Source organism: Reyranella sp. (genome assembly GCF_965279465.1).
Taxonomy (GTDB): domain Bacteria; phylum Pseudomonadota; class Alphaproteobacteria; order Reyranellales; family Reyranellaceae; genus Reyranella.
Genome location: NZ_OZ257242.1, coordinates 4,808,972 through 4,917,561, shown reverse-complemented (window position 1 = coordinate 4,917,561; position 108,590 = coordinate 4,808,972). Strand labels below are relative to the sequence as shown.

The 108,590-nt window shown below is 65.8% G+C and carries 124 protein-coding genes, 1 tRNA gene and 1 pseudogene (2 of these 126 running past the window's edge); 59 read left to right on the top strand and 67 right to left on the bottom strand.

Annotated features, from left to right (window positions below):
- From ACQY8M_RS23915 to ACQY8M_RS23890, 6 genes are all read right to left on the bottom strand, one after another.
- On the bottom strand, window positions 1-729 hold the 5' portion of the coding sequence (locus ACQY8M_RS23915; protein WP_428660643.1) for an ABC transporter permease. 252 nt of this gene lie to the left of the window's left edge; 729 of the gene's 981 nt are visible here — the first part of the coding sequence; the start codon lies at window positions 727-729; its stop codon lies beyond the left edge, outside the window.
- Window positions 719-1,657 (bottom strand): ABC transporter ATP-binding protein, encoded by a 939-nt coding sequence (locus ACQY8M_RS23910; protein WP_428660640.1) that lies wholly within the window; start codon window positions 1,655-1,657, stop codon window positions 719-721. The genes ACQY8M_RS23915 and ACQY8M_RS23910 overlap by 11 nt, the downstream gene beginning before the upstream one ends.
- An 11-nt stretch (window positions 1,658-1,668) precedes the next feature.
- Window positions 1,669-2,844, bottom strand: coding sequence for an NEW3 domain-containing protein (locus ACQY8M_RS23905; protein ID WP_428660638.1), 1,176 nt, complete (start codon window positions 2,842-2,844; stop codon window positions 1,669-1,671).
- A gap of 88 nt (window positions 2,845-2,932) precedes the next feature.
- Window positions 2,933-3,547, bottom strand: coding sequence for a glutathione S-transferase family protein (locus tag ACQY8M_RS23900; protein ID WP_428660635.1), 615 nt, complete (start codon window positions 3,545-3,547; stop codon window positions 2,933-2,935).
- Window positions 3,548-3,563: 16 nt separating this feature from the next.
- Window positions 3,564-4,583: a zinc-binding dehydrogenase gene (locus ACQY8M_RS23895; protein WP_428660632.1), complete on the bottom strand. Its 1,020-nt coding sequence runs from the start codon at window positions 4,581-4,583 to the stop codon at window positions 3,564-3,566.
- Window positions 4,580-4,993: a uracil-DNA glycosylase family protein gene (locus tag ACQY8M_RS23890; protein ID WP_428660629.1), complete on the bottom strand. Its 414-nt coding sequence runs from the start codon at window positions 4,991-4,993 to the stop codon at window positions 4,580-4,582. The genes ACQY8M_RS23895 and ACQY8M_RS23890 overlap by 4 nt, the downstream gene beginning before the upstream one ends.
- A 38-nt stretch (window positions 4,994-5,031) precedes the next feature.
- Here ACQY8M_RS23890 and ACQY8M_RS23885 point away from each other — a divergent pair, with 38 nt between their 5' ends.
- Window positions 5,032-5,562 carry a hypothetical protein gene (locus ACQY8M_RS23885; RefSeq protein ID WP_428660627.1) on the top strand — a complete coding sequence of 177 codons (531 nt, stop codon included), beginning with the start codon at window positions 5,032-5,034 and terminating at the stop codon, window positions 5,560-5,562.
- 45 nt (window positions 5,563-5,607) lie between these two features.
- Here the strand turns inward: ACQY8M_RS23885 and ACQY8M_RS23880 are convergent, their stop codons facing one another.
- The gene (locus tag ACQY8M_RS23880) at window positions 5,608-6,492 is read right to left on the bottom strand and encodes an alpha/beta fold hydrolase (protein ID WP_428660625.1); all 885 of its coding nucleotides are present in this window, start codon (window positions 6,490-6,492) and stop codon (window positions 5,608-5,610) included.
- Between the two features lie 42 nt (window positions 6,493-6,534).
- Between ACQY8M_RS23880 and ACQY8M_RS23875 the strand changes: the two genes are divergently transcribed.
- Window positions 6,535-6,945 (top strand): GFA family protein, encoded by a 411-nt coding sequence (locus ACQY8M_RS23875; RefSeq protein WP_428660623.1) that lies wholly within the window; start codon window positions 6,535-6,537, stop codon window positions 6,943-6,945.
- Between the two features lie 17 nt (window positions 6,946-6,962).
- Here the strand turns inward: ACQY8M_RS23875 and ACQY8M_RS23870 are convergent, their stop codons facing one another.
- Window positions 6,963-7,289, bottom strand: a complete 327-nt coding sequence (locus ACQY8M_RS23870) for an AMP-binding enzyme (protein ID WP_428675473.1) — start codon at window positions 7,287-7,289, stop codon at window positions 6,963-6,965.
- Between the two features lie 174 nt (window positions 7,290-7,463).
- Window positions 7,464-8,527: pseudogene (locus ACQY8M_RS23865) on the bottom strand (AMP-binding protein); the annotation flags it as partial.
- A gap of 166 nt (window positions 8,528-8,693) precedes the next feature.
- On the opposite strand from ACQY8M_RS23865, the gene ACQY8M_RS23860 reads away from it, so the two are divergent.
- From ACQY8M_RS23860 to cutA, 3 genes are all read left to right on the top strand, one after another.
- Window positions 8,694-10,028, top strand: coding sequence for a Rieske 2Fe-2S domain-containing protein (locus ACQY8M_RS23860; protein WP_428660620.1), 1,335 nt, complete (start codon window positions 8,694-8,696; stop codon window positions 10,026-10,028).
- Between the two features lie 126 nt (window positions 10,029-10,154).
- The gene (locus ACQY8M_RS23855) at window positions 10,155-11,591 is read left to right on the top strand and encodes a glutamine synthetase family protein (protein ID WP_428660618.1); all 1,437 of its coding nucleotides are present in this window, start codon (window positions 10,155-10,157) and stop codon (window positions 11,589-11,591) included.
- 10 nt (window positions 11,592-11,601) lie between these two features.
- Window positions 11,602-11,913, top strand: a complete 312-nt coding sequence (gene cutA / locus ACQY8M_RS23850) for a divalent-cation tolerance protein CutA (RefSeq protein ID WP_428660616.1) — start codon at window positions 11,602-11,604, stop codon at window positions 11,911-11,913.
- A 34-nt stretch (window positions 11,914-11,947) separates the two neighbouring features.
- On the opposite strand, the gene ACQY8M_RS23845 is transcribed toward cutA, so the two are convergent.
- Window positions 11,948-13,024 carry an NAD(P)H-dependent flavin oxidoreductase gene (locus ACQY8M_RS23845; RefSeq protein ID WP_428660613.1) on the bottom strand — a complete coding sequence of 359 codons (1,077 nt, stop codon included), beginning with the start codon at window positions 13,022-13,024 and terminating at the stop codon, window positions 11,948-11,950.
- A gap of 92 nt (window positions 13,025-13,116) precedes the next feature.
- Here ACQY8M_RS23845 and ACQY8M_RS23840 point away from each other — a divergent pair, with 92 nt between their 5' ends.
- The 3 genes from ACQY8M_RS23840 to ACQY8M_RS23830 are packed head-to-tail and all read left to right on the top strand — an operon-like array spanning window position 13,117 to window position 15,765.
- A complete protein-coding gene (locus tag ACQY8M_RS23840; RefSeq protein ID WP_428660611.1) occupies window positions 13,117-13,986 on the top strand; it encodes a LysR substrate-binding domain-containing protein in 870 nt (289 codons plus the stop codon).
- Window positions 13,986-14,348 (top strand): bleomycin resistance protein, encoded by a 363-nt coding sequence (locus ACQY8M_RS23835; RefSeq protein ID WP_428660608.1) that lies wholly within the window; start codon window positions 13,986-13,988, stop codon window positions 14,346-14,348. Before ACQY8M_RS23840 ends, ACQY8M_RS23835 begins: the two co-directional genes overlap by 1 nt.
- Before the next feature lie 10 nt (window positions 14,349-14,358).
- On the top strand, window positions 14,359-15,765 hold the full coding sequence (locus ACQY8M_RS23830; protein ID WP_428660605.1) for an amidase: 1,407 nt from the start codon (window positions 14,359-14,361) through the stop codon (window positions 15,763-15,765).
- A 16-nt stretch (window positions 15,766-15,781) separates the two neighbouring features.
- Here ACQY8M_RS23830 and ACQY8M_RS23825 read toward each other — a convergent pair whose 3' ends face one another.
- The 3 genes from ACQY8M_RS23825 to ACQY8M_RS23815 all read right to left on the bottom strand — a co-directional run bounded on the left by ACQY8M_RS23825 (window position 15,782) and on the right by ACQY8M_RS23815 (window position 18,442).
- On the bottom strand, window positions 15,782-15,961 hold the full coding sequence (locus ACQY8M_RS23825; protein ID WP_428660603.1) for a hypothetical protein: 180 nt from the start codon (window positions 15,959-15,961) through the stop codon (window positions 15,782-15,784).
- A gap of 55 nt (window positions 15,962-16,016) precedes the next feature.
- Window positions 16,017-16,478 carry a carbonic anhydrase gene (locus ACQY8M_RS23820; protein WP_428660600.1) on the bottom strand — a complete coding sequence of 154 codons (462 nt, stop codon included), beginning with the start codon at window positions 16,476-16,478 and terminating at the stop codon, window positions 16,017-16,019.
- A 227-nt stretch (window positions 16,479-16,705) separates the two neighbouring features.
- On the bottom strand, window positions 16,706-18,442 hold the full coding sequence (locus ACQY8M_RS23815; protein ID WP_428660597.1) for a hypothetical protein: 1,737 nt from the start codon (window positions 18,440-18,442) through the stop codon (window positions 16,706-16,708).
- Between the two features lie 178 nt (window positions 18,443-18,620).
- On the opposite strand from ACQY8M_RS23815, the gene ACQY8M_RS23810 reads away from it, so the two are divergent.
- From ACQY8M_RS23810 to ACQY8M_RS23785, 6 genes are read left to right on the top strand one after another with little or no spacing between them, the layout of a single operon-like run.
- A complete protein-coding gene (locus ACQY8M_RS23810) occupies window positions 18,621-19,589 on the top strand; it encodes an ABC transporter substrate-binding protein (protein ID WP_428660594.1) in 969 nt (322 codons plus the stop codon).
- 24 nt (window positions 19,590-19,613) lie between these two features.
- Window positions 19,614-20,366, top strand: coding sequence for an ABC transporter permease (locus ACQY8M_RS23805; protein ID WP_428660591.1), 753 nt, complete (start codon window positions 19,614-19,616; stop codon window positions 20,364-20,366).
- Entirely contained in the window at window positions 20,363-21,136 is a 774-nt protein-coding gene (locus ACQY8M_RS23800) for an ABC transporter ATP-binding protein (protein ID WP_428660588.1), read from the top strand. The genes ACQY8M_RS23805 and ACQY8M_RS23800 overlap by 4 nt, the downstream gene beginning before the upstream one ends.
- The gene (locus tag ACQY8M_RS23795) at window positions 21,133-21,945 is read left to right on the top strand and encodes an ABC transporter permease (RefSeq protein WP_428660585.1); all 813 of its coding nucleotides are present in this window, start codon (window positions 21,133-21,135) and stop codon (window positions 21,943-21,945) included. The genes ACQY8M_RS23800 and ACQY8M_RS23795 overlap by 4 nt, the downstream gene beginning before the upstream one ends.
- 15 nt (window positions 21,946-21,960) lie before the next feature.
- A complete protein-coding gene (locus ACQY8M_RS23790; protein ID WP_428660583.1) occupies window positions 21,961-22,992 on the top strand; it encodes a 5-methyltetrahydropteroyltriglutamate--homocysteine methyltransferase in 1,032 nt (343 codons plus the stop codon).
- A gap of 4 nt (window positions 22,993-22,996) precedes the next feature.
- Window positions 22,997-23,986, top strand: a complete 990-nt coding sequence (locus ACQY8M_RS23785) for an LLM class flavin-dependent oxidoreductase (protein WP_428660581.1) — start codon at window positions 22,997-22,999, stop codon at window positions 23,984-23,986.
- Here ACQY8M_RS23785 and ACQY8M_RS23780 read toward each other — a convergent pair.
- From ACQY8M_RS23780 to ACQY8M_RS23760, 5 genes are all read right to left on the bottom strand, one after another.
- Window positions 23,983-24,225 carry a hypothetical protein gene (locus tag ACQY8M_RS23780; protein WP_428660579.1) on the bottom strand — a complete coding sequence of 81 codons (243 nt, stop codon included), beginning with the start codon at window positions 24,223-24,225 and terminating at the stop codon, window positions 23,983-23,985. The genes ACQY8M_RS23785 and ACQY8M_RS23780 overlap by 4 nt on opposite strands.
- Complete coding sequence (locus ACQY8M_RS23775; protein WP_428660577.1) at window positions 24,222-25,940, bottom strand: N-acyl-D-amino-acid deacylase family protein; 1,719 nt, start codon at window positions 25,938-25,940, stop codon at window positions 24,222-24,224. The genes ACQY8M_RS23780 and ACQY8M_RS23775 overlap by 4 nt, the downstream gene beginning before the upstream one ends.
- A gap of 12 nt (window positions 25,941-25,952) precedes the next feature.
- Window positions 25,953-26,495 carry a DUF3859 domain-containing protein gene (locus tag ACQY8M_RS23770; RefSeq protein WP_428660574.1) on the bottom strand — a complete coding sequence of 181 codons (543 nt, stop codon included), beginning with the start codon at window positions 26,493-26,495 and terminating at the stop codon, window positions 25,953-25,955.
- A 4-nt stretch (window positions 26,496-26,499) separates the two neighbouring features.
- On the bottom strand, window positions 26,500-26,910 hold the full coding sequence (locus ACQY8M_RS23765; protein ID WP_428660572.1) for a nuclear transport factor 2 family protein: 411 nt from the start codon (window positions 26,908-26,910) through the stop codon (window positions 26,500-26,502).
- Window positions 26,911-27,026: 116 nt separating this feature from the next.
- Complete coding sequence (locus tag ACQY8M_RS23760; protein WP_428660569.1) at window positions 27,027-27,233, bottom strand: hypothetical protein; 207 nt, start codon at window positions 27,231-27,233, stop codon at window positions 27,027-27,029.
- 295 nt (window positions 27,234-27,528) lie between these two features.
- Here ACQY8M_RS23760 and ACQY8M_RS23755 point away from each other — a divergent pair, with 295 nt between their 5' ends.
- The 5 genes from ACQY8M_RS23755 to ACQY8M_RS23735 all read left to right on the top strand — a co-directional run bounded on the left by ACQY8M_RS23755 (window position 27,529) and on the right by ACQY8M_RS23735 (window position 33,246).
- Window positions 27,529-29,184, top strand: coding sequence for a GMC family oxidoreductase (locus ACQY8M_RS23755; protein ID WP_428675472.1), 1,656 nt, complete (start codon window positions 27,529-27,531; stop codon window positions 29,182-29,184).
- A 111-nt stretch (window positions 29,185-29,295) separates the two neighbouring features.
- Window positions 29,296-30,258 carry a peptidyl-alpha-hydroxyglycine alpha-amidating lyase family protein gene (locus tag ACQY8M_RS23750; RefSeq protein ID WP_428660567.1) on the top strand — a complete coding sequence of 321 codons (963 nt, stop codon included), beginning with the start codon at window positions 29,296-29,298 and terminating at the stop codon, window positions 30,256-30,258.
- A complete protein-coding gene (locus ACQY8M_RS23745) occupies window positions 30,258-31,301 on the top strand; it encodes a hypothetical protein (protein WP_428660564.1) in 1,044 nt (347 codons plus the stop codon). The genes ACQY8M_RS23750 and ACQY8M_RS23745 overlap by 1 nt, the downstream gene beginning before the upstream one ends.
- The gene (locus ACQY8M_RS23740; RefSeq protein WP_428660561.1) at window positions 31,301-32,269 is read left to right on the top strand and encodes an NAD(P)-dependent oxidoreductase; all 969 of its coding nucleotides are present in this window, start codon (window positions 31,301-31,303) and stop codon (window positions 32,267-32,269) included. The genes ACQY8M_RS23745 and ACQY8M_RS23740 overlap by 1 nt, the downstream gene beginning before the upstream one ends.
- The gene (locus ACQY8M_RS23735) at window positions 32,269-33,246 is read left to right on the top strand and encodes a Bug family tripartite tricarboxylate transporter substrate binding protein (RefSeq protein WP_428660559.1); all 978 of its coding nucleotides are present in this window, start codon (window positions 32,269-32,271) and stop codon (window positions 33,244-33,246) included. Before ACQY8M_RS23740 ends, ACQY8M_RS23735 begins: the two co-directional genes overlap by 1 nt.
- 126 nt (window positions 33,247-33,372) lie before the next feature.
- On the opposite strand, the gene ACQY8M_RS23730 is transcribed toward ACQY8M_RS23735, so the two are convergent.
- Window positions 33,373-34,641 (bottom strand): MFS transporter, encoded by a 1,269-nt coding sequence (locus ACQY8M_RS23730; protein WP_428660556.1) that lies wholly within the window; start codon window positions 34,639-34,641, stop codon window positions 33,373-33,375.
- A gap of 272 nt (window positions 34,642-34,913) precedes the next feature.
- Between ACQY8M_RS23730 and ACQY8M_RS23725 the strand changes: the two genes are divergently transcribed.
- Window positions 34,914-35,717, top strand: a complete 804-nt coding sequence (locus ACQY8M_RS23725; protein ID WP_428675470.1) for a DUF2189 domain-containing protein — start codon at window positions 34,914-34,916, stop codon at window positions 35,715-35,717.
- 72 nt (window positions 35,718-35,789) lie between these two features.
- Here ACQY8M_RS23725 and ACQY8M_RS23720 read toward each other — a convergent pair whose 3' ends face one another.
- Window positions 35,790-37,004, bottom strand: coding sequence for an MFS transporter (locus ACQY8M_RS23720; RefSeq protein WP_428660554.1), 1,215 nt, complete (start codon window positions 37,002-37,004; stop codon window positions 35,790-35,792).
- 81 nt (window positions 37,005-37,085) lie between these two features.
- Window positions 37,086-37,976, bottom strand: coding sequence for a LysR substrate-binding domain-containing protein (locus tag ACQY8M_RS23715; RefSeq protein ID WP_428660552.1), 891 nt, complete (start codon window positions 37,974-37,976; stop codon window positions 37,086-37,088).
- 109 nt (window positions 37,977-38,085) lie between these two features.
- Between ACQY8M_RS23715 and ACQY8M_RS23710 the strand changes: the two genes are divergently transcribed.
- Genes ACQY8M_RS23710 through ACQY8M_RS23695 form a run of 4 tightly spaced genes read left to right on the top strand, consistent with a single transcriptional unit; the run spans window position 38,086 to window position 42,569 of the window.
- Window positions 38,086-39,630 (top strand): carboxylesterase/lipase family protein, encoded by a 1,545-nt coding sequence (locus ACQY8M_RS23710; protein ID WP_428660550.1) that lies wholly within the window; start codon window positions 38,086-38,088, stop codon window positions 39,628-39,630.
- Window positions 39,617-40,984 (top strand): class-II fumarase/aspartase family protein, encoded by a 1,368-nt coding sequence (locus ACQY8M_RS23705; protein WP_428660547.1) that lies wholly within the window; start codon window positions 39,617-39,619, stop codon window positions 40,982-40,984. The genes ACQY8M_RS23710 and ACQY8M_RS23705 overlap by 14 nt, the downstream gene beginning before the upstream one ends.
- A complete protein-coding gene (locus ACQY8M_RS23700; protein WP_428660544.1) occupies window positions 40,981-41,172 on the top strand; it encodes a hypothetical protein in 192 nt (63 codons plus the stop codon). Before ACQY8M_RS23705 ends, ACQY8M_RS23700 begins: the two co-directional genes overlap by 4 nt.
- On the top strand, window positions 41,172-42,569 hold the full coding sequence (locus tag ACQY8M_RS23695) for an amidase (RefSeq protein ID WP_428660542.1): 1,398 nt from the start codon (window positions 41,172-41,174) through the stop codon (window positions 42,567-42,569). Before ACQY8M_RS23700 ends, ACQY8M_RS23695 begins: the two co-directional genes overlap by 1 nt.
- Window positions 42,570-42,644: 75 nt before the next feature.
- Here the strand turns inward: ACQY8M_RS23695 and ACQY8M_RS23690 are convergent, their stop codons facing one another.
- The 5 genes from ACQY8M_RS23690 to ACQY8M_RS23670 form a co-directional block, all read right to left on the bottom strand.
- The gene (locus tag ACQY8M_RS23690; RefSeq protein ID WP_428675469.1) at window positions 42,645-43,352 is read right to left on the bottom strand and encodes a DUF7168 domain-containing protein; all 708 of its coding nucleotides are present in this window, start codon (window positions 43,350-43,352) and stop codon (window positions 42,645-42,647) included.
- Window positions 43,349-44,404, bottom strand: coding sequence for an amidohydrolase family protein (locus tag ACQY8M_RS23685; protein WP_428660539.1), 1,056 nt, complete (start codon window positions 44,402-44,404; stop codon window positions 43,349-43,351). The genes ACQY8M_RS23690 and ACQY8M_RS23685 overlap by 4 nt, the downstream gene beginning before the upstream one ends.
- Window positions 44,405-44,505: 101 nt before the next feature.
- Window positions 44,506-44,823 carry a GIY-YIG nuclease family protein gene (locus ACQY8M_RS23680; RefSeq protein WP_428660537.1) on the bottom strand — a complete coding sequence of 106 codons (318 nt, stop codon included), beginning with the start codon at window positions 44,821-44,823 and terminating at the stop codon, window positions 44,506-44,508.
- A 120-nt stretch (window positions 44,824-44,943) separates the two neighbouring features.
- A complete protein-coding gene (locus tag ACQY8M_RS23675; protein WP_428660535.1) occupies window positions 44,944-45,693 on the bottom strand; it encodes an SDR family NAD(P)-dependent oxidoreductase in 750 nt (249 codons plus the stop codon).
- Window positions 45,694-45,734: 41 nt separating this feature from the next.
- Complete coding sequence (locus tag ACQY8M_RS23670) at window positions 45,735-47,075, bottom strand: LLM class flavin-dependent oxidoreductase (protein WP_428675467.1); 1,341 nt, start codon at window positions 47,073-47,075, stop codon at window positions 45,735-45,737.
- Window positions 47,076-47,106: 31 nt separating this feature from the next.
- Here ACQY8M_RS23670 and ACQY8M_RS23665 point away from each other — a divergent pair, with 31 nt between their 5' ends.
- Window positions 47,107-47,295: a hypothetical protein gene (locus tag ACQY8M_RS23665; protein ID WP_428675618.1), complete on the top strand. Its 189-nt coding sequence runs from the start codon at window positions 47,107-47,109 to the stop codon at window positions 47,293-47,295.
- 3 nt (window positions 47,296-47,298) lie between these two features.
- Here ACQY8M_RS23665 and ACQY8M_RS23660 read toward each other — a convergent pair whose 3' ends face one another.
- The 4 genes from ACQY8M_RS23660 to ACQY8M_RS23645 form a co-directional block, all read right to left on the bottom strand.
- Entirely contained in the window at window positions 47,299-48,084 is a 786-nt protein-coding gene (locus tag ACQY8M_RS23660; RefSeq protein WP_428660532.1) for a gamma-glutamyl-gamma-aminobutyrate hydrolase family protein, read from the bottom strand.
- Between the two features lie 10 nt (window positions 48,085-48,094).
- On the bottom strand, window positions 48,095-48,403 hold the full coding sequence (locus ACQY8M_RS23655) for an EthD family reductase (RefSeq protein WP_428660530.1): 309 nt from the start codon (window positions 48,401-48,403) through the stop codon (window positions 48,095-48,097).
- A 61-nt stretch (window positions 48,404-48,464) separates the two neighbouring features.
- Window positions 48,465-49,745 (bottom strand): MFS transporter, encoded by a 1,281-nt coding sequence (locus ACQY8M_RS23650; protein WP_428660528.1) that lies wholly within the window; start codon window positions 49,743-49,745, stop codon window positions 48,465-48,467.
- Window positions 49,746-49,862: 117 nt separating this feature from the next.
- On the bottom strand, window positions 49,863-51,581 hold the full coding sequence (locus tag ACQY8M_RS23645; RefSeq protein WP_428660525.1) for a dihydroxy-acid dehydratase: 1,719 nt from the start codon (window positions 51,579-51,581) through the stop codon (window positions 49,863-49,865).
- Window positions 51,582-51,678: 97 nt separating this feature from the next.
- Between ACQY8M_RS23645 and ACQY8M_RS23640 the strand changes: the two genes are divergently transcribed.
- Window positions 51,679-52,902, top strand: coding sequence for an MFS transporter (locus tag ACQY8M_RS23640; protein ID WP_428660522.1), 1,224 nt, complete (start codon window positions 51,679-51,681; stop codon window positions 52,900-52,902).
- Window positions 52,903-53,101: 199 nt separating this feature from the next.
- Window positions 53,102-54,118, top strand: a complete 1,017-nt coding sequence (locus tag ACQY8M_RS23635) for a methyltransferase (protein ID WP_428660520.1) — start codon at window positions 53,102-53,104, stop codon at window positions 54,116-54,118.
- A 50-nt stretch (window positions 54,119-54,168) separates the two neighbouring features.
- On the opposite strand, the gene ACQY8M_RS23630 is transcribed toward ACQY8M_RS23635, so the two are convergent.
- Window positions 54,169-54,531: a hypothetical protein gene (locus tag ACQY8M_RS23630; RefSeq protein WP_428660517.1), complete on the bottom strand. Its 363-nt coding sequence runs from the start codon at window positions 54,529-54,531 to the stop codon at window positions 54,169-54,171.
- A gap of 194 nt (window positions 54,532-54,725) precedes the next feature.
- Between ACQY8M_RS23630 and ACQY8M_RS23625 the strand changes: the two genes are divergently transcribed.
- On the top strand, window positions 54,726-55,730 hold the full coding sequence (locus tag ACQY8M_RS23625; protein ID WP_428660515.1) for a Bug family tripartite tricarboxylate transporter substrate binding protein: 1,005 nt from the start codon (window positions 54,726-54,728) through the stop codon (window positions 55,728-55,730).
- A gap of 36 nt (window positions 55,731-55,766) precedes the next feature.
- Here the strand turns inward: ACQY8M_RS23625 and ACQY8M_RS23620 are convergent, their stop codons facing one another.
- The 8 genes from ACQY8M_RS23620 to ACQY8M_RS23585 form a co-directional block, all read right to left on the bottom strand.
- Entirely contained in the window at window positions 55,767-56,627 is an 861-nt protein-coding gene (locus ACQY8M_RS23620) for an SDR family oxidoreductase (protein ID WP_428660512.1), read from the bottom strand.
- A gap of 13 nt (window positions 56,628-56,640) precedes the next feature.
- Window positions 56,641-57,066: a VOC family protein gene (locus tag ACQY8M_RS23615; RefSeq protein ID WP_428660509.1), complete on the bottom strand. Its 426-nt coding sequence runs from the start codon at window positions 57,064-57,066 to the stop codon at window positions 56,641-56,643.
- 427 nt (window positions 57,067-57,493) lie between these two features.
- On the bottom strand, window positions 57,494-58,282 hold the full coding sequence (locus ACQY8M_RS23610) for a hypothetical protein (RefSeq protein ID WP_428660507.1): 789 nt from the start codon (window positions 58,280-58,282) through the stop codon (window positions 57,494-57,496).
- Window positions 58,279-58,509 (bottom strand): hypothetical protein, encoded by a 231-nt coding sequence (locus ACQY8M_RS23605; RefSeq protein ID WP_428675617.1) that lies wholly within the window; start codon window positions 58,507-58,509, stop codon window positions 58,279-58,281. Before ACQY8M_RS23605 ends, ACQY8M_RS23610 begins: the two co-directional genes overlap by 4 nt.
- Complete coding sequence (locus ACQY8M_RS23600; RefSeq protein WP_428660504.1) at window positions 58,442-58,684, bottom strand: GSCFA domain-containing protein; 243 nt, start codon at window positions 58,682-58,684, stop codon at window positions 58,442-58,444. The genes ACQY8M_RS23605 and ACQY8M_RS23600 overlap by 68 nt, the downstream gene beginning before the upstream one ends.
- An 82-nt stretch (window positions 58,685-58,766) precedes the next feature.
- Window positions 58,767-59,660 (bottom strand): alpha/beta hydrolase, encoded by an 894-nt coding sequence (locus tag ACQY8M_RS23595; RefSeq protein WP_428660502.1) that lies wholly within the window; start codon window positions 59,658-59,660, stop codon window positions 58,767-58,769.
- Between the two features lie 73 nt (window positions 59,661-59,733).
- Window positions 59,734-60,213 carry a flavin reductase family protein gene (locus ACQY8M_RS23590; RefSeq protein WP_428660500.1) on the bottom strand — a complete coding sequence of 160 codons (480 nt, stop codon included), beginning with the start codon at window positions 60,211-60,213 and terminating at the stop codon, window positions 59,734-59,736.
- A gap of 71 nt (window positions 60,214-60,284) precedes the next feature.
- On the bottom strand, window positions 60,285-61,031 hold the full coding sequence (locus ACQY8M_RS23585; RefSeq protein WP_428660497.1) for a DUF1194 domain-containing protein: 747 nt from the start codon (window positions 61,029-61,031) through the stop codon (window positions 60,285-60,287).
- Window positions 61,032-61,307: 276 nt separating this feature from the next.
- Here ACQY8M_RS23585 and ACQY8M_RS23580 point away from each other — a divergent pair, with 276 nt between their 5' ends.
- The 14 genes from ACQY8M_RS23580 to ACQY8M_RS23515 all read left to right on the top strand — a co-directional run bounded on the left by ACQY8M_RS23580 (window position 61,308) and on the right by ACQY8M_RS23515 (window position 72,004).
- On the top strand, window positions 61,308-62,030 hold the full coding sequence (locus ACQY8M_RS23580) for a class I SAM-dependent methyltransferase (RefSeq protein WP_428660494.1): 723 nt from the start codon (window positions 61,308-61,310) through the stop codon (window positions 62,028-62,030).
- A 213-nt stretch (window positions 62,031-62,243) separates the two neighbouring features.
- Window positions 62,244-63,452 carry a M23 family metallopeptidase gene (locus ACQY8M_RS23575; RefSeq protein WP_428660491.1) on the top strand — a complete coding sequence of 403 codons (1,209 nt, stop codon included), beginning with the start codon at window positions 62,244-62,246 and terminating at the stop codon, window positions 63,450-63,452.
- A gap of 135 nt (window positions 63,453-63,587) precedes the next feature.
- Window positions 63,588-64,118 carry a dihydrofolate reductase family protein gene (locus tag ACQY8M_RS23570; RefSeq protein ID WP_428660488.1) on the top strand — a complete coding sequence of 177 codons (531 nt, stop codon included), beginning with the start codon at window positions 63,588-63,590 and terminating at the stop codon, window positions 64,116-64,118.
- A gap of 240 nt (window positions 64,119-64,358) precedes the next feature.
- Entirely contained in the window at window positions 64,359-65,567 is a 1,209-nt protein-coding gene (locus ACQY8M_RS23565; protein WP_428660485.1) for a tyrosine-type recombinase/integrase, read from the top strand.
- Window positions 65,568-65,677: 110 nt separating this feature from the next.
- Window positions 65,678-65,896, top strand: coding sequence for a helix-turn-helix transcriptional regulator (locus ACQY8M_RS23560; RefSeq protein ID WP_428660482.1), 219 nt, complete (start codon window positions 65,678-65,680; stop codon window positions 65,894-65,896).
- Window positions 65,896-66,120 (top strand): helix-turn-helix domain-containing protein, encoded by a 225-nt coding sequence (locus ACQY8M_RS23555; protein ID WP_428660479.1) that lies wholly within the window; start codon window positions 65,896-65,898, stop codon window positions 66,118-66,120. Before ACQY8M_RS23560 ends, ACQY8M_RS23555 begins: the two co-directional genes overlap by 1 nt.
- Window positions 66,121-66,201: 81 nt before the next feature.
- Window positions 66,202-68,733, top strand: coding sequence for an AAA family ATPase (locus ACQY8M_RS23550; protein ID WP_428660477.1), 2,532 nt, complete (start codon window positions 66,202-66,204; stop codon window positions 68,731-68,733).
- A gap of 284 nt (window positions 68,734-69,017) precedes the next feature.
- Window positions 69,018-69,476 (top strand): hypothetical protein, encoded by a 459-nt coding sequence (locus ACQY8M_RS23545; protein ID WP_428660475.1) that lies wholly within the window; start codon window positions 69,018-69,020, stop codon window positions 69,474-69,476.
- 86 nt (window positions 69,477-69,562) lie between these two features.
- A complete protein-coding gene (locus ACQY8M_RS23540) occupies window positions 69,563-70,201 on the top strand; it encodes a hypothetical protein (RefSeq protein WP_428660472.1) in 639 nt (212 codons plus the stop codon).
- A complete protein-coding gene (locus ACQY8M_RS23535; RefSeq protein WP_428660470.1) occupies window positions 70,194-70,430 on the top strand; it encodes a hypothetical protein in 237 nt (78 codons plus the stop codon). Before ACQY8M_RS23540 ends, ACQY8M_RS23535 begins: the two co-directional genes overlap by 8 nt.
- Entirely contained in the window at window positions 70,430-70,921 is a 492-nt protein-coding gene (locus ACQY8M_RS23530; protein ID WP_428660467.1) for a hypothetical protein, read from the top strand. Before ACQY8M_RS23535 ends, ACQY8M_RS23530 begins: the two co-directional genes overlap by 1 nt.
- Window positions 70,918-71,199 (top strand): hypothetical protein, encoded by a 282-nt coding sequence (locus ACQY8M_RS23525; protein WP_428660464.1) that lies wholly within the window; start codon window positions 70,918-70,920, stop codon window positions 71,197-71,199. The genes ACQY8M_RS23530 and ACQY8M_RS23525 overlap by 4 nt, the downstream gene beginning before the upstream one ends.
- The gene (locus ACQY8M_RS23520) at window positions 71,196-71,828 is read left to right on the top strand and encodes a hypothetical protein (RefSeq protein WP_428660461.1); all 633 of its coding nucleotides are present in this window, start codon (window positions 71,196-71,198) and stop codon (window positions 71,826-71,828) included. The genes ACQY8M_RS23525 and ACQY8M_RS23520 overlap by 4 nt, the downstream gene beginning before the upstream one ends.
- Window positions 71,829-71,851: 23 nt before the next feature.
- Window positions 71,852-72,004: a hypothetical protein gene (locus tag ACQY8M_RS23515; RefSeq protein WP_428660459.1), complete on the top strand. Its 153-nt coding sequence runs from the start codon at window positions 71,852-71,854 to the stop codon at window positions 72,002-72,004.
- Between the two features lie 201 nt (window positions 72,005-72,205).
- Here ACQY8M_RS23515 and ACQY8M_RS23510 read toward each other — a convergent pair whose 3' ends face one another.
- On the bottom strand, window positions 72,206-72,757 hold the full coding sequence (locus ACQY8M_RS23510; protein ID WP_428660456.1) for a hypothetical protein: 552 nt from the start codon (window positions 72,755-72,757) through the stop codon (window positions 72,206-72,208).
- 276 nt (window positions 72,758-73,033) lie between these two features.
- Complete coding sequence (locus tag ACQY8M_RS23505) at window positions 73,034-73,447, bottom strand: hypothetical protein (RefSeq protein WP_428660454.1); 414 nt, start codon at window positions 73,445-73,447, stop codon at window positions 73,034-73,036.
- Between ACQY8M_RS23505 and ACQY8M_RS23500 the strand changes: the two genes are divergently transcribed.
- From ACQY8M_RS23500 to ACQY8M_RS23490, 3 genes are all read left to right on the top strand, one after another.
- Window positions 73,447-73,650 carry a hypothetical protein gene (locus ACQY8M_RS23500; RefSeq protein WP_428660451.1) on the top strand — a complete coding sequence of 68 codons (204 nt, stop codon included), beginning with the start codon at window positions 73,447-73,449 and terminating at the stop codon, window positions 73,648-73,650. The two genes, ACQY8M_RS23505 and ACQY8M_RS23500, sit on opposite strands and share 1 nt — an antisense overlap.
- A 126-nt stretch (window positions 73,651-73,776) precedes the next feature.
- Window positions 73,777-74,526 (top strand): hypothetical protein, encoded by a 750-nt coding sequence (locus ACQY8M_RS23495; protein ID WP_428660448.1) that lies wholly within the window; start codon window positions 73,777-73,779, stop codon window positions 74,524-74,526.
- 102 nt (window positions 74,527-74,628) lie between these two features.
- Complete coding sequence (locus ACQY8M_RS23490) at window positions 74,629-74,913, top strand: hypothetical protein (protein ID WP_428660446.1); 285 nt, start codon at window positions 74,629-74,631, stop codon at window positions 74,911-74,913.
- A gap of 79 nt (window positions 74,914-74,992) precedes the next feature.
- On the opposite strand, the gene ACQY8M_RS23485 is transcribed toward ACQY8M_RS23490, so the two are convergent.
- The 3 genes from ACQY8M_RS23485 to ACQY8M_RS23475 form a co-directional block, all read right to left on the bottom strand.
- Window positions 74,993-75,280: a hypothetical protein gene (locus ACQY8M_RS23485; RefSeq protein WP_428660443.1), complete on the bottom strand. Its 288-nt coding sequence runs from the start codon at window positions 75,278-75,280 to the stop codon at window positions 74,993-74,995.
- Window positions 75,280-75,849 (bottom strand): toxin-antitoxin system HicB family antitoxin, encoded by a 570-nt coding sequence (locus tag ACQY8M_RS23480; protein WP_428660440.1) that lies wholly within the window; start codon window positions 75,847-75,849, stop codon window positions 75,280-75,282. Before ACQY8M_RS23480 ends, ACQY8M_RS23485 begins: the two co-directional genes overlap by 1 nt.
- Before the next feature lie 535 nt (window positions 75,850-76,384).
- A tRNA-Ser gene (locus ACQY8M_RS23475) sits at window positions 76,385-76,477 on the bottom strand.
- Window positions 76,478-76,638: 161 nt separating this feature from the next.
- Between ACQY8M_RS23475 and argE the strand changes: the two genes are divergently transcribed.
- A complete protein-coding gene (gene argE, locus ACQY8M_RS23470) occupies window positions 76,639-77,808 on the top strand; it encodes an acetylornithine deacetylase (protein ID WP_428660437.1) in 1,170 nt (389 codons plus the stop codon).
- Between the two features lie 100 nt (window positions 77,809-77,908).
- Here argE and ACQY8M_RS23465 read toward each other — a convergent pair whose 3' ends face one another.
- Window positions 77,909-78,427, bottom strand: coding sequence for a Dps family protein (locus ACQY8M_RS23465; protein ID WP_428660434.1), 519 nt, complete (start codon window positions 78,425-78,427; stop codon window positions 77,909-77,911).
- Window positions 78,428-78,520: 93 nt separating this feature from the next.
- Here ACQY8M_RS23465 and ACQY8M_RS23460 point away from each other — a divergent pair, with 93 nt between their 5' ends.
- Window positions 78,521-79,057 carry a chromate transporter gene (locus ACQY8M_RS23460; protein ID WP_428660431.1) on the top strand — a complete coding sequence of 179 codons (537 nt, stop codon included), beginning with the start codon at window positions 78,521-78,523 and terminating at the stop codon, window positions 79,055-79,057.
- Window positions 79,054-79,590 (top strand): chromate transporter, encoded by a 537-nt coding sequence (locus ACQY8M_RS23455; RefSeq protein ID WP_428660428.1) that lies wholly within the window; start codon window positions 79,054-79,056, stop codon window positions 79,588-79,590. Before ACQY8M_RS23460 ends, ACQY8M_RS23455 begins: the two co-directional genes overlap by 4 nt.
- On the opposite strand, the gene ACQY8M_RS23450 is transcribed toward ACQY8M_RS23455, so the two are convergent.
- The 4 genes from ACQY8M_RS23450 to ACQY8M_RS23435 form a co-directional block, all read right to left on the bottom strand.
- Window positions 79,591-80,004, bottom strand: a complete 414-nt coding sequence (locus ACQY8M_RS23450) for a DUF3574 domain-containing protein (RefSeq protein ID WP_428660425.1) — start codon at window positions 80,002-80,004, stop codon at window positions 79,591-79,593.
- Window positions 80,005-80,007: 3 nt separating this feature from the next.
- Window positions 80,008-80,583 (bottom strand): glutathione S-transferase family protein, encoded by a 576-nt coding sequence (locus ACQY8M_RS23445; RefSeq protein ID WP_428675465.1) that lies wholly within the window; start codon window positions 80,581-80,583, stop codon window positions 80,008-80,010.
- Between the two features lie 79 nt (window positions 80,584-80,662).
- The gene (locus ACQY8M_RS23440; protein WP_428660422.1) at window positions 80,663-81,316 is read right to left on the bottom strand and encodes a DUF2076 domain-containing protein; all 654 of its coding nucleotides are present in this window, start codon (window positions 81,314-81,316) and stop codon (window positions 80,663-80,665) included.
- 118 nt (window positions 81,317-81,434) lie between these two features.
- Entirely contained in the window at window positions 81,435-81,953 is a 519-nt protein-coding gene (locus ACQY8M_RS23435) for a DUF1579 domain-containing protein (RefSeq protein ID WP_428660420.1), read from the bottom strand.
- 142 nt (window positions 81,954-82,095) lie between these two features.
- Here ACQY8M_RS23435 and ACQY8M_RS23430 point away from each other — a divergent pair, with 142 nt between their 5' ends.
- The 3 genes from ACQY8M_RS23430 to ACQY8M_RS23420 all read left to right on the top strand — a co-directional run bounded on the left by ACQY8M_RS23430 (window position 82,096) and on the right by ACQY8M_RS23420 (window position 83,803).
- Complete coding sequence (locus tag ACQY8M_RS23430; RefSeq protein ID WP_428660417.1) at window positions 82,096-83,058, top strand: helix-turn-helix transcriptional regulator; 963 nt, start codon at window positions 82,096-82,098, stop codon at window positions 83,056-83,058.
- A 92-nt stretch (window positions 83,059-83,150) separates the two neighbouring features.
- A complete protein-coding gene (locus ACQY8M_RS23425; RefSeq protein ID WP_428660414.1) occupies window positions 83,151-83,477 on the top strand; it encodes a DUF3325 domain-containing protein in 327 nt (108 codons plus the stop codon).
- A gap of 17 nt (window positions 83,478-83,494) precedes the next feature.
- Window positions 83,495-83,803 (top strand): hypothetical protein, encoded by a 309-nt coding sequence (locus ACQY8M_RS23420; RefSeq protein WP_428660411.1) that lies wholly within the window; start codon window positions 83,495-83,497, stop codon window positions 83,801-83,803.
- Window positions 83,804-83,807: 4 nt separating this feature from the next.
- Here ACQY8M_RS23420 and ACQY8M_RS23415 read toward each other — a convergent pair whose 3' ends face one another.
- Window positions 83,808-84,524: a glutathione S-transferase N-terminal domain-containing protein gene (locus tag ACQY8M_RS23415; RefSeq protein ID WP_428660408.1), complete on the bottom strand. Its 717-nt coding sequence runs from the start codon at window positions 84,522-84,524 to the stop codon at window positions 83,808-83,810.
- 162 nt (window positions 84,525-84,686) lie between these two features.
- Here ACQY8M_RS23415 and ACQY8M_RS23410 point away from each other — a divergent pair, with 162 nt between their 5' ends.
- Both ACQY8M_RS23410 and ACQY8M_RS23405 read left to right on the top strand, forming a co-directional pair.
- Window positions 84,687-85,085, top strand: coding sequence for a DoxX family protein (locus ACQY8M_RS23410; RefSeq protein ID WP_428660405.1), 399 nt, complete (start codon window positions 84,687-84,689; stop codon window positions 85,083-85,085).
- Between the two features lie 48 nt (window positions 85,086-85,133).
- Entirely contained in the window at window positions 85,134-85,652 is a 519-nt protein-coding gene (locus tag ACQY8M_RS23405) for a DUF1993 domain-containing protein (protein ID WP_428660402.1), read from the top strand.
- Window positions 85,653-85,747: 95 nt separating this feature from the next.
- Here ACQY8M_RS23405 and ACQY8M_RS23400 read toward each other — a convergent pair whose 3' ends face one another.
- Window positions 85,748-86,215, bottom strand: coding sequence for a PH domain-containing protein (locus ACQY8M_RS23400; RefSeq protein WP_428660399.1), 468 nt, complete (start codon window positions 86,213-86,215; stop codon window positions 85,748-85,750).
- Between the two features lie 91 nt (window positions 86,216-86,306).
- On the opposite strand from ACQY8M_RS23400, the gene ACQY8M_RS23395 reads away from it, so the two are divergent.
- The 4 genes from ACQY8M_RS23395 to ACQY8M_RS23380 are packed head-to-tail and all read left to right on the top strand — an operon-like array spanning window position 86,307 to window position 89,717.
- A complete protein-coding gene (locus tag ACQY8M_RS23395) occupies window positions 86,307-87,296 on the top strand; it encodes an LLM class flavin-dependent oxidoreductase (protein ID WP_428660397.1) in 990 nt (329 codons plus the stop codon).
- Complete coding sequence (locus ACQY8M_RS23390) at window positions 87,293-88,111, top strand: polysaccharide deacetylase family protein (protein ID WP_428660394.1); 819 nt, start codon at window positions 87,293-87,295, stop codon at window positions 88,109-88,111. The genes ACQY8M_RS23395 and ACQY8M_RS23390 overlap by 4 nt, the downstream gene beginning before the upstream one ends.
- Before the next feature lie 36 nt (window positions 88,112-88,147).
- On the top strand, window positions 88,148-89,404 hold the full coding sequence (locus tag ACQY8M_RS23385; RefSeq protein WP_428660392.1) for an amino acid ABC transporter substrate-binding protein: 1,257 nt from the start codon (window positions 88,148-88,150) through the stop codon (window positions 89,402-89,404).
- Between the two features lie 28 nt (window positions 89,405-89,432).
- Complete coding sequence (locus tag ACQY8M_RS23380; RefSeq protein ID WP_428660389.1) at window positions 89,433-89,717, top strand: hypothetical protein; 285 nt, start codon at window positions 89,433-89,435, stop codon at window positions 89,715-89,717.
- Window positions 89,718-89,800: 83 nt separating this feature from the next.
- Here ACQY8M_RS23380 and ACQY8M_RS23375 read toward each other — a convergent pair whose 3' ends face one another.
- The 9 genes from ACQY8M_RS23375 to ACQY8M_RS23335 form a co-directional block, all read right to left on the bottom strand.
- Window positions 89,801-90,532, bottom strand: coding sequence for an ABC transporter ATP-binding protein (locus ACQY8M_RS23375; RefSeq protein ID WP_428660387.1), 732 nt, complete (start codon window positions 90,530-90,532; stop codon window positions 89,801-89,803).
- Window positions 90,522-91,256, bottom strand: coding sequence for an ABC transporter ATP-binding protein (locus ACQY8M_RS23370; protein WP_428660384.1), 735 nt, complete (start codon window positions 91,254-91,256; stop codon window positions 90,522-90,524). The genes ACQY8M_RS23375 and ACQY8M_RS23370 overlap by 11 nt, the downstream gene beginning before the upstream one ends.
- Complete coding sequence (locus ACQY8M_RS23365) at window positions 91,253-92,239, bottom strand: branched-chain amino acid ABC transporter permease (protein ID WP_428660381.1); 987 nt, start codon at window positions 92,237-92,239, stop codon at window positions 91,253-91,255. Before ACQY8M_RS23365 ends, ACQY8M_RS23370 begins: the two co-directional genes overlap by 4 nt.
- Window positions 92,220-93,095: a branched-chain amino acid ABC transporter permease gene (locus ACQY8M_RS23360; RefSeq protein WP_428660379.1), complete on the bottom strand. Its 876-nt coding sequence runs from the start codon at window positions 93,093-93,095 to the stop codon at window positions 92,220-92,222. The genes ACQY8M_RS23365 and ACQY8M_RS23360 overlap by 20 nt, the downstream gene beginning before the upstream one ends.
- A gap of 87 nt (window positions 93,096-93,182) precedes the next feature.
- Window positions 93,183-95,546, bottom strand: coding sequence for an endopeptidase La (lon, locus tag ACQY8M_RS23355; protein ID WP_428660377.1), 2,364 nt, complete (start codon window positions 95,544-95,546; stop codon window positions 93,183-93,185).
- On the bottom strand, window positions 95,543-95,971 hold the full coding sequence (locus ACQY8M_RS23350; RefSeq protein WP_428660375.1) for an Hsp20/alpha crystallin family protein: 429 nt from the start codon (window positions 95,969-95,971) through the stop codon (window positions 95,543-95,545). The genes lon and ACQY8M_RS23350 overlap by 4 nt, the downstream gene beginning before the upstream one ends.
- A gap of 48 nt (window positions 95,972-96,019) precedes the next feature.
- Entirely contained in the window at window positions 96,020-97,306 is a 1,287-nt protein-coding gene (locus ACQY8M_RS23345) for a serine hydrolase domain-containing protein (protein WP_428660372.1), read from the bottom strand.
- A 44-nt stretch (window positions 97,307-97,350) separates the two neighbouring features.
- Window positions 97,351-98,100, bottom strand: coding sequence for a precorrin-6A synthase (deacetylating) (gene cobF, locus ACQY8M_RS23340; RefSeq protein ID WP_428660369.1), 750 nt, complete (start codon window positions 98,098-98,100; stop codon window positions 97,351-97,353).
- Between the two features lie 65 nt (window positions 98,101-98,165).
- A complete protein-coding gene (locus ACQY8M_RS23335; RefSeq protein ID WP_428660366.1) occupies window positions 98,166-99,245 on the bottom strand; it encodes a cyclase family protein in 1,080 nt (359 codons plus the stop codon).
- 112 nt (window positions 99,246-99,357) lie between these two features.
- Here ACQY8M_RS23335 and ACQY8M_RS23330 point away from each other — a divergent pair, with 112 nt between their 5' ends.
- Window positions 99,358-100,386: a CobW family GTP-binding protein gene (locus tag ACQY8M_RS23330; RefSeq protein ID WP_428660363.1), complete on the top strand. Its 1,029-nt coding sequence runs from the start codon at window positions 99,358-99,360 to the stop codon at window positions 100,384-100,386.
- Window positions 100,387-100,794: 408 nt separating this feature from the next.
- On the top strand, window positions 100,795-101,592 hold the full coding sequence (locus ACQY8M_RS23325) for a hypothetical protein (RefSeq protein ID WP_428660361.1): 798 nt from the start codon (window positions 100,795-100,797) through the stop codon (window positions 101,590-101,592).
- A gap of 23 nt (window positions 101,593-101,615) precedes the next feature.
- Here the strand turns inward: ACQY8M_RS23325 and ACQY8M_RS23320 are convergent, their stop codons facing one another.
- The 7 genes from ACQY8M_RS23320 to ACQY8M_RS23290 form a co-directional block, all read right to left on the bottom strand.
- Window positions 101,616-102,704 carry a serine hydrolase domain-containing protein gene (locus tag ACQY8M_RS23320; RefSeq protein ID WP_428660359.1) on the bottom strand — a complete coding sequence of 363 codons (1,089 nt, stop codon included), beginning with the start codon at window positions 102,702-102,704 and terminating at the stop codon, window positions 101,616-101,618.
- On the bottom strand, window positions 102,701-103,441 hold the full coding sequence (locus ACQY8M_RS23315) for a glycerophosphodiester phosphodiesterase (RefSeq protein WP_428660356.1): 741 nt from the start codon (window positions 103,439-103,441) through the stop codon (window positions 102,701-102,703). Before ACQY8M_RS23315 ends, ACQY8M_RS23320 begins: the two co-directional genes overlap by 4 nt.
- Before the next feature lie 8 nt (window positions 103,442-103,449).
- On the bottom strand, window positions 103,450-104,250 hold the full coding sequence (locus ACQY8M_RS23310) for an ABC transporter permease (RefSeq protein ID WP_428675463.1): 801 nt from the start codon (window positions 104,248-104,250) through the stop codon (window positions 103,450-103,452).
- Window positions 104,251-104,317: 67 nt separating this feature from the next.
- Window positions 104,318-105,250 (bottom strand): ABC transporter permease, encoded by a 933-nt coding sequence (locus ACQY8M_RS23305; protein ID WP_428660354.1) that lies wholly within the window; start codon window positions 105,248-105,250, stop codon window positions 104,318-104,320.
- Window positions 105,250-106,239 carry an ABC transporter ATP-binding protein gene (locus tag ACQY8M_RS23300; protein ID WP_428660351.1) on the bottom strand — a complete coding sequence of 330 codons (990 nt, stop codon included), beginning with the start codon at window positions 106,237-106,239 and terminating at the stop codon, window positions 105,250-105,252. The genes ACQY8M_RS23305 and ACQY8M_RS23300 overlap by 1 nt, the downstream gene beginning before the upstream one ends.
- Window positions 106,236-107,204 carry an ABC transporter ATP-binding protein gene (locus ACQY8M_RS23295; RefSeq protein WP_428660348.1) on the bottom strand — a complete coding sequence of 323 codons (969 nt, stop codon included), beginning with the start codon at window positions 107,202-107,204 and terminating at the stop codon, window positions 106,236-106,238. Before ACQY8M_RS23295 ends, ACQY8M_RS23300 begins: the two co-directional genes overlap by 4 nt.
- Before the next feature lie 2 nt (window positions 107,205-107,206).
- On the bottom strand, window positions 107,207-108,590 hold the 3' portion of the coding sequence (locus ACQY8M_RS23290) for an ABC transporter substrate-binding protein (RefSeq protein ID WP_428660345.1). 266 nt of this gene lie beyond the right edge of the window; the window shows 1,384 of its 1,650 coding nt (coding positions 267-1,650); its start codon lies off the right edge, out of view; it ends in the stop codon at window positions 107,207-107,209.

The window sequence follows — 108,590 nt, the reverse complement described above, 5'->3', positions numbered from 1 at the left end:
CGCCGAGGAGAACTGCTCCAGGGTCAGCACCTCGTCGACGGTCCGGAACTGCGCCGGCGTGAATCCCGTCGTGATCGCCGAGGCGATCATCGGCCAGAGGATGAAGAAAAACAGCCAAAGCCCCAGCGCACAGAGTGCAGAGGTTGCGGTCGAGCGGAAGATCACCGAGAACAGCATGGCAACCGCGAGCCAGACGCCGCCATAGGCGATCGCCACCAGCAGGAAGGCGACACCGCGTGCCACCTCCGGGCCGCTCGGCGGCAGGCCGAGCAGCAGCATGCCGGCACCGAACACGATCAGAAACAGCGCCATCAGCGCGACGGCCAGGGTCGCCAGCCCGCCGAGGAACTTCCCGAGCAGCAGAGCATCGCGATAGAGCGGCTGCGACAGCACGCGGCTCAACGTGCGGCGGTTGAATTCGCTGTTCACCGAATCGAAGCCCAGGCCGATCGCCATCAGCGGGATCATGAAGTTCAGCGCCACCACGAAGGAGAGCGGCATGCGCTCCGGTTCGACGGTGAAGATGCGCAGGAACAGGAACTGGTCCGATGCGGTGACGGTGCGGAGCTCCTGCAGGGTGAACCCGACCGGCAGCGCGCCGAAGACGATCACGAACAGCGTCAGCACCATCATGCGGGTGCTGCTGAGATGATCCGACAATTCCTTGAGGAACACCGGACCCAGGCCGGTGAAAGGCGAGCCCTCACGCGGGCCCTGATTACGCGGCATGGCGGGCCTCCTCGAAATAGCGTGTGTAGACCTCCTCGAGGCTTGGCTGCAGCTCGGCGAGCCGGGTCAGCGAGCCACCCGCCGCGATGATCCGTTGGGCGGCCGTCGCGCGGATTTCGCGGTCGGCCACGACCCTCCAGGCACCCACGCCTTCGGGGACGACCTGCTGCACGCCCTCGACCCCGCGAAGCGCGGCCGGGACGTCGATGCCGCTCGCCTCGACCAGGATCGGATGACCCGCCCCCAGCACCTGGTTGGCGAGCTCGACGACCGTGCCCATCAGGGCGATCTTGCCGTGGTTGAACAGCGCGACTCTGTCGCAAACGCTCTGCACCCGGTCGAGCAGATGCGAGGAGATCAGCACCGCGACGCCGGCCTTCTTGAGGCCGCGAATCATCTCCAGCAGCTCGAAGGTGGCGTGCGGGTCGAGGCCGGAGGTCGGCTCGTCGAGGATGGCCACCTCGGCGCGCTTCATGACGATCTCGGCGATGCCCAGCCGCTGGCGCATGCCGCGCGAGAAGGTCGCGACCCGCTTGTCGACGACATCGGCAAGCTTCACCGCCTCCATCGCCTCCATGATGCGGGCGTTGGTCTCACGCCGCGGGATGGCGAGCAGGCGCGCCGTATAGAGAAGGTTCTCGCGCGCCGTCAGGTGATCGTAGAAGCCGACCGCGTCGGGCAGGTAGCCGACGCGGCGCTTGACCTCGAGCGGCTGGCGCACCGGGTCGAAGCCGAGCACGTTGACCGAGCCGCCGCTCGTCTCGGTGAGCCCGAGCATCATCAGGATGGTCGTCGTCTTGCCCGCGCCGTTGGGCCCAAGCAGGCCGAAGATCTCGCCGCGCCGGACGCTGAGGTCGATGGCGTCCACTGCGCGGGTGGCGCCATAGAGCTTCAGCAGGCCGCGGGCTTCAATGACATTCTCGCTCATCGCCGCAGGCTTTACCGGCGGCCGAAGCGGGCAACCGCGCCCAGCAGCACCAGCAGCGCCACCGCGATGATGCCGATCCCGACGATGCCCCATAGCGTCGAGGTCGTGACGGTGATGCGGAAGTCGGCGTTCGACGATTCGCCTTTCGCGTTGGCCCGGAACGAGGCCACGTAGTCGCCGGCGATCGTCTTGTCGGACGGCGTGACGGAGACCTGCACCTCCTTCTTCTCGTTCGGCGCGACGCTCGGGATGGTCTTGGGATTGAACTCGACCTTCCAGTTGGTCGGCACGGAGCCTGACAGCTCGACCTCCTCGAGCGGCGCGGTGCCGTCGTTGCTGACTACCAACGTATATTCGGCGGTTTTGCCGACCTGCGCCTCGCCGCTCAGCCGGCCGTCCTTGGCAGTGAGCGCCAGGCGGCCCTGGCCGCTGATCTGCAGGGTGACGCGCTGATCGGCGGTGGCGCCTTCGGCGGCGACCTTGACCAGCACCGGGTAGTTGCCGGCCTTGACATCGCGCGGCGGCGTCACCTTGACCTTGATGTCCTTGGACTGGCCGGCCTCGATCGGGATCGAGCTGATCTCGTTGGTGCCGTAGCCCTCGGTGAAGCTGGTCTGGAAATTGGCCGGCGCCTGGGCCGACATCGCCACCGTCAGGTCCTTGCCCGAGTCGTTGCTGACCGAAAGCGTGTACTCGTAGGCCGACTTCGGGGTTCCCATCAGCGAGGGCAACTTGGTCTTGATGGTGAGCTTGGCCGGCGTCTCGCTGGCAATGGTCAGGGTAAGCGGCAGGTCGATCGACTGCGCTCCGCCTTTGGCGTGCACGATGATGGTCTGTGATCCCGGCTTGGCGTCCTTGGGCACGTCGACCCGAAGCTGCAGGCTGGTGCTCTCGTTGATGGCTGGCATCGCCGCGGCGACCGGCTGGCCGCCGCCCAGAATGTCGGCTTTCCAGCCCGCCGGCACGCCGTCGACGGACAACACCAGTGTTTCGGGCGCGAGCCCCGCGTTCTGCAGCTTGAATCGGATATTCGCGACTTCACCCGGCCGCACGGTCTGCGACGGATAGTCGGTGAGCAGCCACAGACCTTTCACGGCGGATGCCGCCGGTGGGTCGGCGGCGAGGACTTGCACCGTGCCAAGCATGGGCGTGGCGACCAAAGCAAGCAAAGCGATCACACGGCGCATTTTCGATCCCTGCGTCTTATTGAGAACATCCCCGTTTTCACGGGCGCGAAAATACGGCCGTGAAAGCGACGAAAAAAAGGCAGGAAGCCTAGGCGGCGGCGCTTGGTCGCGCCTTCATACGTTCGAACCAGGCGGTGAGGTTTTTGTTCGCCGGATCGAGCGGCTGCTTCACGTCCTTCATGAAGTCGAGAAACGGGAACAGCATGAGGTCGGCCATGCTGAGCTTGCTGCCGGCGATGAACGGCTTGTCGCCGAGCAGGCCATCGAGCCAGGCGAGGCGCTCGCGAGCAGTGGCTTTCAGCCCGTCGGCCGCCTCCGGTATGCAGCGGACGCGATTCTGGAAGAGCTTAAGCCCTTCGGAAGAGCGGAAGCCGTTCAGCGCGGGCTCGACGATGTTGAGGTCTATGCGCCGCGTCCACATGCGGGTGGCGGCACGCTCGGCCGGCGTGTTGCCGATCAGGGACGGCGTGTCCTTCTTGATCTCGTCGAGGTACTCGCAGATTGCCGTGATCTCGGCGATGACCGTCCCGTCGTCGAGTTCCAGCGCCGGCATCTGCCCCGCCGCGTTCACCTTGATGTACGGTTCCTTCCGGTTCTCGCCGGCTAGCAGATCAACCTCGACCTTGGGAATCTCGATCCCCTTCTCCGCCATGAACATGCGGACCATGCGTGGGTTCGGACCGATCGAATTGTAGAACTTCATTGTTATCCTCCCTGCTTCAGCGCCATGGTTCTACCAGAATTTTCGTATGCCGCTCGGGATTTCCCAGCTCCGCGAAGGCAGTTTTCACCCCGTCCAGGCCGACCTTGGCCGTGATCATCGACGGCGCATCGACCTGGCCCTCGGCCAGCAGCTTGAGCGAGCGGGCGAACTCCTCGGGCGTGTAGCCCAGCACGAACTGCAGGTTGAGCTCCTTCACGATGCCGAACATCGGCTCGATCGTGTCGAGCTCCATGCAAACGCCGACCACGATGATCTTCGCGTCGCGCGGCGCCTTCTCCATCGTCTGCTGGATCAGGCCCGGAACGCCGACGCATTCGAACAGGGCGGCCCGCTTGCCGGGGGCAAGCCTGGCGTAAGGATCTTCCGCAGCCGGATCGACCACCACATCCGCACCCATCTTGACGGCGAGCTCACGCCGCTTGGGCGAGAAGTCTGCCGCGACGATCGGCCGGATGTTCTTCAGTCGCAGTGCGGCGATCACCGCAAGACCGACCGGCCCGCAGCCCACGACCAGGGGCGCCTCGTCGCCGGTCAGCATTCCCTTCTCGACGGCGTGCACGCCGACAGCCAGCGGTTCGGTCAGCGCCGCGTGCTCGGTCGCCAGGCCATTCGGCACCTCCAGCATCAGCGGCGCCGCCAGCAGCATCTGCTCGGCATAGCCGCCGACATATGAGTTGGAATAGCCCATGCCCTTCGGCCCATCGGCTGTCAGCATCACCGGCATGGCACATACCCGCGTTCCGGCCTTCAACTTCTTTTCCGTCTTCGGCCCGTAGTCGATCAGCTCGCAGCAGAACTCGTGGCCCATCACCACGTCGCGATCGAGATCCATCGGGATGCGGCCGGGGATGCGCCGGCTGACCTCGACCATCCGGTGCGAATGCTTGGCCGCGTGCAGGTCGGAGCCGCAGATGCCGCACGCCAGCACCTTGACCAGCGCTTGCCCCGCCGTCGGCACCGGCTCGGGTAGCGTGTCGACGACGATGTCGCCGCCCCTGAAGATGGCTGCCTTCATGTCCTGTTTCCTCCCAACGCCTTTCGAACCGCTGCCCGCAACGCCGGCACGACGTCACTCTCGAACCACGGATTACGCTTCATCCAGATTGCACCGCGCCACGACGGATGCGGCAATGGAAAAAAGCCGGGACCCTGGGCGCGGAAGTCTCGCACGGCGTCGGTCAGGTTCTTCGTTTTCAGATGGTGCGCCTGCGCATAGCTGCCGACCAACAGGGTCAGCCGGCAGTCGTGCAGCGTCGCCAGCACACGATCGTGCCACAGCGGCCCGCATTCCGGACGCGGCGGCAGGTCGCCGCTTTTCCCCTTGCCCGGATAACAGAAGCCTGCACGCGTGATCCGGGCGCCTGGCGCTCCCGGCCTATCCGGCAATTTGACTTGAATCATGGACTTGCCCGGCGCGCTGGCCAAGGGTGCCCGTTTTGCCCGTTGAGCCAACGAGGACGAGGATGGCCGACCGTCATGTGATCGATGTCCGAGTGTCCGACGTCCGGCAACTCTTCAACTCGCTCGATCCGTCACCGTTCCACGAGAAGGACCTCGATCGCGATGCCGAGGAGTACATCGTCTCCTGGGCCGACGAGGTCCCGCCCAAGGCCGAGCTGGAGCTAGTCGTGCATTTGCCGTCCGAACAGATCGAGAGGGCCGAAATGAGCGACCTGCCCCGCGCTGTGTTCAACTATTTCTCCTATCGCGCAAATGCGAGCCGGCGCCGTATCCGCTCCCAATTGCGCGAAGGACGCTGGGCTCTGGTGATCGGCGTGACCTTCCTGTTCGCTTGTATGCTGCTGCGCCAGCTCGCCGCTGCGATAGACCAAGCCGCCCTTCGGCTTATCCTTCAGGAAGGCCTCGTGATCCTGGGCTGGGTTGCGATGTGGCGACCGCTGCAGATCTTCCTCTACGACTGGTGGCCCGTGCGCCACCATGCGCGACTTTACCAGCGTCTCGCAAGGATGCCGGTCAGAATCGTGGCGTCCTAACCCAATGCGCGAGGCGCCGGCCGTACGGTCGTTGCCTTCGCGTTCCTAGGCAATGAAACTCCGTACCGTGTCGACGAAGGCGTCGAGCCGGTCGTGATGCACCCAGTGGCCGGCGCGGTCGAACTCGACGACCCTGGCCGTCTTGAACCGCTCGAGGCGCCCGTCCTTCTCCGGATTGGAGGCCCAGCTTTCCTTGCCGTAGACGAGCAGTGTCGGGCAGGTGATCTGCGTCCAAAGCGTCTCGATCTCGGCATAGCTCATGTCGTACGGCGGATTCACGCGCACGTAGTTGTCGAACTTCCAGCTGTAGGTGCCGTCTTCGTTCTGGTTGACGCCCTGTTCGGTGAGATGGCGGGCCTGCTCGGCGCTGAGGTGCTTGTTCTCCTCCTGCATGCGCGCGAAGGCGTCCTCGATGGTCGGGTAGCGACGCGGCAGGCGGCCCGAGAGCTTGCGCTGCTCGTCGATCCAGGCGGTCATGCGGTCGGTCATCGGCTTGTTGCCCCGTTCGGCGATCATCTTGGGCGACGGTCCGAGTCCCTCGATCGCCACCAGCCGGCGCACCTTGTCGGGGTGGATACCAGTGTAGCGCAGGCAGATGTTGCCGCCGAGCGAATGGGCCACGATGGTGACCGGCGCGAGGTTCTGCTGATGGACGAGCTGGGCCAGGTCGTAGATGTAGGCCGACATCGAGTAATTGCCGTCGGGCGACCACTGGCTGTCGCCGTGCCCGCGCAGGTCCGGGCAGATGATGTGCCAGTCGCGGCGCAGCGCTTGCGCAACCCAGTCCCAGTTGCGGCAATGGTCGCGCCCGCCGTGGACCAGCAGGAGCGGCGGTGCGGTCGGGTTGCCCCAATCGACATAGTGCATGCGCAAACGCTGGGAGATGAAGTGCCGGGACGTGGGGCCCGGCATGCTGTCGAGTGTACTCATGGCGCCAGTGTATAGACTGCCGTCCATGACAGGAGAAACCCCGTGAGCAACCGCACCCTTGCCGGAAAGTGCTACTGCGGTGCCGTCCAGTACGAAGTCGTCGACGCCTTCCTTTATGCCATGAACTGCCATTGCTCGAATTGCCGCCGCACCACCGGCTCGGCCTTCAAGCCGGTCGCCGGGATCGAACGAGAGAAGCTGGCGGTCACGCAAGGCGTTGACGGCCTCCTAATCTACGGCGGCGACAAGGCGCACGACGCTCACTGCGGCAAGTGCGGTTCCCTGCTCTATTCCATGGTCCGCGACGGCGCCTATGTCCATGTCACGATGGGCACCCTGGTCGACGCCCCGACGATTCGCCCCTCGCACCACATCTTCGTCGGTTCCAAGGCGCCGTGGTTCACCATCACCGACGATCTGCCGCAGTACGAGGGACACGTGACCCGCTCGTAGCCGGCGCGACTGCAGCCCTAGTTGACCGCGCGTTCCTTTCCAACCCAGTAAGGATCGCGAAGATTGCGTTTCAGGATCTTGCCGGCACCCGACTTCGGGAGTGGCTCGCTGCGGATCGCCACCGATCGGGGAACTTTATAGCCGCCGATATGCTTCCTGCAGACGGCCACGATCTCGTCCGCTTCGACAGAGGTCCCCGCTTTGATGACCACCTCGGCGTGAACCCGCTCGCCGAAGTCCTTGTCGGGAATGCCGAAGACGGCAACTTCGAGGACGGCCGGATGCTGGAAGACGGCATTCTCGACCTCGGTCGTGTAGATGTTCTCCCCGCCCGAAATGATCATGTCCTTGGCGCGGTCGACGACGAAGAGGTAGCCGTCCTCGTCCGCCCAGGCCACGTCGCCGCTCTTGTACCAGCCGTCCCCGATCAGCGCGGCGGCCGTCTCCTCGGGGCGCTTCCAGTAGCCCATCATGATGTTAGGCCCGCGAACATGCACCTCGCCGACCTCGCGGGGCCTGCAGACCGCGCCGTCTGGACGGCGCACCTCGACCTCGACTCCGACGACCGGTTGGCCGCAACTGGCAAGGCGGCTCCTGGCCGGTTCGATCCCGCGGGCGCCGTCGCGATTGTCGGTGCGCTGCGTGGATGTCACCAGGGGTGCCGCCTCCGTCATTCCATAAAGCTGGACGAAGTCGCACGGCAGCATGCTGCAGGCCCGCAGCAGCAGCTCTACCGGCATCGGTGACGCGCCGTACATCAGCAGACGCCAGGCCGAGAGGTCGCGGCCGGGTGTGGCCGGGTGATTGAGCAGCATGTTGATCATCGTCGGCACGATCAGCGCCACGGTGACGCGCTCGGCTTCGACGATCTTGCCGAACAACTCGGGCTCGTAGCCGCGAATGCAGACATGGGCGCCCCCCATGAACGTCATCGCGAACGTCGTCGCCGCGTCGGCCGCGTGGAACATCGGGGCGGCGTGGATGAACCGATCGGTTGGCAGCAGCGGATTGGCGATGAGCATGTGCTTGGCGTTGGCGAGCAGGTTGCCATGGCTCTGCATCACACCCTTGGGCAGGCCCGTCGTCCCTCCCGTGTAAGAGATCGCAGCCAGGGTGTCGGGCGTGATTCCGCGAAGCTCGGCGTGATCTGCCTCGAGAGGCTCCGCCGCGCACAGATCGTCCCAGGCCGTCCATCCGTCCGGCGTCGGCTCCGTCCCCGCGTAGACCAGGTACTCGACCGAAGGACACAGCGGCTTCAACTGGCGAGCCACCTCCAGGTAGGCGCCGTCCGCGACCAGGGCACGTGCCCCACAGTCGTTGATGATGAAGGCCAGTTCGGGGACCGCGAGCCTGTAGTTGAGATCGTTGAGCACCAATCCCGCTGCGGGAATGCCACCCAACATTCGAGGTGACGGAAGGTGTTCTGCCCGATCGAGGCGATTACATCGCCTGTGCGCAGGCCGAGGTTGCGCAGACCTCCCGTAAGGCCCCGCACCCTTCGGCTCCATTGCGCGTAGGTGAGGCGCGTATCGCCATCGACAATCGCCTCACTGTTCGGACGCAACGCCACGGCACGGGTCATTGGCCATGACAATATTCCCTGGTTCGCCATTGTCTCACGATCACCGATGTAAGCACCAACGAGCCCTACTCTAAGGTGCGGCGTTCAGCCGGGGCAACAAGGCTGGGAATGAGCGATTGGCGTGTTTGCCCTTCCGCATCACGGCTGTTTGGGTCAGTCTTTTCCCATGATGTCTCCCGAGCAGAACGAGCTGATCACCAGGATCGGACCGGGCACCAAGTGCGGTGCCCTGATGCGGCATTACTGGCATCCGGTGGCGCTGACCGAAGAACTGCCCGACGAGCGGCCGGCCAAGGCGGTGCGCGTGCTGGGCCAGGATTTCGTGCTGTTCCGCGACGAGCGCGGCCGGCACGGGCTGCTCGACCGCGACTGCCCCCATCGCGGCGCCGACCTCGCCTACGGCCGCCTCGAGCAGGGCGGCCTGCGCTGCCTGTTCCACGGCTGGCTGTTCGACGTCGACGGCAAGTGCCTCGAGACGCCGGCCGAGCCCGAGGGCTCGGTGCTCTGCCAGAGGGTGCGCCAGCGTTCCTATCCCGTCGTGGTCAAGAACGGCATCGTCTTCGCTTACCTCGGCGAGGGCGAGGCGCCGGCCTTCCCGGAGTTCGACTGCTTCCTCGCGCCGGGCACACACGCCTTCGCCTTCAAGGGGCTGATCGACTGCAACTGGCTGCAGGCGCTCGAGGTCGGCATCGATCCGGCGCACGCCTCCTACCTGCACCGCTTCTACGAGGACGAGGACCCGTCGGGCGACGCCTACGGCAAGCAGTTCCGCGCCGCCTCCTCCGATTCCACCATCCCGATGACGCGCATGATGCGCGAGTTCACGCGGCCGACGATCGACGTCGAGGGCACCGACTATGGCCTGCGCCTGTTCACCCTGCGCCGGATCAGCGAGAAGCATACGCATGTGCGCGTGACCAACCTCGTCTTCCCTTATGCCTTCGTGATCCCGATGAGCACGGAGATGACGATCACCCAGTGGCACGTGCCGATCGACGACACCTCCTGCTACTGGTACGCGATCTTCACCTCGTTCGGTAAGCCGGTCGATCATGCGCAGATGCGCGAGCAGCGGCTGCAGCTCTACGAGCTGCCCGACTACCGGCCGCGCATCGGCCGCCAGAACAACTACGGCTACGACGTCGCCGAGCAGAAGACGCAGACCTATACCGGCATGGGCTTCGACATCAACGTCCACGACCAGTGGGCGATCGAGGGCCAGGGCCGCATCCAGGACCGTACCCGCGAGCATCTCGGCTACAGCGACAAGGCGATCGTCGCCTATCGCCGGCTGCTGCTGTCGTCGATCGGCCAGGTCGCCAACGGCGGCAAGCCGCCGATGTGGCTCGACGCCGAGCGTGCCACGAAGGTGCGCGGCCCGGTGACCGTCGACGGCATGGGCCCGACCGTCGGCTGGGAAGACTACTGGAAGGACTTCGACGCCCGCCGCCGGCGCGACTCGAGCTGGGCGGCTGAGACGCCCTCGCCGATGGTCGCCTGAATGTCGCTGCAGCCAATTCTCCTCATTGTCTTCTGGACCGCGAGCGTCTCGCTCGCTCATGCGCATGAGCGAGCGAGACGCTCGCGGTCCGGAAGAACGTGAGCGACCGTTTCTCTCTCGCCTGACATGCATCTCGCCGAAAAAGCCGGCCTGTGGAATGACGACCGCAAGACGGCGGCGCGTGAAGTCGAGCGCCGCATCCTGGCGGGCGAGCTCACCGTGGTGCGCCTCTCCTTCGCCGACCAGCACGGCATCCTGCGCGGCAAGACCCTGACCGCCGGCGAGATCGGCGCGGCGATGACCGGCGGCGTCGGCTTCACCACCACGATGCTGCTCAAGGACACCGCACATCGGACCGTGTTCCCGGTCTGGGGCGCGGGCGGCGCGTTCGGGTCCAGCGAATGGGAGGGCGCAGCGGACGTGATGATGCTGCCCGATCCGTCGACGTTCCGCGTGCTGCCGTGGGCGCCACATACCGGCTGGATGCTGTGCGACATCGTCTTCGCCGACGGCCGGCCGATGCCGCTCAGCACGCGTCACATCTATCGCCAGGCACTCTCGGCGCTCGACGACGCGGGCTACCAGTTCTTCGCCGGCCTCGAGGTCGAGTTCCATCTCTTCAAGCTGGAGAGGACGAACCTCGCTCTCGGCGATTCGGGCCAACCCGGCCAACCCGGCGCACCACCCGAGGTCTCGCTGCTCAACCAGGGCTACCAGTACCTGACCGAGTCGCGCTACGACGAGATGGACCCGATCCTCGAGATCCTGCGCACCAACATCATGGGCCTCGAATTGCCGCTGCGCTCGCTCGAGGTCGAGTTCGGGCCGAGCCAGGTCGAGTTCACTTTCCGCGCCGGCACCGGGCTGGACCCGGCCGACGCGATGGTGCTGTTCCGAAGCGCCGCCAAGCAGGTGGCACAGCGCAACGGCTATCACCTCACCTTCATGTGCCGACCGAAGCTGGCCAACGTCATGTCGAGCGGCTGGCACCTGCATCAGTCGCTCAAGGACAGGTCGGGGGCCAACGCCTTCACCGATCCCAAGGAACCGCTGTCGCCGGTCGGCCGGCAGTGGATGGCCGGCCTGCTCGACCATGCCCGCGCCGCAGCGGCTTTCTCGACGCCCACTCTCAACGGCTACAAGCGCTACCGCCCCTTCTCGCTCGCACCCGACAGGGCGATCTGGGGCCGCGACAATCGCGGCGTGATGGTGCGCGTGCTGGGCGCACCGGGAGACCCCACGAGCCACCTGGAGAACCGCGTAGGCGAGCCGGCCGCCAATCCGTACCTCTACATGGCGAGCCAGGTCGTAAGCGGTCTCAACGGCATCAAGCGGCAGGCCGATCCCGGCCCGTCGGCCGACGCGCCCTACGAGACAAAGGCGACGCCGCTGCCTCGGTCGCTCGAAGAGGCGCTGTCGGCCTTGCGCGAAGACAAGGTCTTTCGCACGGGCTTCGGCGATTTCTTCGTCGACTATTACTTGAAGCTCAAGCAGGCCGAGATCGACCGCTTCAACGCCGAAGTGAGCGACTGGGAGCAACGCGAGTATTTCTCGACATTCTGACGGGTACCGCATGACCGCCATCGCTGTCGTCACGACCGTGGGAGACAAGAAGGAAGCCCGCCGCATGGCGCATGCGCTGGTCGAGGCCGGGCTCGCGGCGTGCGCCCAGGTCGAGAAGATCGACAGCGTCTACGCCTGGAAGGGCGCCATCGAGCACGGCAAGGAATACCGCGTGCTCTTCAAGACCACCGAGGCGCGCTATGAGGCCGTCGAAAGCGCAATCCGGGACATGCACTCCTACGAGCTGCCGGCGATCTACGCCGTTGCCGTCGAACGCATCTTTGCGCCCTACGCGGCGTGGATCGAAAGCGGCGCCTCATAGGAGCGCGCCACCGGACTGGCGCGCTCCTATGAAGTCAACCCAACCGCTTCGTCACCTCTTCCGTCTCCTCGACCAGCTTCGCGACCAGCGCCGCCGTCGGCATCTCGCGGGCGAAGGTCGGCGCCTGACCGCTCCACAGCGGCGTGAAGTCGGGCGAACCTTTCGCCTCGGCGGCCGTGCGCATTGGTTGGCTCGCGCCGGCGGCGAGCGGGAATTGCGGCGCATGGGCACTCATCGGCCCGACTTCGCGAATGTAGCGATTGACGATGCCGCGCGCCGGCCGCCCGGTGAAGATGTTGGTCAGGGTCGTGCTGTTGTCATTGGCCTGCTTCAGGGCCGCGCGATGCATCGGTGAGGTCCTGGCTTCTGGCGTGAGCATGAAAGCGGTGCCGATCTGCACGCCGGCCGCCCCCAGCGCCAGCGCCGCCACGATGCCGCGTCCATCGCCGATGCCGCCGGCCGCGATGACCGGCACCTTCACCGCATCGACCACCTGCGGCACCAGCGCCATCGTGCCGGCCTGGCGCGAAATGTCGTCGTTCAGGAACATGCCGCGATGGCCGCCGGCCTCGTTGCCCTGGGCGATGACGACGTCGCAGCCATGTCCCTCCAGCCAGCGCGCCTCCTCCGCGGAGGTCGCCGAGCTCATGACCAGCAGGCCGGCATCCTTCACCCGCTTGACCAGCGCCGCGTCGGGCATGCCGAAATGGAAACTCACGACCTTGGGCTCGAACTCGAGAACGACATCGCACATCGCCGTCGTAAAGGGCGCGCGGGTCGGCGCGTTCTTCCCGGCGTCGGGCGCCAGACCGAGCTCGGCATAGTAGCTCTCCAGCCGCTTGCGCCAGCCCGCTTCGCGCGCCGCACTCGGCTGAGGATCGGGGTGGACGAAGAAGTTGACGTTGATCGGGCGACCGGTCCCCTGCTTCACGACCTGCAGTTCGCCACGCAGGGTCTCCGGCGTCAGCATGGCGGCCGGAAGGGACCCCATGCCGCCGGCCTCCGACGCCGCGATCGCCATTTGCGGCGAGACCACGCCGGCCATCGGCGCCTGGAAGATGGGATGCTCGATACCCAACAGATCGAGCAGACGGCGGTCGCGCCACTTCATGGAACTCTCCTTCGTTGGTCACCAACATAGGATGCCGACGTCATCGCAAATAGCGATTTATAGTGATGATCGGCATCTGATAAATAGATGCGATGGACACCAAGGATCTCGCGACCTTTGCCGCCGTCGCCCGGCTCGGCGGCATGGGTCGCGCCGCCCTCGCGCTCAACACCGTCCAGTCGAACGTCACGCAGCGCGTGCGCCGGCTCGAGGACTCGCTCGGCGTGGCGCTGTTCGAGCGCAGCCGCTCGGGCGCTCGCCTGACCGCCGCGGGAGAGCGGTTGATGCCCTATGCCGTGCGGGTCGACGCGCTGCTCGAGGAAGCCGGCCGCGCGGCCCGGGACGACGGCACGCCGCGCGGCGCACTCACGGTCGGGGCTCTGGAGACTACGGCCGCATTGCGCCTGTCACCACTGCTCGCCTCCTATGCCAAGGCCCATCCGCAGGTCGATCTCGTGCTGCGCACCGGCACGACGGCGGAAATGGTCGAGCGCGTTCTGGCACGCGAGCTCGAAGGCGCGTTCGTCTGCGGTCCCGTCCTCCATCCGGAGCTTGCCGCGTCCGGCATCTTCCAGGAAGAACTTGCGCTGCTGAGTGCGCCATCGAACCGGACGCTTGGCGACGTGCTCGGCCAGCCCGGCCTGCGGCTGGTCATCCTGCGGGCGGGCTGCTCCTACCGCCAGCGGCTGGAGGAGATCCTGGCGCGGCGCGGCATCGTCGGCCTGCGTCGGCTGGAGTTCGGTACGCTGGAAGCGATTCTTGGCGCCGTCGCCGCCGGCCTCGGCGTCACCCTGATGCCGCGCGCGCTGGTCGGACCGGCCTGGCGCGGCGGACGCATCGCCGTCCATGGGCTGCGACCGGCGGAGGCGCGAGTGCAGACCGTCTTCGTGCGCCGCCACGACATGCCATGCTCGAGCGCCCTCGCCGCCTTCCAGAAGCATGTCGTCGAAAGGAAAGCGTGATGATGCATGCCAGCACGACCGTCTTCACGGTCCGGGACATCAAGGCGAGCCTGGCCTACTACCGTGACCAACTCGGCTTCGACATTGCCTTCGAATATGGCAATCCAACCTTCTATGCCGGTGTCTGCAGCGGCAACGTCACGCTCCACCTGATCTCCGCGAGCCGGACGCCGCGCGAGCCCGGGCATGGTGCCGTCGCGATCGACGTCGACGACGTCGATGCGCTGCATGCCGACCTGGTGCAGCGCGGCGCCAAGGTGCTCAAGGCACCTGCCAACTACGACTACGGCCTGCGCGATTTCGATGTGGCCGATCTCGACGGCAACATGCTCTTCTTCGGGACGGAAATCTCGAAGAACTGAGGACAGTGACATGGAACTCTGGCAGTACGACGCGACCGACCTGGCGCGACTCATCCGCACCGGCCGGGCCTCGGCGACGGAGGCCGTCGACTCCGTCTTCAGCCGCCTGCACAAGGTCAATCCGGCGATCAATGCCGTGGTACGCATCATGGAACCCGAAGCGCGCGCCGCTGCCGAGACGGCGGACGCCGCCCGCGCGCGCGGCCATGCCCTGCCGCCACTGCACGGCGTGCCGGTCACCATCAAGATCAATGTCGACATGGCCGGATCACCGACCGACAACGGCGTCATCCCGCTCAAGGACTTCGTCGCCAAGGAAGACAGCCCGGTCGTGGCCAACCTGAAGCACGCCGGCGCGATCATCATCGGCCGCACCAACGCGCCGGCCTTCTCGATGCGCATCTTCAGCGACAACGCCTTGCACGGGCGCACGCTGAACCCGCTCGATCCCACGGTGACGCCGGGCGGCTCGAGCGGCGGCGCGGGCGCCGCAACGGCCACAGGCATCGGCTGCATCGCGCACGGCAACGACATCGGCGGCTCCGTCCGCATCCCCGCCTATTGCAACGGCGTGGTCGGCCTGCGCACCGGCTTCGCGCGCATCCCTTCGTACAACGCGACGGCGGCCAACGCCGGCCGGCCGATCGGTGCCGTGCTGATGGCCGTGCAGGGGCCGCACACCCGCACCGTGCGCGATGCGCGGCTCGCGCTGGAAGTGATGGCGCGCGGCGACCGGCGCGACTGGCGCTGGAACGACGTGCCGATGCGCGGCGCGCCGCCGGCCCGGCCGATCAAGGTCGCGCTGGTGCCGGAATTCCCCGGCTGCAAGACGCATCCGGCGCAGGCCGCCGCGGTACGCCAGGCCGGCAAGCACCTGCAGGCGGCGGGTTATGTCGTCGAGGAAATCCTGCCGCCCGACCTCGAACGCGGCATCGAGCTGTGGCATGCGATCATCGCCACCGAGTCGCATGCCGGCCTGTGGCCCAACATGCAGAAGATGGGCGATCCCGATGGCATCGCTGCGATGCGCGCCTGGCTCGACGTCTTCAAGCCGGTCGATCTTGCGACCTACATGGGCGCACTGACCGAGCGCGAAGGCATGCTGTTCCGTTGGATGACATTCCTGCAGCAATGGCCGCTGGTGATCCTGCCGACCCTGGCCGACCTGCCGCCAAAGCAGGTCAGCGACACGACGGTCGAGGGCCAGACCGCGATCTTCGATTCGATGCGCCCGGCCCTGATCGCACCGCTGCTCGGCCTGCCCGGCCTCGCAGTGCCGGTCGGCCGCAGCGGCAAGCTGCGCACCGGCGTGCAGGTCATGGCAATGCGCAATCGCGAAGACCTCTGTCTCGATGCCGGCGAGGTCATCGAGGCCGCAGAAGGCGTCGTCGTGCCGGTCGACCCGGCGACGGCCTGATATTGCAGAGCCGAATCTAGCCGTGCGCCGGAAGCTCGATTCCGGCGCCGCACAGCTTTATCTCCAGCACCGAAATCCCGGCCGCCATGTTGCCGGCACTATATTGCTCGATTGCGACGTTGCCGTCCCGGCTGCCGGTGTTGGAGGCATGCCCCCCGGTCTTGATCACGTAGCGCTGAAACTTCTGGATCAGCACGCCGTACGCGCTGCTTCGCGGCAACCGAAGCGATCGATCGGCAGCGCGCAAGGCGTCAGGTTACCGGTTCCACCGCACCGTCAAGACCCATGATTCCGAGCTCGACGACGAGCTGGGGCTGGCGCTTCATGACCTCGGCGCGATACTGGCGCAGCGCCATTACGTTCATTTCGGTCTCGTAGGCCTTGTCGGTCTTGATGCGGTCGCCGTAGGCAACCGCCGCCGCGCCGCAATCGCGATGGGTGATACCGATCGTCCGCTTCACCTCATGCAGCTGCACGGAGATCGCGAGGTTTTCCCAATAGGTATCGTGCCACTTGGCAAAAGCGGGAGCCACGACGCCGATCGGACCTCCTGCGATGTTGAACTGGCTGTAGAGGTTCTGCCAGCCACGAGAGGCCATATACTTCCAGGTGTCCGTCGTGAACCTGGGATCAATGCATTTCAACAGCATCGCCTCGTAGCCCTTGTCGACAGCCAACGCCGGCAGGCTGGCGGCAGACGCGGCGACAGCCACGCCAAGTCCGAAAAGGCCGCGGCGCGAAAGATTTGCAATGCATGCGCAGCCGGAGCGATGAAAATGTCGAGCCATATTCCCCCTCGGTGTCGGCGCATCGTTGCTCTGGACTGTAGCCGACCGTTTTCAATCATATCCGACGCCTGCCGCAAAGCCAGCGCGATTGAACAGATACTGCGGTCAGCGCCGGCTTCGGGCGCAAGACGGAGTCACCGGTCGACGCGTCTCTATTGGGGGCCGATCACGGCTCGGAAGATGCAGTTGTCGACGCCCGGTCCCGACACTGCGGCCTTCGAGGACCATTGCCATAGCGGCGTCCAATAGGCATCGGACAATACCCGCGCCGCCCCGGCATCGTCGACGATGTAGCCGAACTCCTGCAGGTTCACCGGATACATGTTGTCGGAGCCGATGTAGAAGGCCCGCCGGTCGATCATCCAGAGCTTGGCGTGGGTGGCGAACGGGATGCCGCCGGGCCAGCTCGCATCGGGGCCGAAGCGATACGGCGCGAGATGCACATGGTCGCAAAGCATGGTGTTCACCGGGTCGGGCCCACGCCGGACCTCGTAGCGTGACAGCGGATCGCGTGCCTCGAATCGGCGCTGCACCTCCTGGCGTAGGTGGCGCGCCACCGTCATCATCGAGACATCGTTCGAATAGGTGCTTCCGCTCTTTCCCTTGGCGCCGAGGTTGGACAGTACGATGTAGATGTCGCCCCGTCCCTGTCGCAGGAAATCGACCAGCCGGTCGATGGTGCTGTCGGGAAACAGCGTGGCGGCCCGTCCCAGCCCGAAGCCGAGATCCTGCTGGACGATTCGAATTTCGTGCCGGGCTGCGCCCAGCATGAGGTCGCGTGCGAGCTCGGTCTGATTGGCGAAGGCTTTCGTGATGCCGGCACCCATCCGCCCGACGGCGAGGATCGGCAGGCCGCCCTTGCCCGATCCGGCCGGCAGCGCTGCGGGCGCGGGACAGCCGCCGGTCGAGCTTGCGAGCGCGATCGAGGCCTTCCTCTCGAGATTGGCGCAGACATAGTCCCACAGCCGATCGGTAAAGCGCGCCGCGCTCGCCGCCGCCGGACCCCGCACCCGCATCGACAGGTCGCTCACCGGCTCGTCGATCAGGTAGTCCTGCGACCACAGGTTGTGGCCGCCGACCAGCGCGTCGATCCCGTCCACCGTGACGATCTTCGCGTGGTTCCAGGAGTAGCTGTCGCAATCTTCGAACGCCACGCAGGACCGATAGGCCGCGACGGCGACAGTCACCCGGCCCAGGTCGAGCCCGTCGGTCAGCGCCTTGTAGAAGGCCGGGACGTCGACATTGTCAGGTGGATACTGACCGACGATCAGGCGCACGGTCAGCGGCCGGCCGCGTTGCGCAAGCTCGGCGAGCGCATCGCGCAGGGCATCGAGGAAGCGCGTGTCGGGCGCCGGTTGCAGCAAGGCGATATCGACGCGAAGCCGCGCCGACGCGACGAGATCGTGCACCTGCGCCACCAGGGCGTCGGAATGGCCGAGACACACCTTGCGTCCCGACCAGATCGCGGCGCAGGTCCCGCCGCCGCAATCCGCGTCGATCGTGCAAGCCGGGAGCGGCTTGTCGAGGGGATAGAAACGCAGGTCGCCCGACCTGCGGCCCCATTGTTTCGGGCTCTGCACGATCCAGTCCGGCCGCAGCGCGTTGCCGTCGGTCAGGTCGTAGGTGATGCCCGCGAAAGCACCGTCCGGATCGCTCCTGGCCAGCGCATCGCGCAGCTGCTGCAGCAACGGCTCGGCCGAGGCGATGTCCGGCACCTTGATGCCCCGATCGCGGATCACCGTCGGGACAGCCGTTTCGTCCGACAGCGCGCCGGCGTAGGGACCGGCGAGATGGCGCGAAACCGCACTGTTCGGCAGGTTTCCACCGCAGGAGCACAGCGCCAAGAAGAGGATGGTGAGCACAGCCTTGGCGGCATGACCGACGGACATGAGCAGCGATCCTACCCTCGTACGATGAAACGCCACGAGGAACGCGCGTGAGGGCTCCGGGTTTCAACACGATCGAGCGAGGCGTGCGCGGCGCGCCGTATTCCGCAGGATCGACAGGAAGGCTGGCATCAAGATGCAGTAGGGCTGTATGGTTACGCCGATACCCGGAAGGAACAAAATGATGAAACTATCCCGCCGCGCCGCCCTGGCGGCCGTGGCTGTGACTGGCTTGCCGCGAATCGCCGTCGCACAGGCCAAGCAGAAGGTCCGCATCGGCGTGCCGACCAAGACTTATTGGCCGACCATCATCTGCGAAACGGCGCTGCGCCAGAAGCTGTTCGACAAGGAAGGGCTGGACTGCGAGCTGACGATCTATCGTGGCGGCTCCGAGGGCTTCGAGGCGATGGCGGCGGGTGCGGCCGACCTCGTCGTGCACGCGTCGTCGGCCGTCGCCGCCGGCCTCAAGAAGGGCGTGAACGCGCGCGTCGTCGCCAACGGCGCCAACGGCTATTACGGCTGGTACCTCGTGGTGAAGACCGATTCCAAGATCACCAAGGTCGAGGAGCTCGCCGGAAAGAAGGTCGGCATCACCTCGGCCGGCTCGGGCACCGACACGCTGGCGCTGTGGAGCGCGACGGACCGCAAGATCAACTTCACCCGCGTGCCGCTGGGCGGCGGCGGGCTGGTGCCCAACCTGCTGTCGGGCAACATCGATGCGACGGTCCTCTATTCGCCGCTGACCTACAAGGTGATGCAGGCTAAGGAGGCGCGTTCGCTCACCGACTACGGCGCCGAGGTGCCGGCGCATTCGACGGGCGGCTGGATCGCGTCCGACAAGACAATCAAGGACAAGCCCCAGATGGTGCAGAAGGCGCTGAACGCCATCTATGGCGGATTGGCCTTCCTGCGTGACGACAAGAATCGCGACGCGTCCGTGAAGCTGATCGCGGAGATCGACGAGATCCCCGAGCCCATCGCTGCGGCCGAACTCGACGGCAACCTGAAGAAGCTCTCGCCCGACGGCCTGTTCAACAGGGACGGCATGGTGCGGGCGCTCGAGATGGCCAAGCTGATCGGCATGAACGACCTCGCACCCGTCGATCAAATCTACATCGAGACCTTCAAGCCCGTGCCGACCAAGGCGTGATCCCCCTCCAGGCATGACGTCCAAGTGACACAGACACAAATCATCGCGGCGCGGCTGGCACTGCTGGCCGCGATTCTCGCCGCCTGGGCGCTGCTGCCGAAGTACGGCCTCCTCGACGCGCGCCTACTGCCGGCGCTGGGCGACGTGCTCGAGATGCTGGTCAAGCAGCTCGGCCGCAGCCAGGTGCAGGAGGCGATCGGCGTCACGGCGCTGGAGGTGATCGTGGCCTTCGTCATCGCGGTGCCGCTCGGTGCCGCGATCGGTGTGGCCGTGGCCGAACTCGAGTACTTCGGCCAGATCTTCAAGCCGATGCTGTTCTACGTGTTCAGCGTGCCGAAGTCGGTCTTCCTGCCGCTGTTCATCCTGGTCTTCGGGATCGGCTTTTCCCAGAAGGTCGCGTACGCCGCCTTCTCCACCCTCTTCATCGTCATCATGAGCGCAACCGCCGCCGTCGAATCGGTCAAGGCGGACCATGTGCTGGTCGCCCGCTCCTGCGGCGCGACGCGGGCACAGATCCTGTGGCGCATCTACGTGCCCAGCATGATGCCGGTGCTGCTCGAGACCCTGCGCATCTCGATGATCTTCAATTTCACCGGCGTGATGATTGCCGAGATGTATGCCTCGCGCACCGGCATCGGACACCTGATCTCGAACTGGGGGGAGAACTTCCAGATGCCGGAGCTTTTCTCCGGCGTGATCATGATGGCGGTCGTCGCGATCTGCTTCAACGAAGCCGTCCGCCTTCTCGAAGTCCGCGTTTCCCGGTGGCGTACATGACTGCAATCCAGGTCGACCGTCTCAGCCACGTCTATTCGGGTGCCGAGGGCGGCGTGCCGGCGCTCGAGGACATCTCGATGACCGTCGAGGCCGGCAAGTTCACCGTCATCGTCGGCCCATCGGGCTGCGGCAAGACCTCCCTGCTGATGATGCTGGCAGGGCTGCGCCATCAGAGCACCGGCACGATCCTGTGCGACGGCCGGCCGATCACCGACCCCGATCCCTCGCGGGTCGGGGTGGTGTTCCAGGAGGCGAGCCTGTTCCCCTGGCTGAGCGCGCTCGACAATACCGAGTTCCCGCTGGCCCTGCGCGGCGACCCGCGCGCCGAGCGGCGCCGGCGCGCCGAGGAGATGCTGAACCTGGTCGGGCTGAAGGGCTTCGGCGCGCGCTTCCCGCACGAGCTGTCGGGCGGCATGAAGCAGCGCGTCTCGATCGCCCGCGGCCTGGTGCAGGATCCGCCGGTGCTGCTGATGGACGAGCCGTTCGCCGCGCTCGACGAGCAGACCCGCATGACCATGGGCCACGAGTTGCTGCGCATCTGGTCGAGCACACGCAAGACGGTGGTGTTCATCACCCACAGCCTGACCGAGGCGGTGTATCTCGCCGACGAGGTGCTGGTCATGTCAGCGCGTCCCGGACGCATCGTCGACCGCATCGCCATCGACCTGCCGCGACCGCGCACGTACGAGATGATGGCCACCGATACCTTCGGCAAGCTGCGCGAGCGCATCTGGCAGCAGATCCGCAAGCCGGACGGAGCGTTATCATGAAGCGTCCCTCGCCCTCCTCTGTCCGCTGGATGCTGTTCGCCGCCCTGCTCGTGCTGTGGGAAGTGCTGCCGCAGACCGGCATGGTGCCCGAGCTGTTCCTGCCGTCGATGTCGAAGACCCTGACGGTGCTGTGGATCGACCGCGCCGAATACGGGGAGAACCTGCTGGTAACGCTGGCCGAGGTCGGCGTCGCCATGCTGATTGCCTGCGGCGCCGGCATCCTGGTCGGCGCGGTGGTTGGCGGCGTCACGGTGCTGCGCAACCTGATGCTGCCGGTGTTCTCGAGCCTGTATGCCGTGCCGATCGTGATTCTCTATCCGATCTTCACTGCCTGGTTCGGCATCGGATCCGAATCGAAGATCGCCTTCGCCGGCATCTACGGCTTCTTCCCGGTGATGCTCTCGACCGCCGCCGGCATCCGCACCATCGATCCGCAATACCTCCTCGCCGCGCGCAGCATGGGCGCGACCCTGCCGCAGCAGGTCATGCGCGTGATCATCCCGGCCTCGATCCCCACCGTGCTCGCCGGCCTGCGGCTCGGCGGGGCGCTCACCATCATCGGCGTCGTCGTCTCGGAGATGCTGACCGCCTCGGCGGGCATCGGCTACCTGGTCACGCGCTACCGCACCATCCTCGACAGCGCCCATGTCTTCGCGGGCATCCTCATGATCCTGCTGCTGTCGATCCTGTTCGATCTCCTGGCCCGCGCCGTCGAACGGCGCACGCTGGTCTGGCAGACTGCCGGCCGCCGCGCCGCCCCCCGGGCCGCCACCCCTTCAACTGCCATGCCGGCGCCTGCGCCGGTCTGACCGAGGAGCGTACTGATGACCGAGACCCTGTTGCAGACCACCGTCGTCGGGTCCTACCCGCAGCCCGATTGGCTGGTCGACCGAGCACTTCTCATGAAAGGCGTGCCACGCACGCGGCTGCACGAGCTGTGGCGCGTACAGGAGCCTTACCTGCAGCAGGGGCAGGACGACGCCACGCTGCTCGCCATCCGCGACATGGAGCGGGCCGGAATCGACATCATTACCGACGGCGAGATGCGGCGCGAGAGCTACTCGAACCACTTCGCGACCGCGCTCGACGGCGTCGACAACGAGAGCCCGGCCGAGATCGTCAACAACCGCGGCCAGAAGACCGTCGTGCCGCGCGTCGTCGGCAAGATCCGCCGCACCCGCCCGGTCGAGGTGCGCGACATGCAGTTCCTGCGCGCCAACACCGGCAAGGCCGCCAAGATCACCTTGCCCGGTCCCTTCACCATGGGGCAGCAGGTGCATGACGAGTTCTACAAGGATGCCGAGGCGATGTGCATGGACTACGCCGCCGCGGTGAACGAAGAGGCGCACGAGCTGGTCAAGGCCGGCGCCGACGTGATCCAGCTCGACGAGCCGTGGTTGCGCAACAATCCCGACGAGGCCCAGCGTTATGCGGTCAAGGTCATCAATCGGGCGCTGCAGGGCATCCCCGTGCCGACGGTCGTGCATCTCTGCTTCGGCTATGCGGCCGTGGTCACCGGGCTGAAGCCCACCGGCTATTCCTTCCTGCCGCAGCTCTCCGACACCATTGCCCAGCAGATCTCGATCGAATCCGCGCAGCCGAAAATCGATCTCGGCGTGCTGAAGGATCTTGCACCAAAGAAGATAATGCTGGGCGTGATCGACCTCAGCGACCCCGAGGCCGAGACTCCGCAAAAGGTCGCCGAGCGCATCCGCGCCGGTCTGAAGTACCTCTCGCCGGACAAGCTCCTTCCCGCACCCGACTGCGGCATGAAATACCTCCCCCGAGCCACGGCCTTCGGCAAGCTCAAGGCGCTCGCCGACGGCGCCGCCATCGTGCGCGGCGAGCTCGCCTAGGTTCATGCGCTTCGGATTGTTCGGCGGTGCCACGGCACCGCGGCTGCCCGATGTGGCGGCGAGCGCGAAAGGCTTCTTCGATTTCATCGAGACGAACGTCGAAGCCGAGACACTTGGCTACCACTCGACGTTCGTGACAGAGCATCACTTCACGAACTTCGGCCAGCTCTCGGCGCCTCTCACGCTGCTCACCTATCTCGCTGCCCGCACCACGCGCCTGCGCCTCGGCACAGCGATTCTGGTACTGCCCTGGCATAATCCGGTGTTGCTCGCCGAGCAGGTCGCGACCCTCGATCTCCTCTCGCACGGCCGGCTCGATCTGGGCGTCGGCAAGGGCTACCGGCACAACGAGTTCGCGGGGTTTGCCATGCCGCCCGACGAGGCCGAGCCGCGCTTCGAGGAAGTACTCGACGTGCTGATACGCGCGCTTGCGTCGGATGCACCCTTCTCCCACCGTGGCCGCTTCTTCTGCCTCGACGACGTGGTGGTCGAACCGCCGCCGCACCAGCGGCCGCATCCGCCGGTGTGGCTGGCGGCCAGCAGCGACGGCTCGATCGCCGCGTGTGCGCGGCGCGGCTTCAATCTCCTGCTCGACCAGTTTGCGTCTCCTCGGCAGATCGGGGAGCGTATCGCGCTCTACCGGCGCGAGCTCGAGGCGGCCGGGCACGTGTTCGAGCCGATGCGCGTGGCCGTCGCCCGCAACGTCTTCGTCACCCAGGACGCGGGCGAGAAAGAAGAAGCGCTCAAACGGCAGGCCGCGATCAACGGCAAGTTGCTGTCGTTGTCGCGCGGCTCAGAAAGCCGGCCGGGCTCCCATATCCTCGGCTACGCCGACACCGACGCCCAAGCGGTGATCGGCACCGCCGAGGAAGTCATCGACCGGTTCGCCGCCCTCGAGGCAGCAGGTGTCGCCTACGTGCTGCTCTCAGGTCAGGGCTCGCGCGCCAACCTGCGGCGCTTTGCCGACAAGGTCATGCCGAAGTTGGCGACCTAACGAGCGATCGTCGTGCCGGCCCGGTCGGACGTGACCGTGACGGGCACTCCGTTACGAGTGGCTTGCCCGACCCACTTGCCATCGGGGCCAGGACGCAGGTTGCGGATTTCCTTGTAGCCTTGCGACTGCAGGCGGGAGGTCACGCCCGCCGCGCCGGCATTGCTCGCCTGGTTGCGGGTCTGCGCACCCGCCCCCACGGAGGCAAGAACCAGCGTCGATACGAGCAGCCAGCGCCTCATGAGGCGAGCTTGCCCTTCAACACCGTGCCGGCCCTGGCGCCGGTGGCTTCACCGTTCTCGAAGGCGACGGCGCCGTTGACCATGGTGGCCTTGATCCCCTCCGCCTTCTGCACCAAGCGGCGTGCGCCGCCCGGCAGATCCGTCTCGACCGTGGGCAGCAGCGGTCGGATGCGGTCTTCCTCGAACAGCAGGATGTCGGCCTGATAGCCTTCGGCGAGCAGGCCGCGTCCCTTCATCTCCCAGGCCGCAGCGTTGTCGTGCGTCAGCTTCTTGATCGCCTGCTCCAGGGTGAAGGCGCGGCGCTTGCGTACCCAGTAGCTCAGGAAATGCGTCTGCAGCGATGAGCCCATCTCCTGGCAGACATGCGCGCCCGAATCCGAGAAGGTGGCGAGCGTGCGCTGGTGGCGCAGGATTCCGAGAACGTCCTCGGGCGATTCGTTGACCAGCGGCTGCACATAGACCTGGTTGTCGTCGGCTAGCGACAGGTCGATCATCACTTCGACCGGGTGCTGCCCTCGGCTTCGCGCGAGCTGCTCGACCGTCGGATCATCCCAATCGACTCCCTTCATGGCGAACAGGTTGGCGTAGTCCGGCTTGCGCGGATCGGTGGTCGCCGCGCCGCCGCCCTGGAAGGTCTTGTCGCGCGGCTTCATCGCCGCCTCTGCCGCGACCAGAGCGCGACGCACCTCGGGATCGCGCAGGCGTCTCTTCTGCTCGTCCATCGGCAGCGCGCGGATCGGCTGCCAGGCCGGAAGCACGTCGAAGGGCAGGTAGGACTTGAGCGAGAAGATCGCGTTGATCGAGCGCGTCGTGCCCTGGCCGAACATGCGGCCGCCGGCGGCGACCGTGTCGTCGATATACTTCGTCTGGTAATGCCACGGCGTCGGGTCCTCGCCCTGCCGCGTGGCGAGGACGCCGAACATGATCGGCCGCCTGTGCGTCAGCGCCGACTGCCGCAGCTGCTCCAGGAAGGCGCGATGCCTGGCGCCGCTGGCAATGTCGGGACCGACCTGGAAGATGCCGGCATCGAGCTCGGCCATCGCCGCCAGGATGCGGTCGATCTCCTCCCATTCGGCAATGCGGCTCGCGACCGGCGTGTCGTCCGGCGTCACATGGGTCGAGGCGCGCGAGCTCGAGAAGCCGAGCGCACCGGCCTTCAGCGCCTCCTGCACGGCCGACGCCATGCGCGCCATCTCATCTTCGGTCGCTTTCTCCGACAGCGCGCGCCGGCCCATGACGTACATGCGCAGCGTCGAATGGCCGATATACATGCCGTAGTTGATCGCCTTGGGCAGGCGCTCGACGGTCGCGAGATATTCGGGGAAGGTCTCCCAGGTCCAATCGATGCCGGCGGCCATGGCTTCGGTCGAGATGTCCTCGACCGCCGACAGGCAGCGCGCGAACCACTCGCGGTCCTCCGGCTTGCACGGCGCCAGCGCAAAGCCGCAGTTGCTCATTACGACCGACGTGACGCCGTGCCAGCACGAGCAGCTGCCGAGTGGATCCCATGCGACCTGCGCATCCATGTGCGTGTGGCCGTCGATGAAACCCGGCGAGACGACCAGCCCGTCGGCATCGAGCGCGCGCACCGCCGGCGTGGTGATCTTGCCGATTTCGACGATGCGTCCGTCCCTGATGCCGATGTCGCCGCTGAAGCGCGCCTTTCCCGAGCCATCGACGATGCTGCCGCCGCGAATGACCGTGTCCAATGCCATGGCATCCTCCCGTTAGAGGCTTGAGACCTTGAAGCAACTCGATGGACCAGCCGACACCGGCGGTTCGCCGCTATCGACCACGGTGAAGCTCTTCTCCGCAAGCGTGCGGCCGCCCTGCCGGACCGCGAGGATCCACGTCCCGGGCACGAACTCCCAAGCTTGGTCGAAGCTGTAGCCTGTGTAAGACACGGCGCCGATCGACAACGTCGTGCCGCGCTCATGCTCCGTCAATGGCCCGACCTTGGGGTTCGGTTGAACCGCCGCCGGGAAGCGGACAGCCAGGGTCAGTTGGACCGTATCGCCGGGCACCGGCCCGACGACGCGATAGCGGAAACCGAAATGGAGTCTCTCATTCATCGGCACGGTGGTGGTCGTCGCGATGTGGCAAAGGTTCTCGATCACGTTCGAGATGATGCCATTCGAATCGCGCAACTGGCCGGTGACGTCCGCCGTGTACAGCCCGTACTCGATGATCTCGACGCCACTCACCTCGCCGGCGGTTGCGGGCGCGCCAAGGCCGAGCACGGCTGTCAGGGCGAGCGCGGCGGCGCGCATCGGCTCAGATCCGGTCTTTTTGCTCGACCATCTTCCAGTAGGTGTCCTTCGCGCAGATCTTGCCGCCGCGGAAGGTGTAGATGTCGCAGCCCTGATAGTTCAGGTCCTCGCCGTCGGCGCCCTTGCCCTTCACTGTCCATACTGAAATCGCGCGATTGCCCGCGTAGATGTACTCCTTGTGATCCCAGCGCATGTCGGGGATCACCTTGAAGCGCGCCGCCAGCGTCTGGCGGATCGCCTCCTTTCCTGCCAGCGTGCGCCCGACCGGCTCGGGTCCGCGCGCCAGCCAGAAGGTCGCGTCGTCGGTGAAGAACGACACGATGCGGTCGACATCGCGGCTGTTGAAGGCCGCGGAGATCGCCTTCATGAGCTCGGGTGTCGCAATGTCGCTGGGACTGGTCGAAGCGTCCGGCATGGCCTGTTCCTCCTCTGGCTTTTGCGGACGATTGCAGGCTTGACGGAAGCCGGCAACGGAAAAGCCCACCCTGGCAGGGACGGTGCGGGCTCTCCGAGAGACGACTGTTTCGGGGCTTACTGCTCGGCCACCCGCCCCGCGCGATCGACGGTCACCTCGACCGTCTTGCTGTCGCGCTTGGCGGTCCCGCGCCATAGCCCATCGGCACCCTTCGCGAGGCCGTGCACGTCCTGGTAGCCGTCCATCTCGATCCGCTTCTGTGCCGTGGCAGCCGCCCCGGAAGTGTCGGCGCCACCACCGACGGACCCGCTTCCGCCGTTCATTTTGTTCATCCGAGTATCGGCCTTCGCGTTGTCAGGAACTGGACTCTGTGTGGTCTGAGCGCTCGTGGGCCCGGCGGCGGCAACGAAGGCCAAGACCAGCAATGTGCGTTTCATGGGGTGCCTTCATGCGTGATTGGGGTTCCAATCAAAACGCGCGTCGCGGAACAGACGTTCCGTTTGCCGATTCTTGCTTTGCCCGCATTTCGCCATAGGCGTAGCGTGGCGCCATAAGACAGGGGAAACGCACGTGGCGTACGACTACATCATCGTAGGCGGTGGCTCGGCCGGATCGGTCATGGCCAACCGGCTCTCGGCAAAGAGTGCCAACAAAGTGCTTGTCTGCGAAGCCGGCCAGGACACGCCACCCGGCGCGGAGCCGCCGGAGATCCGCGATTCCTATTCGGGAACCGCCTATTTCGACCCGCGCTTCCACTGGACCGAGCTCAAGGTCCATACCCAGGTCGTCAGCCACAACAATCCGCACGAGAATCGCCCGCCGCTGCGCAAGTACGAGCAGGCCCGCGTGCTGGGCGGCGGGTCGTCTATCAACGGCCAAATGGCGAACCGCGGGGCGCCGACCGATTACGCCGAATGGGCGAACCGCGGCGCCGAGGGCTGGGAATGGGACAAGGTCCTGCCCTATTTCAAGAAGGTCGAGCGCGACCTCGACTTCAGCAACGAATGGCACGGCAAGGACGGCCGCATCCCCGTGCGGCGCATCCCGGTCGAGCACTGGACGAAACACGCCACCGCCGTCGGGGAGGCCTGCAAGCTCGCCGGCATGAAGTTCCTGCCCGACCAGAACGGCGAGTTCGTCGACGGCTACTTTCCGGTTACGCACTCCAACGCTTCCGAGCAGCGCGTTTCCGCCGCTATGGGCTATCTCGACACCGAGACGCGCAAGCGGCCGAACCTCACCATCTCGACCAACACGCAGGTGAAGTCGCTGCTGTTCGAGGGCACGCAGTGCGTGGGCGTCAAGGCGATGATCGACGGCAAGGAAGTCGAGTTCCGCGGCCGCGAGGTGATCCTGTCATCGGGCGCGATCCATTCTCCGGCGCACCTGCTGCGCGCCGGTATCGGACCCGTCGGCCATCTCAGGGACATGGGCATTCCTGTGGTGTCGGCGCTCGAGGGCGTCGGGCAGCGGCTGATGGATCATCCGTCTATCTCACTGTCCTCGTTCGTTCGCCGCGGCGCGCGCATGAACGAGCACACGCGACGGCACATCCAGATCGGCATCCGCTATTCGTCGAACCTGCCGGGCATTCCCAAGGGAGACATGTTCGTTGCGGTAGCCACCAAATCCGCCTGGCACGCCGTGGGCGAGCAGATCGCCTCGCTGCTGACCTTCATCAATCGCACCTACTCGGAGACCGGACAGGTCAAGCTCGCCACGACCGATTGGCGCAACGAGCCGATCGTCGAGTTCAACCTCCTCTCCGACAAGCGCGACCTCGACCGGCTGATGACCGGCTTCCGCAAGATGGCTGCGCTGCAGATGAGCCCGCCCCTCAAGGCGGTAACGGACAACCCCTTTCCCGCCTCCTATTCCGACCGGGTGCGCGAGATCGGCGTGGTCAACGCCAAGAACAAGTTCCTGACCGCAGTCGTCGCCAAGTTGCTCGACGGGCCGGCGGCGCTGCGCCGCTACATGATCGAGAACTTCGTGATCGAGGGCTTCACCTTCGACCAGGTAATGACCGACGACGAGGCACTCGAGGCTTTCGTCAAGAAAGCGGCGATCGGTGTGTGGCATGCCTCCTGTACCTGCCGCATGGGCCGCGCCGACGATCCGATGTCGGTCGTCGACACCCAGGGCCGGGTCAAGGGCGTGCAGGGCCTGCGCGTCGTCGACGCCTCGATCTTCCCGATCGTGCCTTGCGCCAACACCAACTTCCCGACCCTGATGACGGCGGAGAAGATTTCCGATGCGATCGTGTCAGCCTGAGCTATCTCGTCGTCCTGAGCGCAGCGAAGGACCTGGCAGAACGACCACCGAGTCTCGTGCCGGCGTGAGGTCCTTCGCTGCGCTCAGGACGACAGAGGGGAGAATCATTTCATGTCGGTGATCCTGGGAAGCGGCGAGCATCGCTATCGCGTGGTCGAGAACTGGGCCAAGCTGCCCGACGGCTGGGAGTTCCGCGACGTCGCGGCCGTGGCCGTCGACAGCAAGGATCGCGTCTATGTCTTCAATCGCGGCCAGCATCCGATGATGGTGTTCGACCGCGACGGCACCTTCCTGCGCTCGTGGGGCGAAGGCCTGTTCAGCCGCGCGCATGGCATTCACATCGACAGCGACGACACGCTCTACTGCACCGACGACGGCGACCATACGGTCCGCAAGATCTCCACGGAAGGCAAGGTGCTGCTGACAATCGGCGTGCCCAACCAGCCCGCCCCGTTCCTGAGCGGCAAGCCGTTCAATCGCTGCACCCACACCGCCCTCTCGCCGAAGGGCGAGATCTACGTGTCGGACGGCTACGGCAATTCCTGTGTCCATAAGTACTCGCCCGACGGTAAGCACCTGATGTGCTGGGGTACGACCGGCACCGATCCCGGCGAGTTCAACATCGTGCACAACATCGTCTCGGACGCCGACGGCTGGGTCTATGTCGCCGACCGCGAGAACCATCGCGTGCAGGTGTTCGACGGCAACGGCAAGTACGAGGCGCAGTGGAACAACATGCACCGGCCTTGCGCGCTCTATTGCTGCGGTGGCGCCAATCCGCAGTTCATCATCGGCGAGCTGGGACCGGGCATGCCGGTGAACACCAAGCACACCAACATCGGTCCGCGCCTCTCCATCGTCGACAAGACCGGCAAGACCATCGCGCGGCTGGGCGGGCAGGACGGACCAGGCGAGGAGCCGGGCAAGTTCCTCTCGCCGCACGGCCTCGCCGTCGATTCCAGGGGCAGCATCTATGTCGGCGAGGTGAGCTACACGAATTGGCCGAGCACGCATCCCGGCGTGCCGGTGCCGAAATATCTCCGCTCCCTGCAGAAGCTGGAGAAGGTCGCCTGATGCAGCCTGGCGAGCGCCTTCACCTGATCGGCAGCATCCCGCTCACCACCAGCGAGGAGGTTTTCCGGACGCTCGCGCGGGAACTGGGCCCGCATCTCAGCCGCATGCCGGACGGCGAGACCGGCGAGCGGTCGCGCTGGGTTTACTTCCAGGGAGTGATGCTGCGCGCCCATCCCGACATGGAGATCGATCCGACCGTGCCGCCCTACTCGTTCGTACAATGGGACGGCAAGGTGGTGCGCGAGATCCAGCAGGTCCGCTTCAAGCCCGGCGTCGATCCTGGCACGGTGTTGTTCGAGACGGGCTATGATAGGGCGGCGGCTGCCTCCTACGAAGTCTTCAAGCGCCTGCGCGACTCCGGCACGATCACCCGCGGCACGCGCTTCCAGGTTTCGCTGCCGACTCCGCACTCGAGCGGCTATCTTTATGTCAGCGGACCGGCGCGACAGACCTATTTCGACGTCTACGAGCGGTCATTGACGGCGGCGCTCGCCAACATCGTGACGTCGATCCCGGCGCAGGACCTCGCGATCCAGTGGGACGTCTGCCAGGAAGTGCTGGCCTTTGAGGGTTACTTCAAGGACCGGCCGGCCGACTACAAGAAGCAGACCTTCGAGATGCTGGGCCGGCTCGGCGATTCGGTGCCGGCCGGCGTCGAGCTCGGCTATCACCTCTGCTACGGCTCGCCGGCCGACGAGCATCTGGTGCAGCCGAAGGACGCCGCCATCCTGGTCGAGATGCTGGACGGGATCGCGAGCGCCACGAAGCGGCGCATCGACTTCTTCCATATCCCGGTGCCCCGGGAGCGCACTGACGAGGCCTTCTACGCGCCACTGAAAGGCTGGAAACGGCCAGCGAGCACCAAACTCTATCTCGGCCTGCTCCATCACGCCGACGAGACGGGCGACAAGGCGAGGATCGCCGTCGCGAAGAAGTTCATTGACGATTTCGGGCTATCGGCCGAATGCGGCTGGGGCCGAACCGAGCCGGGACGGTTGCCCGGTCTGCTGACAGGTCATCGTGTTGCTGCGGAGGCATTCTAATGGTTGAGCGCGTACTCGTGGTCGGACCCAAGGACACCATTTCCATGGTCGACGACCTCGCACCGAAGGGTTTCGAGATCGTGAAGGCCCTGCACAACTCGCCTGAGCAGAAGGCCGCCCTGCCCGGCGCCGACTACTTCGTGGGCTTCGTGCAGCAATATGTGAACCCGCAACTCTTCAAGGACGCGCCCAAGCTGAAGCTGATCCAGCTGCTCAGCGCCGGCTACGACCGCGCCGACATCCCCGCCGCGATCAAGGCCAAGGTGCCGATGTGCAACAACGGCGGCGCCAACTCGGTCGCCGTCTCCGAGCACGCCCTGCTTCTGATGCTGTCGGTGTCGCGCCGGCTGATCACACAGCACACCAACGTGGTTGCCGGCCGCTGGCACGGCAATTCGCCGCCGACCGTCCACGAGGTGCGCAACAAGGTGCTGGGCATCATCGGGCTTGGCACGATCGGCAAGAAGGTCGCCCGCCTCGCGCAGGCCTTCGGCATGATCGTGCACTACTACGACATCGCGCGGCTGAAGGAGGAGCAGGAGGATGCGCTCGGCGTGCGATTCCGGCTGCTGCCCGAGATCATCAAGCACGCCGACATCATCTCGCTGCACGTGCCGCTGAACGACTCGACCCGCAACATGCTCGATGCGCCGGAGCTCGCGGCGATGAAGCCGTCGGCGATCATCGTGAACACCTCGCGCGGCCCGGTGATCAACGAAAAGGCGCTGACCGCGGCGCTGTCGGCCAACAAGCTGTTCGGTGCGGGCCTCGACGTGTTCGACGAGGAGCCGACGCCGCCGGACAATCCCCTGCTCAAGCTCGACAACGTGATCCTGACCGCCCATCTCGCCGGGCCGACCTGGGAGAGCAACATCACGCGCCTGCGCAATGGCTTCGACAACGTGCAGCGCGTCGCACGCGGCGAAGCCCCGCTGTGGGTCGTCGAAGAGATGGCAGGCAAGTACTGATGCCCGTCCGTCGCCGGAGCGTGATCGGGGCGACGCTCGCCGCCCCGATGCTGGCCCGCCATGGCTGGGCGCAATCGAACGACTGGCCGAAGGGCCCGGTACGCTGGGTAGTGGCGTTCGCCGCCGGCGGCGCGGCCGATACCGTTGCCCGCAACATCGGCGTGCGCGTCGCCGAGATCATCGGTCAGCAGGTCACGATCGACAACCGCACTGGCGGCAACGCGGTGGTGGCGCAGACCGCGGTGCTGCAGGCGCCGAAGGACGGCCAGACCTTCCTGGTCGACGCGGCCAACCAGCTGACCAACGAGTTCCTGATCAAGGATATCCCGTTCAGCTACGAGAAGACATGGCTGCCAGTCAGCCAGCTGTCGATCTTCCCGCAGGTCGTTGCCGTGAAGGAGGAGTTTCCGGCCAAAACCATCCAGGAGTACATCGCCGCGGCCAAGGCGAGGCCCGACACGATCAGCTACGGCACACCGCCGGCGGCCGGGATGGGCCATATGGCGGGCGAGGAGCTGCAGAAGCGCGCCGGCATCAAGCTGATCCACACACCCTATCGCGGCGGCGCAGATGCCGCGCGCGACATCGGCGCCGGCGCGATCGATTCGGTGATCATCACCACCTCCTCGATCCGCCCCCCGCTCGCCAACAAGAAGGCGCGCGTGCTGGCCGTCACCAGCGCCCGGCGTGCCGTCATCTTCCCCGACGTCCCAACCCTGGCTGAAAGCGGCTTTCCGGGCTTCGACCTCAGCGACTGGAACGGCCTGTTCGCCGCCGAGGGCACACCGCCGGCGATCATCCAGCGCATGCAGCAGGCCGTCGCCGAGGCCTGCAAGGACGCCAAGGTGCAGGAGCGGCTCGCCCCGTCGGGCGCCGAGCTGGTCGCCAGCTCACCGGCCGAGTTCGGCGCCTGGCTGAAGACCCAGCGCACTCTGCTCGGGCAGCTGATCAAGGATGCCAACATCAAGCTGGGATAGCCGCCAAATTCGTCATCACGAGCGGAGCGAAGCGTAGTCGAGGGACCTCTTCATGTGGCCGCAGCCCATGAGTAGGTCCCTCCACTCCGCTTCGCTCCGGTCGGGATGACGGAAGAATTCGAAGCTCTAAGCCGACACCGCATCGCCTTCCAGCGGCTGACCGCTGCGCTCGCGGAAGCCAAGTGCGGCGAGGAACGAAATCACTGCCGCCACCATGATCATGTATGCCGGGCTGAGGTCGTCGCCGGTCCGACTCACCAGCCACGTCGCCGCCAGGGGGCTCAAGCCGCCGACCACGCCCAGCGTCACGTTGTAGCCGAGCGCGACGGCGGTGCAGCGGATCGCCGCCGGGACCTCCTCGACCATCAAGGTGGGCTGGGTGCCGAGGAACATGCCGACCGACAGCACGAAGCCGAGCTGGCCGAGCTGCACGAGGAGCCTCTGGTCCTGATGCATCAGCCAGAAAAGCGGCACGGCGGACACGAACGCGAGCACCGTGGCCGCCAGCAGGATCGGCTTGCGGCCGAGGCGGTCCGACAGGGCGCCCATCGCGACTACACAGGGCAGCAGCACGACCATGCTGGTCGAGTTGATCGCCAACGCGTGGGCCGGTGCGATGCCGTCGGCGAGCTGCAGCCAGCTCACGATGTAGACGAACAGCAGATAGAAGCCGACTGCATTGAACATCGACAGGCCGGCCAGCCGAACGAGCAATCTGCCATGATGCTGGACCGTCTCGCGCAGCGGCGAGCGACCTTCACCGTCGCTACCTGGAGCCTCGGCGAGGTGACGCCGCAGGAAGAAGCCGGCGAGGCCGACCAGCAGCCCGAGCACGAAGGGGATCCTCCAGCCCCAGGACGACATCGTATCGGCCGGCAGCACGGCGGTGAGCAACGCACCCGTCGCCGAGCCGAGCAGGATGCCGCCGACCGCGCCGCAGCAGCCCATCGCGCCGATCAGACCGCGCCGGCTGGGCGGCGCATGCTCGACCATGAAGATGATGGAGGTGGTGTATTCGCCGCCGACCGACAGTCCCTGGACCATGCGCAGGATCGTGAGCGCGATCGGCGCCGGCATCCCCAGCACCTGGTAACCCGGCAGCACGCCGACCAGGAACGTCGGGATCGCCATGGCCGCGACGGAGAAAGTGAGCGCGACGCGGCGGCCGTACTTGTCGCCGATATGGCCGACCAACGCGCCGCCGATCGGCCGCATCAGGAAGCCGACCGCGAAGATGCCGAAGGCCGCCAGGACCTGGGCGACCGGATCTTCCTTGGGGAAGAAGGCCTGGCCGATCGCGGTGGCGAAATACCCGTAAACCGCGAAATCGTACCATTCGAGGACGTTACCTATGGCACCGGCAGCGACAACCCTGGGCGAATTGCCAACAGCCATTCTCTCTTCCCCCCCCCGATAACCCAACGCAGGCTAACATTCCGATAGTGTGCGCGCGCGAACCTTGTTTCTGAGGGACTTCCGACTCCTCCCGTCGTAGACTGCACAAAGTGGTGGTTCGCGGCTCTTCGTGACTTGCGACCGGGACTGAACGTCAAGCCACGCGGCCCGCGGCCCCTTCAAGACCGAAGGAGACACCCATGGCCATGCAGCAACACATTCGCAACCCCATCGAATGGGGATGGGACTCGCTGAAGCAGACGGGACGAGCCATGGGCTCGGCCGGCAACACCATGGAAGGCGCATGGGAAGGCCGCGACCGGGCCGTGCCCGCGGTGCGGCACATCACCGCCGCCGACCTGCGCGACGTGCTGCGCCGAGGCTTCGCGGATTTCGGCGCCTATCGAACAGATGTGATCTTCCTCTGCCTGCTCTATCCGATCGTCGGTCTCATGCTGTCGCGCCTGATCTGGGGTTACGGCATGGTGCCATTGCTCTTCCCGCTCGCCTCGGGATTCGCGCTGATCGCACCATTCTTCGCGGTCGGCCTCTACGAGATGAGCCGCCGGCGCGAACTCGGCATCAACACCGGCTGGGCCGATGCGTTCGGCGTTGCGACCTCGCCTGCGCTGGGCGCCATCATGGCGCTCGGGCTCGTGCTGCTGGCGCTGTTCGTGCTGTGGCTCGGCACCGCGCACATCATATGGCTGCTCACGCTCGGACCCGAGCCGCCGGTCTCGCTGCAGACCTTCATGAACGACGTGCTGACCACGAGTGCCGGCCGAACGATGGCGATTGTCGGCATCGCGGTCGGATTCCTCTTCGCGCTCGCGGTGCTGGTGCTGAGCGTCGTCTCCTTCCCGCTCCTGCTCGACCGCGATGTCGGCGTCGGCACGGCGATCGGCACATCGATAGAGGTGGTGCGCAAGAACCCCGGACCGATGGCGCTGTGGGGCCTGATCATCGCCGGCAGTCTCATGCTCGGCGCGATCCCTCTGCTGCTCGGCCTGGCTATCGTGTTCCCCGTCCTCGGCCACGCGACATGGCACCTCTATCGCAAGGTCCTGCCGCGCTAGCCGCAGATCGGCGGGCGCCATGGGGCGCGCTCGCGCTTATCCGCGTCTTCGCTCAGCCGAACTGCGAGAGCGTCACGACGACGCACTTGCTGGGTCCGGAACCGGATTGGATGCAGGCGCGTCCTTGATCGGCAGGTTCACCGCAGCCGCGAATAGCCCGGCGACGGCCGTCAGGCCCCATACCAGCGAATACGAGCCGGTCAGGTCGAAGGCAACGCCGCCCGACCATGCGCCCAGGAACGAGCCGACCTGGTGGCTGAAGAAGCAGATGCCGAACAGCGTGCCGAGATGGCGCGTGCCGAACACCTTGGCGATCCATCCGCTGGTCAGCGGCACGGTGCCCAGCCAGGTCAGCCCCATGATTGCGGCGAAGCCGAGAACCAGTGCGCCGCTCTTGGGAAGTGCCACGAAGGCGCCGATGGTGACCGCGCGGACGAGATAGAGCCAAGCCAGCACATACTGCTGGCGGAACCGGCCCCCCAGCCAACCGCACGCCCAGGTTCCGGCCATGTTGAACAGGCCGATGAGGGCGAGCGCCGTGGCTCCCAGCCCGGCTGGCATCTGGCAGAGCAGCAGGTATCCCGGCAGGTAGGTCGCGATGAAGGCGAGCTGGAAACCGCACGTGAAGAATCCGACGGTCAGCAGCCGATAGCCGGGATGATGGATCGCCAGCGCCAGCATCTCCGACAGCGGGGGCGCCCGCAGCTCCACGACGGGGGCCGCGTCGGCGTCGTACCGGTCGAGAAAGAAGCCCAAGGGCGCCACGGCGACGATCACCAGCGCCAACGCGACAAGCGAAGTCGAAAGCCCCGATGCCTCGGTGATCGCCTGCGCCAGCGGCACCAGGACGACCTGGCCGAGCGAGCCGCCGGCGCTCGCCAGACCCATGGCCATGCTGCGCTTCTCCGCCGCCGCAGCGCGGCCGACCGCGGTCAGGACCACGCCGAACGTCGTGCAGCTGATGCCGATCCCGACCAGAAGGCCGAAGCCGATCACCAGCAACACGCCGGACGGCGCCACGGCCGCTAGCGCCAACCCCGCTGCAAAGGCCAACGAGCCCGCGACGACGACAGGCATCGCACCGTACCGGTCCGCGGCAGCGCCGGCGAAGGGCTGCGCAAAGCCCCATACCAGATTGTGCAGAGCCATCGCGAAGGCGATCGCCGTGACCGGAATGCCGCGATCGGACGCGAACGGATCGATGAACAGGCCGAACGTCTGCCGGGTCCCCATCGAGGCGCTGATGAGCAAAGCGGCCGCCACGATCACGAGCGTCGATCTCTTCATCCTGCTGCCCTCCGGCCGCCAAGGTGGCAACCGGCAGCAGTCGCTACAAAGGAGAAGGCTTCGCCGGGAGATGAAGGATATTCACCCGGCTCGAGTCTCCTCGATCAGCCAGCGCTTGAAGCCGCGAAGATCCGGCCGGCGGTCCGACGCGTCGGAGCTTACCAGCCAGTAGGCTGTCTCGGCCGCGATCGACTCCGCGCCAACCTCGACGAGGGTGCCGGCGGCAAGTTCGCGGTCGACGAAAGGCTTGCGTCCCAGCGCGACGCCGAAGCCCGCGACGGCGGCATCGAAGGCGAGTTCCACCGTGTCGAATCGCAGGCCGCCTCTCACGTCGATGTCACCGATGCCTCGTGCATCGAGCCACGCCTGCCAGTCCTCGCTCGCCGCGATTACATGGATCAGCACCGCGCGACGGAGATCGACCCCGCCCGTCCCGTCGAGCAGGGTGGCGCGACAGGCCGGGCTGCAGACCGGTACGAGCTGCTGCCCCAGCAGGCGTGTCCAGCCCTGCCCGCCCTGCGGTGCGCGGCTCATGCGGATGGCGAAGTCGAAGCCGTCGACGGGAAAGCCCACCTGCCGCCGCGAGGTGTCGACGGTCACGCTGGTCTTCGGCCAGCGCTGCCTGAATCCCTGCAATCGCGGCAACAGCCAGCGTGACGCGAAGATCGGCGCGCAGCTCACGGCGATTGCGCGATCGGTCCGTCGGCCGGGCAGCTGCTGGGTGCCAATCGCGATCAGCGACAGCGCCTCGCTGACATAGGTCAGATAGTCCGCCCCTGCCGGCGTCAGCGACAGGCCGCGCGCCTCGCGCACGAACAGTGCCGTGCCGAGCGCCCGCTCCAGAGCGAGGATGCCGTGACTGACCGCGCTCGGCGTCACGTTCAGCTCGGCCGCGGCCCGCTTGAAGCTCAGGTGCCGCCCTGCCGCCTCGAAGAAGCGCAAGGCCGGCAGGGGCGGAAGACGAAGCGACATCGCCGGACAATACCAGATTCATAGCCGGGACCGCGCAGTGCAATCGGACGGCGTTGACGCTGGCCGGCCGCACGAGCACGCTCCCCCGCCAACAAAGGGGAGAAACGTGATGCCCGGTGATGTCGATGTACGCGTCGAGATGCCTGTCGTGGAGACGGCGTCGGGGCGAGTAGCCGGTTACACGGCGGGCGGCGTCCACGTCTTCAAGGGCATTCCCTACGGCGCCTCAACAGCTGGCGCCAACCGTTTCTTGCCGCCGCGCAAGCCCGAGCCGTGGACGGGCGTGCGCGAGGCGACCGCTTACGCCGGCCGCTCGCCGCAGGCGCCCGCCGCGGCGCAACGGCCGGAACTGGCGACGGTCTGGGGTCCGGTCGACACTTTGCCGGTCGGCGAGGACTGCCTGACGCTGCATGTCTGGACGCCCGGCCTCGACAACGGCAAGCGCCCGGTCCTGGTCTGGCTGCATGGCGGCGCGTTCTCCTACGGCTCGGCCAACTCGCCGCGCTACGACAGCGTCAAGCTCGCCCGACGCAACGACGTCGTCGTCGTCGCGGTCAATCACCGGCTCAACATCTTCGGCCATCTCGACCTGTCGGCGCACGGCGAGCGCTTCGCCCGGTCGGGCAATGCCGGCGTGCTCGACCTCGTCGCCGCACTCGAATGGGTGCGCGAGCATGCCGCCCGCTTCGGCGGCGACCCCGGCAATGTCACGATCTTCGGCCAGTCGGGCGGCGGCGGAAAGGTCTGCGCCCTCCTCACCATGCCCGGCGCCAAGGGCCTGTTCCACAAGGCCATCGTGCAGAGCGGCGCCAGCGTGCGTTTCGCCGAGCGCGAGCGCACCGCGCAGCTCGCCGATGCCGTCCTGAAGCATCTCGACGTCGGCGCCGACCAGCTCGCCGGCTTGCCGCTCGCACGGCTGCAGGAAGCCGTCGTGCCTGCGCAAGCAGCCCTGCCACGCCCAAGCCTTCCCCTGCTCGACCGCTACAACTTCGGGCCGGTGATCGACGGCAGTGTGTTGCCGGCCCATCCGTTCGATCCTGCAGCGCCCGCAGTGTCCGACGACATCCCGATCCTGGTCGGCGGCACCAAGGACGAGTCGGCGATCTTCCTCGCGCCGGATGATGCCGTGTGGAATCGCACGCTGAGCGAGGACGAGTTCGGCAAGCGAATCGCGGCCGTCGCCGGCGATGCAGCACTCGAGCTGGCTGCCTACTACAGGCGCCGCGACCCGTCGGCGAGACCGGCCGACCAGTTGATCACCGCTCTCACCATGTCGAACTTCAGCGTGCGCTCGAATATGCTCGCCGAGCGCAAGGCCGCGCGCGGCAAAGCGCCAGTCTGGGTCTACGACTTCGCCTGGGAGTCGCCGGCCTTCGGCGGCCGCCTGAAATCCTGCCACTCCGTCGAGGTGCCGTTCGTGTTCGATACGCTGGACGTGATCGGCGAGCGGCACCACAAGCCCGGCGCGCAGGCGCTGGCCGACCGCGTCTCGCAGACCTGGGTCGCGTTCGCCCGCACCGGCAAGGCCGACTGGCCGGCCTACAGGGCCGACAAGCGCTCGGTGATGGTCTTCGACGACGCCTGCAGGGTTTTCGACGATCCCGACGGCGAGGTCCGTCCCCTCTGGAGCAAGGTCGCCAATGAGCGCCGCTAGCGACACGCTGCCGACCGCGACGCGCGTCGCCGATCCCGGCATCCGCGCGCTCTACCGCATCGAGAACCGCTGGCAGGCCTGGCTCGACGTCGAGGCCGCCCTCGCCCACGCCCAGGCCGAGCTCGGCATCATTCCGGCCGAGGCCGCCGCGGCGATCGCGCCCAAGGCGCAGCTCGCGCTGATGGATCGCGCGCGGATCGACGAAGGCTTTGCCCGCACCGGCCACACGCTCGTGCCGCTGGTCTGGGAACTGGGCCGCATCGTCGGCGAGCCGCACGGCGGGTGGGTCCACTGGGGCGCCACGACGCAGAACATCACGCAAACCGGCGATCTGCTGGTGCTGCGCCAGGCGCACGCCATCTTTTTCCGCCAGATCGGCGAGGTGCTGGCCGCGATGGCCGACCTCGCCGAGCGCACCGCCGACATGCCGATGGCCGGCCGCACCCACGGCCAGCACGCCGTGCCGGCAACCTTCGGCTACAAGGTCGCGGTCTGGATCGACGAGCTGCTGCGCCATCTCGAACGTTTGCGCCAGATGGCGCCGCGATTGTTCGTCGCCATGCTCGGCGGCGGCGCCGGCACCTTCGCCTCGCTCGGCAAGCAGGGCCCGCCGGTGCAGCAAGGCATCGGCCGCATCCTGGGCTTCGGCTCGATGACCGTGCCGTCGCGCGCTCTGGGGGATCATCTCGCCGAGAATATCTGCGTGCTGGGCCTGCTCGCCGCGACCTGCGGCAAGATCGGGCGCGAGGTCTACACGCTGATGAAGACCGAGTTCGGTGAGGTCGAGGAGCCGGTGCCGCCCGGCACCGTGGGCAGCTCGACCATGCCGCAGAAGCGCAATCCCAAGCTCTGCCAGGACATCATCGCGGCGGCGGCCGAAATCCGCAGCCTGGTGCCGCTGGCGCTCGAGGCGATGACCACCGAGCACGAGGCCGACCGTACCACGAGCCTGATGATGGACAGCGCCGAGGCGCGCGCCTGCATCGCCACCGGCGACATGCTGAGCCGGCTGGCCGAGATCATGCGCGACCTGCGGGTCGATCCCAAGCGGATGCGCGCCAACCTCGACCTCGGCGGCGGACTGATCATGGCCGAAGCCGTGATGCTCGATCTCGGCACCGCGATCGGCCGCCAGCACGCGCACGACGTCGTCTATGACGCGGCGCAAGCGGCGTTCGTCGAGGGCAAGCCGTTCTCCGAGCTGCTGGCCGCCGACACGCGCCTCACCGCGCACATGGATCCCAAGGCGATCGGCAAGCTGCTCGATCCGACCGCCTATACCGGCCTGTGCGCCGACATGGCGCGCGACGGCGCCGTTCGCGCCCGGGCAGCCTCACAGGAGTTGTTGGCATGAGTACACCATCGATCGACGAAGCCGGGCTAAAGGCCCTGCTAGCCCGCGCCGGGCTGCCCCATTCGCCCGAGCAGGTGAAGGAGATCCTGCCCGGCGCGGAGATCATCCAGCGCCTGATCGCGCGGGTGAACGCGCCGCTGCCGCGCGAGTCCGAACCCGCACTGACGTTCGACGTGGAGCAGAAGTGATGTCGGCGATTCTCACCATCGCCGAAGCAGGCAAGCAGATCGCTGCCAAGAAGCTCTCGCCCGTGGAGCTCACCAAGACGCATCTCGCTCGCATCAAGAAGCTCGATCCGCAGCTCAACGCGTTTCTCCTGGTAACGGAAGAGCGCGCGCTGGCCGATGCGAAGGCGGCGGAGGGCCGGCAGATGTCGGGCACGCTGCGCGGGCCCCTCGACGGCATCCCGATCGCGCACAAGGACATCTACAACACCGCCGGCATCCGCACGACGGCGCATTCGAAGCTGCTCGAGGACAACGTGCCGACGCGCGATGCCCACACGGTCAAGAAATGGGCCGATGCGGGCACGGTCATGCTGGGCAAGCTCGCGACGCACGAATTCGCCTTCGGCGGCCCCTCCTTCGACCTGCCCTGGCCGCCGGCACGCAATCCGTGGAACCGCGACCACTTCACCGCCGGCTCCTCGTCCGGCACGGGCGCGGCCGTCGCCGCCGGCCTGATCCTGGGCGGCACAGGCTCGGATACCGGCGGCTCGATCCGCGGGCCAGCCGCTTTGTGCGGCATCGCGGGCATCAAGCCGACCTACGGCCTGTCGAGCCGGTCCGGCATCCTGCCGCTCGCCTTCAGCCTCGACCATGCCGGGCCGATGGCCTGGACCGCCGAGGACTGTGCGCTGCTGCTACAGGGCATGGCCGGCCACGATCCGGAGGACCCGGCGAGCGTGGATCGTCCTGTCGCCAATTTCACCGCCGAGATCGGCAAGGGCGTGAAGGGCCTGCGCATCGGCGTGGTCCGGCACTTCTTCGAGACCGACCATCGTGCCTCGGACGCGACACGGGCCGGCATCGACTCCGCGATGGACTTCTTCCGCAAGGAAGGCGCCGAGGTCCGCGACATCACCCTGTCTCCGGCCATCGAATACCATGCCGTCGGCTACCTGCTGATGGTCAACGAGGCCTTCACCCTGCATGCCCCATGGATGCGCGAGCGCTTCCACGACTACGGCGAGCTGTTCCGCGATCGCGTGGCCCTGGCCGCTCTGTTCAGCGGCGCCGACATCGTGCAGGCGACGCGCCGCCGGCGGCTGCTGTGCCGGGAGATGGCCGCGGCCATGGAGGATCTCGACATCATCGTCAGCGCCTCCCAGCCCGGCGAAGCGCCGCGCATCGACGATGCCGCAAAGGCCAAGTGGACGAACATGGAGAAGCCATCCTTCACCATGCCGTGCAACGTCACCGGCTTTCCCGCAATCAGCCTCTGCACCGGCTTCGGCCAGGGCGGCCTGCCGGTGTCGATGCAGCTCGCCGGCAAGCCGTTCACCGAGCCGACCCTGTTCCGCGCCGCGCACGCCTACGAGACGGCTACGCCGTGGCGAAAAAAGCGGCCGGCGATGGCCATCTGACTCATGCTCTTCCGGACCGCGAGCCTCTGGCTCGCTCAGACGCCTGAGCGAGCCAGAGGCTCGCGGTCCCGAAGACTATGACCTGCGGATCGCGGGATTGATCGGCAGCGAGGCACCGGCCGCCTCGCCGGCGTCGTAGGCGTCGGGGGATACCATGCGCATGGGGCGCTCCACCGAGTGGAGCTTCAAGTCGAGCTTGTCGAACTCGGTTTCGATGACAGCGGTCTTGAGCACGACGAGGCCGCGCCCCGTGCTGTTCTTCGCCTGATCGCGCTCCGCCTTCATCGCCATCAGCTTGTCGGCGATCGAGGCGACCATGCCGAGCGCGAAGGACGCGTTCGCCATGTGCCGCTCCTGGTGGCGGAACTGCCGATACTCCGAGGAGGTCTTGTATCGGCCGAGTTCCGTGCGGACCGCCGCATCGACCAGCTCGGTCAGGTAGTGCGCGACCTCGACATCGGCCCGCAGGCCGAAGAAGACGTAGCGCACCTCCTTCGCCGCGTCCTTCTCGCGCCAGACGCGGCAATCGCAGAACTCGGCGACCGCCCCGATGCATTCGTCGAGCGGGATACGCTTCCTGCTGCGAGTCTCGTAGGCGCGCCGCTCGCACGGCGCCTCGCGGATCTCGACGTCGGTCAGCGACAGGTCGTAGCGATCAAGCAACTCCGCGACCTTGGCGGCGGCGGCCAGCGCCTCGCCTTCGGTGCAGCCGTTGGCGATGGTCTTGGCGCGCAGCCCCTGGATACGCGTCCGGAGCTTGTCGAGGGCTGCGAGATCGCTCAGGGCTCGATGCCCATCAGTCTCTGCGCCGTGCCGCCCAGGATGGCGATGCGGTCCTCGTCGCTGAGGCCCGGCGTCGACATCACGAGATCGACCTCGGTGCTGGTCCACGGGAACGGGTAGTCGGTGCCGATCATGATCTGGCCGACGCCGGACTCGGCGATCAGGTGGCGCAGCGCCTCCGGCGTGAACACGATCGTGTCGAAGAACAGCTGGCCGTCCTTGAGATAGGCCGTCGGCGGTTTCTTGGGCAGCGGCCCGACCCGATTGGGGAAGGTCTTGATGACCGCATCGGAGCGGTTGGCATAGGAGCCGAAATAGCCGCCGCCGTGGGCAGCGCAGATCTTGAGGCCGGGGAAACGGTCGAGCGTGCCCTCGAAGATCAGATGCGACAGCGCGATCGTCGTCTCGAGCGGATTGCCGATCGTGTTGCTCAGCAGGCCGCTGCCGTTCAGGCGACCGCTCGGCTCCAGCTCGCGCGTGCCGGTCGGATGCAGGAAGACCAGAAGGCCATGCTCCTCGCACTTGGCCCAGAACGGATTGAACTTCGGATCGGCCAGCTCGAGGCCGGCGACGCTGCCGCCCACGCTGACGCCGCGGAAGCCGAGCTTCTTCACCGCGTGCTCGACCTGCTCCGCTGCCAGCTCCGGATGCTGCAGCGCCGCCGTGGCAAAAGCGACGAAGCGGTCGGGCTGCGCGGCGCAGAACTCGACCAGCGCCTCGTTCTGAAGGCGGATCAGCTCGGCGCTCTCGTCCTTCCCGGCGCGATACCAGTACGGATTGATGCTGAGGCATTCGACGTCGATGCCCTGCGCATCCATCGCCGCAACGCGTGTGCTGGTGTCCTCCATCAGCAGGCCCGGCGCCTCGAGCGGATGGTTGATCACCGCCATCGCCTTCGGCACGCAGCAATGGGCATGGATGTCGACGGTCTTGACCCGCTTGCCCGCGACCACGACCTCTCGCCGCCGCGGATGAGTGTGATCGTGCCCGTGCCCGGCGGCAGCGGCCGTGACGGCGCAATGGGTGAAAGTCAGGCCGGATTGATTGCTCATGGAGTTACTCCTCGTATCGAAGAAGATACCCTAGATCCCTCGCTGCGCTCGGGATGACACCGATGGGTATTAGTGACGCAATGCATGCAATAGCACTCGTGTCATCCCGAGCGCAGCGAGGGATCTAGAGTGACGGGGATTTCGAGCAGATCAGCCCAAGCCGGATTCGTCGCTTCTACCAGTGCGTCCTTCTTCGAGCGGCGCCAGCCTTTGATCTCCTTCTCGCGGGCGATGGCGTCCTCGATATAACGGTACTCTTCGGCATGGATGAGCGTGTGGACACGGTAGCGCTGCGTAAACGCACTTCCCTCGCCGCTGCGATGCTCCGCCACGCGATTCTCGAGGCTATTGGTGACGCCGACATACACGACCTTCGGGTTCACGCCAGTCAGGACATAGACGTAGTATGCCCGATCCAATCGCCGCTCCTAGATCCCTCGCTGCGCTCGGGATAACACCCGGTACCGCGTATGCATGCAAGATCATCGGTATCATCCCGAGCGCAGCGAAGGATCTAGGGCGACAGGGATGACAAAGGATCAATGGAACGTGCGGCCGGAATCGATGACGATCGTCTGGCCGGTCATGGTGTTGGTCCGGCACATGGTGACGACCTGGTCGGCGCAGTCGTCCTTGTCCGCGGCAACCCCCAGTAGCGAGGCCTTCTTGTTGATCTCGACCGCCTCCGGTCGAAGATTTGCCGTTGCGCGCGTTCCTTCGAGCAGGCCGGGCGCTACGCAATTCACCAGCACCTCCGGCGCCAAGGCGACGGCCATGCACTTGGTGAGATGGATCAGCCCCGCCTTGGACACGGCATAGGCGATCGACGAGCCGGTCGGCCCCAGCCCCGCAACGGACGAAATATTCACGATCCGGCCGCTGCCCTGCCGCTTCATCACCGGCCCTACCGCCTTGGTCGTCAGCATCGGCCCGGTGAGATTGATGTCGATGATCTTGGTCCATTCCTCGTAGGTCAGCCCGTCGAGGTCCTTGAACGGGATGGATTTGTTGTAGGCCGCATCGTTGATCAGGATGTCGAGCCGGCCGAAGCGCTTGACCACGTCGTCGACCATCGCCTGCACCTGATCGCGCTGCGTGACGTTGCAGGCGAACGACGCCCCGCCGACCTGATGCTTCTCGAGATCGCGCACCACGCCGTCCGCCTGGTCCTTGCTCTGGGCATAGACGACCGCAATGTGACAGCCCTGTGCCGCGAGCGCGTGACAGATGCGCTGGCCCAATCCGCCGTTTCCGCCGGTGACGACGGCGACCTTGCCCTTCAGTTCCATTGTTTCCCCCGAGATCGATGCCAGCCGGCATCGTGCCACGTTCAGCCAGCGCCGTGAAATGCACTCTCCGGCCGTGCAAGGCCGTAATGCTCGCGCAACGTCTCGCCTTCATAGGCCGTGCGGAACAGGCCGCGGCGTTGCAGCAGGGGAATCACCTCGGCGACGAAGGTGTCGAGCATCGCCGGCAGCACCGGCGGCATGACGTTGAAGCCGTCCGCCGCACCTTCCTCGAACCAGCCCTGCATCAGGTCGGCGATCTGCTCCGGCGTGCCTGCCGCCGTGTAGTGACCGCGTGCGCCGGCGAGGCTTGCCAGCAACTGGCGCAAGGTCGGCTTCTCGCGCCGGACGAGGCCCACGATCACCTCCGTTCGGCTGCGCGCCGCCTCGACCGTGCCGGGATCGGGGAAATCCCCGACCGATAGAGGCTTGTCGAGCGGCAGGTGCGAGAAGTCATGGCCGCCAAACCGGCTCGACAGGCGGCGGCGCCCGACCTCTGGATCGGTGAGATCGTTCAGTTCGCGTACCTGGCGCTGTGCCTCGGCCTCGGTCGAGGCGATCAGCGGGCTGAGGCCGGGCAGGATCTGCGCCTGGTCGACCGGCCGCCCCTCGGCCTTCACCAGCGCCTTGAGGTCGGTATAGAACGCCTGCGCCGTCGCCTTCTCCATCTGCGCGGTAAACACCGCCTCGGCATGGCGCGCGGCGAAGCGGCGACCGGTGTCGGAGGACCCGGCCTGCACGAACACCGGCCGCCCCTGCGGGCTGCGCGGCATGTTGAGCGGCCCGGCGACCTTGTAGAACGCGCCCGCATGATCGATCGGGCGGATGCGATCGGCCCTGGCATAGTGCCCGCCGTCGCGATCATCGATCACCGCATCGTCGGCCCAGCTGTCCCACAGGGCCTTCACGACCTGCATGAACTCCTCGCCGCGGGCGTAGCGGTCGGCGTGACTCACCTGTCCCTCGCCGCCAAAGTTGCGTGCCGCGGTCGCGAGCCAAGAGGTGACGATGTTCCAGCCGACGCGGCCGCCGCTGATATGGTCGAGCGAGGCGTACTGGCGCGCAAGGTTGAACGGCTCGGTGTAGGTGGTCGATGCGGTGGCGATCAGGCCGATCCGGCTGGTCGCCCGCGCCAAGGCCGCCAGCACCGTGATCGGCTCCAGCCAGGTGCGGCCGGCGCGGCCCACGTCGGCGTCGAGCGCGAGCTGGTCGGCGAGGAAGATCGAATCGAACAGGCCCGCTTCCGCGCGCTGCGCCATGTCCTCGTAGAAGCGGATATCGGTCAACGCCAGTGGAGAGGCATCCGGGTGCCGCCAGGACGCCTCGTGGTGTCCGCGACTCTGGATGAACAGGTTGAGGTGCATTTGCCGCTTCATGGGGCCAATATCGCGAAAATGATCCCCGGAGGAAACCGCCGTGCCGGCCCGTCGAACCGTGTTGCGAACCACGCTCGGCATCCCTGCCGCGGCCCTTGCCGGCACCGGCCACGCCTGGGCGGACGAGGCGCCCTTCGCGACCAACCGCAAGGTCGTGGTAAATCCCAACGGCGAGGCGCGATCGCCTAAGCCCATCAGTTTCTCCCTGGCGACGCCCGAGAGGAAATGAATGTCAGCCTGGGTCGCGGCCTACGGCGTGGCGGTGTTCGCGCAGGGCGGCGCCGAAGGCCTTGAACAGCGCCTGATTGATGGGGTTGGTCTGCGGGTCGTACTCGGCGTGCCACTGGACACCCAGGGCGAAGGCCGGCGCGTCGGCGATGCTGATTGCCTCGATCGTACCGTCCTCGGCGATGCCTTCGAGCACCACGCGCTTGCCGGGATTCAGGATACCCTGTCCGTGCAGCGAGTTGACACGGATCGATTCGCAGCCGAGCAGCTTTGCGAAAGCGCCGTCCGCCAGCAGCCGCACCTCGTGCCGGTCGGCGAACACGACTTCCGGATCGGGATGGACCTCGCCGTTCTCGAGCCGCGGCATGCGGTGGTTCATGCGACCGGGCAGCTCGCGGATCTCGGGATGGAGCGAGCCGCCGAACGCGACGTTCATCTCCTGCAATCCGCGGCAGATGCCGAACAGCGGCACACCGCGTTCGACGCAGGCCTCGATCAGCGATAGCGCCATCGCGTCGCGGTCCTGGTCGTAAGGCTCGTGTGCCGCGCAGGGTTCGACCCCGAAATAGGTCGGATGGACATTGGCGCGGCCACCGGTCAGCAGGATGCCGTCGACCGCTCCCAGCAACGCATCGATGTCGGTGATGTCCGGAATCCCGGCGAACATCAACGGCAACGCCTCCGCCACCTCGGCCACGGCGCGCATGTTGCGCTGGCCGACGACCTGCACGTTGTGCCGGTCGTTGACCACATGGGCGTTTCCGATCACGCCTACTACCGGTTTCGTCATACTGGCTGCTCTACACCTCGCGCGTATCGAATATCACCGTCTGCACACCGGCCTGCGCGAAGTTGGCAACATCGGCAACCGTGGCCTGGCCTTCCTTAGAAGCAAAAGCCGCACCGATTGCCGCCATCGATTCGAATGTGAGGGTCGCAATCAGGTGATAGGGCGATGGCCCCTGCGGCGTGACGACCGGTCCGGCGTTGACCTCGTAGGAGCGAAGGCCCGGGATCGTCTTGGCCAACGGGACGTGCTTCTTGAAGTAATAGGCGTCGAAAGCCGCCGCATCGGCCGGCTTGTTGTACATGACCATCACTTTCGCCATTGCAGTCCTCCCCTGGGCTCGGAGCATGATTCCACGTTGCCTGCCATCGCTCAACGAAGCATCAGCCCAGGCGCGTCCCCTCCGCCGCCCGGGCGCGCACCTCGTCGCTCGGCCGGACGTCCGCCACGCGGCTGTAGATCGCCACCGCCACCAGAAGTACGGCGCACATGAAGCCGAACAGGCTGCGATAGGCCAGCTCCGACCGGGCGCCATCGGCCATCGGCTCGAAGGCGCCCAGGATGACGCCCGACAGGGTCTGCATGCAGGCCACCCCCAGCATCACGCAGGTGTTCATGGTCGCGATTCCCCGCCCGATCAGCCGGTCGGGAAAAGTGCCGCGGCCGTGCGTCATGATCATGGTGCTGGAGGCGCTCAGGAAGCCGATGCCGATGATCGCGGCGATCGCCAGCCAGGCTGGCGCCTCGCTCACCAGCGCCAAGATTCCCAGGATGAGCGCGATGGTCGTCGTGCCGAAGATGGCGATCCACTTGCGGGTGTCGAGCAGCCGGTCGAGGGGGCCGAAGGTCAGCATGCCGACCTGGTAGGCGATCACTGCCGTGAGCAGCACGTTGCCCGATTCGATACGGGTGAGGCCGTGGACCTCGCGCAGGAACGGCCCGCCCCACAGGCCCTGGATCGTGAAGGTGCAGGCGTAGTTGCAGAAATTGAGGACCAGGATGAAAGGCAGGCTGGGATTGCGCAGCACCTCCATCAGGCCACGCAGCATCTCGCCGGGCGTTTCGGCCTTGCGCGCCAGAAAGGGATGGCCGGGTGGCGCGTCGCGCACCACCAGCCAGACCGTGATCACCGCGAGCGCGGTGAAGCCGACCATCAGGCCGAACACGCCGCGCCAGCCGATCTGCTCGGTGCCCCAGGCCAGCGGCGTCGTCGCCGCCAGGTTGCCGAGCAACCCGATCGACAGGACCATCGCCGCCATGGTCGAGAACCGGTCGGGCGGGAACCAGCGTGAGATTACAACCATGCTGCCGATCAGCATGACGCCGAACCCTGCCCCCATCAGCGTCCGGCCGCCGAGCAGCACCAGCCAGCTGGGCGCGAGGGTGAAGACCGTTGCCCCCACGACGGCCACAAGCAGCATGCCGCAGATCGTGCGGCGCGGGCCGAAGCGGTCGAGGAAGAAACCGCACGGGATCTGCATGGCCGAGAAGCCGAGGAAGAACGCGCCGGTCAGCGCGCCCAGCGCCTCCGGCCCGATCTGCAGGTCGCGCATCAGGTCGAGCCCGATCGTGACGTTCGCCGCCCGGAAGAAGTGGCTGGCGACATAGGCAGTCGCCAGGGTGGCCACGATCACGAGGCCTTGGCGCCGGAGGGCGGGAGACATGGAGGGAGGCTATTGGGAGATTGAAATGCTCATGGTCTTGCTGGGAGCGCGGGTCTCCAGACCCGCTCGGAATCATGAGCGGGTCTGGAGACCCGCGCTCCCAGCAACTTCATCGTCCTACACCACGCAGCCGTAGTGAGCCGACGACACCAGCTTGATGTACTTGTCGTGGACCGAGCCGGGACGCACCCGGCCCGCCACAGCCGGGGGTCGCCAGTCGGCCATGCGCCGGGCGATCTCCGCGTCGGGCACGTCGAGGTTGAGGGTCCGCGCGCCGGGATCGATGACGATCGTGTCGCCGTCGCGCACTGCCGCGATCGGACCGCCGCGGGCCGCCTCCGGCGAGATGTGGCCGATCAGGATGCCGTGGCTCACGCCGGAGAAGCGGCCGTCGGTGATCAGCGCGACGCCCTCGGCCAGGCCGCGTCCCTGGAGCTGGATGGTGAGCATCACCATTTCGGGCATGCCGGGTCCGCCGACCGGACCGACATTGCGGACCACGATCACGGTGCCGGGCACGATCTCGCCGGCGCGAATCGCCTTCATCGTCTCGGCCTCCGATTCGAACACCCGCGCCGTGCCGCGGAACTCGCCCTTCTCCAGCGTCTTACCCGAGAGCTTCAGCACGCAGCTCTCCGGCGCGAGATTGCCCTTCAGCACGCTGATGTGATTGTTCGGCGGCGCGACCGGTCGGCTGACCGGCCGGACGATGTCCTGCGCCGGGATCTGGTCGAGCGTCGGAACGTCGGCGAGGTTCTCCGCCAGCGTCCGGCCGGTGACGGTCATCACGTCGCCGTGCAGGAGGCCGGCGCGCAGCAGCTCCTTCATCACGACCGGCACGCCGCCTACTTCGTGCAGGCTCACCATCGCGTAGGGCCCGTGCGGCTGCAGGTTGCCGATCAGCGGCACCCGCTCGCCGATCGCCTGCATGCGTTCGATCGTGATCGGCACCTCGGCCTGCCGCGCGATGGCGAGCAGATGCAGGTACATGTTGGTCGAGCCGCCCATGGCATAGACCGTGGTGATCGCGTTCTCGAAGGCGCGCTCGGTCATGATATCGCGCGGCCGGATGCCCGCCTCGATCAGCCGGTACAGCGCGTCGACCGAGGCGCGCGCCTGCGCCCGGACATCGGCATGCATGTCGCTCCTGGCATCGTAGTCGGCCGGATGTGACGCGCCGTGCGGCAGCATCATGCCGATCGACTCGGCGACCGTGCTCATCGTGTTGGCGGTGAACATCGCGCCGCAGGTGCCGCTGCCCGGCATTACGTTGCGCTCGAGCTCGAGCAGCTCGTTGGCCGAGATCCGGCCCGACTCCTGGGCCGCGCGGCCCTCGGCGTAGTCCATGATCGTGAGATTGTTGCCCTTGGCGGCCCAGGCGCCGAAATCGACCCGGCCCGGCGAACTGGTGCCGGGATAGAGCACGAGCCCGAACGCGTTGGTCCGCGCGAGAGGCATCAATGCGGCAGCCCCGGTCTTGTCGCAGCCGGAGATGACGATCATCGCGTCGCCGTGATGGGCGTAATGGCCGATCTCGAAGCAGTCGGCGACGATGTCGCGCGACACCAGGCTGTAGCCCGCCGTGGGCGTGCCTTGCGTCAGCGCATCGGAGACAGCCGGCGCGCCGACGATCAGCCCCTGCCCGCCTTTCTCGGCCAGGATTTCGACCAGCAGATCGGCGATGCCGCGCACCCGGTTGTTGCAGCGATGGGCGTTGGTATGGGCGGCGGCGATCGTGACGACGGCGCTGGTCTTTGCCGCGCGGTCGGGATCGAAACCGGCGGCGCGCAATTCGACCCGCGATTTCTTCCAGAAGGTGCTGCTGTCTTGTGTCATGGCCGTCCGCCGTAAGTGTGTCTATTGTCCGCCGCGCATTTGTGGAACCAAGGTAACCGATCCCCTCCCGTGCGCCAGAGCAGATCGACGGCTGGGTATGAAGAGCGAAAACAACAACAAGGCCGACACCCCGTTCCGATCCGTCCTGCAGGCGATGCCCGCCGATTTCTGGCGGCTGTGGTTCGTCGGCATGATCGCGTCGACCGTGCGCTGGCTCGAAACCGTTGCGGTCGGCGTGGTCGTCTACCAGCAGACCGGCTCGGCTTTCGTGGTCGCGATGATGACCATGCTGCGCCTGCTGCCGATGGGCCTGTTCGGCGCCTTCCTCGGTGCATTCGTCGAGCGCTTCGACCGGCGCGTTACGCTCGCCGCCGTGCTCGGCGTGATGGGCCTGACCTCGGCGACGCTGGGCCTCATCGCCTGGAACGGCACGCTGCAGGTCTGGCATCTTGCAGTCGGCAGCTTCGTCAACGGCTTCGGCTGGACCGCCGACAATCCGCTGCGCCGCATGATGATGGGCGAGGCGGTCGGCCGCGACCGCATGGGCACAGCGATGGCCTTCGATGTCGGTGCCTCGAACGCCGCCCGCATGGTTGGCCCGACTGTCGGCGGCCTGCTGCTGGTCGGTATCGGCATCGAGGGCGCCTTGCTGCTGGGCGCGGCGCTCTATGCCATTGCGATCACCGCGACGCTTGCGGTGCGCAGCCGGTTCGCCGTCTCGCCGGACTCAAGCGCGGTGCTGGCGCGAACCTGGGAAGCGCTGTGCATCGTCGCCGTCGACAAGCGGCTCAGGGCGATCATGATGGTGACGATCATCTACAACGTCTTCGCCTGGCCGTTCACCAGCATGATCCCGGTGGTCGGGCGGGATCGCCTGCTGCTCGGCCCGGAAGGCGTCGGCATCCTCACCAGCGTCGACGGGGTCGGCGCCTTTGCCGGAGCGCTGATGCTGGCGCTCTGGCTGACGCCGGGCTGGCACGCGCGTGCTTATGTCGGCGGTGTTGCGGTCTACCTGCTGGCGGTGATCGCCTTCGCCGTCGGCCCGACGCCGGTCCTGGCCGGCATCGCCATGCTGGCGACCGGGCTGAGCGGCGCCGCGTTCGCCACGCTGCAGGCAACGCTCGTCTATCTCGCCGCCCCGGCCGAAATGCGCTCGCGCATCCTGGGTGTCCTGTCGGTCTGCATCGGCACCGGCCCGATCGGCTTCGTCTGGCTCGGCTGGCTCGCTGACCGTATCGGCGCTCCGAACGCGACGGCGGTGACCGGCGCCATCGGCCTGCTGGCCCTGGCGGCGACGTGGCGGATGTGGCGGCGGATCTGACCCGTCGTCTCGACCGGAGCGCCGAAGGCGCGCAATGGAGAAACCATATCTCAATAAGCAGCCGCAATTTGTAGAGGCAAGGTCCCTCCGCTGCGCCGCGCTACGCTCGGCTTCGGTCGGGACGACGGGAGAGTCTGCTTGCCCGTGCTTCGCAGCATAGCGACTATGCCGGGCACAACAGCGACGAATGGATATCGCCATGAAGCCGGTCGACGATGTACGCCAGATCTCGGCCCTCACCTATGGCTTCATCGCTTCGAAGGCGCTGTTCGCCGCGCTCGACCTCGACCTGTTCACCAAGATCGCCAGCGGGGCGACCACCCTCGCCGGCCTCGCGACCGCCTCCGGCACCGCGCCCAACCGGCTGCGCACCCTGCTCACGACGCTGAAGACGGTCGGCCTGGTGAGCGAGAGCGACGGGACGTTCGCCAATGCACCGGCGGTCGCGACCTATCTCGTCGCCGGCGCGCCGGGCGACTTCCGCGACTACATCCGGATCGTCAATGGCGGCTTCCTCTACGAAGGCCTGCGCCATCTCGAGAAGTCGATGCGCGGCGAGAGGATCTTCCCCGACAAGGGTTTCTACGAGGGCATCGTCTATTCCGAAGGCGGCGTCGGCGGCCCGGCCTTCAGCAGCGCCCAGCATGCCGGGTCACTCGGCCCTGCCCGGCTCATGGCACGGCGGGTCGACCTCGCCGGCGCCACGAAGTTCCTCGATGTCGGAGGCGGCAGCGGTGCCTACACGCTCGCCTTCCTGAAGCAGAACCCGAAGCTCACCGCAACCATCCTCGACTTTCCGGAGACGACTGACACCGCCCGCCACTATGCGGCCGAAGCGGGCATGAGCGATCGCGTTGCCCATATCCAGGGCAACGCGATCAACACCGACTGGCCGGGCGACCAGGACGTCGTGCTGATGTCCTATGTCTGGAGCGCGGTCGGCGGCAACGATATCCCGACACTCGCCCGGCGGGCCTTCGCGGCGCTGAAGCCCGGCGGGCTGGTGCTGGTGCACGACTTCATGGTCGACGACCGGCACGAAGGCCCCGCCTTTGCCGCCTGGTACCTGCTGGCGGCGATGCTGGACAATCCGCACGCAGAATGCCTGACGCCCGGTTTGGTCGAGGGCACGCTGCGCGACGCGGGCTTCGTCATCGAGAGCACGGCGAACATGCTGGACGAGATCACGCAGCTTACCCGCGCGCGTCACCCGTAGGGAGGATTCGTCGAGGGCGGACTCGGCTTTTTCGTCGAAGCGCGCTGCTCCTACCGCTTTGCCCGTCCGGCCGTCATCGCCGCCTCGAATTCGCGCCTGAGCTCATCGACCGTATGCATCCCGGGCCGTACAGGAAACTTGGCGATCGCAGCACTTCGCCTGTTCTCTTCCGGCCACAACGCCCGGCGCGCCCGCGATCGCGCCTCGTTGGACCTGCCGCCGCGCAGGCTGGTGATCGCGGCAGCAAGGCACCGGCGCTCCCAATCGCCCAGCGGACAGACGCCGCTGTCGATGGCATCGAGGATTTGGCGGATGACAGCCTGGGCCACTTGCTTCGCTGCTTCCGGGGCAAGCTCTTCGACGGTCTCGGCAAGGGAACTGCGCAACGCAATGAGTTCGGGCGAATCGGGCATCGCTGAGCATAGCGTGAATGGCGTGCGGAGTCGTCCGCCGATTCTCTGCGCCCATTTTCGATTTCGCGCCGTGACGGCGCCGGTAAACCTACGCCACAATGGTGTCGGCATCGGAAAGAGGAACGATCTCGGCGACATGTCCTTTCGCGAGGCTGTGTAACGCGCGAACCCAGGCTCGAGAGAGGAAGGCGGCCATGATCCCGTCACGACAGGTTTCGACACGGCAGGCTTTGACCCGGCGGCAGGCACTTGCCGGTGCCCTGATGCTCGTGCCAGCGGCGGCTGCGCGGGCGGCCGACTGGCCGGAGCGCCCGCTCCGGATGATCATACCGTTCGCGCCGGGCGCCGGTGCCGATATCGTCGGACGCACTTTCGCCGAGGAGCTCGCCAAGGCGCTCGGCCAGCCGGTCGTCGTCGACAACAAGGGCGGCGCGGGCGGCATCATAGGCACCGTGGAAGGCGCACGCGCCCCGGCCGACGGCTACACCCTGCTGCTCACGTCGCAGGGCATCACAGTCTTCAACATCGGCCTCTACAAGGCACCTGGCTACGATCCGCTCAAGGACCTGGTGCCGGTCGCCGCCTCCGGCATCCTCACCAACGTGCTGGTCGTCCCCACCGCCAACCCGGCCAGGACCGTTGCCGAACTGGTAGCCCAGGCGCGCGCCAGGCCGGGCGAGATCACCTATGGCTCGAGCGGTGTCGGCAGCAGCATGCACATGTCGGGCGTGATTCTGGAGCAGCGCACCGGGGTCAGCATGCAGCACGTGCCCTATCGCGGCGCGCCCGCCGCGGTCCTGGCCGTGGTCAACGGCGAGGTCGCATGGGGATCCTTCAACGCGCCGACCGTGCTGGGCCAGATCAAGTCCGGCAAGCTCAGGGCGCTCGCCGTCACCACTCGGGAGCGCTCGGCCATGCTGCCCGACGTGCCGACGATGATCGAGGCCGGCGTACCCGACTTCGAAGTCGCCACCTGGCTGGGCTTCGCGCTGCCGGCGGGGACGCCGAATGCGATCGTCTCCCGCCTCAACACCGAGATCAATCGCATCGGCCAGCTGCCCCAGGTCAAGGAAAAGCTTCTGGTCCAAGGCTTCGAGATGATGCCGCCCGCCTCGCCCCAAGCAGCCCGCAAGGTAATCGAAGACGACCAGGCGATTTGGTTGCCGATCATCAAGCAATCCGGCGCCAAGGCCGAGTAGCCTTTTCCCCCTCATTCCTATGGGGAGGAAGTTCTCTCAGTAGCTCGGCTTGGCCGGAAACGGCGTCAGTTGCAGCTCGTGCGTCCAGCACGAGCGGTCCTGCGTGTGCAGGTAGTAGAACGCCTCGGCGATCTTGACCGGATTGATGATCAGATCAGGGTTCTGCTTGGCTCTGGGCAGGGCGTGGGTTCCGGGCGAGTCGATCAGGCCGTCGATCACCACGTTGGCGACATGCACGCCATGCTCGGAATATTCCTCCGTGAGCACCTGCGCCAGGGTGCGCATCATGACCCTCGGATAATAGAGCGACTGGCCGGTCATGCGCTTGCGCCCGCGCAGCGAGCTCGAATTGTTGGAAAAGAAGAACGAGCCCTCGCCCCGCCTGCGCATCGCCGGCAGGACTTCCTTGGCGACCAGGAACGGGCCGCGGCTGGCGATGTGCTGGGCGGTGTCGAACATCTCGACCGGGATGTGCTCGAGCAGCTCCTTCTCCGGCGGCAGATCGCGACCTTCGAGGTATCCCGCGTTGTAGACCAGAACGTGCGGATCGCCCGCCTCGCCTCGGATCGTCGCGAAGGCCGCGGCGATCGACTCCTGCCGGGAAAGATCGAGCTCGACGATCATGCAATCGCCGCCCTGCTCCCGGATCGCCGCCGCCAGCCCCGACGCATTGCCCTCGCTGCGGGTCGTCAGCACGACGAAGAACCCTTCGCGCGCGAACTTCTGGGCAATCGCGCCGCCGACGCCCCAGCGGACGCCGACGGGCAGGTCGCTGTCGTCTATGGCCTTGCCATGGGCCAACCGGGTGTTGCGGCCGTCCGACTGCCATTTCGACGTGGCGCCGACGATCACCGCGACCGGCTTGCCCGTGCTGTTCTTCGCGAAAGTCTCGCCCATCCGGGGATGCCCTTCAGTTGCGCGGCGTCATGGGCGCATTGCCCTTCCAGTCAGCCGGCTGCGGTTCCGACGGATCGAAGTCGATTTCGACTTCGACGCCGTTGGGATCGGGAAAGAAGAGCTGCCAGGTCCGGAATGGATCGGGCGCGCGGGTCAGCCGGTACTGGATATTCTGTCCCTTGAGCCAGTCCAGGGTCGAAGCCATGTTCTCGCCGCGGAAGGCCATATGGTCGAGTGCGCCGCGCCGCGGCGTCGGCATCGTCTTCACTTCGATGACGTGCAGGATGGGCTTGCCCTCGGAAGCGTAGAGCCAGAATCCATTGACTGCGAAGTTCGGCCTCGCGCCCGGATGAAGCCCGAGCTGCGCATAGAACGACTTGGTCTCGTCCGGCTTGTCCGTGACGATCGTGAAATGATCCATTCGTTGAACGATGCTCATCGTCTTCTCCCTCAGTTCCGGCAATGGTGTGCGATCAGGATTGGCCCGTCAACGAGCCGAACGATGGTTCGGCCTTCTCGAATGCCGCGTGGCAAACGATCCAGTTACTGGTGATCGACGTGCAAATCGAATAGAGCTTCGATGCAGGATCGCGCCTATCGTGAAACGTCAGACCAAAAATGCGTCTCTTGATGAAGTTGTGCTTTGTGCGCTCGCTGATCGGGAGAGAGCAACCACAATTCAGGCAATGAGGTGCCGCGGGCGATGGAACCATTGCCGGGCTGCCGGCTAGCAGGTCTGGCTTGATCGACAACCAGGCCGCAATTCGCTTTCAGTGCGCACTTCAACGTTTGCACACATCCAATGAGGGCGACGACGCACGTCAAAGCGCCTTGTTCGAGTCAGAACGTCGCACGCTACAAGACGTCTATTGAACGCGGACTACGCTGCCGAGGAAATCCTGGAGAACGACCTGTCCATAGAGCTCATTCATGTGCCATTCATCGCCTCGCTTCCGAGGGGCGACAGAACCCTCGGTCCAGCCAACCCTGCTGTTGGTACTGTATTCGGCTTTGTTGAAACCCGGATACCGGTGAATCGAGGTGTTCGAGGGCAGAAGAAGAAGTTCTCTTTCCTTCATCAGGCGCTCGTTGCGGGCGCAAAACTCGTCATAAAGAAGTCCGAGATAGGGTCCATCGGTAGCAAGCCTGATAAGCTTGAATGTCTTTCGCTTAAGGATCTCCTCAGACGGACATGGACGCGGAATCGCGAATACCGGTCGGTCAGCCTCAATGAATAGTCGGCTTAGCCTCAATCCCGAATCTTCCTTTATCAGATTCTTGACGCACTCCTCCAAGGTGTCTTCCGAGAAGATCTGCGCGCGGGGCACATATGACGCATGCCGATACCGCACGTGATTCAAGAAAAGAGTCAAAAAGTCCGGATAGCTGAACGTCAGGCCGACCAGAACGAACGCGTCGAACCCCTGCGTATCTATTCTGTCGACACCGGCCGTGAGCCGATACGTCTCGCGAATCTCTTCAACGCGAGGAACAAGGTGTCGACCGTCATGCTCGAGAAACATGCCTCCGTTCTTGGAAGTGTGCTTGGCTGACGCCCCGAAAAAAGTCACTTCCACGCTGCTGGGAAACTCCGTCACCGATGCGGCTCGCTTTAGAGCAGCGAGGTGAGAGTTGCCGATGAACGCAACTTTCATGGCTCGAATGCTCCAAGAAGCTCTTCTTCGCAGACGATTTTCTCCCGCCCCTTCCGCTTGTCGCTCTTGGAGGAGGGAATTTCGTCGGCAGGACGCCCTTGCGAAAACACACGCATCACAGCGAATACACCCCCGGAATTGATTTCGCGCAAGCCGTCTTCAAAGAAGAAACCTTTCGACCACGGGCTGGCAACCAGCTCGTAGGAAGGAAAGTAAGTCCACATCATCGTAGGTATCGGCGAGTTGGCCCGCCACCGCCCTCAAGACGGATTTCGAGTAGGTCGTGGCGGCAAGGACATGGTTTTGCGAGGCCGAGGCCTTCAACGGAACTGGGGAAACCGTCAAGAGGAACCGAACACCCGGCCTGCGCCGCTTGGTCCTTTCCGGGGCGCCAGATCGCATGGCCGGCTCCGGAAAGCCACGCTCGCGGCATCGCGAGCTTCTTGAAAGAGCGATCCATGGGCACGCTTGACTGATCAGTCGCTCACGCAGTTCCGATGAAAGCAACCATCCGATCGAACATGTCGCCGGTCTTCGACAGATCCGGCGCGTGGCCGACCCCGCGGCTCATGCCGATGTATTCGAGCGCGATCGAACCGCCGGCCTTGGCGTAGTTGGCGCAGAAGCGCTGCGGCTCGTTGCCGTCGAAGCTCGACTCGGTGTCCTTGTAGTCATGCAGGGTGTCGTCGCGTCCCTGGAACCAGACGGCCGGCGGCGTGAGGACCGGCTCGCCACGCTCCAGCGCGAGCATGGGATTGCCCTCCTCCATGTTCGCTTCCGAGAGCCAATAGGAATCCTGCCGCGCCATGATCGACTTCGGCCAGTCGGGCGGGTTTGCGGCCGCGAGCGCGCGCCTGGCATGGCGGTATCGGCTCAGCGGGTTGATCACCGGCCAGGTCATGACCACGCAGCGCACGCTTGCGTCGTGGCCGGGCGATCCGGCCGGCAACGCGATGGCCGCGTAGCGCGGGTCGCGCGGCCGCATGGCGACCAACATCGCCAGATGGCCGCCGCTCGACTGGCCCGACAGGCCGATGAGATCGGCTCGGGTCTTCAGCGCGCCGGCGTTGAGCTTGGCCCAGCGGACGGCATAGTTGATGTCCTGGACCGACGCGGGATAGGGATCCTCGTTGCCCGACCGGAAATCCAGCGCGATCGACACGATGCCGTGCGACGCCATGTATTCATGGCGCAGCCGCTCGGTGAAGCGGTCGCTCTGGCACCAAGCGCCGCCATGGCATTCGACCATCGCGGGGTACGGTCCCGCCCCACGCGGCTTGTAGATCCGCGCCAGCAGCGACTTGTCGCCGTGGCGCAGGTACTCGACCTCATCGACGTCGAAATCGGCAGTCTTGCCTTCGAGGACGGCGGTCGTCATGCTTGGTTTCCTCCACGTCCTTGTTCACGAGTGGAGCAGCTTAGCGCACTTCGGCCGGGACCGCCGCCCGGTGTCAGATGTAGCCGCCGCGGAAGCTGATCATCGGCTCGCGCGTCGACGCCGTATAGGCGACAACCTTGCCGAGCGCGATGACGGCGCCATGGCGTTCGATCAGCTCGTCGAGCTGGCAGTCGATGACGCCGACGGAATCGACCAGGGCCGGCGCACCGCTCTTCAGCGTGGTCCACGCCCCCGGCAGGAACCGGTCGGCGCCCTTGAGCGTGCCGCCGCCGCCGAACTCCTTGACCAGCGCGTCGCTGCCCTTGGGCACGTAGTTGATGGCGAAATGGTTGCCCTGCCTCACGGCGCCGAGCGCCGAGGTGGTGAGGCCGATCGAGACCATCATCATGGGCGGGCTGGCCGACAGATGCGTCGCCGACAAGGCAAGGAAGCCGGCCGGCCCCTCGGTTCCCTGAGCGGTAACGATCGCCACGCCGATCGCCCGGCATCCCAGCGCCTTCCAGAAGGTCTTGGCGTCGATTTCGGTATCCATGTCGAATGCTCTCCTTGATCCGGGAGCACCCTAGCAAAAGGAGCGCCGCAGACGATGGCGCAAACGCCGCGCTATTCCGCTGCAGCGAACCGACGGCGCGGCGAGCCGGCGATCTCCTGGATCAGCTTCTTGGTCAAGGCCCTGCCAAACGCCTCATGCCCCTCGGCCACGACCGTGAACGCGCCGGAGCCGCCGATGACGTTGTCCTGGAAGTACTTTTCGAGGCCGCCCGGGGGGTTGGTGTGCTCGGGCCGGAATGATTCGGAGATCGGTGTCAGGATCACCAGGGCATTGATGGTGATGCCCTTCTCGAGGGCCGCATCGCGGGCGTCTGTGACCGAGCGGCCGGAATTGTTGTTGCCGTCGCCGGAAATGTCGATGACGCGCCGCTCGGAGGCGAACGGCGCGCGCTCGAGCTGCGTTACCGAGAAGTCGATGGCGCCGCTGATCGACGTGCTCCCCGCGAACGATCGCGGCGCCTCGATCAGCCGGTCGCCGAAGCCGCGCGCCGCGGCGGCGCTTTCGATCGCCGTCCAGTCGACGACGACGCTCTGCTGGCCGGCCGTCGCCCATTCGACGAAGCACACCGCGATGCGCCTGTTCGGGCCGGCGGTGATGGCCTTCACCACGTCCGGATGGGTGATGGCGGCAGCGGCGCCCTCGCGCTGAAGCCTGAATTTGGGCTCGGTCACGCTGCGCGAAACGTCGGCTGCCAGCACCAGCAGCATGTCGACGGGTTCCGCGGCCCACGCCACTGGCGCAACAAGCACCAATGCAACATTCAGCAGTGCGACCATCGTTCTCAGCGCATAGGTCATTTGTCGATCCATGCCAGGGCAGCGAAGGCGACGGATGTTCCGCAGCGGTGCCATAAGCCTATCCCCCCACCACATCCGCGGCAAACGAGCTCGAGCGGATCGCCCGGGAGCTCTGGACGAGCGTCGCGCCTCTCCGAGACCGTAAAGGCGGACTTCCTTCAATTCACATTTTCAAGACTGCACGATTTGTCATCGTGCCTGCAGGCACCTGAGCCTGTTCGGCGCCCGCACGTTTTCGCTCGCGAGCTTTTCACGATTGCGAACGAAGCAGTAAGATTGATTGATTCCAAAAGCTCTGGACGCAGCTTCCGTCTCTCTTATAGGTTCGAGCAACGGAACAGAGAGAGCGACATGACACCAGTCGAATCCAGCGCACCCCAGCCCAGCTATTGGGAAGGACGCTCTGACCTGCTCTACTACCGTTGCGTCGAGATGTTCGTTGCGGGGTTCGCGCCGAAGGGACGAAGCATCATCGATATCGGCTCGAATCAAGCTCCCCTTCTCGAGCAGTTCACCTGGTTCAAGAAACGGGTTTCGCTCGACCTTCGGCAACCCTATCGATCCGAGAACGTGAAGGGAGTGAAGGCGGATTTCCTAAGCTTCACGCCCAAGCAGACTTTCGATTTGGCCATGTGCCTGCAGGTGCTCGAGCACGTCGAGGACCCGTCCGCTTTCGCCCAGAAACTCTTCGCGATTGCACGCAACGTCTTGATCTCCATCCCGTATCTCTGGCCTGAGAACACGACCCGGAGCCACATCCATAACGTGCTCGACGAAAAGTCGCTGGAGCAATGGACGGGACGGCCGGCGACCTTCTCGTACATCGTCCAGGAGCCATTCTCGATCTCGCCCACGTCGCGGCGCATAATTGCCTACTATCATGGCTCTTCGAAGCCGTTCTCCTTGCGTGCCGCCCAAAAGGCGTTCAGGCGGTCGAAATTTTCCCGGGCCGGCACCACTCCAGAAGTCGCGCCGCCCAGCCCTCCTGCAGAGGCGTGAAGGCGCAAGCGGTCCTCCGCAGTTGGCGCGTGCAGTCGAGGAGACTGCTGTCGTAGAATGCTGCGCGGGCGTCGTTCGGCGCCCGCCCCTTCCCCGACATACCCACGTCGGGTCGGCCGGAATGTCGTGCCCCTGAGGGCGTACCCCGAACCCTCCCTTTCCGAGGAGGCCACCTTGCGATGAGAACGGAGAACCGATCTCTCGAGAGGGTGGATGAACGGGTTACCGTCGATGGCGGCGCTGGTCGCCCTGCTATGGTGCTTCGAGGCATCGCCGGGCTGGGCGGTCTCTCCCGAGGAGGAGCGCCTGCTGGGCTGCGGCTGCGAGGACGCTGGCCTGCGCGAGGACCTGCCGTTCACCAGGCGCTATTCGACGACTGGCGTGGTGCGCGGCTCGCTGGCCGCAGCGGCGACCGAGGGCGGCGTCCCGGCGGCCGCCCTGGTGGAGGCACTCGATGCGCTGGCTGCCGGTATCGACCTCGAGCGCGAGTTGCGCGACGGCGATCGCTTCTACGTACGCTACGAGCGCAGCTTCACCGCAGCCGGCGTCCCGATCGGGATCGGCCGCGTGCTGTGGGCCGAGCTCGATACCCAGGCCAAAGGCAAGGTCTCGATCCACCGTTATCGACCGCGCCCGTCGACCAGCGACCGTTTCTGGCTGTCGACCGGCGCGACCACGGCAACGCCCCGCATCCGCCTGCCGCTCGAGAACGCCGTGGTCTCGTCGGGCTTCGGCATGCGCGTTGATCCGTTCGAACAGCCGTCGAGCAGCGGCGCGCCCCGCCTGCCGGCGACCTTCCCGATCCCCAACCCGCGCGCCGTCACCAAGCCGCCGGTTGCCGCGCCCCAGGCCACCGCAGGGCCCGCCGGCGGGCCGCAAACGCAGCCCAAACGCCCCATCCTCCGGCCGACCCTCTCCGGCACGCCGACGCCGCTCGGGCTGAAGATGGGCTTGGCGCCGCGGGCCCCGGGGGCCAGAAGCTCCTCGGGCACTTCGATGGCGATGCACGAGGGCGTCGACCTCGTGGCCGAAATGGGCACCCCGGTCCGGGCCGCGGGCGACGGGGTTGTGCGCGGCGCCGAGCCGAAAGGCGGCTACGGCAACTGGATCGAGATCGAGCACGCGCCGGGCGCGAAGGCGCCCGAACTCGCCACGGTGTATGGCCATCTCTCCGCCTTCGCGCCGGGGATCGTGCCGGGCGCGCAGGTCAAGCAGGGCGACGTGATCGGCTTTGTCGGCTCGACAGGCCGCTCGACCGGGCCTCACCTTCATTTCGAGATCCTCACCAACGGCAAGCCGACCAACCCGATGAACAGCCCGGCGCTGCGCCGCGAGCAATTGAGCGGCGACGAGTTGCTGCACTTCAAGAAGCAGGTCGACCGCGACCTCCAGGAGCGCGAGCGGGAGGCCGGCTCGACTTGACCGCGGATGCCTCGGTGAAGGGCATCCGGCTACTCGCCAGGCCGGCAGCACGGCCCGCAGCTTGCGGCCAACACCGCTTTCCGACATCACTCCGTTCCTACTATCGTGAAGACCTTGGGATGGAGATCCAGCAGCGTGGCGAAGCTCGTCTTCGGAATGAATCAGTCCTTGGACGGTTACGTCGACCACCTGGAAATGCAGACCGGTCCGGTACTCTTTCGTCACTGGATTGAGCATGTGCGCGGCTTGGCCGCCAGCGTGTACGGGCGCCGCATGTACGAAACCATGCGCTATTGGGACGAAGACCGTCCCGAGTGGCGTGCAGAGCACCGCGAGTTCGCGGCGGCGTGGCGGCGCCAGCCGAAGTGGGTGGTGTCGCGTTCGTTGAAGTCGGTCGGCCCCAACGCCACTCTTGTCGGCGACGACGTCGAAGCGGTTATCCGCGGCCTGAAGGCTCGCCTTGTCGGAGAGATTGCGGTTTCCGGGCCGGACCTGGCACGAAGCCTGACCGACCTGGGCCTTGTCGATGAGTACCGGCTGTACTTCCACCCCGTCGTGCTTGGTCGCGGCAAGCCATTCTTTGCCGGCCCCCGGCCACCGCTCCGCCTTGTTTCCACCGATTCCGTTGGCGAGGGCACGGCCAGGCTCACGTACGTTCCGGCTTGATCGCGCGACTCGTCCGACGGCCTGCAACGACGCATCAGGTCCGTTTTGGGGTCATTGGGCGCCGGAGTAATGGCGGAGAGGAAGGCCGCCCGGATAGCTTCCAATAAGCTCTAGCACGCTCCAGCACGCCTCATTTACCCCCGAAAAATCGAATGTTTATGCTCTAGACAGTTCTAGAACGCTCCAGTAACTTCCGGCTATCGTTTGTGCGTAGAGACGCATCGAACCGGGAGGCCAGCAGTGGCGCGGGGCATCAACAAACTGTCGGTCAAGGCCGTCGCGGCGGCACGGGAACCGGGCCTATATGGCGATGGTGGCAACCTTTACTTGCAGGTCGCTGACATCGACGGCGCCGGCCCGACGAAATCCTGGGTGCTGCGGTACATGATTGACGGCCGGGCCCGGAAGATGGGCCTCGGAAGCATCAACGATTTCAGCCTGGCCGAAGCCCGCGAACGGGCGCGACAGATCCGCCAGAAGCTTGCCGATGGCGTCGACCCCATCGAGGCCCGCCTCGCCGCTCGCGACGCTGCCCGGAAGGAGACGGCGGAAAACGTCACCTTCAAAGCTGCCGCCGAGAAGTTCCTCGAGGTGCATGAGGCCGGCTGGCGCAACGACAAGCACAAGGCGCAATGGCGCTCGACCTTGGCGAGCTACGCCTTTCCCTCGCTGGGCACGAGGCCCGTCAAGGCCGTAGACGCCCCGCTGATCAACGCTGCACTGGCGCCGATTTGGGCCAAGACACCGGAAACGGCAAGCCGTGTCCGCCAGCGTGTCGAGCGGGTCGTGCAGTGGGTGAAAGACGGAATGCCCTTGCCTGCGACGGCCAAGGCGAAGCGCGTCGCGCATCATGCGGCGCTGCCCTGGCAGGAAATCCCCGCCTTCATGGCTGAGCTTCGCCAGCGTGACAGCATCTCGGCTCGGGCGCTGGAGTTCACTGTCCTGTGTGCGGCCCGGACCGGAGAGACGATCGGCGCGACCTGGCCCGAGATCGATCTCGACGGCAAGGTGTGGACGGTGCCGGCCGCTCGGATGAAGGCGGGTAAGGATCACCGCGTCCCCCTCAGCGACCGCGTTGTCGAGATCCTGCGGGACCTGCCACGGGAGAAGGGCGCGCCCTATGTGTTCCCTGGGGGGAAGGAGAAGTCACCCCTCTCCAACATGGCCATGTTGGAATTGGTGCGCGGCATGCGGCCGGGCTTGACCGTCCACGGTTTCCGCAGCGTGTTCAAGGACTGGGCCAGCGAGTCGACCAACTACCCCAACATCGTCAGCGAGGCCGCGCTTGCCCACACGATCAGCGACAAGGTCGAGGCGGCATATCGGCGAGGCGAGCTGTTGGAGAAGCGCCAAAAGCTAATGCGGGACTGGTCCGCCTACTGCGCACGACCGCCGGTTGTTGGCGCCAATGTCGTAGAGATCGCCAGTCGCGCTCGGCTGGAGGCGTAGAGTTCGATCGCCTGCCGAATTTATCTTCGGGGATGGTCAAGGTTGTAAGGCGACAACGGCGCGCACGTGAATACAATAGGTGTCCTCGCAACCTCTCGTAAGAGGAAACCGTGGACACCACGACCCCAAAGTCTCTCGGCCGGTTCCTGCGGCTCAAAGCTGTAGTAGACGAAACCGGCCTGCCGCCATCATCCATCTATGCCGAGATGGCTAAGGGCGCCTTCCCGAAGCCGGTAAAACTTTCAGCAAACCGAGTCGCGTGGCTGGAAAATTCAATTGAGGCATGGAAGGCCGAGCGCATCGCTGAGCGCGATCAGGCTGCGGCCTAGTGATCAAGCCCCCACCCGACGACTCGGCGCCCTCAAACGGCGGGCTGCTGTCCGACTACATGACGACCGTCGAGACGGCGCGCGAGCTGCGCATCGGACATCGGACACTGCTGCGCTGGCACGCCCTGAAATGCGGTCCGCCTCGGGTGAAGGTAGGCCGGCAGTTCCTGTACCGCCGCGAGGCGATCAGAGCATGGCTCGAAGCGAAAGAGCAGGAATCTTGAAGCGCGAACGGCGAGGCCACCACAACCTCGCCGCGTACGCGCTCAACTTCAACCCGGATTTGACCCTCGACAGGATCAAGAATGGATCAGATTAATCCCGGCGCCAGCAGTGCGCAAGCAGCCGACGAGTTCGCCGCGCCGCCGCATGGGCTGAGGCTCTCCGCCGCGACGGGGGTCGACAAGCCGGTGACCCCGGTCACGTTCACCTGGCCCGAGTTGGCGCTGGAGTTCGCGACCCACACGATCGGCCCGAAGGGAGGCGAGTGCTTCTTTTCCGGCACGTTCACCGGGAAGAGGCACAAGGGCGACGAGATCGCGACACGCGCCATGTTCGCGCTCGACATCGAGCACAACAAGGCAACCGGCGAGATCCCACCACCACCGCAGGCCGTGGTCGCCAGGCTCAGGGACCGCCGCCTTGCCGGTGTCGTCTACACGACGTGGATGAACGGACACGAAGGCACGTTCAAGGACAAGAGCGGCGCGACACACACGATCCAGGCCAGCGACAACATTCGCTATCGCGTCGTCATGCCGATGCGCGAGGAGATCCATTTCTCCACGGGCGACAAGGCCGCTCACAAGAGGGAGTGCGACATCGACAAGCTCGCGGCGCTCCATGTTGCCGAGAATCTCGGTCTGCGCGGCGTGGTCGACGAGTCCAAGTGCACGGTCGACGGCCCGCTCTACACGCCACGCCGAGCCGAGGGCTCACCGTGCTACGCGAAGATCGTCGAAGGCGAGCCACTCGACGGGAAGGCGATCTACGCCATCGTGACGCCCGCCTACGAACGTGCGCGGGCCGAGGAGAAGGCACGAGCGGCAAAGGACGAAGCGCGGTTCGAGGCGGCGCACCGGGAACTTCGGCGCCGGCCACTGATCGATATCGACGACGGTCCGATTGCCCGCTTCAACCGCGAGCATCCGCTCGATGAGATGCTGGTCGCCTGCGGCTACACGCGCAGGGGGTCGACTGACCATTACCGCTCACCGCTGCAGGGCACGGACAGTTACGCGACCCGGACGTATGGCGAGCGCTGGATCTCGCTCTCGGACAGCGATGCAGCCGCCGGCCTCGGGATGGCAAGCAAGAGCGGCAATGCGCGCTGCGGCGATGCCTTCGACATCCATTGCTTCTTCCATCACGGCGGCGACCGTGCGGCGGCGCTGGCAGCATTGAGGCCGGGCGCCAGCTACAACGGCCATGGCGGCGGCACGCCCAACGACAAGACTCCCAGCCTCGCCAGCTTCATCCGCGCCGCCATGGTGATGGAGGTGCGCAACGCGGATGGATGGCCTGCCAAGCCCACTGGAGCCGCGGGGGAGGCCTTCCGGGGAAGGATATGGGCCGAGTGGCTCAAGGCCGGCGGGGCGGCCAACAGGGCTGATTTCGACGCCACGGCCGATACCCTCGCCGGCAATGAGCCAGCCTTCCCGGACGATATCCTCGCCGACGCCAAGCAAAACGAGGAGGGTGTCTCACCGCCACCGGGCGGTGGCGGTGAGACACACGAAGACGACGGCGCCGCCCGGAAGCGGAAGCCACGCTTCGAGTTAATCCCGTGGAAGGACTACACGCTCGCGCCCGAGGGCGAGGAATGGCTGGTTCACGACCTTCTGCCGAAAGAAGGCGTCGCAGTCATTTACGGAAAATGGAAGTCGTTCAAGAGCTTCCTCGCGCTCGACCTCGCGGCGGCCATTGCGCGGCGGGACCGCCGGCTGTGGGCAGGACGCGCCACGCGCCAGGGCGTCGTTGTCTACATCTGCTGCGAGGGTGCCGGCGGCATGCGCAAGCGGATCGAGGCGTACCGGCAGATCCACGGCCTGAAGGATCTCGACTTCTACGTGATCGCGGCGCGCCCCTCGCTCGGCGTGCGGGCCGGCGATGCGGGGGAATTGATCGAAGCCATCCGCGCGGCGGTGGGCGATGACGTGCCGGTGCTGGTGATCATCGACACCCTGGCACGCACGCTGGCCGGCAAGGACGAGAACGGCGAAGGAATGAGAAACTTCGTCGACAACGCCGAGGATGTCGCCGACAACTTCCGCTGCCTCGTGCTGGCTGTCCACCACGAGGGCGCGGGCGAGACCGACCGCATGCGTGGCAGCACGACGCTAGACGCCGCCTCGGTGGCGACCTGGCACGTCAAGAAAGACGGCGGCGGTGCGCTGGGCTGCACCGTGACGATCCAGGACGCCAAGGACGGCGAGAGCGGCGAGACGCTGCGCGTGACGCTGCAAAAGGTCGAGCTGGGCGACAGGCAGATGCAAAGCACGCTGATGGTCGAGAGCGTCGAGTTTTCGGCGGCGGCGGAGGACGGCACGCCAGCGAAGAAGAAGCCTACGCCTAGCCTCAATGCCTTCATGACGAGCGTCAATATCGCGATGGATCGTTCCGGCATCGACGCGCACCTGCCCGACAACGGGCCAAGGGTGAAGGCGGTGAGTATCGAGCTTGTGCGCACGGTCTACTACGACAAGCGCGCCGACCTCGACCAGGACAGCAAGCGCAAGGTCTTCCGCGACCAGATGAAAGCCGCCATCGAGCGCGAGTTGCTAGTGTCCGGCACGATCACCGGCAAGCCGATGCTCTGGTATCCGGGGAAGCGATGATCCGGTCCAGAACAGAACAAAGGGGGGATACAGCGGAACAAATCCACTTGTTCCGCTACGGAACGGAACAACCCGGAAAATCCACTTGTTCCGCCTGTTCCGGTAGCCGTGAAACGCAAGCGGGCCAGCGATCTGTGCCGGAACAAAAATCAAAATCCACTTGTTCCGGTACCGGAACGGAACACACCCCCCCCTTAGAGGGGTGTTCCGGGTGTTCCGGTGTCCGTGTTCCGCCGCACGGGCCGCTGACCGACGCGCGCCCCAACTCTCGCACTGGCAGCATCATGACCTGGCCCCTCGTCTTCCTCCAGCATCCCACCACCATCGCCGCCATACCGGCGTGGGCGCCGCCGCTCGCCGGCACCGCCCAGCAGATGGCCGACGCCCTCGTTCTTTGGGTGTCGTGCCACAAAGCCCCCGAGCGCAGGGCGGCCGCCTCCGCCAAGTTCCGGGAGTGGCACGGCAAATGGGCCGCCCAAGGCGGCGGCACCGACGCGGACCTCAAGACCGGGATACGGCCGAGCCGTCGGCGAGGCGTGGCTTTTACACACGCTCCCGTAAAAACAGAAATCTTCACGGTGCCATTGCCCGCCGTTGCAGCGCCATTCGCGCCCGTCTGCACCGCGCCAGCCATGCCGATCAGCACACAACAGCGGCCTATTGCGTGCCATTGGTTGGAAAAGCCGTACCCTTGGCAACTATCCGGTTTTGTGTCATGCGGAGACAGTATCCGCCGTCCGTGAGCGCAAAACGCAATGTTTCCTGGACTCTCCTTGGTGGCCTCGATTGCTACTCACGCTCCTACGCACAATCCGAGGGGTCTCCGCCGATGACCGATGAAGTCACCGACCAACCGATCGCGCCGCGGCGTGGTCGCCCGCTTGGCCTGCCCAAGAGCGGAGGGCGCAAGAAAGGCGTGCCGAACAAAACCACCGCCGACGCCAAGGAGACGATCCTGAAGCGCGGCAAGCCCATGGAGCTGCTGTGCGACGTGGCTCGCGGGCTCAAGATCCGTGTTGGCCCACAGGCTGGCCCCGGTGAGCCGCAGTTCGTGTACCCGACCTTGGGCGAGCGCCTGCAGGCCGCGCGGACGCTGCTGGCGAAGGTCGTCCCGGACGTGAAGGCCGTGGAGGTCACCGGCAAGGACGGCGGCCCGATCCAGAACTCGACTGTCGACCCCGTGGCACAGGCCGCTGCACTGGAGCGCCTGGGCGAGGCCCTACGAGCACGGCGCAGGGAGGTGCCGCCGGTCTACACCGGGCCGCCGGCCCTCGCTGTGGTGCCGCCCGTGCCGCACTTCCGGGTGCCGCCCGCGCCGCCGCCTACTCTGCCCGAGGGCTACGTCATGATCGATGAGCGCGACGCCGTTGTTGTCGAGTACGAGGGCGCCACCGTGTTCAAGGCGATCGACAAGGCCAACGCCCTGGCCTTCGTCGATCAGCACGTCGAGGCCCGCCGCAATGGATGACGGACGCGACCTCGACCGAGCCGAGCTGTTCGATCTGGCGCGGCGCCTGAGCTTCGTCGTGACGATCATGGAGCGCATCGAGGCGGGAGAGCCCGTATCTCCCTCCTACGCTGCCATGCTGACACAGCTGTCGCCGTGGCTGCTCGAATTCCTCGCCGATCTCCTGATGGAGCCGGCCCCCTGCATGTCGCCGACAGGTGAAACGGCGACCACTCCCGGAGTATCGTGATGACCACCGCCACCCTTGCCAAAAAGACCGACCCCGAGACCGAAGAGAAGTCCGCATTCGTCATCCCGGCCAACCTCGTTACGATCGACGTGGACGGTTTCGCCACTCGCCTCCTGTTCATCCGTCTGCCCGAGGGCATGCCCGCACAGGCGCTCGACTCGCCCGCCATCTGGCGTCTCGTCCAGGGCAATCCCGACAAGTCGCTCAAGCTGTTCGACAAGCTGCTCCTGGTTGCTTTCGATGAAAGCTGGATCGCCGAGGCCCTTGTCGTCCGCGCCGATGCCGTGTCGGCCGTGATCTCGAAGCCGAGGCTCACCACGATCCCGGTGCGCTACGACAAATTGTTCGAGGACGAAACCTATCGCGTGAAGTGGTTTGGCACCGGGTTCGCCGTCGAGCGCAAGGCAGACAACCAGCGGGTCACAGGCATCGTCGCGAACGCGCCGATCGCCGAGCGCGATCTCGTCCGCCTGCATCCGGTGCGCGCATGAAGCGCCTCCTGATCGACATGCTGCCAGGAGGCACGTACGCCGTGCGCTTGGAGGGGACCGAGGAACTGCTGGTCTCCGGCACCCGCGAGCCGTTGCGCGACGGCGCATCTGCGTTGCTGGCCCAGGACTACGATCCGGGCGTCTTGATGACGATGCGAGTGCGCGGACGTAGCAGCGACACCCATGCACGCGGACCGATCGGTGATTTCGCGAAATCGGTTGATGCCTGCCTTCGCCGCGCACCTTGGGTGCCGCTGCCGCACGAGTGCGACACATGAGCGACGGAACCGACCTTGCCGTTACCGAGCAATCGCCCGCGGGCGGCGCGGAGCTGGCCGAGATCCAACACACCCTGCGCCACGCCCCTGCAGAGTACTGGCGCAACCGCGACATGCAGGCCCGGCACTTGGGCTTGCTGCCGAGCGATGGCTCGCCCGCGCACCGGGCGCGAGGCGTTGCGCCGGCAGCGCCGGCCGATGACGGGGAGGCCGTCCAACTGACCATTCCCGGCACGGCGACTTCGTTGCAAGCGGCGGCGGGTCGCGGCGCGAACGGCGTGCTGGCCAATCTCCCGCCCTCTGCCGGGGCCTCGCTGGAATCGTCTTTCAACTCGTTGCCGGTCGGCGTGGTCAACGCCTGCCGCGAAGAGTTGGCGGCCCCGTGCCCGAAGTTCGCCCCGCCCGCTGATGATGCGTTCCTGGCGAGATTCGCCGCGTCGCCGCGTGGCCGCGAACTGGCGCGCGAGTGGGGCTCCATCGCGGCAGTGCGCCTCGGTCGCGTTCAGGCGCGGATGGACAGGTGGTTTGATCGAATGGCGAACGACGCCGACCGCAAAACGGCGGGAGCGTGGTTTCGTGGCCTCCCGGCGAATCAGGCGAGCGCGATTTTCCGCGCTCTCTCGGCGTGATGGCCGACCGCGACGAGTTGCCCTTGCCGCGGCCAGCCGTGCCGGCGAAGTCCTACCGCGTGACGTTCCCGCAAGGCGAGGCGCGCACCTACGACGCAGTCGGCTTCCGCGTCGATGGCGGTGCCCTGATCCTGCTGCTGCCGGCCGGCTATGTCGCTGCCTTCGCGCCTGGGTAATGGCTGACGGTCGAATCGTTGCCCCCTCAAGGACGAGCTCCATGACCTACGATGATGCAGACGAACCAGCAAAGGCAGCCGCACCCTCCGGCGCTCCGGACATCGAGATTCCCCCGGAAATGATTGCGGCGGGCTGGGATGTCCTTGCTCGCAGCGACGGCGAAATAGGCTTTCCAGACAGCCAGTACCGGGATGAGGTCATCACGCGGGTCTTTTGGGCGATGCTTTGCGCCGCACCCTCTTCCGTTGCTTCCAAAATATGTGGATCGCCATGTCGATCTTGAAGAACTTCTGCGCGAGTTTCTTCACGTCGCTCTCGATTCCAATCATTTCCTCCTCGGTGATCTCTTTCCAGCGATAGTCTAGCCTTTTATCGGCGGTGAGCCGCAATTGGCCTACCTTCTTTGTCTTTGCTCCCATCCACCATGAATCATGGACTGCTCTGTTGCGCTTCATGGTGATCGGGATGGCCTCATTGCTGAACTTGTTTAAGTCATCAATGATCGACTGGGGCGCCTCGTTAAGGCGGGCGAGGGAGATCAGAGCGCGAAGCTTGTTGTGGATCCCCAGTATCTGGGCAGTCATGCAAGCGCCGGGCTCGTCCCGCCTCAACCCGGCGAGTAACCAGCTAAGGCGGTCCACCTCCCATTCCAGCTTTCCCCACCTTGAGGCTATTCTGCCGACTATGGCGTATATCGGCGAGCTGTCCGGGAGGCTGGCCATCACCACCTCCCCCTCAAAATCGAACGACATGGCATCCTCCCCCGATGACACCGAAGCGCCGGGTCACGCTCCTGCCTTCAGGGTTACAACCATGCACCGGGTTTGAATAGGGAGAGTCGGCCCTCAGAGGATGTGGCAGGGCGTGCGCAGAGGCCGGAAACCTGCCCGCTGGACTCGATCTCGGCCTTGGGGCTACCAGCCTGGCCGCAACCGGGCGATGGCGCTCAGCGGGCAGATATGAGCTTCCTGAATTGGTGAGCGTTCACTCATTGGAGCGAGGGGACCGGGAAATCTGCCGGCTTGCTCCTAACCAATCAGCATTTCTGCGGTCGACCACATCGACTCGTAAGCCAGAACTTTGAGCTTTGCCGTCTCAGGATCTGCACGCACCAAGCTCGTGTGCGCTCTCGTGCCGAGCGCATTAAAGGACTGTCCAACAGACCACGCCTCATGGTCATCCACCAAGATCAGCCGATCGTGCAGGGCCTTTGCTGGGGCCAGTCGAATGGCCATTGGCCTCACCGTCCCGAATTGCGTCACCCACTTCTCGCCTGCAGGTTTCAACGCAGGCTTGTGGCTCGCCTTGTCAGCCAAAATCTTCACTTTCACCTGCTCTGGCGCCAGCACGGCGAAATCGGTGAGCAGATTCGCATGCGAGCCCGTCTGATCGACGCCGCCAGGATCGCCCGCGCCATACGTGCGCAGCGGAGGGAGGAACAATGAGCACCCCCGACATGCTCACCGTCGAGCACCGCATCGGCCGGGTCAGGTCAATCTTGACCGGGATGCAAACCATCGCCCGCAACGCCGACGACGGCATCGATGTCGGCTCCATATGTGAAGACCTTGAGCTGATGGCTCAGGAGGAGATGACGAAGGTCATGGCGGTGCTGGGCACGGAGGTTCTGAACCGCGACTGCTGACACCGGCAGCCCTCAGCCCGATCCCACAGGCCCCGCTCATCGAGGCCTTTCTTTGCAGATTGATCACCCGCTACCGCCGCGACTCGTCGCGTGTAGTATCGGCCGAATTTCCGGGGGGAGGCGACATTGAATAACTTGACCGATTCGCCCGATTGGATGGCCGAATTGAAGCCCAGGGCCGACAACCTTTTCCGTGTCGGTATTGTGGGGACGATCGTGTGGCTCGCGGTCGGAATTCTATTGATGCTGTGCGCCTCTGATCGAAGCAACCTACCCAAGCCAAATGAGTGGGGCGACATCTTCGCTGGCCTATTTGCGCCCGTCGCCTTCCTTTGGCTGATTATCGGCTACAAACAGCAGGGTCGTGAACTGCAACTGAACACCAGGGCACTTGAGCTGCAAGTAGCCGAGTTGAGGCAGTCGGTGGAACAACAGCGTGATCTAGTGGAAGCTACGAAGCAGCAGGTTATCGTCATAACTGAACAGCACGCGAGGCAGCGCGCCCTTGACGATGCAGCATCCCAACCACGTTTCGTGTTCGCTTGGCTGCAGACTGGAGCGATCAGCGGCGGATCAACTCAGGTTTCGTTTTCAATCACGAACGAAGGCGAGACCGTTATCAATCTCCACATCAAAAGCGAACCTCCCAGCATCGGAGACAAAGGGCTTGTCGTGATATCGGCGCTCAGTCGCGGCCAAACCGATAAATTCAAGCTGAACTTCCCGAAAACGCCCGATTCAGTCACGTTCGATCTTCAATACGACGACATCAATGGGCAGCGAGGGCATCAGCGGTTTGTCTCGACAGGCTCGGGCCATCGGGCGGCGTTTAGGCGCCAAACCCGTGACTCGGAGGGTGAAAATCCAACACATTAGGTGGGCTCGCTTGGGTATATGCCCGCCGCTTCACGCGCCTATCACTACAAAGTCTGTAGCGAGAGCAAGCCCGCAGGAGTACAATCGCGCAAAGGAGTGGCCATGCCCGGACTGGTGCTGAACGACGATCGACGGAACCCCGTCCTCGCGGGCGTGCAGAAGGGCGACTGGGTCCGCCTGCTCGAGCCGCACTACGACGGCTACCAGCTCCTCCCGGAAGGGGCCATCGTGCACTGGTGGAACGACGATCCGCCCTCCGCCAACTACGTGGCTCTGTCCAACCACGGGTTCGCTCCCGACGACGTTCCACACATGACGGACGGCGAGCCGCCGGCCGACTACCTCGACCCACGCACGGGCAAGAGGCCCGTTCCTGGCTCGATCTGAGCAGCTCCACTAAAGGGCGGCCATCCGGGATGCCGCACCCGGTCCGGCCTTGGCGCTTTCCGCGTGGCTGAGAGACTCTCTAGGCCTTCTTTCTCGCCTTGCCTTTTCGGGGATTTACCTCAGCCGCGTCTACAATGATCGAACCGGGCCCCACTGGCTGGCCTTCGATTACGCGCTGAATGCCAACCTGAGGAATTGTTATGACGACGCCAGGAGACGCCGCTTGCTCGGGCGCCGGAGAGAAATTTCCGGTACCGATCGCCAGCGACAGCATTAAACTCCATCTTCCCTCGTGGACGCCACACTGTTTGATAATGACTTCCACAAGCTCCGTGTGCGCGAGCGCGTATTGGTTGGTTTCAGCCATTAGGCCACCTTTGGGTTAACAGCAGCAATAACGTGTGGCGCAGGCAAACTCTGGACGCCCAACGGGCGCACTCCAGAGATTTCGATGCCGCTAGGCGCACTGCTCGCAAAGAAGGTTGAATAGCCGGTGTCTACGTCCAGTCGAACACTACTCAGCGTCAATGCCACTTTTGGACTGGAGCCCCAAATACCAACCACGGGAACGGGATGACGAAGTGTGTCCGGCGCCGACACGTGTGCCGCAAGCGCCGCCACAATGTAGGTATTCAGACTCACACCTTCACGTTGCGCGGCGTAGCTAATTTTCCTGTGAAGGCTCTTCGGAAGTCGCGTCACAAATCTACCGCTATATGCGGTAACTTCGATTGGCTCCGGGACTTCCTTCCCACTTTCAATGGTTCCAGCTATCCAACTCAAAGCCACATCTTCAAGCGCCCTCAAGGCGTCCACGTCGGTATCGGCAAGTGCGATGCAGCCAGGAAATTCAAGAATTTCAGCACGAAAACTTCCGTCTTCTTCCCGGATGACTAGGCGAGAGTATGGTCTTTTAAGATAATCAGTCGGCGTCATTCTTAATCTCCGTCCTCCGCACCACCAAAATTGTCTGGAAACGTCGCTTCCCAAGCCGCGACATCGTCCTCGAAGACATTCAGAATGCTGTTCCTGGTCCCAGGAGGAAGATCGCGATTGCCGTGATGAGGGATCGACAATGGGAACCCGCTCAGTTCGGTGTGTTCCCAGGTCGGCTCTTTGCCTCTCTTTACTCTCTTTCGCCCCAACCTCTTGGCCATGCTTTCCAACGCAGACGCCTTCTGCGGAGATCGCCGCATGTGGGCGATCTCCTGCGCAAGCCGATCCAGTGTACTGCGTTTCATGGTACTACATATGATATCACGCGCCAGAGACAAGAGGGAAGCGCTCTACCTTGCCGTCACCCATAAGTGTGACGCATGTGCCCTGCACGACCCAAGACAGACGAGACACAAAGGCGCTAGCGCTACAATGGCTCGCCGAATGGTCTTGCTCCTGCGGCGCGCCCAGATATGTGCGCAGAGATCACGGCATTTCAGAAAGTCGTTTATTTTCAGTAACTTATTGGCGGTAATGGCGGAGAGGAAGGGATTCGAACCCTCGGTACGGGTTTACCCCGTACAACGGTTTAGCAAACCGCCGCCTTCGACCGCTCGGCCACCTCTCCGCAGCCCGTTAAGACCCCGGCGATCGAAATATCCACGACGGATGCGCGGCGGTTCTACCGGCCGGAGTCGGCGGTGTCAAACGACGCTGGGGGCATCTTCGGGATTCTGCTTGCAGAATCAGGCTCTTGGCCCCCTGCCCGAGGCGTGGCACGGTGCCGGGATGCGTACCCAGGCCCCGACTTCGATCGAGATGCTGCAGCGTCTCGTGGCATTCGACACCACGTCGCGCAATTCCAACCTCGACCTGATCCGCGACATCCAAGGCTACCTGTCGGAGTTCGGCGTGGCCAGCACGCTGGTGCCCAATGCCGAGGGCACCAAGGCCAATCTGTTCGCCACCATCGGGCCCGAGACCGAGGGCGGCATCGTGCTGTCGGGCCATACCGATGTCGTGCCGGTCGACGGCCAGCCCTGGACCACCGATCCCTGGACGCTGACCGAGAAGTCCGACGGCAACTTGTACGGCCGCGGCACCTGCGACATGAAGGGCTTCATCGCCGTCGTGCTGAGCCACGTCCCGGCCTTCCAGCGCGCCCGGCTCAAGGTGCCGATGCACTTCGCCTTCAGCTACGACGAGGAGATCGGCTGCCTCGGCGCGCCCGCCCTGGTCGAGAAGCTGATGGGCGCCGTGCCGCGGCCGCGGGCGGTGATCGTCGGCGAGCCGACCATGATGGGCGTGGTCAATGCGCAGAACGCCGGCGGCGGCATCGTCACCACCTTCACCGGCGTCGAAGCCCATTCCTCGATGACCCATCTCGGCGTCAGCGCCATCCACTTCGCCGGCGACTTCATCCATTGGCTGAACGAGCTGCAGGCCGAGCTGTCCCAGCGCAAGCGCACCGACATCGACACCGTGCCCGGCCACACCACGATCAACGTCGGCATCGTGGGTGGCGGCACCGCTGGCAACATCCTGGCGCGGGAATGCAAGCTCAACTGGGGCTATCGCACCCTGCCCGGCGACGATCCCTGGGAAGTGCAGCGCCGGGCCGAGCAGTATGTCGCCGAGCTGCTGCTGCCGAAAATGAAGGCCAAGCATCCCGACGCCAACATCGAGATGAAGCGCCGTTCGTTCCTGCCCGCCCTCAATCCCGACGAGAATGCCGAGGCCGCCAAGCTCGCCCTCGAATGGACCGGCGGCAACCGGACCTATGCCGTGCCCTACGGCACCGAGGCCGGCATCTTCCGCGGCCATGGCGTATCGACCGTGATCTGCGGTCCCGGCGACATCGCGCAGGCCCACCAACCCGACGAGTTCGTGGCGCGCTCGCAGATGGACGCGTGCGACGCGTTCGTGGGGAAGGTCATCAAGTGGGCCGAGAGCCGCTAAGGACAAGGGCTCAAAGGGACCGCGCGCATCCCTGCGCGCTCATCGCGCATGTGAATGCGCTGGATCATGAGCGCGCAGGATGCGCGCGGTCCAATGAAGTCTAGCCTTCCGTGCGGCGGCCGGATTCGAACAGGAACCAGACGCGCTGTTCGGTTTCGTCGACCCAGTTCTCGATCAGGCTCGCGGTGGCGATGTCGTTGTGCTCGTCGCACAGTTCGTGGAGTGTCCGCATGTGCACCGCGAGCTGCTTGTTGTCCTCGCGCAGTTCCGCCAGCATGTCGTGCGGCGTGACGTAGTCGGCGTCGTTGTCGAGCACCCTCTGCAGCTTCTTGATCTGGCCGATCGAGCGGAGGGTATTGCCGCCGAGCTTGCGCACGCGCTCGGCGATCGGATCGCCCATGGCATAGATCTGGTCGGCCTGCTCGTCGAGCATCAGGTGATAGTCGCGAAAATGCGGGCCCGAGATGTGCCAGTGGAAATTCTTGGTCTTGAAGTAGAGCGCGAAGACGTCGGCGAGCAGGATGTTCAGGCCACCCGAGATGTCCCTGGTCGCGTTGGCACCGAGATCGGTGGGTGTTGCGAGGTTGGCGGATTGACGGGATTTGGCGTTGTCGCTCATGGGCCGAAACTCCTTTGGTAACTCTCGCGGCGGACAGTAGCCGCCTTCCAAACCGGATGCCACCGCGCTCGTCGCGCGTTACGATCCGCCGCAATGAACGTCAGCCGGACCGCGCTTTTCCTGGGCTTCGCCAAGATCGGCCTCTTGGGATTCGGCGGCGTGGCGCCGTGGGCCCGCCACGTCATCGTCGGCGAGAAGCGCTGGCTCAGCGAACGCGAATACGCCTCGATCCTCGGCGTCGGCCAAGTGCTGCCCGGCCCGAATACAGTCAACTCCGCGATCATCATCGGCGACCACTTCCAAGGCACGGTGGGCGCGCTGTCCGCCGTGCTCGGCCTGCTCTGCACGCCGATCGCCGTGCTGATCGGGATCGCGCTGATCTACGACCGTATCGCCGGCCTGCCGAGCGTCGGCGCGGCGATCGGCGCAGGCGCCGCAGCTGCTGCCGGCCTGGTGATCGGCACGGCGATCAAGATGGCGCGGCGGCTCAAGCCCAATGTCACGGCGGTCGCCGTCGGGCTCGCGGCGTTCGCCTCGGTTGGCCTGCTGCACGTGCCGATGGCGCTGGCGATCGCCGTGCTGGGACCGATCAGCATCGCGCTTGTCTGGCAGGAACGGCGCGGCAAATGAGCGAGCTGCTGAATCAACTCGGCACGACCTTCGCGTGGCTGTCGCTGCTGCAGTTCGGCGGCACCAATGCCGTCGTGCCGGAAATGCATCGCCAGGCCGTCGACGTGCTGCATTGGATGGATGCGCAGACCTTCGTCAACCTGTTCGCGCTGGCCCAGCTTGCGCCCGGTCCGAACGTGATGGTGGTCAGCCTGATCGGCTGGCACGTCGCCGGCTTCCCCGGCCTCCTGGTCGCGACGGTCGCGATGACCGGGCCGCCCTGCCTGCTCGCCTTCGGCATGAGCCGGCTGATGCAGCGCGCCGGCCAGTCGCGCTGGCTCGCCATCGTCAAAGACGGGCTGGTGCCGCTCGCCATCGGCATGATCCTGGCCAGCGGCTGGATCATGGCCAGCACCTCGGATCTCAGCCCGATGAGCCTCGGCATCACGGCCGCCGCGACGGCGTTCGTGGCGTTCACCGAATACAATCTGCTGTGGGCGTTGGGTACCGCGATCGCGCTCGGCCTCGGCGCTCACCTGGCTGGAATCGGCTGATCAGAACGCCGCGCAGATCGCGCGCTCGACGCGCAGCACGCTGAGCTGATTGAATTGCCTTTTGTAGGTGTCGATGATCGCCTGCACCTTCGGCAGATGCGACGGCGCATCGGGCACGATGATGACCAGCAGCTTGCTGCGCTCGCGCGTGATACGGCCTGAAGGAATGCGGTACTGGCCGGCGACATCGAGCACGCTCAAGCCATCCGGAAAGCGCGGTGTCACTTCCTCGTTGAGGAACGCCGCCCACTCCACGTCGCCGATCTCGCGATCCTTGGTCGCGAGACCGAAATAGAGGTCGATCTGCAGGGCCGGCTTGAGCGGCGCAGTGCAGGTCGTCGCGATGGTCTGCGGTGCGGGCGGCGTGCAAGCGGACAGCGCGAGGAGCGCCGCCGCCAGGACCGTCTTCCTCATCCGCTAGTTCAGGTACGGAACGGCCATGCCTTTGACTACCGCCGGACGCGCATTGATGATGTCGTACCAGCGCTTCACGTTCGGGTAGTCGGCCAGGTTGACCTGGTGCCACTCGTGCCGCGCCGTCCACGGGAAAATCGCCATGTCGGCGATGGTGTAGTCGGCGCCCGCCGAGAACGCATTGCCCGCGAGCTGCTTGTCGAGCACGCCGTAGAGACGCTTGGCCTCGTCGACATAGCGCTTGATGCCGTACTCGATCTTGGTCGGCGCGGCGCGCAGGAAATGGTGCGCCTGGCCGAACATCGGCCCGACACCGCCCATCTGCCACATCAGCCATTCCAGCGTCTTGTACTTCGCGACAGGGTCCTTGGGCAGGAACTGGCCGGTCTTCTCCGCCAGGTAGATCAGGATCGCGCCCGACTCGAACAGGCTGATCGGCTTGCCTCCGGGACCGTCGGGATCGAGGATCGCGGGGATGCGGTTGTTCGGGCTGATGCGCAGGAACTCGGGCTTGTGCTGCTCGCCCTTGGAAATGTCGACCTTGTGCACACTGTACGGCAGACCGCATTCCTCGAGCATGATCGAGATCTTGCGGCCGTTCGGCGTTCCCCAGGTATGAAGTTCGATCGTCGCCAATTTTCTCCCCCTCGTTGCCTGGCTAGATGTCGTTGTCGTCGCCCGAGCTGTCGAAGCCCGAGTCGTCGAAATCCGAGTTGTCGGATGTCGAATCGTAGGTGTCGGCAGCCGCCACATCCTGTCCGTAGTCGGGCGAGGAGAGCTGGTCCGGCGGCAGCAGGGACGACGGGTTCATCGCCGGATTGGCGAACGCCTGGCTGGTGCTGTGGCCGAACATGCTGCTGATGCCCTGGAAGAGCAATGCGCCGCCGGCCACGCCAGCTGCCGTCGTGAGCGCCGTGCGCAGGAAGCTGCCACCGCCGCCCGCCGGTGCGCCCATCGGCGCCTGCTGGCCGGACGGTGCAGCCTGCGGAGCGGCTGGTGCAGCCTGCCAGGGAGCGGGCGCGGCGGGAGCCTGAGGCGCCCTCGGCGCGGAGCCCCAGGGACCGATCTTCGGCGCCGAACCGAGGAAGCTGGTTTCGCTCGCCTTGCTCTCCAGCTCGGCGATGCGCGCCTTCGCCTGCTTCATTGCCTCTTCCTGCACGATCACGGTTTGCGTCAGGAGGTAGACGGCGGATGGCTGGCGGCTGACATAATTTGCGATCAGGCGTTCCGCCTCGGGATCGCGCGGCTGATTCTCGAACTGCTGCAGACGGCCGAAAAGATCGGCGATCAGGTCGCGTTCCTGCTGTTGCATGATGGTGTCTCCCGCCCCGAAAAGGGCAGGGTGAACGTGGTTGCCCGGCCCTCAGGCGTCAAGGGCTTGTCCTGTCGAGGTCCGCAGCCAGGAAAGGCTCATTTGCGATAACCTTCGGTTACACTCGCGTGAACTCCATGGTCCAGTTGGTTTCCCAGTGATTGCCCTCGTCGAGCGAGAAGGCCTGCTCCCAGCGCGGCGCATCGGTCGTGATGTGTGACCAGATGGAGCGCACGCGGATGGCGCGGCCATCGAGCGCGTCGTTACCGTAGAAGACACCGAACGGACCGTCGGGCCGCAACTTGAAACCACCGCGGACGGGCGGCCCGATCTGGCCAGGCCTGCGGCTGTCGAGCCAATGGATCGTCCACTGTTCCCTGTCGGGATCCCACAGCCGCAAGCTGATGCCGGTATAGCCGCCGCCCGGCATCCCGATGTCGCTCTCGTCGGTATTGCCATAACCGGCGAGGAACTTTCGTGCGGCGCAGGTGCCGTCGAACTCGATCCAGTCGTTGCACCCGCTGAGACGCCGTAGGCGGTAGCGGTGATGACACCGCCAGATGCCCATCAGGAAATCGAAATCGTCACACGGCACGGCCGCGGACTTGAACAGCGGTCGGATCAGAGTCTCGAGCATGGCAGGTTCCTTTCGCGCCTTCCTTGTAGGCGGCTGTACCTGTCAATTTGTGTCAGGTTATTTTTCGACTGGTCATTACTCTTGCCGCGGGCCCGAGCCTAACCTGACATCTTTCGTCAGGATTTCCCGTTAGGATGGCGACATGCGCGCGAGCCGCCTGCTTTCGATCCTGCTGATGCTGCAGACCCGCGGCCGCCTGACGGCCGATCAGCTGGCGGCGACATTCGAAGTGTCCGTGCGCACCGTCTATCGCGACATCGAGCAACTCAGCGCCGCCGGCGTGCCGGTCTATGCCGATCGCGGGCCCGGCGGCGGCTTCCAGCTGCTCGACGGCTTTCGCACCAAGCTCACGGGCCTCACCGAGCACGAGGCCGAGACACTGTTCCTGTCCGGCCTGCCCGGCCCCGCGACGCAGCTCGGCCTCGCCGACCAGCTGCTTTCGGCCCAGCTCAAGCTCACGGCCGCCCTGCCCGAGCGCAGCCGTCTCGGCGCGCAGAAGATCGCGCAGCGCTTCCATCTCGATCCGGTCGACTGGTTCAAGAGCCCCGACCAGGCGCGCCTGCTGCCGGCATTGGCCGATGCGGTGTGGACCGAGACCACCATCGAGATCACCTATCGGCGCCCGGCAAGCACGGTGACGCGGCGCCTCAGCCCGCTCGGCCTCGTGCTCAAGGCCGGCATCTGGTACGTCGTGGCCGAGCGCGCCGGACTGTTGCGGACGTATCGCGTTTCCAACATCCAGGCGCTCGCTCGCACGGAGGAGCGCTTCACACGGCCGAAGGACTTCGACCTCGTGCGCTTCTGGACTGAATCGTCACGCGCCTTCGAGGTGGGGCTCTATCGCGACGAAGCCGTGCTGCGCGCCTCGCCGCGTGGGCTGCGGCGGCTCGAGCGCCTCGGCGCCACCGTGGCCGATGCCGCCCGCGCCTCCGCCCAACCGCCGGACAAGGACGGCTGGGTGCAGATCACCCTGCCGATCGAATCGATCGAGCAGGCCGCGATCGACCTGCTCCATCTCGGCACCGAGGCCGAGGTGCTGAAGCCGAAGGAACTGCGCCGCCGCCTCGCCGCCACGGCCCGCACCATGGCGAAGATCAACGGCTGACTGCTCGACACGCCGCGCATGCGCCAAACGGTCACGGCTCCGGGAGGATAAAATCGGACGTCTGAAGCGTCTCCTACAGGAGGAGAAGCGCCATGGAGACGGTATTGCTCTCGGCCACGGCGGCCGCCTGCTACTTCGGGTTCGCCCTGCTTGCGCTCAGTCAGGATCGCCATTGGCACCAGGTCGACGGGGCGCGTCTCTGTCCGCCACGTCTCCTCATTCCACTGCGTACCGCAGGTTTCGGGTGTCTTCTCCTCGCGCTCGTCCTGGCGCTGCAACGCGATGGTGCAGGCTTCGGCTCGCTGCTCTGGGGGACCATGATCAGCGTGGGCGCATTCGCCGTCGTCGCCACGCTCGCCTGGCGGCCACACTGGTTGCGCCCGCTCACCCGCCTCTGCCACCGCGGCGCACCGCCGTGATCGGAGGGACATAGCCCATGCCGGTCTCCGCCCCCCTCAGTGCCCTGCCGATCGTCCTGCGCCTGATCGCGGCAATCGGCGGCGGTTATGCCGTCGCCGCCGGCTTGGCTGCGTTGCTGGCCCTCACCTTGCCGGCGGTCACGCCAATGGTCCGCAGCGAAGCCGTCGTGCTCTCCTCGATGCTGGCATTCCCGATCTATCTGGCCTTGCTGATCTGGGCCTTCGCGGAACGGCGGCTGCTGCGCTTGTGGCTGGTCCTCGGCTCGCTCGGCATTGCCTCCTGGGGCTTCGCCTTGGGTTTGGCCCGCCTCGTGACCGCGAGCTGACGTCCTACCGCACGACCTGAGCGGTCTGGCCGAACAGGATCTTGCGCTGCTCGTCTGTGTTGATGCCGGGCTTCGGGCGCAATTCCAAGCCGACGGCCTTGCCCTTCACCACCGCGGGCCGCTCGCCGACGGACTTTTCGAACCAGCGCTTGAGGTTGGGGAAGTCGTCGAGCTTCTGACCAAAATTCTTGAAGCCCACGACCCACGGCCAACTCGCCATGTCGGCGATCGAATAGCCGCCGGCAATGAACTCGCGATCGGCCAACCGCTTGTTGAGCACGCCGAACAGACGGTTGACCTCGTTGCTGTAGCGTTGCTGCCCATAGGTCAGCGCCTCGACCGGATTGAACTGCGGCGCATACATGTTGAAGTGGTTCGCTTGACCCGCCATCGGTCCCAGCCCGCCCATCTGCCAGTTGACCCACTGCAGCACCTCGTACTTGCCGCGCAGGTCCGTCGGCAGGAACTTGCCCGTCTTCTCGGCGAGGTATTGCAGGATTGCGCCGGACTCGAACACCGAGACCGGCGCGCCACCGCCTGGCGGCTCGTGATCGACGATCGCCGGCATGCGGTTGTTGGGGCTGATCTTGAGGAAGTCCGGCTTGAACTGCTCGCCCGTGCCGATATTCACGGGGATGATCTTGTACGGCAGGCCGCACTCCTCGAGCATGATGGTGATCTTGAAGCCGTTGGGCGTCGGCCAGTAGTGCAGGTCGATCACGGGACAGTCCCTCCGAAGGTCAGGTTTGACGGGACTCTAGACTGAGAAGTGCCGACTGCCCACCGCGATGGCGCAACCGCCGGTCGGCGCGAACGCGCGATGGCCAATGCTTGCTCTGGACTCTCGATTCCGGCGCGCTAAAGACAGCGCAAGGAGAGACAGATGCCGACAGAATCCTATCCGGTTGCTGCCGTGTGGGCGGGCCGCCTTTTCAGCGCGCTCCTCGTGCTTGCCTTGCTCGCCGACGGCGCCGTCGCGCTGTTCGCGCCCGCAATGCTGAAAGCCGACATGGACGCCACCGGCTTTGCCGCCGATTCGGCGCGGCCTATCGGCATCATCGTGATCGTCTGCGCGGTACTTTATGCCGTCCCGCGTACAGCGACGCTGGGCGCCATCCTGATCACGGGCTTCCTCGGTGGCGCGATCTGCACCCACTTCCGTCTCGGCGAGGTCGGCTCGCCGCCGCAACTCGTGTGCTTGGCACTCGGCATCATGACCTGGGGCGGGCTGTATCTCCGCAACGCGCAGGTGCGCAGACTGCTGCCGCTGACGGGACTCTAGATCGATTTCGTTGTACTGCTGCAACCTGTCCATCTCGGGGGAAACGCAATGGCCATCACACTCTATGATCTCAGCGTCGGCTGCTTCCTGCAGACCCTCGGCGCCGTGGAAGGCTTCCTCGCCAAGGGCCTCGCGCATTGCCAGGAAAAGGGCATCGATCCCAGCGAGGTTGTCGAATCGCGCCTGTTTGCGGACATGCTGCCCTTTCGTTTTCAGATCGTGGCCGTGGCACACCATTCGGCCGGCGCGCTAGAGGGCGCGAAGGCCGGGCAATTCTCGCCGCCGGGCTCGTCCACGGCGGACTATGCCGGCCTGCAGAAGCTGGTGACGGACGCCCGCACATCGTTGGAGGCGCTGACGCCCGGCGAGGTCAATGCATTGGAAGGCAAGGACGTGATCTTCAGCGTCCGCGACATGAAGCTGCCCTTCAAGGCGGAAGGCTTCCTGCAGTCGTTCTCGCTGCCCAACTTCCATTTCCATGCGACGACGGCCTACGACATCCTGCGCCACAAGGGCGTGCCACTCGGCAAGCGCGACTACATGGGCCGGATGAAGCTCGCGAAGTAGCCTGCCGGGAGCGCGGCTCTCCAGAGCCGCTCTTCTTCGGATTGCCATATCCCATGAGCGGCTCTGGAGAGCCGCGCTCCCAGCCACACGAGAGATCAGCGGGCGGTGATGGCGTTGCGTACGGCAATCGGCGCGCCCATCCCGTGCAGGCTATTGATGCCGCCCTGCCCTGTCCCCAGGACGTGGATGGTGCCGTACCCCAAAATGCGGCCCAGGATCGACTGGTCGACGTTGACCGTCTCGACCTTGTCCATGTTCATCTCGACCGTGTGGCGCCAGATGAAGCCGCGCTTGTAGATCACGCGATGCGTGGTAACGGAGAGCTCGGTGGTCCAGCGCTTGAAGGCGGCATGCAGGAACAGCACGGTGGCGACCGCCAATCCGATCCAGCCGAGGTAGACGAAAGTGCGCCCGATGCTCCGGCTGATGCTCTTTTCACCGTACAACATCACCACAAGAGAGACGGCGGCGAGCAGGAACGCCCGAAGGAAAATGGTCCAATGCAGCCGGCCGATCACTTTGACGGTCTCGCCGGGCTGCAGGACGGAGTCTACGTAGGCCACGCGAGCAAACGGGTCACCGCCAAAAAAGGTTGCGCGCGGATCGTACCCGCGCGCAGCATGGCCTGTCGATCATCCGTCGAAGGGAAGTCGCATGCAGTTCGGCCTGTTCGGAGGCGCGCGCACCAAGCGCAGCATCGGCCTGGAGGACAGCCAGGGCTATCAGAGCTTCATCGACTATGTGACGGAAGCCGACAGGCTCGGCTTCAAGCAACTCTTCATGGTCGAGCATCACTTCACCGGCCAGGGCCAGGTCTCCGCCTCGATGACGGTGCTGGCCTATCTCGCCGCACGCACCCAGCACATCCGGCTAGGGACCGCGGTGGTCGTGCTGCCGTGGCACAATCCAGTGCTGATCGCCGAGCAGGTCGCCACGCTCGACCTGCTGACCGGCGGCCGGGTCGATTTCGGCGTCGGCAAGGGTTATCGCAAGGCGGAGTTCGAGGGCTTCCGAATCCCGATCGACGAGGCCGGCGAGCGCTTCGAGGAGGCGATGGAGATCATCCGCAAGGCCTGGACCACCGAAGGCCGCTTCAGCCATCGCAGCAAGCACTGGCAGTACGACGACATCGTGGTCGAGCCGGAGCCGCTGCAGCGCCCCCACCCGCCGCTCTGGCTCGCGGCCGGCAGCCGCGACAGCATCCGGCGCGCCGCACGCGAGGGTTACAACCTGCTGCTCGACCAGCTCGCCCAGACCCACCAGATCATCGAGCGCATCGCGATCTTCCGCGAGGAATGCGGACGGATCGGCCGCGCCTACGATCCGCTGATGGTGGCGACGGCCCGACCGCTGCAGATGTTTCACCATGAAAGCGAGCGCGCGGCAGCCTATGAAACGCGCAAGCGCGTCGTGAGCGTGATCGGCGATCTCGCTCGCGACAAGCTCGCTGATCGCGTCGAGGACGACACCGCCCCGCTGCTCGGCACACCGGACGAAGTCATTGCGCGCCTCAAGGAACTCGAGGCGGGCGGCGCCACGAACATCCTGCTGGTCGATCCCAACGCCTCCGTGGCCAACCTGCGGGCCTTCGCGCGCGAAGTGATGCCGAGCTTCAGCACCCCGCGCGTCGCGGCCGCCGAATGAGCGTGGCTCTCCCCAAGCCGCTGGCGATCTCGGTCAGCGTCATGCTCGAAGGCTGGACCGACGATTCGGCGCCCGGCATCGGCCCCATGGGCAACCCGCTGAAACCCGGCGTGCTCGACCTGCAGGCCCGCTCCTGGGCCGAGTACGGGCCAAAGGCCGGCGCGTGGCGGCTGCTCGACATCCTGCACAAGCTCGAGGTGCGCAGCGTCTTCTATGTCAGCGGCATCCTCGCCGAGCGTTACCCGGATCTGATGAAGGCCATCGTCGGCGCCGGGCATGCGGTCGCGGCGCACGGCTGGGGCCAGAACATCATCCCGTCCTACCAGACCGCCGCAGAGGAAGCGCACGACCTCCAGCGCTGCGTGAAGGCCATCGAGCAGAGCACCGGACGGTCACCGCCCGGTTGGCTCAGCCCGCGCTGCACGCCGAGCGACCGCACGTCGGCGCTGCTGGCGAAATCCGGCTTCGACTGGCACGCCGACTTCTTCGACCAGGACCTGCCCCGCCGGCACAGCACTCCCGACGGCATGATCACCGCCGTGCCGTTCACCATGGAGGTGAACGACATGCCGCTCTACGTGCGCTACGGCGCGGAGCCGGAAGCCTTCACCCGCACCTTCGAGCGCATCGCCGGCAACTGGCCGCGCCTCGGCCTGCCGCAAGGCTGCCTCGACATCACCGTGCACGCCCATGTCTTCGGCCGGCCCTTCGGTGCGATCGAGTTCATGAATTGCCTGGAAGCCGTGCAGCGCTACGACGAATGGGCGTGGCTCACCGATCATCAGACCTTGGCGGGGCTCTGCAAGGCGGGCTAGGATCGAGCCAATGACATAAATTGGGAGGAACGATCCATGCGTATCCAACGACGTACATTCGGCAAGCTTGCGGTCGGCGCAGCAGCAGCAGGCGTCGCCGCGCCGGCCATTGCCCAAGGCAAGCCGTTCACCATCGGCTTCAGCATGAACCTCACCGGTCCGCTCGCGCCCAATGGCAAGGCGACCCTGCTGGCCATGCAGATCTGGGAAGAGGAGATCAACGCCAAGGGCGGGCTGCTCGGCCGGCCGGTGAAGCTCGTCTACTACGACGACCAGTCCAATCCCTCGACGGTGCCGGGCCTCTATACCAAGCTCATGGATGTCGACAAGGTCGACATCATCGCCAGCAGCTACGCGACCAACATGGTTGCCCCGGCGATGCCGATCGTCATGCAGCACGACCGGACGTTCTTCGGCCTGCTCGGCCTCGCGGTGAACACCGAGTTCAATTACAAGCGCTACTTCTCGATGACGCCGACCGGCGGCCCGCGGCCCAAGGAGTCTTTCGCCGAAGGCTTCTTCGAGGTTGCCGTAGCGCAGACCCCGAAGCCCGTGACCGTCGCCATGTGCGGCGCGGACGCCGAGTTCCCCCGCAACGCCATGGACGGCGCGCGCAACGTCATCAAGCGTCTCGGGCTCAAGATCGTCTATGACAAGACCTATCCGCCCGCGACGTCCGACTACACGCCGGTGGTGCGCGCAATCGCGGCGACCAACCCCGACATCTTCCTCGCCTGCTCCTATCCGGCCGATTCGGTCGGCCTCATCCGGGCCAGCCACGAGGTCGGCTTCAAGCCCAAGGTCTATGGCGGCGGCATGGTCGGCCTGCAGGCGACCGCCATCAAGACGCAGCTCGGACCGCTCCTGAACGGCATCGTGGTCTACGATTTCTGGCTGCCATGGGCGGGCTTCGCCTCCGACGCCGGCCGGGCGTTCGTGGAGAAGTACCAGACCCGCTCGGCGGCTGCCGGCGTCGATCTGCTCGGCTACTACCTTCCGCCGTTCGCCTACGCGCGCATGGAGGTGATCGAGCAGGCAGTGAAGGGGGCGGGCAGCGCCGACGATGCCAAGCTTGCCGACTTCTGCCGGAAGACCACCTTCAAGACGGTCGTCGGCGACATCAAGTTCAACGCCGAGGGCGAGTGGGATACGGCGCAGGTCATGGCCGTTCAGTTCCAGGGGATCCAGGGCAACGGCGTCGACCAGTTCAAGGATCCCAAGACCGAGGTGATTCTCTGGCCCACCAAGTACAAGACCGGCAACATCATCTATCCGTATGATCCGAAGAAGTGACACGGGCAGGCGCGGCGTAGGAGCAAGCATGACATCGTGGAAGACGATCGCGGCAGCAGCCGCGATCACCGTCGGCGCATCGGCCGGCGCGCGTGCCGACAAGGCGGCGGCGGATGCCTGCGCCGCCAAGCTGAACCCCGATGGCAAGGCGGTCTACGCTGCTGTCGTCGCGGCCAATCCGACCACGGAGACGTTGCGCTCCGTGGTCGAACGCGAGGGCAGAAGCCTCGTGATGGGCGGCAAGATCGCGCGCGGACCGGCGCGCGAGAATGCCACCGGCGCCGGCGAATGCGCAAAGCTCGGCCTGCAGTAATCGCCTGTTGGACCACCTCCCCGGTCTGACGGGGAGGAGAAGCAGTTGAATCCGTCGCAAGGACGACGGAGCTTAAAGCTCGGTCAGGCGCCGAGGTAGAATTCTCGGATCAGGTCGTTATTGTTCAACGCCTCGGCCGACTCGCCCGTGAACGCGATGCGGCCATGGACGATGACGTAGCCGCGGTCGGCGATGCGGACCGCCTGGGTGAAGTTCTGCTCGGCCATCAGCACCGTCAGATCGAAGCCCTCCTTCAGCTCCTTGATCTTGTCGATGGTGCGGCTGACCAGCAGCGGCGCCAGACCGACCGACGGCTCGTCGATCAGCAGGATGCGCGGCGCCGACATCAGCGCGCGGGCCAATGCCAGCATCTGCTGCTCGCCGCCGCTCATGCTGCCGGCAAGCTGCTTGGCCCGCTCCTTCAGCCGCGGAAAGGTCTCGAAGCAGAAGTCCATGTTGCGTGCGATCGCCGACCGCGCCGTCGGCCGGAAGGCGCCGAGCAGAAGGTTTTCCGTCACCGTCAGTTTCGGGAACAGCCGCCGGCCCTCGGGCACGAAGCCGATGCCGAGATCGACGATCTCCTCGGTCGAGCGGCCGATCAACTCGTGGCTGGTGCCCTCGATCGTCGCGGTGATCTTGCCGGCGGAAGGACGCACCATGCCCATGATCGACTTCATCAGCGTCGACTTGCCGTTGCCGTTGGTGCCGAGCAGCGCCACGGTCTCGCCGGCGCCGACGCTCAGCGACACGTCGTGCAGCACGCTCACGGCGCCGTAGCCCGCGTCGATGTTGGAGATGGTCAGGCTACTCGCCAAGATATGCCCTCACCACTTCGGCGTTGCGCACGACGTCCTTGGGATCGCCGTCGGCGATCTTGCGGCCGGCGACCAGCACGGCCAACCGTTGGGAGAATGCCATCACCGCCCGCATGATGTGCTCGATCATGATCACGGTGACGCCCTGCCCGTTCAGCTGGATCAGCAGCGCCAGGATCTCGTCGACCTCGGCGTGGCTGAGGCCGGCCATCGATTCGTCGGCGATCAGCAGCTTCGGCTCGGCGGCCATGGCGCGCGCCAGCTCGAGCTTGCGCATCTCGATCTGCGTCAGGTCGCGCGGCAGGCGATGCGCCTTGTCGGCGAGGTTCACCTGGCCCAGCAGTTCGATGCAGCGCGCCTCAATCGCGGCACCGGAAAGCTTGCGCTCGCCCCGGGCATTGACGGCGAACAGGATCGGGATACGAAGGTTCTCGGCCAGCGACAGGCTGCCGAATGGCCGCGGCAGCTGGAAGCTGCGCGCGAGGCCCAGCCGCGTGCGTTCGTGGGCGGTCAGGCTGTCGATGCCGGCACCGCCAAAGCTCACGCTGCCCTGCTCGTTGCGCAGCGTGCCGCAGATGCAGTTGACCAATGTCGACTTGCCCGAGCCGTTGGGACCGATCAGGCCCAGCCGCTCGCCCGGCCGCACCTCGAGCTCGATCTCCTGCAGCGCCGTGAAGCCGCCGAAGCGCTTGCCGAGGTTCTGGACGTGCAGCAGCGGGCTCACCGCTTCTTCCTCTGGAACAGGCCGACGATGCCCTGCGGCGCCACGATCACGAACACGACCATCAGCACGCCCGCGACCAGCACGTTGATCGCCGAGGAGATCGTGACCCGGAGATATTCCTGCAGGCCGCCGACCAGCACCGCGCCGATCACCGGCCCAAGCCAGCTCGACGTGCCGCCGATCAGCGGCATGGCGATGGCATTGACCGCATAGTTCAGGCTGAAGCCAGACGTCGGATCGAGGTAGGTGACGTAATAGGGCAAGGGCGCGCCGGCCATGCCCATGAAACCGCCGCTCAGGGCCGTGGCGATCAGCTTCAGCTTGAGGGTCGGCACGCCCGAGGCCTCGGCCGCGGCCTCGTCGTCGCGGATCGCGGCGAAGCCGAAGCCCAGGGAGGAGCGCTCGATCGCTCGCGCCGTCGCCAGGGCCACGACGCAGAGCCCGAGCATGACCAGGAACAGGTACTCGATATAACCGCCACCGATCAGCGGCGCCATCTTGGGCCGCAGGACGTAGGCCCCGCGCGCACCGCCGACGAAGTCCCAGTTGGTAATCAACGTCTGCACCACGACGGCCAGTGCCAGCGTAGCGATCGAGAAGAACACCCCGCGCAGCCGCAGGGTGAGATAGCCGGTCCCGAGCCCGACCAGCGCAGCCAGCACGCCGCCAACCACGACCATCGCGGGCAGCGGCAGCCAGGGCACCAGCTTGTAGAGCACGACGCTCGAATAGGCGCCGATGGCGAAGAAGGCCGTGACGCCGAAATTAACGTAGCCGGTATAGCCGCCCAGGATGTTCCAGGCCGTGCCGAGCACCATGTACTGCACGACCACGTAGGCGGCGAAGAAGGCGTAGTCGTTGCCGAACCAGCGCGTGATGCCAAAGATCGCGGCCGCCGCCACGATCAGGACGCCAACGAACGCGACGTTGCCGAGGCCCGGCGCGGTCTCCCTTCCGGTGGCTTTAGCGACCAAGGATACCATTGGGCCTCACCGCCAGGGTCACGAGCAGCACACCGAACGACACCGCCGGCGCCCAGGACGGGCCGAAGAAGGTCGCCGTCAGGCTTTCGATGATGCCGAGCGTCACCGCCGCGATCACCATGCCGGGAAAGCTGCCCAGCCCGCCCAGCACACAGATCGCGAAGATGCGGCCGATATATTCGCGGCCGATCGACGGCTCGACCGGCTGGATGATGATCAGCGCCGCGCCCGCAACAGCGGCCGTGGCGAAGGAGAGGCCGAAGGCGATGCGTTTGATCTTGACCGGATTGGCGGCCATCAGCCGGAGCGCCCCCTGGTCCTGGGCTACCGCCTGGACGGCACGGCCGATGAAAGTGCGCGACAGGAAGATCTGCAGGCCCGCCACCATCAAGAGGCCGAGCAGGAACGGTACGAGCAGCCGCCACGGCAGCTCGATGACGAAAAGATCGAGATTTCCCTGCGTGTACCAGGCCTGCACCGAGCGATAGTCGACGCCGAACCCGAGGATCAGCCCCACCTCGGCGATGAACAGGATGCCGAAGAAGAAGGACAGGCCGCGCAGCGACTGGTCGTCCCGTCGCTCGAAGGCGACATAGTAGATCTGATAGGCCGCCATCCCGAGAACGTAGAAGGCCGGCATCAGGATGACGGCCGCCAGGATCGGGTCGATGCCGAACACGGTGTTGCCGATGTAGGCGACATACGAGCCGAGCAGGATCACTGCCGGATGCGCGATGTTCACGATGTCGAGCATGCCGAAGGCGATCGCCACGCCGATCGACACCGCCGCGTAAAAGCCGCCGAGCAACAGCCCGGAAACGATGGCGTTGATCAGCAGATCGGCACTGGCATCCATGACATCGTCTTCCTCCCACACGCAGCGATTATCTTCGCCGTCGCCTGCAGTTTGGCGGGAGGAAGCAGGATTGCCTAGTGTTGTTTTCTACGACGCCTCGCTTTGCAGTCCGGCGCTCGCCGCATCCTCGACGCGCTCGAGCCAGACGAACTCGAGCGCCTTGCGGACATCCTCGGGAATGTCGTCGTAGTCCCGCCGATTACGTGCCGGCAGCATCACGCGCGTGATGCCGGCAGCTGCGGCCGCGACCACCTTCTCCTTGATGCCGCCGACCGGCAGCACCAGCCCGCGCAGGCTGATCTCGCCCGTCATCGCGGTGTCGCTGCGGATCACCCGGCCGGTCAGCAGCGAGGAAAGCGCCATGAACATCGCCACGCCGGCACTCGGCCCATCCTTGGGAGTCGCTCCGGCCGGGACGTGGACATGGATGTCGCTCTTCTCCAGCACCGCCGGATCGATCTTGAGGGCGGCCGCCGTGCTCTTGACCAGGGTGAACGCCGCCTGGGCGCTCTCCTTCATCACGTCGCCCAGCTGGCCGGTGAGCTGCAGCCGGCCGGTGCCCGGCGTCTTGGTCGCCTCGATGAACAGGATGTCGCCGCCGACCGGCGTCCAGGCAAGGCCTGTCGCCACGCCCGGCACGCCCGAGCGCATCGCCACCTCGTTCTCGAAGCGCACCGGTCCCAGGATCTCCTCGATCTGGTCGACGCCGATCAGCTTCTTGCCCGTCGCGCCCTCGGCGAACGCGACCGCGACGTGCCGCAGCACGCGGCCGATCTCGCGCTCGAGGCTGCGCACGCCCGCCTCGCGCGTGTAGCCGTCGATGATCCGGCGCAGCGCGGCATCCTCGATTTCGACCTGCTCCGCCTTCAGGCCATTGGCCTCGAGCTGGCGGCGCACGAGATAGCGCTTGGCGATCTGCATCTTCTCGCCGGCCGTGTAGCTCGACAGCGGGATGATCTCCATGCGGTCGCGCAACGGACCGGGAATGGTCTCGAGCATGTTGGCGGTGGTGATGAACACCACGCGGCTGAGATCGAACGGAACGTCGAGATAGTTGTCCCGGAACGTCGAATTCTGCTCCGGATCGAGCACCTCGAGCATCGCCGCCGACGGGTCGCCATGGACGCCCGTGCCCATCTTGTCGATCTCGTCGAGCATCATCACGCAGTCGCGCGCGCCGATCTTGCGGATCGCCTGGATGATGTTGCCCGGCAGGGCGCCGATGTAGGTCCGGCGATGGCCGCGGATCTCCGCCTCGTCATGCACGCCGCCCAGGCTGACACGGGCGAACTTGCGCCCCATCGCCTTGGCGATCGACTGGCCGAGCGAGGTCTTGCCCACGCCCGGCGGGCCGACGAAGCACAGGATCGGCGCCTTGCCTTCCGGTGCAAGCTTACGCACCGCCAGGAACTCGATGATCCGGCGCTTGATCTTGTCGAGACTGAAGTGATCGGCATCGAGCACACGACGCGCCTCGGCGATGTCGATGCCCTTCGGCTCCGGCGGCGCCCAGGGCAGCTCGATCAATATGTCGAGGTAGGTACGGATCATGCTGTATTCGCCCGCCGCCTCCGGCGTGCGCTGCAGCCGCTTCAGCTCCTTGCGGGCAACCGATTCGACCTCGGGCGGCATCTTCGCCTCGGTGATCGCCTTGTCGAGCGTGGCCAGCTCCTGCTTGTTGGAGCCCTCCTCGCCCAGCTCGCGCTGGATCGACGCCATCTGCTCGCGCAGCAGCATCTCGCGCTGGCGCGTGTCGAGCGACGCCTTGGTCTTGCTGCCGATCTCGGCCGAGAGCCTCAGCACCTCGAGGCGATGGGCGAGCAGCTTCGACACCTTGTCGAGGCGCTGCAGCAGCTCGGTCGCCTCGAGAAGCTCCTGCTTCTCCTTGGCCGAGATATCGAGATAGGTCGCGGCGAGGTCGGCCAGCAGGCTGGGCGACGTGGTTGCCTCTATCGTCTGGCGCAGCTCGGGCGGCGCCTGCGGCAGGAGGTCGAACACCTCCTTGACCTGGCCCCGCAGGACGAGGAAGCGGGCCTCGACTTCCGGACCAGCCGCGGCGGGCTCGGGCACGTGCAGGCCGCGCGCCAGCAGGAAGGGATGGCCCTCGACGAACTCGGTGACCTGGAAGCGCTGGACGCCCTGGCAGATCAGGTGGTTGCCGCCTTCCGGCGTCGTGACGTAGCGCAGGATGTTGGCCACGGTGCCGGTGCGGTAGAGATCGTCCGGACCGGGCTGGCCGTTCTCCGGATCCTTCTGCAGCACGAGCACGACCTGGCGCTGCTCGCGCACGGCCTGCTGGACAGCGGCGACGGACGACGGCCGTCCCACCGTAAGCGGCAAGACGACTTCGGGGAACAGCACCATGTTGCGCACCGGCACGACGATGATGGTGTCGGGCGGCAACGGCACCGCAGCATTCTGGCTGGTGGCGTTCATGTCGGGCGGGCTCATGTTGCCCCCTTTCGGCCGCGGGCCTTGGGCAGCCTGACGATCAGGCAGCCGTCGGCAACGGCACTGGTCGGCTGCTCGTACACGCCGGCGGGCAGGCGGACCTGCCGCTCGAAGCGCCCTTGCGGCAGCTCGATGCGGTGAATGACGGCGGTGCGGAGCTCGGGCGGCAGGACACGCTCGCCCGCGATCAGCAGAACGCCATTATGGATGACCAGCTGGACCTGCTTGGCGTCGACGCCCGGCAGGGCGACGAGAACCAGCACGGCATCGTTGGTCTCGAGGACATCGACGGGCGGTTCCCAGGAGATGGCGCCGCGCCGCGACGGCCCGGGCGAGCTGAAAACCTCGCGCTGCAACCGCTCGGCGCGCGCCAGCATCTGGAGCGCTTCCGACCACATCCAATTACGGGGATCTCCGTTACTCATGGCGACCTATATAGGGTGCGCGCTTCCGGTTTCCACGCCGGATCCGGGTCAATTGCCGATCAGGGCCTGATAGACCAGATCGCGCATCAGGTAGCGATACGGCAGGCGCGCGGTCTGCGACTGCATCATGAACACGACGTACATCCGCTCCCGCGGGTCGTGCCAGAAATAGGTGCCGTAGGCGCCGCCCCAATAGTAGTCGTTGGGCGAGCCGGGTAGCGGGTTGCGGCCCTGGTCGTTGCGCACCGCGAAGCCGAGGCCGAAGCCCTGCCCCATGCGCTTGCTGGGCTCCAGCGCCTCGAAGCGCCACATCTCGTCGCCCATGATGATGTCCGGCGGCAGGTGATCGGCCGTCATCAGGTCGATGGTCTTGCGCGAGATGATACGCGCGCCGTCGAGCTGGCCGCCGTTGGCGAACATCTGCAGGAAGCGGGCGTAGTCGGCCGCCGTCGAGACCATGCCGCCGCCGCCCGACTTCCAGGTCGTCTTGAGCGTGATGTCCGGAATCGCCGGCATCTCGTTCTTCGGGCCCTCCTTCTGCGGCTTGGCGCCACGATCCTTCTTGTCCGGCGCGGCCTCGAAGGCGGTGTCGCCCATCTTGAGCGGCTTGGTGATGCGATCCTCGATGAACTTGTCGAGGGTCATGCCCGAGGCGACCTCGACCACGCGGCCCAGCACGTCGGTCGACATCGAATATTCCCAGTGGGTACCGGGCTGGTAGAGCAGCGCCAGCTTGGACAGTTTCTCGGCCATTTGGGCGTTGGTCTGATCGGCCGCCATGGCCTTCATGTCGACATAGGACTGCTTCACAGGGTTGCTGCCGGCCGCGCCGTAGGTCAGGCCCGAGGTGTGGCGCATCAGGTCCTGCACGGTCATCGGCCGGAACTGCGGCTCGAGCGACAGCTCGACGGTGCCGTCGGCGTTCTTCTTCGACACCGAAACCTTGGTGTCGGCGAAGGCCGGGATGTACTTGGACACCGGATCGGCCAGTGTGAGCTTTCCTTCCTCGACCAGGATCATGGCCGCCACTGTCGTGATCGGCTTGGTCATCGAGGCGATGCGGAAGATCGTATCGGTCTTCATCGGCGCCTTGGCTTCCTTGTCGCGGAAGCCGTAGGCGTCGAACATGACGATCTTGCCGTTGCGCGCGATCAGCACGACCGCGCCGGGCAGCTCGTTGTTCTTCACGCCCTCCTCGATCCGGTCGCTGAGCCGCTTCAGGCGCTGGGAGACGAAGCCGACCTCTTCCGGCGACTGCGCCTTGGGGATTCCCTGCGCCGCGGCTGGAATCGCGATAGCCAATGCCGCAACAACGGCGATCGTCCGAACCAGCATGAACTTGCCTCCCCGAATTTCTATTGGGGAGCATCAAAGCACGGTCAGCGACGGCGCATCAAATAAGTGTCCATGATCCAGCCATGCGCCGACCGCTGGGCGGTACGGACGCGATGGATTTCGTCCGCCACCTCCGCAAGCCGGCCGGCAATGAGGATTTCGTCCGGCGTGCCCAGGTAGGCGCCCCAGTAGATATCGATGTCCTGGTCGGTGAAGCGGCGATAGGTCTCCTCGCCGTCGAGCATGACGACGACGCTGTCGACGCCTGCAGGCCAGCCCTCGGCAAGCCGGCGGCCGGTCGTGATCTCGACCGGGCGGCCGATCGTGTTGAGGGTGATGCGATGGCGCGCCGCCAGGGCCTGCACGGCGGTGATGCCGGGAATGACCTCGTATTCGATCCCCTGGCACGCCGCGATCGCTTCGACGTTGCGGATCGTGCTGTCGTAGAGCGAGGGATCGCCCCAGGCCAGGATCGCCCCGGTCTGCCCCTCGCCCAGCCCGTCGGCGATCATCCTCTCGAAGGCGCCCTGCTTGGCCCGGTTGAGATCGTCGACGCACGCGGCGTAGTCCGCCGGCCGCGGGTCGCGCGGCGGGCTCGGTGACTCGACGATCCGATAGGCGCGATCCTTGGCATGGCGGCGACAGATCTCGCGCCGAAGTTCCATCATGCCATCCTTGGCCGCGCCCTTTTCGAGGATGAAGAACACATCGACAGTGTTCAGCGCCTTCACCGCCTGCATCGTGACGAAGTCGGGATCACCCGCGCCGATACCGATGATGAGTATTTTCTTCATGGCCGGAGGTTTAACGCAAAACGCCCCCGCTTGCGCGAGGGCGTCCGCATTTATGTGGCAGCAGATCAGGTCACGGCGATCGGGCCACCGTTGGAGCCGGTCGCGCCTTTGATCGGCGCCGGCGAGAAGATATAGACGAACTGGTACTTGCGGTCGGCCAGCACCGACGTGAAGTCCATGTTCTCGTGGTTGAAGATGCCGTTCTTGGCGAGCAGTTCGGCATGCACCGGGAACGCCAGGTTCTTGTCGGGATTAGGCACCACCTCGGTCGCCCAGGTATCGGCGCCGGTCAGGCAGATGCCCTTGTCGATGCACCATTTGGCGACTTCCATACCGATGCCCGGCTCGCCGCTCGAGAACTTGTCGTTGTTCTTGATCCAAAGCTCGCCAAAGCCGGTGTTGAAGAACACCGCATCGCCTTCCTTGATATCGGCTTCCTGCATGTTCTGCTTTTGCAGGCAGGCGCGCAGGTCGGCCACGGTGATCTCCTGGCCGACGTCCATCATGGCACCCTTGTGCGCCTTGAGGTCGAACAGATGGCCGCGGGTGAAGAACGGCTTCACATGTTCGATGCCGTTCTTCTTCATGCCGTAGGCGCCGCCCATCTCCTGCTCGGTGACGCCGTTGTAGTAGCGCATCTCGTTCTTGTCGCCGTCTTTGCCCATCTGGATGCCGATATGGGCGAGGCCATCGAACTGCGTCCCGGTCTGGCCGATCTCGGTGCTCAGAAACTCGTCATTGTAGATCAGCCGGTTGCTGCCGAACGGACCGCCAGTGGGCCCGCCGGGGATGCGCAGCGTGAAGGCCCGCTCGCCGAACTTCGGCATCGCCGACTCGTAGACGCGCCCGATGCGGTAGATCTTGCCGTCCTTGATCCATTTGACTGTGTCGAGGACCTTCGCCGGGGTGATCCAGTTGGAAGCACCCGCCATGTCATCCTTGCCCCACTTGGGATGCGGCCACCACGGTTTGTCGGCGAGCGCAGGCGCGGCCGGCGCTTGGGCGTGCGCCGCAGAGGACAACAGGGCTGCGGCGGCGACGGCACCGCCGACGAGACCACCTGTCAACAACGCGCGGCGATCGCCGTCGACCTTGTCGGCATCCGGCTTCAACTCTTCCTTGTCAGTCAGATAACGGGAATCCATGAACTCTCCTCCTTGTTCTTCATTGACGGATGGAGCGTCCTGCGGTCCTGTTGCAGCGTCAAGACAGATCGCAACGTTACGTTGTTACATTGCCAGCCCGAGCCGCCTTGTCATGAGCTTCTTCGATCTGGACAAATCCGCCGAGCGCCTGCCGGTCGCCCTGATCACGGGCTTCCTGGGCAGCGGCAAGACCACCTTGCTCAACCGCGTTCTGGCCGACCGCCGGATGGCGCGCAGCCTGGTGCTGGTCAACGAGTTCGGCGAAGTCGGGCTCGATCACCTGTTCATGGAGTCGATCGACGGAGACATGGTGCTCCTGCAATCGGGCTGTGTGTGCTGCACCATCCAGGGCGACCTCGACCGGACCCTGCGCGACATCGCGCGCCGGCGCGCGGAGAACAAGACGCCGCCGTTCGACCGCGTGCTGCTCGAGACGACCGGCCTCGCCGACCCGACACCGATCCTGCAGCTCCTGCTCAACTCGCCCCTGATCAGTCACGACTACAGGCTCGATGGTGTGGTGACCACCGTCGATGCCGTGAACGGCGCGCGCCAGCTCGACGAGCATGGCGAGGCCGTAAAGCAGGCCGCCGTCGCCGACCGCCTCCTGATCAGCAAGACCGATCTCGCCGAGGCCGCCAGCAGCGCGCACCTGCGAGCGCGGCTCGGCGAGCTCAATCCCGGCGCGCAGCTCTACGAGGTAGTGCAGGGCGAGATCGATCCGGCGCTGCTCTTCGATTCGGGGCCGTTCGATCCGGCGGGCAAGGGCGACAGGGTCCGGCAGTGGCTGAACGCCGCCGCGCACGAGCAGCACGATCATCATCACGATCACGACCGCTCGCGCCACGATGCCCATATCGGTTCGTTCTGCCTGACCTTCGACGACCCGCTCGACTGGGACCGTTTCAACCAGTGGCTCATGAGCGTGCGCGCCGTGTGGGGCGACAGGCTGCTGCGGGTGAAGGGCGTGCTGAACGTTGCGGGCGAGAGCCAGCCGCTTGTCATCCACGGCGTGCACCGCACCTTCCATCCGCCGACCTTGCTCGCGCACTGGCCCGACGACGACCGCCGCTCGCGGCTCGTCTTCATCGCCCGCGACCTCGACCGCACGACCGTCGAGGCGAGCTGGCGCGACGGCTAGTCTTGCCCCGCCACGAGCCTCTGGTTCGCTGATGCTCGAGCGAGGAGTCGGGCCAGCGGCCCATAGCCGCTTACTTGCTCGGCAGACCAACATAACCCTCGTCCTGAGGAGCGTAGCGAAGCGGAGTGTCTCGAAGGGCGGCGCCCCGAAGAGCGCGGCTGCCTCGATCATGAGGTGCACGGGCACCGCGACTGTTGCCCACCCTTCGAGACACTCCGCTTCGCTTCGTTCCTCAGGGTGAGGTAGGTGTGCAGCCTTGCAGACGAGAGCTGAACAAACTTTCAAGGTGAGGTCGAAGCCAAAGTTTGCGCCCATGGGCCGGCGGCGCGCATTGCGGCCAGCCTGAGCGCTGCCGGCGCAAGGCTTGCTCCCGCGGTCGGCGGCACGATGGATCATGCTAGGGGCTTCATGAAGAAGACACTCGACGCCGCCCAGGGCCAGCCCTATGACGCGGCGATGAAAGTCACCGCCCGCGACATCGACCATCTCAGCATCGCCACGCCGGATCCCGAGGCCCTCGCGATCAGGCTCCAGCAGATCGGCTTCAACCTCACGCCCGAGGGTGTCGAGCCGCGCTGCGTCTGCTTCCAGCCGGCCGAGGACGATATTCCGAACTACATCGAGCTGATCGAAGCGGATGTTCGCGTCGCCGTCGCCGTCAACGTCGCCGAGCTCGAAGGCGAGGTGCGCGAGCATAGCTGGGAGACGGACGACGGCTATGAGGTCGAGGCCGAGGTGATCGTCGGCGAGATGGATGGACCTCTGCCGTGGTTTCCGGTGCGCCACCAGATGCCCGAAGCGTTCATGGAGCCGGAATGGATCGTCCATCCCAACGGCGCGCTGGGCCTGCTGGCCGTGCATGTCGTAGCCGACGATCCACCGGGGACGGCGAAAGCTCTGGGCGAGCAATGGGGCGCCATCACCGAGGATCTGTTCGACGGCTGCACGATGATCCAGACCGGCGCCGTCGAGATCCTGATCTGGTCGGCATCGGCCTTCCAGGAGGAATACAAGGCGGTCGAGGCCATGGCGCCCGAGCACAAACCCATGATCGTCGGCATCGCCGTCGCGGTCGAGCGCTCGCGGCCTTTGCAGGCGCTGCTGCGCGCCAACAACGTGCCCTTCGCCCTGACCGAAGGCGACCGCGTGGTCGTGCCGGCCGAGCAGGTCGACGGGCTGATGATCGAGTTCCTGCCGCAGAACTGATCCGAGCGGACCCGGTTCGTACTCTACCCGACAGCCGGCAGCACCACCTCGGTGACGATCGCGATGCCGACCGCGCTTTGTTCGTTGCCCGGGCGGCGATAGTTGCCGCAATTGATGCCAACCACGAGATCGAGCTTGGGCACGATGTAGAGCCGCTGACCGCCCCAGCCGATGCCGGCGATCCACGGCAGCGGCGGATGGTTGCCGCCCGAGAAGGCGCCGGTATACCAGTGATAGCCGTAGCCGCGACCGTCGGGCAGGTGGACCGTCGCCATCGTGGCGGTCTTGACCCACTCCGCCGGCACGACCTGCTTGCCCTGCCACGTACCGCCGGTCAGCACCAGCTGACCGATCTTCGACATGTCGCGCGGCAGCAGGCGCAGGCCCGAGGCGGCGCGTTCGAAGCCGTCCGTGCTCACCGACCATTCGCTGGGACCGAAATCCATCGGATCGAACAGTACGCGCCGGGCAAAGGCATGCAGCGTCTCGCCGGTACCCTGGGCGATCAGCCGTCCGAGCAGCGTCGTCGCGCCGCCGTTGTAGCTCCAGGTCTCGCCGGGCGGGCCGATGATCGGGCGTTCGAGCACATAGCGGATGCGATCGGGTGCGGCCTCCATCGCGTTCTCGCTGTTGCGTGGATCGCCGTAGGGAATCGTCAGCTCGTCCCAGTCCATGCCCAGGGTCATGGTCAGCACATGCCCCACGGTCAGCCTGTCGCGACCCCGCTGCTGCCAGAGATCGGCGTATCGGGGGAACAGCGACGCGAGCGCGGTCTCCGGTGCCGGCACCTTGCCCTGTGCCAGCGCAATGCCGTAGAGCCAGCTCACTACGCTCTTGGACACCGAACGCAGGTCGTGCAGCACGGTCCGGTCGAAAGTGACCTCGCCGAGCGGCCGGCCCCAACTCTCGTCCACGCCCACGCCGTAATGCTCGAAGACCATCCGGCCGCCGCGCTTCACCGTCAGCGCGTGCAACCCGAACACGCGCCCGGCGCGCTCGAGCTCGCTGAGACGCTGGTCGTATGCCCCCTCGGCAGCGCCGGGGCGATGGACGGTCGATGTCATGAGGGCGGCTCCCAGGGCGGTCAGCATATGACGGCGATCGAGGGTCATGCGGTGCGATCCCTCCGTTGCGCAATCGCCAGGTCGGGCCGGTCGGTGGTGAAGACGTCGACTTTCAGCGCGAGCAGCTTCGCGATCGCCTCGGCGTCGTTGCAGGCCCAGCCGCCGATGCCCAGGCCGGCGGCGCGCACCGTCGCGACGATCTCAGCGGTGAGCATGTTCTGGCGAAGGCCGAGCATTGGCACGTCCGCGCCCTTCGTCGAGGCGATCACGTTGGCCAGGCCGATGTCGATCTGAACCTGCGGCAGGACCAGCCAGACGTGCTTCATCGGCCGCGCCGCCGCGACAGCCTCGCAGACCGTGGCGAGCTGGAAGCTGGTGAGGACGCAGCGCTCCAGCACCCTCGCCTGCTCCAGCGCTTGGGCGACGCGCGCGGCGTGGCCCGGATAAGGCACGCGCTCCGGGCCGCACTTGATCTCGAGCCGCATCACGACCGGCGTCGGCCGGAAGATCTCGATCACCTCGTCGAGCAGCAGCATGCGCTGCCCGCCCGTGCCCTTGAGCACGAGCTTCGACAGCGCCGCCCAATCCTGTGCCGCGACCGGCCCCTTGCCGTCGGTCGTGCGGTCGAGCGTGTCGTCGTGGATCACCACCAGCTTGCCGTCGCGGGTCGGATGGACGTCGAACTCGACCTGCTCCACCGCCAGCTTCGTGGTGTTCTCGAACGCGATCCGGCTGTTCTCGGGCCACAGCAGCGCGCCGCCGCGATGCGAAGCAATGTCAGTCATGAGGTCCTCTACCGCAGGGTCGGGTCGAGCCTGTCGCGCAACCAGTCGCCGACGATGCTGATCGACAGGGTCGTGAGCACGATCACGGCAGCAGGAGAAAGCATGATCCACGGCGCGCGCGTCAAGTATTCGCGTCCGTAGCCCACCATGTTTCCGAGCGAGGTGAGCGGCGGCTGGATGCCCAGCCCGAGGAAGGACAGGCCGCTTTCCAGAAGGATCGTCTCGGGAAAGGTGATGGTCATCGACACGATCAGGGTCGAGGCGATGTTGGGCAGCACATGCAGGCCGTAGACCCGGACATTCGATGCACCGAGTTGGCGGACGGCGGCGGCATAGCCCTGCTCGTTGGCCGACAGGGTGAGGCCACGCGCGATGCGGGCGTAGCGTTCCCAGGAATTCAGGCCCATCAGCAACACGAACAGCACGAGACTGTTACCGAAGAAAGCGAGTACGGCGAGCGCCACGATCAGGAACGGCACGCTCGCCTGAAAGTCGATCAGCATCAAGATCACTGCCTCGACCTTGCCGCGGAAATGCGCGGCGACGAAACCCATGGCGGTGCCGAACGCAGCGGCGATCAGAGTGCCGAAGAAGGCGATCAGCAGGCTGAGCCGGATCGACATGATGAGGCGCGAAAGGACATCGCGGCCGAGCTCGTCGCTGCCCAGCGGATGGGCCCACTTGCCGCCCATGAAGACCGGCGGCGACAGACGAGCGCGCAGGTCGAGCCCGGTGAAGGAATACGGTGCCAGCAGGTCGGCGCCGAAGGCGGTGATCACCATCAGCGCGATCCAGGCCAGCGCGACCAGGGTGAGCGGCGGCCAGGCCTCGAAGAAGCGCGCCACCTTGCCCGGAGGCGCGCGGTCGGCAGCCCGTTCAGCGAGCACGGGCCCCTCCCCGGCGCAGGCGTGGATCGAGCCAGCCGTAAATCGCGTCGACGATGATGTTCGAGGTCACCATGGTCGCCGCGACCAGCAGCAGGATCGCCTGAACCACGGCGAGATCGCGATTGGAGACCGCCGACACAAGGAGCCGCCCGATGCCCGGCCAGGCGAAGACGCTTTCGACTACCACGGCTCCGGCGATCAGGGTGCCGACCATGAAGCCGACAATAGTCGTGGTAGGGATCGCGGCGTTGGGCAGCGCGTGCTCGACCACGACCTTGCGCCACTGCAATCCCTTCGCGGAGGCGGCGCGGATATAGGGCTGGCCCAGCACCTCGAGCATGGCGGAGCGCGTGAAGCGCGCGAGGATTGCCGCGCCTGCGATACCAAGAGTCACGATCGGCAGGATGGCGCTCGTCGCCCTGTCGCTTCCGGCCGACGGCAGCCAGCCGAGCTGGACGGAGAAGACCAGCACCAGCACGAGCGCCAGCACGAAGCTCGGCACGGTGAAGCCCGCGACCGAGATCATCATGGTCAGCCGGTCTGCCCACGAATTGCGATGGAGCGCCGCGTAGATTCCTGCCGGGATGCCGATGAAGAGCTTCAGGGCAAAGGCCGGCAGAGTGATGGCCAGCGTCGCCGGGACGCGCTCGAGCACGAGCTGCGCCGCGGGCCGGCCATCGCGCATCGAGTTGCCGAGGTCGCCCTGCAGCGCATGGCCGATGTAGGCGAGGAACTGGACCCACACCGGCCGGTCGAGCCCCCAGGCTTCGCGGAATGCCTTGATCGATTCGGGCGGCGCGTCGACCGACAGGATCATCATCGCCGGATCGCCCGACAGATGCAGCACGAAGAAGGCGAAGGTGATGACAAGCAGGATGGTGAGGACGGCGCGCAGCAGGCGCCCGGCGAGATAGCGCAGCATCAGGCGGCGCCCCCGCCGATCTGTTCGGCAAGGTGGCAGGCGGCCCGCCGCCCATCCGCCAGCGCGCGCAACGGAGGCGTCTCGACCCGGCAACGCGCGACAGCGTGGCGGCAACGCGGATGAAACGCACAGCCCGCCGGCCGATCGACCGGATTGGGCGGCTCGCCGGGCAGGACCATCCGGCGCTTCTTCTGGCGCGCGTGGGTCGGGATCGCCGAGACCAGCGCCTGCGTATAGGGATGCGCCGGCGTCGCAAACAATTGGTCGGGATCGCCCTGTTCGACGATGCGGCCGAGATACATCACCGCAACCTCGTGGCTCACCTGCCGGATCATGCGCAGGTCGTGGCTGATGAAGAGATAGGCCAGGCCGAGCCGCTGCTGAAGGGCGAGCAGCAGGTTCACGACCTGCGCCTGGATCGAGACGTCGAGCGCCGAGATCGGCTCGTCGCACACCAGCAGCTGCGGATCGAGGATCAGCGCACGCGCCAGCACGATGCGCTGGCGCTGGCCGCCCGACAGCTCGTGCGGAAAGCGGTCGAAATGATGCGCCGCGAGCCCGACCCCGTCCATCATAGCCAGCGCCTTCTCGCGCCGCTCAGCTTCGCTGCCGCCCAGCCCATGGATCGCCAGCGGCTCCATGACCTGCCGGCCGACGCTCAGCCGCCGGTCGAGCGCGCCGAGCGGGTCCTGATAGACCATCTGCATCCGCCGCCGCAGCACCCGCCATGCCAGCGTTCCCGCCGCCGGAAGAGTCTCGCCGGCGATGCGCACGCTGCCGCCGGTCACCGGCACCAGCCCCAGCACCAGCTTGGCCGTCGTCGTCTTGCCGCAACCCGATTCGCCGACCAGGCCCAGCGTGCGCCCGGCCTGCAGCTCGAACGACACGCCGTCAACGGCATGCAAGGTGGCGACCTTGCCGAAAGGCCAGCTTCCGCGACGAACCTCGTAGGTACGCGACAGTCCGGTGACTTCGAGAAGAGTCGTCATGCGCGGATACAGGCGACGCGGTGGTCGGCGGCCAGCGGAATGCCCGGCGGGGTCGCCGTCTCGCAGGCGGCGATGCGACGGCCGCAGCGCGGGGCGAAGCTGCAGCCCGGCGGCAGGTTCGAGGGCTCGGGAACGACCCCGGCGATCGGCACCAGCGCCCGCCGTGGACCTTCGAGCTCGGGCAATGCGGCCAGCAAACCCTTCGTATAGGGATGCGCCGGGGCGTCGAACACCGTGTCGATCGGTGCATCCTCGACAATCCGGCCGGCATACATCACACAGACGCGGTCGGTGTTCTCGGAAACGACGCCGAGATCATGGCTGATCAGCACCAGCGCCATGCCGGTTTCGCGCCGGATCTCGCCCAGCAGCTCGAGGATCTGTGCCTGGATGGTGGCGTCTAGCGCGGTCGTCGGTTCGTCGGCGACCAGCAGGTCGGGTTTCCCGGCCAGCGCCATCGCGATCATCACCCGCTGGTTCATGCCGCCGGACAGCTCATGCGGAAAATCGCCGAGCCGTCGCTTCGCGTCCGCGATGCCGACCCTGTCGAGCAACCGCCGCGCCTCGGCATCCGCCTCCCTGCCCTGCAGCCCGCGGTGCAGCCGCAGCGCCTCGCCGAGCTGGCGGCCGATGCGGTGCACCGGATTGAGGCTGCTCGACGGGTCCTGAAAGATCATCGCGATGCGGCGACCGCGTACTTTCTCCAGCTCCCCGACTGGCGCGCCAACGAGATTGCGGCCGTCGAGCCGCACCTCGCCGCCGACCCGCGCCCGCCCGCCCAGCAGCCCGAGCGCCGCCAGCCAGGTAATGCTCTTGCCGCAGCCCGATTCGCCGACGAGCCCGAGCGCCTCGCCGCGGCGCACCTCCAGGTCGATGCCATGAAGGGCGCGGACAATGCGTTTTCCGGTATCGAAGTCGACCGTCAGGCCATGCAGGGAAACAAGCGCGTCGGTGCCTTCGGCCAATCTCAACTCTTGCGGTCCCAGCGGAAGTTCTCGGCGCGGAAGTCCATCGCGAAGGCCGGTGCGGTCTGCCACTGGATGTCCTTGCGCTTGGCCGTGAAGGTCGCGTTCTGGTGCAGCACCGTGTAGGCAGGGTCCTCGCGCTCGCAGATCTCGAGCATGCGCTTGAACATCGCCTTGCGTTTGGCCATGTCGACCTCGGTCTCGAGCGTGCCGCAGAGCTTGTTCATCTCCTCGTTGGTCCACTCCTTGGCCTGCTGCTGCTGGCCCTGCGGACCGTGCTGGGCGACGATCGAGCTCATCGGATCGGAGAACCCCGCGCTGTTCGACCAGTCGCGCATCGCGCGCTTGCCATCGTTCTCGAAGATCTGCTGCCAGTTCTCGCGCATCTCGATCTGCACGTTGAGACCGGCGGCGCGCCACATCTCGACCTCGATCTGCGCCGTGGCCACCTGGTTCGTGTAGTAATTGTTGAGCACGCGGAACGGGATCGGCTCGCCCTTGTAGTTGGCAGCCTTGAGCAGTGCCTGTGTCTTCTTCACGTCGTACTCGGGCACCGTCCAGCCCTCGACGAACATCGGGCCGTAGAACTCCCATTGCAGGCCCGCCGGGACGCGCGTCTTGCCGGCCCACAGGCTGTCGACGATTGCTTGGCGATCGATCGCATGAGTGATCGCCTGGCGGATGCGCGGATCGGCGAGCCGCGGATGGTTCTTGTCGAATACCAGGATGCGATGGTTGGTGATCAGCCCGCCCTGGACCTCGAACTTGGCGTTCTGTGCCAAGGTGCCGATCTGGTCCGGCGGCACGTCGCAGATGAAGTCGTACTGCCCGCTGAGCAGCCCGTTGATGCGGCTCGACACCTCCGGCACGACCACGAAGCGGATCGTCTTGATCGGCGGCCGGCCACCCCAGTACTCGTCGTGGGCGTCGAGGGTCAGGCTCTCGTCGGGCTTGAGCTCGCGTATCTTGTAAGGGCCGGTGGAGATCGGCTTGCGCGCCCAGTCGATCCAGGTCTTGGCTTCCATGAAGCCGCGCTTGTTGATGATCGAGCAGCCCGAGCTGCCGATACGGGCTTCGAGCGTGACGTCGGGCACGCGGTTGACGAAACGAACAGTGTATTTGTCGACTGCCTCCACCTTCTCGAGCGACGGAAAGGTACGCTTGGCGATGCCGACCACCTCGGCCGGCAGCTTCTTGCCCTCGATGCTGTCCCGCGCCAGCACGGTGGTGAACAGGGTCTTGTTCGCAGCCGCATCGTAGTCGTAGCCGAACATGCGCTCCGGGCCGAAGGTGAAGACGATGTCCTCGGACGTCATCTCGTCACCGTTGTGGAATTTCACCCCTTTGCGGAGGGAAAATTCGACAGTGCGCTCGTCGATGCGCTTC

Coding starts and splice junctions, on each gene's coding strand:
- ACQY8M_RS23910 (WP_428660640.1), bottom strand. CDS start 1,657: ATGAGCGAGAATGTCATTGAAGCCCGCGGCCTGCTGAAGCTCTATGGC.
- ACQY8M_RS23905 (WP_428660638.1), bottom strand. CDS start 2,844: ATGCGCCGTGTGATCGCTTTGCTTGCTTTGGTCGCCACGCCCATGCTT.
- ACQY8M_RS23900 (WP_428660635.1), bottom strand. CDS start 3,547: ATGAAGTTCTACAATTCGATCGGTCCGAACCCACGCATGGTCCGCATG.
- ACQY8M_RS23895 (WP_428660632.1), bottom strand. CDS start 4,583: ATGAAGGCAGCCATCTTCAGGGGCGGCGACATCGTCGTCGACACGCTA.
- ACQY8M_RS23885 (WP_428660627.1), top strand. CDS start 5,032: ATGGCCGACCGTCATGTGATCGATGTCCGAGTGTCCGACGTCCGGCAA.
- ACQY8M_RS23880 (WP_428660625.1), bottom strand. CDS start 6,492: ATGAGTACACTCGACAGCATGCCGGGCCCCACGTCCCGGCACTTCATC.
- ACQY8M_RS23870 (WP_428675473.1), bottom strand. CDS start 7,289: ATGATCATTTCGGGCGGGGAGAACATCTACACGACCGAGGTCGAGAAT.
- ACQY8M_RS23860 (WP_428660620.1), top strand. CDS start 8,694: ATGATGTCTCCCGAGCAGAACGAGCTGATCACCAGGATCGGACCGGGC.
- ACQY8M_RS23855 (WP_428660618.1), top strand. CDS start 10,155: ATGCATCTCGCCGAAAAAGCCGGCCTGTGGAATGACGACCGCAAGACG.
- cutA (WP_428660616.1), top strand. CDS start 11,602: ATGACCGCCATCGCTGTCGTCACGACCGTGGGAGACAAGAAGGAAGCC.
- ACQY8M_RS23845 (WP_428660613.1), bottom strand. CDS start 13,024: ATGAAGTGGCGCGACCGCCGTCTGCTCGATCTGTTGGGTATCGAGCAT.
- ACQY8M_RS23840 (WP_428660611.1), top strand. CDS start 13,117: ATGGACACCAAGGATCTCGCGACCTTTGCCGCCGTCGCCCGGCTCGGC.
- ACQY8M_RS23835 (WP_428660608.1), top strand. CDS start 13,986: ATGATGCATGCCAGCACGACCGTCTTCACGGTCCGGGACATCAAGGCG.
- ACQY8M_RS23830 (WP_428660605.1), top strand. CDS start 14,359: ATGGAACTCTGGCAGTACGACGCGACCGACCTGGCGCGACTCATCCGC.
- ACQY8M_RS23815 (WP_428660597.1), bottom strand. CDS start 18,442: ATGTCCGTCGGTCATGCCGCCAAGGCTGTGCTCACCATCCTCTTCTTG.
- ACQY8M_RS23810 (WP_428660594.1), top strand. CDS start 18,621: ATGATGAAACTATCCCGCCGCGCCGCCCTGGCGGCCGTGGCTGTGACT.
- ACQY8M_RS23800 (WP_428660588.1), top strand. CDS start 20,363: ATGACTGCAATCCAGGTCGACCGTCTCAGCCACGTCTATTCGGGTGCC.
- ACQY8M_RS23795 (WP_428660585.1), top strand. CDS start 21,133: ATGAAGCGTCCCTCGCCCTCCTCTGTCCGCTGGATGCTGTTCGCCGCC.
- ACQY8M_RS23790 (WP_428660583.1), top strand. CDS start 21,961: ATGACCGAGACCCTGTTGCAGACCACCGTCGTCGGGTCCTACCCGCAG.
- ACQY8M_RS23785 (WP_428660581.1), top strand. CDS start 22,997: ATGCGCTTCGGATTGTTCGGCGGTGCCACGGCACCGCGGCTGCCCGAT.
- ACQY8M_RS23780 (WP_428660579.1), bottom strand. CDS start 24,225: ATGAGGCGCTGGCTGCTCGTATCGACGCTGGTTCTTGCCTCCGTGGGG.
- ACQY8M_RS23775 (WP_428660577.1), bottom strand. CDS start 25,940: ATGGCATTGGACACGGTCATTCGCGGCGGCAGCATCGTCGATGGCTCG.
- ACQY8M_RS23770 (WP_428660574.1), bottom strand. CDS start 26,495: ATGCGCGCCGCCGCGCTCGCCCTGACAGCCGTGCTCGGCCTTGGCGCG.
- ACQY8M_RS23765 (WP_428660572.1), bottom strand. CDS start 26,910: ATGCCGGACGCTTCGACCAGTCCCAGCGACATTGCGACACCCGAGCTC.
- ACQY8M_RS23760 (WP_428660569.1), bottom strand. CDS start 27,233: ATGAACGGCGGAAGCGGGTCCGTCGGTGGTGGCGCCGACACTTCCGGG.
- ACQY8M_RS23755 (WP_428675472.1), top strand. CDS start 27,529: ATGGCCAACCGGCTCTCGGCAAAGAGTGCCAACAAAGTGCTTGTCTGC.
- ACQY8M_RS23750 (WP_428660567.1), top strand. CDS start 29,296: ATGTCGGTGATCCTGGGAAGCGGCGAGCATCGCTATCGCGTGGTCGAG.
- ACQY8M_RS23745 (WP_428660564.1), top strand. CDS start 30,258: ATGCAGCCTGGCGAGCGCCTTCACCTGATCGGCAGCATCCCGCTCACC.
- ACQY8M_RS23740 (WP_428660561.1), top strand. CDS start 31,301: ATGGTTGAGCGCGTACTCGTGGTCGGACCCAAGGACACCATTTCCATG.
- ACQY8M_RS23735 (WP_428660559.1), top strand. CDS start 32,269: ATGCCCGTCCGTCGCCGGAGCGTGATCGGGGCGACGCTCGCCGCCCCG.
- ACQY8M_RS23730 (WP_428660556.1), bottom strand. CDS start 34,641: ATGGCTGTTGGCAATTCGCCCAGGGTTGTCGCTGCCGGTGCCATAGGT.
- ACQY8M_RS23725 (WP_428675470.1), top strand. CDS start 34,914: ATGGGCTCGGCCGGCAACACCATGGAAGGCGCATGGGAAGGCCGCGAC.
- ACQY8M_RS23720 (WP_428660554.1), bottom strand. CDS start 37,004: ATGAAGAGATCGACGCTCGTGATCGTGGCGGCCGCTTTGCTCATCAGC.
- ACQY8M_RS23715 (WP_428660552.1), bottom strand. CDS start 37,976: ATGTCGCTTCGTCTTCCGCCCCTGCCGGCCTTGCGCTTCTTCGAGGCG.
- ACQY8M_RS23710 (WP_428660550.1), top strand. CDS start 38,086: ATGCCCGGTGATGTCGATGTACGCGTCGAGATGCCTGTCGTGGAGACG.
- ACQY8M_RS23705 (WP_428660547.1), top strand. CDS start 39,617: ATGAGCGCCGCTAGCGACACGCTGCCGACCGCGACGCGCGTCGCCGAT.
- ACQY8M_RS23700 (WP_428660544.1), top strand. CDS start 40,981: ATGAGTACACCATCGATCGACGAAGCCGGGCTAAAGGCCCTGCTAGCC.
- ACQY8M_RS23695 (WP_428660542.1), top strand. CDS start 41,172: ATGTCGGCGATTCTCACCATCGCCGAAGCAGGCAAGCAGATCGCTGCC.
- ACQY8M_RS23685 (WP_428660539.1), bottom strand. CDS start 44,404: ATGAGCAATCAATCCGGCCTGACTTTCACCCATTGCGCCGTCACGGCC.
- ACQY8M_RS23675 (WP_428660535.1), bottom strand. CDS start 45,693: ATGGAACTGAAGGGCAAGGTCGCCGTCGTCACCGGCGGAAACGGCGGA.
- ACQY8M_RS23660 (WP_428660532.1), bottom strand. CDS start 48,084: ATGACGAAACCGGTAGTAGGCGTGATCGGAAACGCCCATGTGGTCAAC.
- ACQY8M_RS23655 (WP_428660530.1), bottom strand. CDS start 48,403: ATGGCGAAAGTGATGGTCATGTACAACAAGCCGGCCGATGCGGCGGCT.
- ACQY8M_RS23650 (WP_428660528.1), bottom strand. CDS start 49,745: ATGTCTCCCGCCCTCCGGCGCCAAGGCCTCGTGATCGTGGCCACCCTG.
- ACQY8M_RS23645 (WP_428660525.1), bottom strand. CDS start 51,581: ATGACACAAGACAGCAGCACCTTCTGGAAGAAATCGCGGGTCGAATTG.
- ACQY8M_RS23640 (WP_428660522.1), top strand. CDS start 51,679: ATGAAGAGCGAAAACAACAACAAGGCCGACACCCCGTTCCGATCCGTC.
- ACQY8M_RS23635 (WP_428660520.1), top strand. CDS start 53,102: ATGAAGCCGGTCGACGATGTACGCCAGATCTCGGCCCTCACCTATGGC.
- ACQY8M_RS23630 (WP_428660517.1), bottom strand. CDS start 54,531: ATGCCCGATTCGCCCGAACTCATTGCGTTGCGCAGTTCCCTTGCCGAG.
- ACQY8M_RS23625 (WP_428660515.1), top strand. CDS start 54,726: ATGATCCCGTCACGACAGGTTTCGACACGGCAGGCTTTGACCCGGCGG.
- ACQY8M_RS23620 (WP_428660512.1), bottom strand. CDS start 56,627: ATGGGCGAGACTTTCGCGAAGAACAGCACGGGCAAGCCGGTCGCGGTG.
- ACQY8M_RS23615 (WP_428660509.1), bottom strand. CDS start 57,066: ATGAGCATCGTTCAACGAATGGATCATTTCACGATCGTCACGGACAAG.
- ACQY8M_RS23610 (WP_428660507.1), bottom strand. CDS start 58,282: ATGAAAGTTGCGTTCATCGGCAACTCTCACCTCGCTGCTCTAAAGCGA.
- ACQY8M_RS23605 (WP_428675617.1), bottom strand. CDS start 58,509: ATGATGTGGACTTACTTTCCTTCCTACGAGCTGGTTGCCAGCCCGTGG.
- ACQY8M_RS23600 (WP_428660504.1), bottom strand. CDS start 58,684: ATGCGATCTGGCGCCCCGGAAAGGACCAAGCGGCGCAGGCCGGGTGTT.
- ACQY8M_RS23595 (WP_428660502.1), bottom strand. CDS start 59,660: ATGACGACCGCCGTCCTCGAAGGCAAGACTGCCGATTTCGACGTCGAT.
- ACQY8M_RS23590 (WP_428660500.1), bottom strand. CDS start 60,213: ATGGATACCGAAATCGACGCCAAGACCTTCTGGAAGGCGCTGGGATGC.
- ACQY8M_RS23585 (WP_428660497.1), bottom strand. CDS start 61,031: ATGACCTATGCGCTGAGAACGATGGTCGCACTGCTGAATGTTGCATTG.
- ACQY8M_RS23575 (WP_428660491.1), top strand. CDS start 62,244: ATGAACGGGTTACCGTCGATGGCGGCGCTGGTCGCCCTGCTATGGTGC.
- ACQY8M_RS23550 (WP_428660477.1), top strand. CDS start 66,202: ATGGATCAGATTAATCCCGGCGCCAGCAGTGCGCAAGCAGCCGACGAG.
- ACQY8M_RS23545 (WP_428660475.1), top strand. CDS start 69,018: ATGACCTGGCCCCTCGTCTTCCTCCAGCATCCCACCACCATCGCCGCC.
- ACQY8M_RS23540 (WP_428660472.1), top strand. CDS start 69,563: ATGACCGATGAAGTCACCGACCAACCGATCGCGCCGCGGCGTGGTCGC.
- ACQY8M_RS23535 (WP_428660470.1), top strand. CDS start 70,194: ATGGATGACGGACGCGACCTCGACCGAGCCGAGCTGTTCGATCTGGCG.
- ACQY8M_RS23530 (WP_428660467.1), top strand. CDS start 70,430: ATGACCACCGCCACCCTTGCCAAAAAGACCGACCCCGAGACCGAAGAG.
- ACQY8M_RS23525 (WP_428660464.1), top strand. CDS start 70,918: ATGAAGCGCCTCCTGATCGACATGCTGCCAGGAGGCACGTACGCCGTG.
- ACQY8M_RS23520 (WP_428660461.1), top strand. CDS start 71,196: ATGAGCGACGGAACCGACCTTGCCGTTACCGAGCAATCGCCCGCGGGC.
- ACQY8M_RS23510 (WP_428660456.1), bottom strand. CDS start 72,757: ATGTCGTTCGATTTTGAGGGGGAGGTGGTGATGGCCAGCCTCCCGGAC.
- ACQY8M_RS23500 (WP_428660451.1), top strand. CDS start 73,447: ATGAGCACCCCCGACATGCTCACCGTCGAGCACCGCATCGGCCGGGTC.
- ACQY8M_RS23490 (WP_428660446.1), top strand. CDS start 74,629: ATGCCCGGACTGGTGCTGAACGACGATCGACGGAACCCCGTCCTCGCG.
- ACQY8M_RS23485 (WP_428660443.1), bottom strand. CDS start 75,280: ATGGCTGAAACCAACCAATACGCGCTCGCGCACACGGAGCTTGTGGAA.
- ACQY8M_RS23480 (WP_428660440.1), bottom strand. CDS start 75,849: ATGACGCCGACTGATTATCTTAAAAGACCATACTCTCGCCTAGTCATC.
- argE (WP_428660437.1), top strand. CDS start 76,639: ATGCGTACCCAGGCCCCGACTTCGATCGAGATGCTGCAGCGTCTCGTG.
- ACQY8M_RS23465 (WP_428660434.1), bottom strand. CDS start 78,427: ATGAGCGACAACGCCAAATCCCGTCAATCCGCCAACCTCGCAACACCC.
- ACQY8M_RS23460 (WP_428660431.1), top strand. CDS start 78,521: ATGAACGTCAGCCGGACCGCGCTTTTCCTGGGCTTCGCCAAGATCGGC.
- ACQY8M_RS23455 (WP_428660428.1), top strand. CDS start 79,054: ATGAGCGAGCTGCTGAATCAACTCGGCACGACCTTCGCGTGGCTGTCG.
- ACQY8M_RS23450 (WP_428660425.1), bottom strand. CDS start 80,004: ATGAGGAAGACGGTCCTGGCGGCGGCGCTCCTCGCGCTGTCCGCTTGC.
- ACQY8M_RS23445 (WP_428675465.1), bottom strand. CDS start 80,583: ATGCTCGAGGAATGCGGTCTGCCGTACAGTGTGCACAAGGTCGACATT.
- ACQY8M_RS23440 (WP_428660422.1), bottom strand. CDS start 81,316: ATGCAACAGCAGGAACGCGACCTGATCGCCGATCTTTTCGGCCGTCTG.
- ACQY8M_RS23435 (WP_428660420.1), bottom strand. CDS start 81,953: ATGCTCGAGACTCTGATCCGACCGCTGTTCAAGTCCGCGGCCGTGCCG.
- ACQY8M_RS23430 (WP_428660417.1), top strand. CDS start 82,096: ATGCGCGCGAGCCGCCTGCTTTCGATCCTGCTGATGCTGCAGACCCGC.
- ACQY8M_RS23425 (WP_428660414.1), top strand. CDS start 83,151: ATGGAGACGGTATTGCTCTCGGCCACGGCGGCCGCCTGCTACTTCGGG.
- ACQY8M_RS23420 (WP_428660411.1), top strand. CDS start 83,495: ATGCCGGTCTCCGCCCCCCTCAGTGCCCTGCCGATCGTCCTGCGCCTG.
- ACQY8M_RS23410 (WP_428660405.1), top strand. CDS start 84,687: ATGCCGACAGAATCCTATCCGGTTGCTGCCGTGTGGGCGGGCCGCCTT.
- ACQY8M_RS23405 (WP_428660402.1), top strand. CDS start 85,134: ATGGCCATCACACTCTATGATCTCAGCGTCGGCTGCTTCCTGCAGACC.
- ACQY8M_RS23395 (WP_428660397.1), top strand. CDS start 86,307: ATGCAGTTCGGCCTGTTCGGAGGCGCGCGCACCAAGCGCAGCATCGGC.
- ACQY8M_RS23390 (WP_428660394.1), top strand. CDS start 87,293: ATGAGCGTGGCTCTCCCCAAGCCGCTGGCGATCTCGGTCAGCGTCATG.
- ACQY8M_RS23385 (WP_428660392.1), top strand. CDS start 88,148: ATGCGTATCCAACGACGTACATTCGGCAAGCTTGCGGTCGGCGCAGCA.
- ACQY8M_RS23380 (WP_428660389.1), top strand. CDS start 89,433: ATGACATCGTGGAAGACGATCGCGGCAGCAGCCGCGATCACCGTCGGC.
- ACQY8M_RS23365 (WP_428660381.1), bottom strand. CDS start 92,239: ATGGTATCCTTGGTCGCTAAAGCCACCGGAAGGGAGACCGCGCCGGGC.
- ACQY8M_RS23360 (WP_428660379.1), bottom strand. CDS start 93,095: ATGGATGCCAGTGCCGATCTGCTGATCAACGCCATCGTTTCCGGGCTG.
- lon (WP_428660377.1), bottom strand. CDS start 95,546: ATGAGCCCGCCCGACATGAACGCCACCAGCCAGAATGCTGCGGTGCCG.
- ACQY8M_RS23350 (WP_428660375.1), bottom strand. CDS start 95,971: ATGAGTAACGGAGATCCCCGTAATTGGATGTGGTCGGAAGCGCTCCAG.
- ACQY8M_RS23345 (WP_428660372.1), bottom strand. CDS start 97,306: ATGCTGGTTCGGACGATCGCCGTTGTTGCGGCATTGGCTATCGCGATT.
- cobF (WP_428660369.1), bottom strand. CDS start 98,100: ATGAAGAAAATACTCATCATCGGTATCGGCGCGGGTGATCCCGACTTC.
- ACQY8M_RS23335 (WP_428660366.1), bottom strand. CDS start 99,245: ATGGATTCCCGTTATCTGACTGACAAGGAAGAGTTGAAGCCGGATGCC.
- ACQY8M_RS23330 (WP_428660363.1), top strand. CDS start 99,358: ATGAGCTTCTTCGATCTGGACAAATCCGCCGAGCGCCTGCCGGTCGCC.
- ACQY8M_RS23325 (WP_428660361.1), top strand. CDS start 100,795: ATGAAGAAGACACTCGACGCCGCCCAGGGCCAGCCCTATGACGCGGCG.
- ACQY8M_RS23320 (WP_428660359.1), bottom strand. CDS start 102,704: ATGACCCTCGATCGCCGTCATATGCTGACCGCCCTGGGAGCCGCCCTC.
- ACQY8M_RS23315 (WP_428660356.1), bottom strand. CDS start 103,441: ATGACTGACATTGCTTCGCATCGCGGCGGCGCGCTGCTGTGGCCCGAG.
- ACQY8M_RS23305 (WP_428660354.1), bottom strand. CDS start 105,250: ATGCTGCGCTATCTCGCCGGGCGCCTGCTGCGCGCCGTCCTCACCATC.
- ACQY8M_RS23300 (WP_428660351.1), bottom strand. CDS start 106,239: ATGACGACTCTTCTCGAAGTCACCGGACTGTCGCGTACCTACGAGGTT.